At 73.0% G+C, this 112,144-nt stretch carries 99 protein-coding genes, 2 tRNA genes, 2 pseudogenes and 1 riboswitch (1 of these 104 cut by a window edge); of the genes and pseudogenes, 44 read left to right on the forward strand and 59 right to left on the reverse strand.

Annotated features, from left to right (window positions below):
- The coding region (locus BMX65_RS19270; RefSeq protein WP_177214298.1) for a transglycosylase SLT domain-containing protein at positions 1–339 on the forward strand (339 nt) is incomplete at its 5' end.
- Positions 340–450: 111 nt separating this feature from the next.
- Here BMX65_RS19270 and BMX65_RS19275 read toward each other — a convergent pair.
- Together BMX65_RS19275 and BMX65_RS19280 are read right to left on the reverse strand one after the other, a co-directional pair.
- A complete protein-coding gene (locus BMX65_RS19275) occupies positions 451–957 on the reverse strand; it encodes a TetR/AcrR family transcriptional regulator (protein WP_239502131.1) in 507 nt (168 codons plus the stop codon).
- A 53-nt stretch (positions 958–1,010) separates the two neighbouring features.
- Positions 1,011–1,526 (reverse strand): hypothetical protein, encoded by a 516-nt coding sequence (locus tag BMX65_RS19280; protein ID WP_075001596.1) that lies wholly within the window; start codon positions 1,524–1,526, stop codon positions 1,011–1,013.
- Between the two features lie 124 nt (positions 1,527–1,650).
- On the opposite strand from BMX65_RS19280, the gene BMX65_RS19285 reads away from it, so the two are divergent.
- Together BMX65_RS19285 and BMX65_RS19290 are read left to right on the forward strand one after the other, a co-directional pair.
- Entirely contained in the window at positions 1,651–2,043 is a 393-nt protein-coding gene (locus BMX65_RS19285) for a PadR family transcriptional regulator (RefSeq protein ID WP_075001597.1), read from the forward strand.
- The gene (locus tag BMX65_RS19290) at positions 2,040–2,720 is read left to right on the forward strand and encodes a permease prefix domain 1-containing protein (protein WP_075001598.1); all 681 of its coding nucleotides are present in this window, start codon (positions 2,040–2,042) and stop codon (positions 2,718–2,720) included. The genes BMX65_RS19285 and BMX65_RS19290 overlap by 4 nt, the downstream gene beginning before the upstream one ends.
- Positions 2,721–2,781: 61 nt before the next feature.
- Here the strand turns inward: BMX65_RS19290 and BMX65_RS19295 are convergent, their stop codons facing one another.
- From BMX65_RS19295 to BMX65_RS19305, 3 genes are read right to left on the reverse strand one after another with little or no spacing between them, the layout of a single operon-like run.
- Positions 2,782–3,795, reverse strand: a complete 1,014-nt coding sequence (locus tag BMX65_RS19295) for an acyl-CoA dehydrogenase family protein (RefSeq protein ID WP_075001599.1) — start codon at positions 3,793–3,795, stop codon at positions 2,782–2,784.
- A gap of 6 nt (positions 3,796–3,801) precedes the next feature.
- Positions 3,802–4,980, reverse strand: a complete 1,179-nt coding sequence (locus BMX65_RS19300) for an acyl-CoA dehydrogenase family protein (protein ID WP_075001600.1) — start codon at positions 4,978–4,980, stop codon at positions 3,802–3,804.
- Between the two features lies 1 nt (position 4,981).
- Positions 4,982–5,884 (reverse strand): enoyl-CoA hydratase, encoded by a 903-nt coding sequence (locus tag BMX65_RS19305; protein WP_075001601.1) that lies wholly within the window; start codon positions 5,882–5,884, stop codon positions 4,982–4,984.
- A gap of 125 nt (positions 5,885–6,009) precedes the next feature.
- On the opposite strand from BMX65_RS19305, the gene BMX65_RS19310 reads away from it, so the two are divergent.
- From BMX65_RS19310 to BMX65_RS19320, 3 genes are all read left to right on the forward strand, one after another.
- Positions 6,010–6,801 (forward strand): SDR family oxidoreductase, encoded by a 792-nt coding sequence (locus BMX65_RS19310; RefSeq protein ID WP_075001602.1) that lies wholly within the window; start codon positions 6,010–6,012, stop codon positions 6,799–6,801.
- A gap of 61 nt (positions 6,802–6,862) precedes the next feature.
- Positions 6,863–7,474 carry a TetR/AcrR family transcriptional regulator gene (locus tag BMX65_RS19315; protein ID WP_075001603.1) on the forward strand — a complete coding sequence of 204 codons (612 nt, stop codon included), beginning with the start codon at positions 6,863–6,865 and terminating at the stop codon, positions 7,472–7,474.
- A 17-nt stretch (positions 7,475–7,491) separates the two neighbouring features.
- Complete coding sequence (locus BMX65_RS19320; RefSeq protein ID WP_075001604.1) at positions 7,492–8,655, forward strand: acetyl-CoA C-acetyltransferase; 1,164 nt, start codon at positions 7,492–7,494, stop codon at positions 8,653–8,655.
- A gap of 362 nt (positions 8,656–9,017) precedes the next feature.
- Here BMX65_RS19320 and BMX65_RS19325 read toward each other — a convergent pair whose 3' ends face one another.
- Entirely contained in the window at positions 9,018–10,028 is a 1,011-nt protein-coding gene (locus BMX65_RS19325) for an SDR family oxidoreductase (protein ID WP_079171983.1), read from the reverse strand.
- 26 nt (positions 10,029–10,054) lie between these two features.
- Positions 10,055–10,813, reverse strand: a complete 759-nt coding sequence (locus tag BMX65_RS19330) for an SDR family oxidoreductase (protein WP_075001605.1) — start codon at positions 10,811–10,813, stop codon at positions 10,055–10,057.
- A 197-nt stretch (positions 10,814–11,010) separates the two neighbouring features.
- Between BMX65_RS19330 and BMX65_RS19335 the strand changes: the two genes are divergently transcribed.
- The 5 genes from BMX65_RS19335 (at position 11,011) to BMX65_RS19355 (ending at position 15,602) form a co-directional block, all read left to right on the forward strand.
- Positions 11,011–11,778 (forward strand): enoyl-CoA hydratase family protein, encoded by a 768-nt coding sequence (locus BMX65_RS19335; protein ID WP_075001606.1) that lies wholly within the window; start codon positions 11,011–11,013, stop codon positions 11,776–11,778.
- Complete coding sequence (locus BMX65_RS19340; protein WP_075001607.1) at positions 11,775–12,641, forward strand: CoA transferase subunit A; 867 nt, start codon at positions 11,775–11,777, stop codon at positions 12,639–12,641. Before BMX65_RS19335 ends, BMX65_RS19340 begins: the two co-directional genes overlap by 4 nt.
- Positions 12,638–13,402 (forward strand): CoA-transferase subunit beta, encoded by a 765-nt coding sequence (locus tag BMX65_RS19345; protein WP_075001608.1) that lies wholly within the window; start codon positions 12,638–12,640, stop codon positions 13,400–13,402. Before BMX65_RS19340 ends, BMX65_RS19345 begins: the two co-directional genes overlap by 4 nt.
- Positions 13,403–13,467: 65 nt before the next feature.
- Positions 13,468–14,580: an NAD(P)H-dependent flavin oxidoreductase gene (locus tag BMX65_RS19350; protein WP_239502140.1), complete on the forward strand. Its 1,113-nt coding sequence runs from the start codon at positions 13,468–13,470 to the stop codon at positions 14,578–14,580.
- A 206-nt stretch (positions 14,581–14,786) separates the two neighbouring features.
- Positions 14,787–15,602, forward strand: coding sequence for a class I SAM-dependent DNA methyltransferase (locus BMX65_RS19355; RefSeq protein ID WP_075001610.1), 816 nt, complete (start codon positions 14,787–14,789; stop codon positions 15,600–15,602).
- Between the two features lie 141 nt (positions 15,603–15,743).
- On the opposite strand, the gene BMX65_RS19360 is transcribed toward BMX65_RS19355, so the two are convergent.
- The 5 genes from BMX65_RS19360 to BMX65_RS19380 all read right to left on the reverse strand — a co-directional run bounded on the left by BMX65_RS19360 (position 15,744) and on the right by BMX65_RS19380 (position 20,606).
- Complete coding sequence (locus tag BMX65_RS19360; protein WP_075001611.1) at positions 15,744–16,706, reverse strand: zinc-binding dehydrogenase; 963 nt, start codon at positions 16,704–16,706, stop codon at positions 15,744–15,746.
- 127 nt (positions 16,707–16,833) lie between these two features.
- On the reverse strand, positions 16,834–17,739 hold the full coding sequence (locus BMX65_RS19365; protein ID WP_075001612.1) for a TIGR03620 family F420-dependent LLM class oxidoreductase: 906 nt from the start codon (positions 17,737–17,739) through the stop codon (positions 16,834–16,836).
- 99 nt (positions 17,740–17,838) lie between these two features.
- Positions 17,839–18,630, reverse strand: coding sequence for an amino acid ABC transporter ATP-binding protein (locus BMX65_RS19370; protein ID WP_275435216.1), 792 nt, complete (start codon positions 18,628–18,630; stop codon positions 17,839–17,841).
- Positions 18,627–19,583: an amino acid ABC transporter permease gene (locus tag BMX65_RS19375; RefSeq protein ID WP_019354532.1), complete on the reverse strand. Its 957-nt coding sequence runs from the start codon at positions 19,581–19,583 to the stop codon at positions 18,627–18,629. The genes BMX65_RS19370 and BMX65_RS19375 overlap by 4 nt, the downstream gene beginning before the upstream one ends.
- Positions 19,584–19,649: 66 nt before the next feature.
- Positions 19,650–20,606 carry an ABC transporter substrate-binding protein gene (locus tag BMX65_RS19380; RefSeq protein ID WP_177214299.1) on the reverse strand — a complete coding sequence of 319 codons (957 nt, stop codon included), beginning with the start codon at positions 20,604–20,606 and terminating at the stop codon, positions 19,650–19,652.
- A 530-nt stretch (positions 20,607–21,136) separates the two neighbouring features.
- Here BMX65_RS19380 and BMX65_RS19385 point away from each other — a divergent pair.
- Positions 21,137–22,333, forward strand: coding sequence for an NAD(P)-dependent malic enzyme (locus BMX65_RS19385; protein ID WP_075001613.1), 1,197 nt, complete (start codon positions 21,137–21,139; stop codon positions 22,331–22,333).
- 58 nt (positions 22,334–22,391) lie between these two features.
- Here the strand turns inward: BMX65_RS19385 and BMX65_RS19390 are convergent, their stop codons facing one another.
- Positions 22,392–23,180, reverse strand: coding sequence for a class I SAM-dependent methyltransferase (locus tag BMX65_RS19390; protein WP_075001614.1), 789 nt, complete (start codon positions 23,178–23,180; stop codon positions 22,392–22,394).
- 88 nt (positions 23,181–23,268) lie between these two features.
- Here BMX65_RS19390 and BMX65_RS19395 point away from each other — a divergent pair, with 88 nt between their 5' ends.
- Positions 23,269–23,946, forward strand: coding sequence for a CGNR zinc finger domain-containing protein (locus BMX65_RS19395; RefSeq protein ID WP_239502132.1), 678 nt, complete (start codon positions 23,269–23,271; stop codon positions 23,944–23,946).
- A gap of 92 nt (positions 23,947–24,038) precedes the next feature.
- On the opposite strand, the pseudogene BMX65_RS19400 reads toward BMX65_RS19395, so the two are convergent.
- Positions 24,039–24,320 (reverse strand): annotated as a pseudogene (locus tag BMX65_RS19400) (S24 family peptidase); the annotation flags it as partial.
- A gap of 162 nt (positions 24,321–24,482) precedes the next feature.
- On the opposite strand from BMX65_RS19400, the gene sodN reads away from it, so the two are divergent.
- Complete coding sequence (sodN, locus tag BMX65_RS19405) at positions 24,483–24,878, forward strand: superoxide dismutase, Ni (protein ID WP_075001616.1); 396 nt, start codon at positions 24,483–24,485, stop codon at positions 24,876–24,878.
- Positions 24,879–25,056: 178 nt separating this feature from the next.
- Here the strand turns inward: sodN and BMX65_RS19410 are convergent, their stop codons facing one another.
- From BMX65_RS19410 to BMX65_RS19420, 3 genes are read right to left on the reverse strand one after another with little or no spacing between them, the layout of a single operon-like run.
- Positions 25,057–26,253 carry a cytochrome P450 gene (locus BMX65_RS19410; RefSeq protein ID WP_075001617.1) on the reverse strand — a complete coding sequence of 399 codons (1,197 nt, stop codon included), beginning with the start codon at positions 26,251–26,253 and terminating at the stop codon, positions 25,057–25,059.
- A gap of 2 nt (positions 26,254–26,255) precedes the next feature.
- Positions 26,256–26,870 (reverse strand): cupin domain-containing protein, encoded by a 615-nt coding sequence (locus tag BMX65_RS19415; RefSeq protein WP_075001618.1) that lies wholly within the window; start codon positions 26,868–26,870, stop codon positions 26,256–26,258.
- On the reverse strand, positions 26,867–28,048 hold the full coding sequence (locus BMX65_RS19420) for a type III polyketide synthase (protein WP_075001619.1): 1,182 nt from the start codon (positions 28,046–28,048) through the stop codon (positions 26,867–26,869). The genes BMX65_RS19415 and BMX65_RS19420 overlap by 4 nt, the downstream gene beginning before the upstream one ends.
- 478 nt (positions 28,049–28,526) lie before the next feature.
- On the opposite strand from BMX65_RS19420, the gene BMX65_RS19425 reads away from it, so the two are divergent.
- The gene (locus BMX65_RS19425) at positions 28,527–29,300 is read left to right on the forward strand and encodes a GNAT family N-acetyltransferase (protein WP_075001620.1); all 774 of its coding nucleotides are present in this window, start codon (positions 28,527–28,529) and stop codon (positions 29,298–29,300) included.
- 49 nt (positions 29,301–29,349) lie between these two features.
- Here the strand turns inward: BMX65_RS19425 and BMX65_RS19430 are convergent, their stop codons facing one another.
- The gene (locus BMX65_RS19430) at positions 29,350–30,540 is read right to left on the reverse strand and encodes a N5-glutamine methyltransferase family protein (protein ID WP_075001621.1); all 1,191 of its coding nucleotides are present in this window, start codon (positions 30,538–30,540) and stop codon (positions 29,350–29,352) included.
- Positions 30,541–30,758: 218 nt separating this feature from the next.
- Here BMX65_RS19430 and BMX65_RS19435 point away from each other — a divergent pair, with 218 nt between their 5' ends.
- Complete coding sequence (locus BMX65_RS19435; RefSeq protein ID WP_075001622.1) at positions 30,759–30,992, forward strand: hypothetical protein; 234 nt, start codon at positions 30,759–30,761, stop codon at positions 30,990–30,992.
- A gap of 75 nt (positions 30,993–31,067) precedes the next feature.
- On the opposite strand, the gene BMX65_RS19440 is transcribed toward BMX65_RS19435, so the two are convergent.
- Both BMX65_RS19440 and BMX65_RS19445 read right to left on the reverse strand, forming a co-directional pair.
- The gene (locus tag BMX65_RS19440) at positions 31,068–31,598 is read right to left on the reverse strand and encodes an NUDIX hydrolase (RefSeq protein ID WP_075001623.1); all 531 of its coding nucleotides are present in this window, start codon (positions 31,596–31,598) and stop codon (positions 31,068–31,070) included.
- Positions 31,599–31,683: 85 nt separating this feature from the next.
- Entirely contained in the window at positions 31,684–33,039 is a 1,356-nt protein-coding gene (locus tag BMX65_RS19445; RefSeq protein ID WP_075001624.1) for an NsdA family TPR-like regulatory protein, read from the reverse strand.
- Between the two features lie 250 nt (positions 33,040–33,289).
- Here BMX65_RS19445 and BMX65_RS19450 point away from each other — a divergent pair, with 250 nt between their 5' ends.
- The 5 genes from BMX65_RS19450 (at position 33,290) to BMX65_RS19470 (ending at position 38,783) form a co-directional block, all read left to right on the forward strand.
- Positions 33,290–35,065, forward strand: coding sequence for an NsdA family TPR-like regulatory protein (locus BMX65_RS19450; protein WP_075001625.1), 1,776 nt, complete (start codon positions 33,290–33,292; stop codon positions 35,063–35,065).
- A 74-nt stretch (positions 35,066–35,139) separates the two neighbouring features.
- Positions 35,140–35,730, forward strand: coding sequence for a peptidoglycan recognition protein family protein (locus tag BMX65_RS19455; RefSeq protein ID WP_075001626.1), 591 nt, complete (start codon positions 35,140–35,142; stop codon positions 35,728–35,730).
- A 201-nt stretch (positions 35,731–35,931) separates the two neighbouring features.
- Positions 35,932–36,891 (forward strand): 1-aminocyclopropane-1-carboxylate deaminase/D-cysteine desulfhydrase, encoded by a 960-nt coding sequence (locus BMX65_RS19460; protein ID WP_075001627.1) that lies wholly within the window; start codon positions 35,932–35,934, stop codon positions 36,889–36,891.
- 519 nt (positions 36,892–37,410) lie between these two features.
- Positions 37,411–37,824, forward strand: a complete 414-nt coding sequence (locus BMX65_RS19465; RefSeq protein WP_019354516.1) for an ATP-binding protein — start codon at positions 37,411–37,413, stop codon at positions 37,822–37,824.
- Positions 37,825–37,958: 134 nt separating this feature from the next.
- Positions 37,959–38,783, forward strand: a complete 825-nt coding sequence (locus tag BMX65_RS19470) for an RNA polymerase sigma factor SigF (RefSeq protein WP_420856828.1) — start codon at positions 37,959–37,961, stop codon at positions 38,781–38,783.
- A 91-nt stretch (positions 38,784–38,874) separates the two neighbouring features.
- On the opposite strand, the gene BMX65_RS19475 is transcribed toward BMX65_RS19470, so the two are convergent.
- Positions 38,875–39,342: a hypothetical protein gene (locus BMX65_RS19475; protein ID WP_075001629.1), complete on the reverse strand. Its 468-nt coding sequence runs from the start codon at positions 39,340–39,342 to the stop codon at positions 38,875–38,877.
- A gap of 65 nt (positions 39,343–39,407) precedes the next feature.
- Between BMX65_RS19475 and BMX65_RS19480 the strand changes: the two genes are divergently transcribed.
- On the forward strand, positions 39,408–40,376 hold the full coding sequence (locus BMX65_RS19480) for a diacylglycerol/lipid kinase family protein (RefSeq protein ID WP_075001630.1): 969 nt from the start codon (positions 39,408–39,410) through the stop codon (positions 40,374–40,376).
- A gap of 315 nt (positions 40,377–40,691) precedes the next feature.
- Positions 40,692–40,955 (forward strand): WhiB family transcriptional regulator, encoded by a 264-nt coding sequence (locus BMX65_RS19485; RefSeq protein ID WP_016469673.1) that lies wholly within the window; start codon positions 40,692–40,694, stop codon positions 40,953–40,955.
- 202 nt (positions 40,956–41,157) lie between these two features.
- Here the strand turns inward: BMX65_RS19485 and BMX65_RS19490 are convergent, their stop codons facing one another.
- The 7 genes from BMX65_RS19490 to BMX65_RS19520 form a co-directional block, all read right to left on the reverse strand.
- Positions 41,158–42,627 (reverse strand): sensor histidine kinase, encoded by a 1,470-nt coding sequence (locus BMX65_RS19490; protein WP_075001631.1) that lies wholly within the window; start codon positions 42,625–42,627, stop codon positions 41,158–41,160.
- A 472-nt stretch (positions 42,628–43,099) separates the two neighbouring features.
- Complete coding sequence (locus tag BMX65_RS19495; RefSeq protein ID WP_079171985.1) at positions 43,100–43,750, reverse strand: class II aldolase/adducin family protein; 651 nt, start codon at positions 43,748–43,750, stop codon at positions 43,100–43,102.
- Positions 43,751–43,764: 14 nt separating this feature from the next.
- On the reverse strand, positions 43,765–44,826 hold the full coding sequence (locus tag BMX65_RS19500; RefSeq protein ID WP_075001632.1) for an SIS domain-containing protein: 1,062 nt from the start codon (positions 44,824–44,826) through the stop codon (positions 43,765–43,767).
- Between the two features lie 123 nt (positions 44,827–44,949).
- Positions 44,950–46,491, reverse strand: coding sequence for a glycoside hydrolase family 3 protein (locus tag BMX65_RS19505; RefSeq protein ID WP_075001633.1), 1,542 nt, complete (start codon positions 46,489–46,491; stop codon positions 44,950–44,952).
- A 140-nt stretch (positions 46,492–46,631) separates the two neighbouring features.
- A complete protein-coding gene (locus tag BMX65_RS19510; RefSeq protein WP_075001634.1) occupies positions 46,632–47,462 on the reverse strand; it encodes a carbohydrate ABC transporter permease in 831 nt (276 codons plus the stop codon).
- On the reverse strand, positions 47,462–48,484 hold the full coding sequence (locus BMX65_RS19515; RefSeq protein ID WP_075001635.1) for a carbohydrate ABC transporter permease: 1,023 nt from the start codon (positions 48,482–48,484) through the stop codon (positions 47,462–47,464). Before BMX65_RS19515 ends, BMX65_RS19510 begins: the two co-directional genes overlap by 1 nt.
- 66 nt (positions 48,485–48,550) lie before the next feature.
- Positions 48,551–49,819, reverse strand: a complete 1,269-nt coding sequence (locus tag BMX65_RS19520) for an extracellular solute-binding protein (RefSeq protein WP_075001821.1) — start codon at positions 49,817–49,819, stop codon at positions 48,551–48,553.
- A 277-nt stretch (positions 49,820–50,096) separates the two neighbouring features.
- Between BMX65_RS19520 and BMX65_RS19525 the strand changes: the two genes are divergently transcribed.
- The 6 genes from BMX65_RS19525 to BMX65_RS19550 all read left to right on the forward strand — a co-directional run bounded on the left by BMX65_RS19525 (position 50,097) and on the right by BMX65_RS19550 (position 58,166).
- Complete coding sequence (locus tag BMX65_RS19525; protein WP_075001636.1) at positions 50,097–50,891, forward strand: GntR family transcriptional regulator; 795 nt, start codon at positions 50,097–50,099, stop codon at positions 50,889–50,891.
- 327 nt (positions 50,892–51,218) lie between these two features.
- Positions 51,219–53,321 (forward strand): carbon starvation CstA family protein, encoded by a 2,103-nt coding sequence (locus BMX65_RS19530; protein WP_244905675.1) that lies wholly within the window; start codon positions 51,219–51,221, stop codon positions 53,319–53,321.
- Positions 53,322–53,341: 20 nt separating this feature from the next.
- On the forward strand, positions 53,342–53,545 hold the full coding sequence (locus BMX65_RS19535) for a YbdD/YjiX family protein (RefSeq protein WP_079171998.1): 204 nt from the start codon (positions 53,342–53,344) through the stop codon (positions 53,543–53,545).
- 199 nt (positions 53,546–53,744) lie between these two features.
- Entirely contained in the window at positions 53,745–54,242 is a 498-nt protein-coding gene (locus BMX65_RS19540) for a GNAT family N-acetyltransferase (protein ID WP_075001823.1), read from the forward strand.
- Positions 54,243–54,403: 161 nt separating this feature from the next.
- Positions 54,404–54,538, forward strand: a riboswitch (cobalamin riboswitch).
- A gap of 161 nt (positions 54,539–54,699) precedes the next feature.
- Positions 54,700–57,141, forward strand: a complete 2,442-nt coding sequence (locus tag BMX65_RS19545) for a ribonucleoside-diphosphate reductase subunit alpha (RefSeq protein ID WP_075001638.1) — start codon at positions 54,700–54,702, stop codon at positions 57,139–57,141.
- Entirely contained in the window at positions 57,141–58,166 is a 1,026-nt protein-coding gene (locus BMX65_RS19550) for a ribonucleotide-diphosphate reductase subunit beta (RefSeq protein WP_107437528.1), read from the forward strand. Before BMX65_RS19545 ends, BMX65_RS19550 begins: the two co-directional genes overlap by 1 nt.
- Positions 58,167–58,281: 115 nt before the next feature.
- On the opposite strand, the gene def is transcribed toward BMX65_RS19550, so the two are convergent.
- From def to BMX65_RS19590, 8 genes and pseudogenes are all read right to left on the reverse strand, one after another.
- Positions 58,282–58,926 carry a peptide deformylase gene (def, locus tag BMX65_RS19555; RefSeq protein WP_075001640.1) on the reverse strand — a complete coding sequence of 215 codons (645 nt, stop codon included), beginning with the start codon at positions 58,924–58,926 and terminating at the stop codon, positions 58,282–58,284.
- Between the two features lie 103 nt (positions 58,927–59,029).
- Positions 59,030–60,031 (reverse strand): tetratricopeptide repeat protein, encoded by a 1,002-nt coding sequence (locus BMX65_RS19560; protein ID WP_075001641.1) that lies wholly within the window; start codon positions 60,029–60,031, stop codon positions 59,030–59,032.
- A gap of 172 nt (positions 60,032–60,203) precedes the next feature.
- A complete protein-coding gene (locus BMX65_RS19565; protein ID WP_075001642.1) occupies positions 60,204–61,511 on the reverse strand; it encodes an HD domain-containing protein in 1,308 nt (435 codons plus the stop codon).
- Positions 61,508–62,365: pseudogene (locus tag BMX65_RS19570) on the reverse strand (HD-GYP domain-containing protein); the annotation flags it as partial. The gene BMX65_RS19565 and the pseudogene BMX65_RS19570, both read right to left, overlap by 4 nt.
- 390 nt (positions 62,366–62,755) lie before the next feature.
- A complete protein-coding gene (gene rsrA / locus BMX65_RS19575; protein ID WP_075001644.1) occupies positions 62,756–63,133 on the reverse strand; it encodes a mycothiol system anti-sigma-R factor in 378 nt (125 codons plus the stop codon).
- Positions 63,130–63,801, reverse strand: coding sequence for a sigma-70 family RNA polymerase sigma factor (locus tag BMX65_RS19580; protein WP_177214311.1), 672 nt, complete (start codon positions 63,799–63,801; stop codon positions 63,130–63,132). The genes rsrA and BMX65_RS19580 overlap by 4 nt, the downstream gene beginning before the upstream one ends.
- Positions 63,802–64,100: 299 nt before the next feature.
- Entirely contained in the window at positions 64,101–64,793 is a 693-nt protein-coding gene (locus BMX65_RS19585) for an alpha/beta hydrolase family protein (protein ID WP_075001646.1), read from the reverse strand.
- 121 nt (positions 64,794–64,914) lie between these two features.
- On the reverse strand, positions 64,915–65,802 hold the full coding sequence (locus BMX65_RS19590; protein WP_075001647.1) for an SOS response-associated peptidase: 888 nt from the start codon (positions 65,800–65,802) through the stop codon (positions 64,915–64,917).
- A 96-nt stretch (positions 65,803–65,898) separates the two neighbouring features.
- Between BMX65_RS19590 and BMX65_RS19595 the strand changes: the two genes are divergently transcribed.
- From BMX65_RS19595 to BMX65_RS19610, 4 genes are all read left to right on the forward strand, one after another.
- The gene (locus BMX65_RS19595) at positions 65,899–66,639 is read left to right on the forward strand and encodes a M50 family metallopeptidase (RefSeq protein ID WP_019354491.1); all 741 of its coding nucleotides are present in this window, start codon (positions 65,899–65,901) and stop codon (positions 66,637–66,639) included.
- 76 nt (positions 66,640–66,715) lie between these two features.
- The gene (gene aroA / locus BMX65_RS19600; protein WP_075001648.1) at positions 66,716–68,113 is read left to right on the forward strand and encodes a 3-phosphoshikimate 1-carboxyvinyltransferase; all 1,398 of its coding nucleotides are present in this window, start codon (positions 66,716–66,718) and stop codon (positions 68,111–68,113) included.
- A 13-nt stretch (positions 68,114–68,126) separates the two neighbouring features.
- Positions 68,127–69,143 carry a ribosome small subunit-dependent GTPase A gene (rsgA, locus tag BMX65_RS19605; RefSeq protein WP_075001649.1) on the forward strand — a complete coding sequence of 339 codons (1,017 nt, stop codon included), beginning with the start codon at positions 68,127–68,129 and terminating at the stop codon, positions 69,141–69,143.
- 82 nt (positions 69,144–69,225) lie between these two features.
- Positions 69,226–69,549, forward strand: coding sequence for a DMT family transporter (locus BMX65_RS19610; RefSeq protein WP_019354488.1), 324 nt, complete (start codon positions 69,226–69,228; stop codon positions 69,547–69,549).
- A gap of 55 nt (positions 69,550–69,604) precedes the next feature.
- On the opposite strand, the gene BMX65_RS19615 is transcribed toward BMX65_RS19610, so the two are convergent.
- On the reverse strand, positions 69,605–70,234 hold the full coding sequence (locus BMX65_RS19615) for a TetR/AcrR family transcriptional regulator (protein ID WP_075001824.1): 630 nt from the start codon (positions 70,232–70,234) through the stop codon (positions 69,605–69,607).
- Between the two features lie 191 nt (positions 70,235–70,425).
- Here BMX65_RS19615 and hisN point away from each other — a divergent pair, with 191 nt between their 5' ends.
- Positions 70,426–71,220 (forward strand): histidinol-phosphatase, encoded by a 795-nt coding sequence (gene hisN / locus BMX65_RS19620; RefSeq protein WP_075001650.1) that lies wholly within the window; start codon positions 70,426–70,428, stop codon positions 71,218–71,220.
- Positions 71,221–71,400: 180 nt separating this feature from the next.
- Positions 71,401–71,823, forward strand: a complete 423-nt coding sequence (locus BMX65_RS19625; protein WP_075001651.1) for a CBS domain-containing protein — start codon at positions 71,401–71,403, stop codon at positions 71,821–71,823.
- Between the two features lie 126 nt (positions 71,824–71,949).
- Here the strand turns inward: BMX65_RS19625 and BMX65_RS19630 are convergent, their stop codons facing one another.
- The gene (locus BMX65_RS19630) at positions 71,950–73,416 is read right to left on the reverse strand and encodes a catalase (RefSeq protein WP_075001652.1); all 1,467 of its coding nucleotides are present in this window, start codon (positions 73,414–73,416) and stop codon (positions 71,950–71,952) included.
- A gap of 134 nt (positions 73,417–73,550) precedes the next feature.
- On the opposite strand from BMX65_RS19630, the gene BMX65_RS19635 reads away from it, so the two are divergent.
- A complete protein-coding gene (locus BMX65_RS19635) occupies positions 73,551–73,967 on the forward strand; it encodes a Fur family transcriptional regulator (protein WP_075001653.1) in 417 nt (138 codons plus the stop codon).
- A 253-nt stretch (positions 73,968–74,220) separates the two neighbouring features.
- On the opposite strand, the gene BMX65_RS19640 is transcribed toward BMX65_RS19635, so the two are convergent.
- From BMX65_RS19640 to BMX65_RS19655, 4 genes are all read right to left on the reverse strand, one after another.
- Positions 74,221–74,294 (reverse strand) — tRNA-Met (locus tag BMX65_RS19640).
- 429 nt (positions 74,295–74,723) lie between these two features.
- On the reverse strand, positions 74,724–76,598 hold the full coding sequence (locus BMX65_RS19645; RefSeq protein WP_107437530.1) for a tetratricopeptide repeat protein: 1,875 nt from the start codon (positions 76,596–76,598) through the stop codon (positions 74,724–74,726).
- Positions 76,599–76,765: 167 nt separating this feature from the next.
- Positions 76,766–76,842 (reverse strand) — tRNA-Met (locus BMX65_RS19650).
- A 47-nt stretch (positions 76,843–76,889) separates the two neighbouring features.
- A complete protein-coding gene (locus tag BMX65_RS19655; protein WP_075001654.1) occupies positions 76,890–79,811 on the reverse strand; it encodes a UPF0182 family membrane protein in 2,922 nt (973 codons plus the stop codon).
- A gap of 140 nt (positions 79,812–79,951) precedes the next feature.
- Between BMX65_RS19655 and BMX65_RS19660 the strand changes: the two genes are divergently transcribed.
- Positions 79,952–80,518: a PPA1309 family protein gene (locus tag BMX65_RS19660; protein WP_079171999.1), complete on the forward strand. Its 567-nt coding sequence runs from the start codon at positions 79,952–79,954 to the stop codon at positions 80,516–80,518.
- A 143-nt stretch (positions 80,519–80,661) separates the two neighbouring features.
- Here the strand turns inward: BMX65_RS19660 and BMX65_RS19665 are convergent, their stop codons facing one another.
- The 4 genes from BMX65_RS19665 to BMX65_RS19680 all read right to left on the reverse strand — a co-directional run bounded on the left by BMX65_RS19665 (position 80,662) and on the right by BMX65_RS19680 (position 84,078).
- Positions 80,662–81,777, reverse strand: coding sequence for a YlbL family protein (locus BMX65_RS19665; RefSeq protein WP_075001656.1), 1,116 nt, complete (start codon positions 81,775–81,777; stop codon positions 80,662–80,664).
- A gap of 25 nt (positions 81,778–81,802) precedes the next feature.
- Positions 81,803–82,111 carry a hypothetical protein gene (locus tag BMX65_RS19670; RefSeq protein ID WP_075001657.1) on the reverse strand — a complete coding sequence of 103 codons (309 nt, stop codon included), beginning with the start codon at positions 82,109–82,111 and terminating at the stop codon, positions 81,803–81,805.
- A gap of 173 nt (positions 82,112–82,284) precedes the next feature.
- Positions 82,285–82,815 carry a molybdenum cofactor biosynthesis protein MoaE gene (locus BMX65_RS19675; RefSeq protein ID WP_075001826.1) on the reverse strand — a complete coding sequence of 177 codons (531 nt, stop codon included), beginning with the start codon at positions 82,813–82,815 and terminating at the stop codon, positions 82,285–82,287.
- A gap of 162 nt (positions 82,816–82,977) precedes the next feature.
- A complete protein-coding gene (locus BMX65_RS19680; RefSeq protein ID WP_075001658.1) occupies positions 82,978–84,078 on the reverse strand; it encodes an SDR family oxidoreductase in 1,101 nt (366 codons plus the stop codon).
- A gap of 188 nt (positions 84,079–84,266) precedes the next feature.
- On the opposite strand from BMX65_RS19680, the gene BMX65_RS19685 reads away from it, so the two are divergent.
- Entirely contained in the window at positions 84,267–85,781 is a 1,515-nt protein-coding gene (locus tag BMX65_RS19685; RefSeq protein WP_075001659.1) for a zinc-dependent metalloprotease, read from the forward strand.
- Positions 85,778–86,356, forward strand: a complete 579-nt coding sequence (locus BMX65_RS19690; RefSeq protein ID WP_075001660.1) for an NUDIX hydrolase — start codon at positions 85,778–85,780, stop codon at positions 86,354–86,356. The genes BMX65_RS19685 and BMX65_RS19690 overlap by 4 nt, the downstream gene beginning before the upstream one ends.
- Here BMX65_RS19690 and BMX65_RS19695 read toward each other — a convergent pair.
- Complete coding sequence (locus tag BMX65_RS19695; RefSeq protein ID WP_075001661.1) at positions 86,328–86,939, reverse strand: M48 metallopeptidase family protein; 612 nt, start codon at positions 86,937–86,939, stop codon at positions 86,328–86,330. The two genes, BMX65_RS19690 and BMX65_RS19695, sit on opposite strands and share 29 nt — an antisense overlap.
- 277 nt (positions 86,940–87,216) lie before the next feature.
- Here BMX65_RS19695 and BMX65_RS19700 point away from each other — a divergent pair, with 277 nt between their 5' ends.
- Both BMX65_RS19700 and BMX65_RS19705 read left to right on the forward strand, forming a co-directional pair.
- Positions 87,217–88,299, forward strand: coding sequence for a ThiF family adenylyltransferase (locus BMX65_RS19700; protein ID WP_075001662.1), 1,083 nt, complete (start codon positions 87,217–87,219; stop codon positions 88,297–88,299).
- 60 nt (positions 88,300–88,359) lie between these two features.
- On the forward strand, positions 88,360–89,775 hold the full coding sequence (locus BMX65_RS19705; RefSeq protein ID WP_075001663.1) for an ABC1 kinase family protein: 1,416 nt from the start codon (positions 88,360–88,362) through the stop codon (positions 89,773–89,775).
- A 105-nt stretch (positions 89,776–89,880) separates the two neighbouring features.
- On the opposite strand, the gene BMX65_RS19710 is transcribed toward BMX65_RS19705, so the two are convergent.
- The 4 genes from BMX65_RS19710 to BMX65_RS19725 all read right to left on the reverse strand — a co-directional run bounded on the left by BMX65_RS19710 (position 89,881) and on the right by BMX65_RS19725 (position 93,441).
- Positions 89,881–90,243 carry a hypothetical protein gene (locus tag BMX65_RS19710; protein ID WP_239502133.1) on the reverse strand — a complete coding sequence of 121 codons (363 nt, stop codon included), beginning with the start codon at positions 90,241–90,243 and terminating at the stop codon, positions 89,881–89,883.
- Positions 90,240–90,581 carry a WhiB family transcriptional regulator gene (locus BMX65_RS19715; protein ID WP_398762664.1) on the reverse strand — a complete coding sequence of 114 codons (342 nt, stop codon included), beginning with the start codon at positions 90,579–90,581 and terminating at the stop codon, positions 90,240–90,242. The genes BMX65_RS19710 and BMX65_RS19715 overlap by 4 nt, the downstream gene beginning before the upstream one ends.
- Positions 90,582–90,740: 159 nt before the next feature.
- Entirely contained in the window at positions 90,741–91,013 is a 273-nt protein-coding gene (locus tag BMX65_RS19720; RefSeq protein WP_107437531.1) for a hypothetical protein, read from the reverse strand.
- Positions 91,014–91,230: 217 nt separating this feature from the next.
- The gene (locus BMX65_RS19725) at positions 91,231–93,441 is read right to left on the reverse strand and encodes a UvrD-helicase domain-containing protein (RefSeq protein WP_177214302.1); all 2,211 of its coding nucleotides are present in this window, start codon (positions 93,439–93,441) and stop codon (positions 91,231–91,233) included.
- 206 nt (positions 93,442–93,647) lie between these two features.
- On the opposite strand from BMX65_RS19725, the gene BMX65_RS19730 reads away from it, so the two are divergent.
- Positions 93,648–93,890 carry a mycoredoxin gene (locus BMX65_RS19730; protein ID WP_075001667.1) on the forward strand — a complete coding sequence of 81 codons (243 nt, stop codon included), beginning with the start codon at positions 93,648–93,650 and terminating at the stop codon, positions 93,888–93,890.
- 52 nt (positions 93,891–93,942) lie between these two features.
- On the opposite strand, the gene nudC is transcribed toward BMX65_RS19730, so the two are convergent.
- From nudC to BMX65_RS19755, 5 genes are all read right to left on the reverse strand, one after another.
- Positions 93,943–94,854 carry an NAD(+) diphosphatase gene (gene nudC, locus BMX65_RS19735; protein WP_075001828.1) on the reverse strand — a complete coding sequence of 304 codons (912 nt, stop codon included), beginning with the start codon at positions 94,852–94,854 and terminating at the stop codon, positions 93,943–93,945.
- Between the two features lie 195 nt (positions 94,855–95,049).
- Entirely contained in the window at positions 95,050–96,459 is a 1,410-nt protein-coding gene (locus BMX65_RS19740) for a M20/M25/M40 family metallo-hydrolase (protein ID WP_075001668.1), read from the reverse strand.
- A gap of 28 nt (positions 96,460–96,487) precedes the next feature.
- Entirely contained in the window at positions 96,488–100,033 is a 3,546-nt protein-coding gene (locus BMX65_RS19745; RefSeq protein ID WP_075001669.1) for an ATP-dependent helicase, read from the reverse strand.
- Between the two features lie 55 nt (positions 100,034–100,088).
- On the reverse strand, positions 100,089–103,634 hold the full coding sequence (locus BMX65_RS19750; RefSeq protein WP_239502134.1) for an ATP-dependent helicase: 3,546 nt from the start codon (positions 103,632–103,634) through the stop codon (positions 100,089–100,091).
- A gap of 299 nt (positions 103,635–103,933) precedes the next feature.
- The gene (locus tag BMX65_RS19755) at positions 103,934–104,332 is read right to left on the reverse strand and encodes an MGMT family protein (protein WP_075001829.1); all 399 of its coding nucleotides are present in this window, start codon (positions 104,330–104,332) and stop codon (positions 103,934–103,936) included.
- 152 nt (positions 104,333–104,484) lie between these two features.
- Here BMX65_RS19755 and BMX65_RS19760 point away from each other — a divergent pair, with 152 nt between their 5' ends.
- Positions 104,485–107,403 (forward strand): flippase-like domain-containing protein, encoded by a 2,919-nt coding sequence (locus BMX65_RS19760; RefSeq protein WP_075001671.1) that lies wholly within the window; start codon positions 104,485–104,487, stop codon positions 107,401–107,403.
- Between the two features lie 91 nt (positions 107,404–107,494).
- Positions 107,495–109,162 carry an alpha/beta hydrolase gene (locus BMX65_RS19765; RefSeq protein ID WP_075001672.1) on the forward strand — a complete coding sequence of 556 codons (1,668 nt, stop codon included), beginning with the start codon at positions 107,495–107,497 and terminating at the stop codon, positions 109,160–109,162.
- Between the two features lie 83 nt (positions 109,163–109,245).
- On the opposite strand, the gene moeZ is transcribed toward BMX65_RS19765, so the two are convergent.
- The 3 genes from moeZ to BMX65_RS19780 form a co-directional block, all read right to left on the reverse strand.
- Entirely contained in the window at positions 109,246–110,424 is a 1,179-nt protein-coding gene (gene moeZ, locus BMX65_RS19770; protein ID WP_075001673.1) for an adenylyltransferase/sulfurtransferase MoeZ, read from the reverse strand.
- Between the two features lie 86 nt (positions 110,425–110,510).
- Positions 110,511–111,356, reverse strand: coding sequence for a spherulation-specific family 4 protein (locus BMX65_RS19775; RefSeq protein ID WP_398762407.1), 846 nt, complete (start codon positions 111,354–111,356; stop codon positions 110,511–110,513).
- Positions 111,344–112,144 carry the 3' portion of an NAD-dependent epimerase/dehydratase family protein gene (locus tag BMX65_RS19780; RefSeq protein WP_075001674.1) on the reverse strand. 216 nt of this gene lie beyond the right edge of the window, so 801 of the gene's 1,017 nt are visible here — the last part of the coding sequence; its start codon lies beyond the right edge, outside the window — the gene reads right to left on this strand; the stop codon is at positions 111,344–111,346. Before BMX65_RS19780 ends, BMX65_RS19775 begins: the two co-directional genes overlap by 13 nt.

The raw sequence follows: 112,144 nt of genomic DNA on the forward strand, positions 1-112,144 counted from the left end.
GAGGGCAAGGGCAAGTACGCGGACAACCTCGACGGCTGGATCCGCGAGGCCCGCGCCGTCATGGCCAAGCACGACATCCCCGGCAGCTACGACGGCATCAAGCGCAACATCATCCGCGAATCCGCAGGCGACCCCGACGCCGTCAACGACTGGGACATCAACGCCCAGAAGGGCATCCCCTCCAAGGGACTCCTCCAGGTCATCCAGCCCACCTTCGACCAGTACCACGTCAAGGGCACCCCCGACGACCTCACCGACCCCGTCGCCAACATCGTCGCCGCCTGCAACTACGCCGCCGACCGCTACGGCAGCATGGACAACGTCGACTCCGCCTACTGACAACACCCCCCACACACAGACACAGACACGCCAGCACCACCCCCAGGGAGCGGGCGGGAGGAACCCCCTCCCACCCGCTCCCTCGCGTATGCGCCTGCCGGGGACCACCGTTCAGTCGCCGCGCGCCTCCCCGCTCCCACCGCCCGGTGCTGCGCTGTCGCCGAAGACACGGGACACCATCGCCTGGATCAGGCGGTCGGCACCGAAGGGGTCGCGCAGGATGTCCGGGGCGGTCATGTCGTCGGGCAGCAGGCCCGCCATGGCGAGGCAGAGAAGAGCGACGCCCAGGTCGTCACCGGGCATCCCGGCGTCGCGGTGGTACCCGAGCAGGCCCTGGAACTCGGCGCGCAGGAACCCGGACAGCTCCTCGTACAGTTCGGGACGCCGGGTGGCCTCCAGCCGCAGTTCCAGCATGGCCAGGTAGCTGCTGCGGTCGGCGCGCATGCGGGCCAGCAGGGCGCGCATCAGCTCCACTTCGAGCCCGAGCGTGCGCGGGGCGCGCATGCGCGCCGCCAGTGCCGCCTCGTCCGGCGTGAGCCGCTCGCGGGTGCGGCGCATGGCCTGGGTGAGCATGTCGCCGCGGTGGGCGAAGCAGTTGGAGGCGGTACCGATGGGCACTCCGGCCTCCTTGTCGACGGCGCGCAGCGCGGGCCCGTACCGCGGGCCGGATGTCAGGCGCTCGTGGTCGAGCCCGGGCGGAGGATCATCAGGACGACCACCGCAGCCCACAGCAGGTTGAAGATGCCGGTCACCATGGCCAGTCGGGCGGCCGCGGCACGCGGGTCGGGTATCTGCGGCACGGCCTCGCCCTCGTCGAGGCCGACACCGGCCGCGCCCAGCAGTCGCGCCTGGCGGGGCAGGACGACCGCACCGAGGAGGACCGCGGCCAGGGCCGTCAGGACGACGGAGACGAGCAGCCAGGCGTCGGTGAGGACCCCGAGCTGAGCGCCGGTGGCCACGCCGAAGACCGGTACGGCCACGCCGAAGACGGCGTAGGCCCGGCAGACACGGTGCAGCAGGGCCGCGCCCGCCGCCCCGCCGGGCGACACCTGGCCGGCTGCGACACCGCCGGCGCCGGAGGCGAGCAACTCCCGGGCCTTGCGCGGGAACATCGATGCGGCGACGGAGATCGGCCCCACCGCCAGGATCGCGGCCAGGACGTGCAGGGAGAGCAGCAGCTTGGTCACCAGGGCTCCGATTCGACAGCGCGAGGGGGCAGGGCCGCCGACGCGTTCACTGTGGACACCGACACGCAATGCATTGGCAACCAATAGGTAGCACAGCAATATATTCCCCGCCTACACTCCCCCCATGAAGACGGAAGCGGTACGCGGACACCTCGACGGGCTGCTGCTGGCCGCGCTCGAGGACGGGCCGCTGCACGGATACGCGATCATCACCGCGGTCCAGGAGCGCAGCGGCGGGGTGCTGGAGCTGCGGACGGGCACGGTCTATCCCGCGCTCAACCGACTGGAGCGGCTGGGCCTGCTGGCGAGTGACTGGCAGTCCGTCGGCGAACGGCGCAGGCGCTGCTACGCCCTCACCGGGGCCGGTCGGCGGTCGCTCGCGGACGAGCGCACCGGGTGGCGGCAGTTCACCGCGGCGATCGGCGCGGTGCTCGACCCGTCCGCGCCGGCCGGGAGCGCCCCGGCCACCGGCGGCAGGGCACCCCTCGGGCCCGTCCGCCACCGGCCCGCGACATGAGCGGGCCGCGGCAGCACGCCGACCCGCTGATCGCCTACGCCGCGGAACTGCGCGCCGCGCTCCCGGGACCGGCCCGGGCCGCGTCCCGCATGGTCGAGGAGATCCACCACGGGCTGCTGGACGCGACGGACGCCTACGTCCGGGAGGGCATGCCGCGCACCGACGCCGCACGCCGCGCCGTGCGCGACTTCGGGTCGGTGGCCGAACTGGCGCCCGAGTGCCGACGGGAGTTGGCACTCGCCCAGACCCGGCACACCGCGCGTGCGGCCGCGCTCTGCGCCCCGCTGCTGCTGGTGTGCTGGACACTGGCGCGCCCGGCGCTCGGTGCGGGGGCCGCTCCGCTGGCGGTCCTCGCCGCCGTCAGCACTCTGCTGGCCGCCGCCGCCCTGGCCGCGACCGGTGGCGCTCCGGCGCGCCGGTTCCACGTCCCCGAGGCGCTGCCCCGCCTGATCGCCTGGACGGGAACCGGGGCGAGCGCCGGGATGGCGGCGGCCACCCTGGCCCTGGCGTGCACCGCGGCCGTCACCGCGCAGTGGCCGCTGCTCCTGCTCGCGGGGGCGTTGTCCGCCGCCTCGCACGCCGTGCTGGGCACCTCGGTCAGGGTGTCCCGGCGCTGCCTCGTACCCGCGGACGTGCGCCCCGGGCACGGGAACGGACCCGGGGCGTGCGCCGAGTGAGTCCGCGCCCCGCGAGCCCTTCGCTCCGCCGCCCCGGGACGGGGCCGACAGCGGGTCGTCGTCAGTCCGGCACCGGCGCGCCGCTGAGGACGGCCGCGTGGCAGGCGGCCCGGGTGCCCCAGGCCGCCTGCAGGGCGCGGACCTTGCGCAGCAGCAGACTCAGGTCGTACTCGTCCGTGTATCCCACAGCGCCGTGCACCTGCAGCGCCGTACGGGCGGCCAGGTGGGCGGCGTCCGCGCAGGCCGCCTTGGCGGCGGGCAGATCGCGGGATTCGGCCGCGGAGTCGCCCCGCACGGCGAGCGCCCCGCCGTACAGCAGCGGGCGCGCGAACTCCAGGGCCACCGCGACGTCCGCCAACTGGTGCTTGACCGCCTGGAACGCGCCCACCGCACGCCCGAACTGCCGCCGCTGCCGCACATACGCCGCGCTCGTCTCCAGCATCGCCTCCCCCGCTCCGAGCAGTTGCGCCGCGGTCAGCAGCGTCGCGAACGCACGCAGCCGCTGCAGGTCGGCGGGCACCGGCTCGCCCGGCACACAGCGCACCAGGCGGCGGCCCGGGTCGAGGGAGCGCAGGGGAGCGCCCGCGACCGTCCCGGTGGCCAGGCCGCCGGCCACCGGGACGAACACCGCGTCGGCGAGGTGCGCGTCCACCGCGTACCCGGCCGCCTCGGGCCCACGGGCCCTCCTGCCGTCGGCACCGGCGCCGGGCGCTGTGGCCGGGTCGGCGACGGTCGCCAGCCGGTCGCCCGCCAGCAGGGGCGCGGCCCAGGGTGCGGCGGCGGGCAGCCCCGCGGCCAGCGCGACGGTCTCGACCAGCGGGCCGGGCGCCGCGGCCCGGCCGATCTCCATGAAGGCGGCGGCGAGTTCGGCGGGACGCCGGCCCAGCCCGCCGTCCTGCTCGGGGACGGCCAGCGCGGGCAGTCCGGTCTCCGCGAGGGACCGCCACAGGGCGCGGCCCGGCGCATGGTCGCCCGCGGCCCAGGCCCGGGCGATCCGGTGGGTCCCGGCGTCGGCGAGCAGGCGGCGGATGGTGGCGGTGTAGCTGCGGTGGTCCCGGTCGGGCAGAAAGCGCATCGCGGCTCAGCGTCCCCTCGGCAGGCCGAGCGCCCGCTCGGCGACGATGTCGCGCTGGATCTCGTTGGTGCCGGCGTAGACCGGACCGGCGAGGGCGAAGACCCAGCCGTCCAGCCAGCCGGACTCCGGCACCCCCTCGGCGATCTCGGACGTTCCCGGTCCGAGCAGGTCGAGCGCGGTCTCGTGCAGGTCGATGTCGAGTTCCGACCAGAAGATCTTGTTCATGGAGGGCAGGGCGTCGGTGGCGGCGCGCGGAGCCTCGGCGGGATGCTCCTGGGCGGACGCGGCCGTATAGCCGGCCAACTGGTAGGCGCGGGCCCGGATCCACCCGTCGGCCGCCCGTGCGGCGACCGCGCTGCCGACGGGTGCGGCCCGCTGCCGGAGCAGGGCCAGCAGCCGCTCGGCGGTGGCGGTGAAGCGGCCCGGGGACCGCAGGGTCAGCCCCCGCTCGCTGCCCGCGGTCGACATCGCGGTGCGCCACCCCTGGCCGGGCTCGCCGATCACGTCCGCGTCCGGCACGAAGACGCCGTCCAGGAAGATCTCCGCGAACGCGGGCCTGCCGTCCAGCCGCCCCAGGGGGCGTACGGTGACGCCGGGCGCGTCCAGGGGGAACATCAGGCAGCTCAGCCCGCGGTGCCGCCGCTCCTGCGGGTCGGTGCGGAAGAGGCCGAAGGCCCGGTCGGCGAACGCGGCACGGGAGGACCAGGTCTTGTGCCCGGTCAGCAGCCAGCCGCCGCCGTGCTGTGCGGTGCGCTCGGCGCGGGAGCGCAGTGCCGCGAGGTCGGACCCGGCCTCGGGTTCGGACCACGCCTGCGCCCAGACCGTGCTGCCGTCCGCCATCGGCGGCAGGATCCGGGCCAGTTGCTCCCGGGTGCCGTGCGCGAAGAGGGTGGGGGCCAGGAGGTTGATGCCGTTCTGGCTGACGCGCCCGGGTGCTCCGGCCGCGTGGTACTCCTCCTCGAAGAGCAGCCATTCGGTGAGGCCGACACCCCGGCCGCCGTACTCGCGCGGCCAGGAGACCGCCGACCAGCCGCCGCCGTGCAGCGCGCGCTCCCAGTCGCGGTGTGCGGCGAAGCCCTCGGCCGTCTCCAGCGACGGCAGCGGCTCGGCGGGCACGTGGGCACGCAGCCAGTTCCGGGCGGCGGCGCGGAACTCCTCCTGGGCGGCGCTCAGATCCAGGTCCACGTCAGGCACCGTCCTCGGAGCCGGTGTCCCGGGCGGGGTGCTGCGGGCTCCGCGCCGCCGCCCGCATCGCGCGCGCGTCCATCCCGGCGAGTGCGTCGGTGCCGGTCTCGGCATTGTGCGCGTGCGCGAGGTGGTGCAGGCCGAAGACCGAGTCCAGCCCGCTGTGCAGCCCCATCAGGTCCTCGGCCTGGTTGACCGCGCGCTTGGCCAGGGCGAGGCCGAAGCGCGGCATCCCGGCGATCCGGGCCGCCAGCGCTTCGGCCTCGGTGCGCAGGTCGGCATCCGGGACGACGCGGTTGACCATGCCGATCTCGTGGGCGCGCCGGGCGGTCATCCGGTCCCCGGTGTAGAGGAACTCCTTGGCGGCGCGCGGACCCATGACCCAGGGGTGCGCGAAGTACTCCACCCCGGGAATGCCCATCCGCAGCACCGGGTCGGCGAAGTAGGCGCCCTCGGCGGCCACGATCAGGTCGCACACCCAGGCGAGCATCAGTCCGCCCGCGACGCAGGCGCCCTGCACGGCGCAGACGACCGGTTTGGGCAGCTCGCGCCACCGTCGGCACATGCCCAGATAGACCTCGGACTCGCGGGCGAAGCGCGCGTCGCCGCCCTGTTTGCCGACGTGGTCCCACCACAGTCCGGCGGTGCGGGGGAAGGACAGGTGCGCGTCCCGGCCGGGGCTGCCGATGTCGTGTCCGGCGCTGAAGTGCTCGCCGGCTCCGGCGAGGACGACCGCGCCGACGGCGTCGTCGTCGGCGGCGCGCCGGAACGCCGTGTCCAGCGCGTAGGTCATCGCGGAGTTCTGCGCATTGCGGTACTCGGGGCGGTTGAGGGTGACGCGGGCGACGGAACCGGTGCGCTCGTACGTCACCGCCTCCGGAGCCCCTGCGCTGTGGTCGGCCATGTGCGCTCCTCGGACAAGGCTTCCCTAACAAGTGTTTGGTAGATTAACCTGACCCCCGCCGGCCCGTCGAGAGTCCGCGAGAGCCGCGCAACCGCGAGAGCCACCGACCCGCGAGGGGGCGCCGTATGAGCAGTGCCGCACCCGTCTGCCCGGCGCCGCACGACCTGCTGGCGGGCCGCTCCGTCGTCGTCACGGCAGCGGCCGGGAGCGGGATCGGCGGCGCCACGGCGCGCCGCGTGCTGGCGGAGGGCGCAGCGGGTGTGGTCCTCGGCGACGTCCACGAGCGGCGTCTCGACGCGACGCGACGGGCGCTCGCCCGGGAGTTCGGGGCCGGCCGCGTCCGCGCGGTCCGCTGCGACGTCACCGACGAGGACGAGGTGCGGGCGCTGCTGGAGACCTGCACGGCGGCGCACGGCCGCATCGACGTCCTGGTGAACAACGCGGGCCTGGGCGGCACCGCCGAACTGGTGGAGATGACCGACGAGCAGTGGACCCGCGTCCTGGACACCACCCTGACCGGCACCTTCCGCTGCACCCGCGCGGGGCTGCGTGCCATGCGCGGGCAGCCGGACGGCGGGACGATCGTCAACAACGCCTCGGTCGTCGGCTGGCGCGCCCAGCGCGGCCAGGCGCACTACGCGGCGGCCAAGGCGGGGGTGATGGCGCTGACCCGCTGCGCGGCGGTGGAGGCTGCGGAGTACGGCGTGCGGGTCAACGCGGTCTCGCCCTCGCTGGCGATGCACCCGCACCTGGTGAAGGTCACCACGCCGGAGCTGCTGGAGGAGCTCACCGCGCGGGAGGCGCAGGGCCGGTACGCAGAGCCCTGGGAGATCGCCAATGTGATCGTCTTCCTGGCCAGCGGCTACTCCTCGTACATGACCGGCGAGACGGTCTCCGTCAGCAGCCAGCACCCGTGACCGGCACCGGACCGCACCTGCCTGCGGTCACCCGCACCGCCGCCGGACGGACAATGGACCCATGGTGACGCCGAAGAAGACCCCCGGTGCCGGGCGCCGTGCCGAACTGCTGGCGACCGCGGCCGACGTGTTCGCGGAGCTGGGCTACAACGCGACCACTGTCCGCACCATCGCGGACCGCGCCGGAATGCTGGCGGGCAGCCTCTACTACCACTTCGACTCCAAGGAGTCGATGGCCGACGAGATCCTCAGTGCCTTCCTCACCGACCTGTGGGACGGCTACCGGCGGACCGAGGAGGCCGGGCTGGGCCCGCGGGAGACGTTCGAGGAACTGGTCACCGAGTCGTTCCGGCAGATGGCGCGGCACCGCCCGGCGGTCGTCATCTACCAGAAGGAGGCCCGCCGGCTGGCCGCGCAGGAGCGGTTCCGCTATCTGGCCGACTCCCACGAGCGTTTCCGGGAGCTGTGGACGCGGACGCTGGAGCGCGGAGTGGCCGACGGCAGTTTCCGCAGCGAGCTGGACATCCCCGTCACCTACCGGTTCGTCCGCGACACCGTGTGGGTGGCCGCGGTCTGGTTCCGGCCCTGGGGCAGCAGGACCGCCTCGGAGATCGCCCAGCAGTACACCTCGATGGTGCTCGACGGAATCGCCACCCGCCCGGTGGCCCGATGACCGAAGGAGCGTGAGCGATGTCCCGCGGTGAGGCGTACATGGTCGAGGCGGTCAGGTCGCCCGTCGGCAGGCGCGGCGGTGCACTGGCCGGTGTGCACCCGGCGGATCTGGGCGCGCATGTGCTGCGTGCGCTGGTGGAGCGTTCCGGTGTGGACCCGGCGGCGGTCGAGGACGTGGTCTTCGGCTGCCTGGACACCGTCGGGCCGCAGGCGGGTGACATCGCGCGCACGGCGTGGCTGGCCGCCGGGCTGCCGGAGTCGGTGCCCGGCGTCACCGTCGACCGGCAGTGCGGCTCCTCGCAGCAGGCCGTGCACTTCGCGGCGCAGGCCGTGCTGTCCGGGACGGCCGACCTGGTGGTCGCGGGCGGAGTGCAGAACATGTCGCAGGTCCCCATCGGCTACGCCTCCCGGCAGGCGGGCGTCCCGCTCGGCCTCACCGACGGCCCCTTCCACGGCTCCGAGGGCTGGCGGGCCCGCTACGGCGACGCGCCCGTCGACCAGTTCCACGGCGCGGAGCTGATCGCCGCGCAGTGGGACATCAGCCGTACGGAGATGGAGCACTGGGCGCTGCGTTCGCACGAGCGCGCGCTGCGCGCCGCCGACGAGGGCCGCTTCGCGCGGGAGATCGCCCCCTGGGGGGAGCACGCCGTGGACGAGGGGCCGCGGCGCGACACCGGCCTGGCGAAGATGGCGGCCCTCGACCCGCTGGTGCCGGGCGGCCGGCTGACCGCTGCCGTCTCCTCGCAGCTCTCGGACGCCGCCGCCGCGGTGCTGCTCGCCTCCGAAGAGGCCGTGCGCGCGCACCGTCTCACCCCGCGGGCCCGGGTGCACCATCTCTCCGTACGCGGCGAGGACCCGATCCGCATGCTGACGGCGCCGATCCCGGCGACCGCGCACGCGCTGGAGCGGGCGGGGATGACCCTGGACGACATCGATCTGGTGGAGATCAACGAGGCATTCGCCTCCGTCGTACTGGCCTGGCTGCGCGAGACGGGCTGCGATCCGGCCAAGGTCAACGTCAACGGCGGCGCCCTCGCCCTGGGGCATCCCCTCGGGGCCACCGGCTGCCGGCTGCTGACCACCCTCCTGCACGAACTGGAGCGCACCGGCGGCCGCTACGGGCTGCAGACCATGTGCGAGGGCGGCGGGCAGGCGAACGTGACGATCATCGAACGGCTCTGAGCCGCGGGACCGCGCGTTCCACCGCGCGTTCCACCGGGGGTTCCGGCGCCGCCTCCCGCGGCGGTCCGGCAGGGCCCCTGTGCGTCTCCCGGGGCCCGGCCGACTTCTCCGGCACCACGCTGCACAGGGGACGGCTGCACCAGCCCGGACACGGCTGGTGCACGTCCTCGGCTGCCAGAACACCGCCGTCAACCGCGCCGGCAGCCCCGACGCCAGGTGCGGCATCTGCCCACCGAGGTGCGCGGCGAGCACTGCTCCGGGCTGCTGCCCGACGGGGACTTCGCGCTCCGCCACGCCGACCCGCTGTCCGGCCCTGCGGGCCGGGTGGCGCGGATCGCCGCGCCGGCGGCTGAGCGGCCCGGTCACCCCGCGCCGTACACCGGCTCCGGCGGAGGCGACGCGGCGAGCAGTTCGCGCACCGGCCGGTCCAGCGCGGCCGCCTCCCAGCAGCCGCCCCGGTCGGTGCGGGCCGCGGGGCGCCAGCCGTCCATGACGGCGATCCGGCCGCCCGCCACCTCGAAGACCCGCCCGGTGACGCCGTCGCAGCCGTCGGAGCCCAGGTAGACGACGAGCGGGGAGACGTTCTCCGGGGCCATCGCGTCGAAGGCGCCGTCCGCGGGCGCGGCCATGTCCGCCGCGAAGGCGCGCTCGGTCATCCGGGTGCGGGCGGCCGGTGCCACCGCGTTGACCTGGACGCCGTAGCGGCCGAACTCGGCCGCGGCGACGAGGGTGAGTGCCGCCACCCCGGCCTTGGCCGCCGCGTAGTTGCCCTGCCCCACCGCGCCGAGCAGTCCCGCGCCCGAGGTGGTGTTGACGATCCGGGCCCGCGGACTGCGGCCCGCCTTCGCCTCCGCGCGCCAGTGCGCCGCCGCGTGCCGCATCGGCAGGAAGTGACCCTTGAGATGGACCCGCACGACCGCGTCCCAGTCGTCCTCGCCGAGGTTGACCAGCATCCGGTCGCGCAGGAACCCCGCGTTGTTGACGAGCGTGTCCAGTCGGCCGAAGCGGTCGAGAGCGGTGCGGACCAGCCGCTCCGCTCCCCGCCCGGTGGCCACGTCGTCGGTGCTGACGGCCGCCTCGCCGCCCGCCGCCCGGATCTCGGCCGCCACCTGCCCGGCCGGTGACCCGCCGCGGTCCGCGGCGCCGGCGCGCCCGCCGTCCAGGGCGACGCCCAGGTCGTTGACGACGACGCGGGCGCCCGCGCGTGCGAAGGCGAGGGCGTGCGCCCGGCCGAGCCCGCGGCCCGCACCGGTGACCACGACGACGCGGCCCTCAGCGGGCCGGTGCCCGGCGGGGCGTTCCCGGGCGGGGCGGTCGCCGGGGTGGTCCCGGCGGGCGCGGTCCGCTGCGCGGGTGGCGTGCTGGTGCGGCATGGTCGCCTCCGGTTCGGTGGGAGTACTCAGGTCCTGTCGACGGTCGCGGCGTCCAGGAACGCGGGGCGCTCGCCGCCGCCGTGCACCGCGAGGGAGGCGCCGGTGATGTAGCGGGCGGCGTCCGAGGCCAGGAACACGCAGGCGTCGCCCACCTCGTCGGGCTCGGCGAGCCGTCCCAGTGGCACGGTGGCGCCGACCGCTGCGACGCCCGCCTCGTCGCCGTAGTGCAGCTCCGTCAGTTCGGTGCGGGCCATCCCCAGTACGACGGTGTTCACCCGCACTCCGTCCGCGGCCCACTCCATGGCCATCGACCGCGCCAGGTTCTCCAGCCCCGCCTTGGCGGCGCCGTACGCGGCCGATCCGGGCGAGGGGCGGCCCCCGCTGACGCTGCCCACCATCACGACGGCACCGCCCCGCCGCTGCCCGCGCATGACCGCGTGGGCGGCGCGGGAGAGGTGCAGGGGCGCGAGGAGGTTGAGTTCCACAACGCGCGCGTGGTGCCGCGGCGCCCCCTCCGCCAGCGGGCGGTAGGGGGTACCGCCCGCATTGTTGACCAGCACGTCCAGGGAGCCCAGATCGCGGACGACGCGGTCGCAGAGCTGCGCTGCGGCCTCGGGGTCACGGACGTCCAGCGGGAGGTAGCGGGCCTGCCGGTCCCCGGCCGCGAGGGGGTGCGGGGGCGGGCGCCGGGCGCAGACGACGACGTCCGCGCCGTCGCGGAGGAACGCGCGGGCGATCCCCGCACCCACCCCGCGGGTTCCGCCGGTGACGACAGCGACGCTCATGGACACCTCCGGGTGTCGGCGGACGGGCGGTGCGGGGCCCACCGGGCGGGACCGCGTGCCCCGGCGCAGCCGCGCCGGGATGGCCCGGTGCAGCGGAACTCCGTGAGCGGGCCCGGAACTTGGGCCCTTCCACGGGAACCACCGCACTGCTAGCTTGCACCAAACAAACGTTAGGTGGAAAGGTAGCTGATCCCGCGATGTCTGTCTCCACCTCCACACCGCGCGACGGCGTCGCCGTGGTGACCGTCGACCAGCCCCCGGTCAACGCCCTCCCGGTGCGCACCTGGTACGCGCTGGCGGACGCGGTGACGGCGGCCGGCCGCGACCCCGCGCACCGCACCGTGGTGCTGACCGGCGCCGGACGCGGCTTCAACGCGGGCGTCGACGTCAAGGAGCTGCAGAACGCCGCGGACCACAGCGCCCTCATCGGCGCCAACCGAGGCTGTGCGGCGGCGTTCTGCGCGGTCTACGAGTGCGAGGTGCCCGTCGTCGCGGCCGTGCACGGTCACTGCCTGGGCGGCGGCATCGGCCTGGTGGGCAGCGCCGACGCGATCGTGGCGACCCGCGACGCCACCTTCGGGCTCCCCGAACTGGACATGGGCGCTCTGGGGGCGGCCACACATCTGTCCCGGATGCTGCCCCCGCACCTGGTCCGCCCGCTCTACTACACCGGCCGCACCCTCACCGCCGCCGAACTGCACCACCACGGCGCCGTCTGGGCCCTGGCCGAGAGCCGCTCCGCGCTGCTGGAGACGGCGCTGGAGCTGGCGGCACGGATCGCGGCCAAGGACGGCTATCTGCTCCGCCTGGCCAAGGAGGCGCTCAACGGGATCGACCAGGCCGACGTGCGCCGCCGCTACCGCTACGAGCAGGGCTTCACCTTCGAGGCCAACCTCGCGGGCGTCTCCGACCGGCACCGGGACGCCTTCCTCGACCGGCGTGCCGGGGACGGGAGCCGACCATGACCGACCTCGACAAGCGGCTGTCCCTCACCGCGTTCACGGACCGGATCGAGTCCGGCATGACGGTGGGCATCGGCGGCTGGGGCGCACGCCGCAAACCGATGGCGCTGGTGCGGGCGCTGCTGCGCAGCGGAGCCGACGAGCTGACGGTCGTCTCCTGCGGCGGTCCCGACGTGGGCCTGCTGGCCGCGGCGGGCCGCATCCGCCGGCTGGTGGCGCCCTTCGTGACGCTGGACTCGGTGCCGCTGGAGCCGCACTTCCGGGCCGCCCGCGAGGCGGGGACCCTCGCCTTCGAGGAGTGGGACGAGTCGCTGTTCCTGTCGGGGCTGACGGCCGCGGCGCACCGGCTGCCGTTCCTGCCGGTGCGCGGCGGCCTCGGATCGGACATCCCGCGCCGCAACCCCCGGCTGCGCACGGTCACCTCGCCGTATCCGGACGGCGAGGAACTGCTGGCGGCGCCCGCGCTGACGATGGATGTGGCCCTGGTGCACATGAACCGCGCCGACATCCGGGGAAACGGGCAGTACCTGGGGCCCGACCCGTACTTCGACGACCTGTTCACGGAGGCGGCCGAGCACACCTATCTCTCCTGCGAGCGGATCGTGGACCGCTTCACCGGGCCGCCGCAGTCGCTGCTGGTGCAGCGGCAGAACGTCACCGGTGTCCTGCACACCCCGCGCGGCGCGCACTTCACCAGTTGCGCCCCCGACTACGGGCGGGACGAGGCATTCCAGCGCGCCTACGTGCGGGCCGCCGCCGACCCGTCGGCCTGGCGGGAGTTCACCGCGCGCTTCCTCTCCGGCGGCGAGGACGCCTACCAGCAGGCGGTGGACGAGCACCAGACGCGTACGGAGGCGGCGCGATGACCGGGACGACCGGGACGACCGCCCCCACCCGTGCCGAGGTCTGCGTCGTCGCCTGCGCGGAGGCGTGGCGCGGCGACGGTGAGGTGCTGGCCGCGGCGGCGGGCGGCGTGGTCCCCACGCTGGGAGCCCGCCTGGCGCGGCTGACGTTCAGCCCGCATCTGCTGCTGACCGACGGCGAGGCGATGCTGCTGAGCACTCCCGAGGACCCCGGGCGGTTCGAGGGCTGGCTGCCGTACCGCAGGCATCTCGCCCTCGCCGCGCGCGGCAGGCGCCACATGATGATGGGGGCCGCCCAACTCGACCGCTACGGCAACCAGAACATCTCCTGCATCGGCGACCACGACCGGCCGGCACGGCAGTTGCTCGGTGCACGCGGAGCGCCGTCCAACACCGTCAATCACCCGGTCTCCTACTGGGTGCCGCGCCATTCGGTGCGGGTCTTCGTGGAGCGCGTGGACATGGTCAGCGGAGTGGGCTACGACCGGGCGGCCGCGTCGGGTCCGGGCGCCGCCCGCTTCCACGGGCTGCGGCGGGTGGTGACCGATCTGGCGGTGCTGGACTTCGCGACCGGGGACCGCCGGATGCGGCTGGCCAGTGTCCACCCGGGTGTCGATGTCGTGCAGGTGCGCGAGCGGACGGGATTCGACCTGGCGGTACCGGACGAGGTGCCCGTCACCCGCCGGCCGACCCGGCGCGAGCTGCGACTGCTGCGGGAGGTACTGGACCCGCACGGCGCCCGCGAGCAGGAGGTGCGGGCATGACAGGACGGCCGGAGCCGCCCGCCGCCCGCGCCGCCGCTGCGGACCCGGAACCGGAGTGGGCCCCGCTGCGCACCGCCTTCACCTCGCTGGTCGGAGTGCGCCATCCGCTGGTGCAGACGGGCATGGGCTGGGTCTCCGGACCCCGCCTGGTGACCGCCACGGCCGAGGCCGGGGCGCTGGGGATCCTGGCCTCGGCGACCATGACGCTGCCGCAACTGCGCTCCGCCGTGCGGGAGGTGCGGTCCCGCACGGCGGAACCGTTCGGGGTCAACCTGCGGGCCGACGCGAGCGACGCGGCCGACCGGGTGCGGCTGCTGGTCGACGAGGGGGTGCGGGTCGCCTCGTTCGCACTGGCACCCTCCGAGGAGCTGATCGGCCGGCTCAAGGACGCGGGGGTCGTCGTGCTGCCGTCCGTCGGAGCGGTACGGCACGCGCGGAAGGTCGCCGCCTGGGGTGCGGACGCCGTCCTGGTGCAGGGCGGCGAGGGCGGCGGGCACACCGGACCGGTCGCCACCTCGGTGCTGCTGCCGCAGGTGGTCGACGCGGTGGGCCCCGAGGGCCTCCCCGTCGTCGGGGCGGGCGGCTTCCACGACGGCCGGGGCCTTGCCGCCGCGCTGTGCCACGGCGCGGCGGCGGCCGCCATGGGCACCCGGTTCCTGCTGACGCGCGAGTCGACGGTGCCCGACGCGGTCAAGGCCCGCTACCTCGCGGCACGGGTCGAGGACGTCACCGTCACCACGCGGGTGGACGGCCTGCCGCACCGGATGCTGCGCAGCGAGGTGGTCGCGGCCCTGGAGTCCGGCGGCCGGGCGACCGCGCTGCTGCGTGCACTGCGCCACGCCGCCGCGTTCCGGAAGCACACGGGCCTGTCCTGGGCGTCGATGCTGCGCGAGGGGCGGGCGCTGCGGCACGGCAAGGACCTGACCCTCGGCCAGACACTGCTCGCCGCCAACACGCCCATGCTGCTGCGGGCCGCCATGGTGGAGGGCCGTGCGGACGCCGGAGTGCTGGCCGCGGGCCAGGTCGCCGGGGTGATCGACGACCTGCCGAGTGTCGCGGAGGTGGTGGAGGGCACGGTGGCCCGGGCGGCCGCGCTGCTGCGGGAGCTGGGCGCGCGGGCCGGCGGCCCGCGCCCGGGTGCGGGTGCGGGTCCGTCGGCGCCTGCCGGGCCCGCCTGAGCGGGTACCCGCCGTGTCCGCTGCCCTCCCCCAGGCCGGGTCACCCCTGCGGGTGGCACGGGCCCCGGACGGCGGAGCCCGGCCGTGCGGCGGCGGCCGCAGCCGCCGACACTCGAGGCAGGGCGCTCGCGGTACGAGCGCACCGGAAGCGCCGCTCCGCACCGTCGCCGCCCCCACCGTGCCACCGCCTCGCCGCCGGAGTCCGCATGGCCAGCAGGAAGAATCTCGTCGCCGACCGGGCCGCCCTCGCCCACAAGGCCCGGTACGCGCTGGCGCACCCGCAGCGCGTCCCCGGCCATCTCCGGCGTGCGGGCCGCGACCGGTGGCTGGCGTTCAAGCACCGCGACCATGTCAGCTACTACCGCGCGGTGATGGCCTCCGACACCCGGCGCGACCCGGACGCCGCGGTCGGCAGCCCGACCCGCGAGGGGTGGCTGAAGCTGGGCGAACTGCAGTTCAGCTATCTGCGGCAGCACGGTCTGGCGCCGTCGGCGCGGATGCTGGACATCGGCTGCGGCAATCTGCGCGCGGGCTGGCGCTTCATCGAGCACCTGGAGGCGGGCCACTACTACGGGATCGACATCTCCCCCGACGTGCTGATCGCCGCGAAACGCACGCTCACCGAGCGCAATCTCCAGGCCAAGCTTCCCCATCTGACCCTGACCCAGGATCTGACGCTGGACTTCCTGCCGGACGCGCACTTCGACGTCGTCCACGCGCACAGCGTCTTCTCGCACTCGCCGCTCGACGTCATCGAGGAGTGCTTCGCGCACGTGGGCCGGGTGCTGGCACCGGGCGGATTCTTCGACTTCACCTTCGACCGCACCGTCGGCACCGAGCACCACGTGCTGCGCGAGGACTTCTACTACCGGACCGAGACGCTGACCGGGCTGGCCGCACGGCACGGGCTGCGCGCCCGCTTCATGGACGACTGGGAACTCCTGGGGCACGGCCAGTCCAAGATCCGCGCCACCGCCGGGACCACCCGGACCACCGGGACCGCGCCGCCCCTTCCGGCGTGACCACACCGGTCCGGTCCGTCCGGCGTCCGGCCCCGCGCGTCTCCGGCCCCGCGCGCGCCGCGTGCCCGGCCCGGCGGCACCGGACCGGGCACGCGCGCAGGCCGGGGCGCGGCAGCCCGGCCGACCGTGCGCGGTTGCGGCTCAGACCGTCAGCACGATCTTGCCGAACAGCTCGCCCTCCGCCATCTTCGCGAAGCCCTCCCGGGCCCGGTCGAGCGGGAGGACGGAGTCGATGACGGGCCGGATCCCCTTGGCGGCACAGAAGTTCAGCAGCCCCGCCAGCTCCTCCTTGGTGCCCATCGTGGAGCCCACCACCCGCAGCTCCAGGAAGAAGATCCGGTTCAGCTCGGTCGCGGGCGGGTTCGGACCGCTGGTGGCACCGGAGATGACCAGAGTGCCCCCGGGGCGCAGCGACTTGACCGAGTGCGACCAGGTGGCGGCGCCCACCGTCTCCAGCACCGCGTCCATCTTGTGCGACAGCCGGGTGCCCGCCTCCACCGCCTCCTCGGCGCCGAGCTCCAGGGCCCGCTTGCGCTTGGCCTCGTCCCGGCTGGTGGCGAAGACCCGCAGCCCGGCGGCCGCGCCCAGCACGATGGCGGCGGTGGCCACCCCGCCGCCCGCGCCCTGCACCAGGACCGAGTCCCCCGGACTGACCCCGGCGTTGGTGAACAGCATCCGGTACGCCGTCAGCCAGGCCGTCGGCAGACAGGCCGCCTCCTCGAAGGAGAGCTCCGCCGGCTTGGGCAGCACGTTCCACTGCGGCACGGCCACCCGCTCCGCGAACGTGCCCTGGTAGCGCTCCGTCAGGATGGAGCGGGGCTCGCGCGGGCCGACCCCGTGGCCGGACTGCCCGATGACCGAGTGCAGGACGACCTCGTTGCCGTCGTCGTCGACCCCCGCAGCGTCGCAGCCCAGGATCATCGGCAGCGACTCCTCGCCGATCCCCACGCCCCGCAGCGACCAGAGGTCGTGGTGGTTGAGCGACGCCGCCTTCACCGCCACGGTCATCCATCCCGGAGGCACCTTGGGCTCCGGCCTCTGCCCCAGCTCCAGCCCGCTGAGCGGCTCTTCCTTGTCGATACGAGCGGCGTAAGCAGCAAACATGCCCTGACGCTACGCCGCCTCGCCGACCCACCGACAGACCATCCGGCCCCGGAGCGACCGATCTCACGCCGTCGGCGCACGGCGGCCGGGCCCGGAGCCGCACCGGCCGCCACTCGGTCCCGCGGCCTCAGTCCCGCAGCGGCATCGCCTCGGCCAGTGCGCGCCACTCCTCCCGGGGGAGGTCGGTGCCGGTGGCGGCGGTGACCACCTGGAGGGCGACGTGGTCCGCGCCTGCCGCCAGGAACGAGTCCACCTTCGCGCGTACCGCATCGGCGTCACCGATGGCGAACAGCGCGTCGACGAGCCGGTCGCTGCCGCCGTCGTCGAAGTCGGACTCCGCGAAGCCGAGCCGCAGCAGGCTGTTGCGGTAGTTGGCCAGGGCCAGGTAGCGGGAGAGGTAGTCGCGCGCCGTGGCGTACGCCGCCGCGGGGTCGGCGCCCGGCTGCCGCAGGACCACCTTCAGCTCGGGGGCCAGCAGCGGGTCCGCGCCGAGGATGTCGCGGGCCTCCGCGGTGTGTTCGACGGTGACGAGATAGGGCAGCGCGCCCAGCGACCGCTCGGCGGCCAACTGCAGCATCTTCGGACCGAGCGCCGCCAGCGCACGCCCGGCGGCGGGCACCGGACGCGGCGCGTTGTCGAGCAGGTCGAGGTAGGAGCGCATGGCCGACCGGGGCCGGCCGGCCAGCGGATGGTCCAGCGCGTGCCCGCTGCGCGTCTCCGCGTGGCTGACCCCGAGGCCGAGCAGGAAACGGCCGCCGTACTCGTCCGTCAACTGTGCGTGCCGCGCGGCGACCTCAGGAGCCGCGTGCTCCCAGATGGAGAGGATGCTGGTGCCGACCGTCACCCGCGAGGTGGCGGCCAGCAGCCGCTGCGCCATGTCCGGCGAGGGGCTGCCGCCGATCCAGAGTGCGCCGTACCCCAGCTGGTCGAGTTCGGCGGCGGCCTCTTCGACCAGGGGGCGCCGCGCCGCGTCGTCGGTACGCAGCGCGGAAGCCCAGATGCCGACCCTGCCCAAGGATGCGTGATGTGCCATGGCGGACACAGCATCACACCGCGGGCCCGTATTCCAGGAACCGCGGTCCGTTCCGGCCCGGCGGGGCGGGACGGACCGCGGTTCCTGGCGGGCGGCGGCCTAGAGCACCTTCGAGAGGAAGGACTTGGTGCGCTCGTGCTGCGGGTCGGTCAGGACGTCCCTGGGGTTGCCGGACTCGACGACGACGCCGCCGTCCATGAACACCAGCGAGTCGCCGACCTCCCGCGCGAAGCCCATCTCGTGGGTGACGACCACCATCGTCATCCCGTCCTGGGCCAGCGCCTTCATGACGTCCAGCACCTCGCCCACCAGCTCCGGGTCGAGTGCGGAGGTCGGCTCGTCGAAGAGCATCAGCTTGGGGTCCATGGCCAGTGCCCGCGCGATGGCGACGCGCTGCTGCTGGCCGCCGGAAAGCTGCGCGGGGAACGAGTCGATCTTGTCGGCCAGCCCCACCCGGTCCAGCAGTTCCGCGGCCCGCTTGCGCGCCTCGGCCCGCGGGGTCCGCTTGACCTGGACGGGTGCCTCCATCACGTTCTCCACCGCGGTCATGTGCGGGAAGAGGTTGAAGCGCTGGAAGACCATCCCGATGTCGCGCCGCTGGGCCGCCACCTCGCGGTCCCGCAGTTCGTAGAGCTTGCCGCCCTTCTCGCGGTACCCGACGAGCGTGCCGTCGACGTACAGCCGGCCGGCGTTGATCTTCTCCAGGTGGTTGATGCACCGCAGGAAGGTGGACTTGCCGGACCCGGACGGACCGACGATGCAGAACACCTCGCCGGTCTTCACCTCCAGGTCGATGCCCTTGAGGACCTCGACGTGGCCGAACGACTTGCAGACGCGCTCGGCCCTGACCATCGGGCCGCCGCTCTCCGTCTTCTTGACCGACGTGCTCATGCGCCCTGCGCCCCCGATCCGGTACCGCGCCCGAAGGCGAAGACGTTCTTGCGTACGCGCTGCCACGGAGTCTCGGGCAGCTGGCGCAGGGAGCCGCGCGCGTAGCGCCGCTCCAGGTAGTACTGGCCCACACTGAAGATGCTGGTGATGACCAGGTACCAGATGGTCGCGACCAGCAGCATCTCCACGACGGCGCTGGAGTTGTTGCCGATGTTCTGCGCCTTGCGCAGCAGTTCCTCGTACATCACGACCGAACAGAGCGAGGAGGTCTTCAGCAGGTTGATGAACTCGTTGCCGGTGGGCGGCACGATCACCCGCATCGCCTGCGGGAGCACGATGCGCCGCATGTTCTGGCCCTGGGTCATTCCCAGCGCCTGGGACGCCTCGGTCTGGCCCTCGTCCACCGACTGGATGCCCGCCCGGCAGATCTCCGCCATGTAGGCGGCCTCGTTCAGCCCCAGGCCGAGGAGCGCCGCCATGAACGGGGTCATGACGTCGGTCATCTCGTCCTTGTAGAGCGGCATCAGGTTCAGCACCGGGAAGATCAGAGCCAGGTTGAACCAGAGCAGCAGCTGCACGTAGACGGGCGTGCCGCGGAAGAACCAGATGTAGCCCCAGGCGACGGAGGAGGTCACCGGGTTCTTCGACATCCGCATGACGGCCAGGACGATTCCCAGTACCAGCCCCATGAGCATCGAGAGCACGCTGACGACCAGCGTGTTCCGGACGCCCTCGAGGATCTGGTCGTTGAAGAAGAAGTCCCCCACCGCCTGCCAGCGCAGCCCCTCAGCGGTGGCGAAGGCGCGGATCAGCAGCGCCAGCAGCGCGAGGACCACGACGGCGGAGACGTACCGCCCGTAGTGCCGTACGGGGATGGCCTTGATGGCCTCCGGTGCGTCCTTCGACGGAGGTGCCCCGCCGGAGGGGATCTTGTCGGTGGTGGGTGGTGTCACGGGGGCTTGCCTCTCAGCGTCCTGGACGTCCTGCGGAGTGGGTCTGGTGCGTCGTCGCCGCGCGGCTCAGGAGCCGCCGTTGATCGCGGCCTTCTCGACGCCGCCGTCCTCGACGCCCCACTTCTCCAGGGCCTTCTTGTACGAGCCGTCCTCGATGATCGCGTCCATCGCGGCCCGGAGGGCGTCGCGGAGCTTCTTGTTGTCCTTGGCGACGGCCATGCCGTAGGGGGCGGACTGCATCTGGTCGCCGACGACCTCGAAGTCCGAGCCGGACTTGGCCGCGTTGGCGGCGACCGGGAAGTCCGAGATGTCGGCGACGACACCACCGGCCTTCAGCCGCACCCGGGCCTCGTCGTCGGTGTTGTACGCCTCGATGCCGATCTTCTTCTCGCCGTCCTCGACGCACTTCTTGGTCTGCGTCTTGAGGATCTCGTGCGAGGTGGTGCCGCGCTGGGTGGCGACCTTCTTGCCGCACATCTGGTCGACCGACTCGATCTTGTCCGGGTTGCCCTTCTTGACCAGGATCGAGGAGCCCGCGGAGAGGTAGTCGACGAAGTCGACGCCCTTGCCGGCCTTCTTCCCCTTGTCGTCCAGGCCCTCCTGGCGGTCCTTGGTGTCCGTCATCGACGACATGATCATGTCGAAGCGGCCGGTCTGCATGGAGGTGATCAGGCCGTCGAAGGTGCCGTTGGAGAACTCGAAGCGGACCCCCAGCTTCTCCCCCATGGCCTTGGCGAGGTCGGGGTCCAGGCCGACGATGTCGGCCCCCTCCTTGAACTCCATCGGCTTGTACGCGGCGTCGGTGCCGACCTTGATGACACCGGCGTTGCGGATCTTGTCGGGCAGCTTCGAGCTCAGCTCGGCCTTCTCGCCGGAGCTGCCGCCCTCGGCGCCCTCGGTCTGGTCGCCGCAGCCGGTCAGCAGCAGGGCGCCGCCGGTGACGAGGGCGACCGGGATGATCCCGGCGCGTCGAGCGGCCGTGCGTGCGGCCCGGCCGGCGGTCATGCGCCTGCTAGCGGTCATGAGCGGGTCCTCCTGCGGTGAGGGAGCAGCCGTGGGGTCGGGCACACACCTTCGGATGTCGCGACCGTGTCCGACGGATGAACGGATGAACGATGGGGGGCATCTTGCCATCCGGACAAGCGGCAGCAGGGCGCCTCCGAGGTCAAAATCGGATAACGGATACAGGACTCCGGATACAGGGCGGCGGGATCGGCCGTAAAGGGGGTCACGGGCCGGAGTGCGGTCTCTCACACCCCCCAGTCGTCTCACCCTGCGGACTTCAAGTCGGAGTCGAGGCGCTTTGTCCCGCATTCCGCCAGCTTGGACACCGGTGCGGCCGGAAGTAGGTCGTCCCCGGCGGCGGGTGTCGGGTAGAAAGGTCGATTACACCCCTCACCCGGGGACCAGGGCGCGTGTGCGGCGCGCCCGGCGTCCGTACCTCCCTCCGGGCAGCGGCAGGCCGCTCGCCCGGGAAGCGGACGCGGTGCCCGCCCGTTCCTCACCGCAGGGAGCGGTCACCCTCACCAGATTCGACTAAGGGGTTCAACACAGTGGCAGCGGAGATCGTCAATCAGAAGGACGGGCTGGAGCCGGACGTGATCGATCCGGCGTTCGCCCTGCACCGGGGCGGCAAGATGGCCGTTCAGGCGACCGTGCCCGTGCGGGACGCGGACGACCTGTCCCTGGCCTACACGCCGGGCGTCGCCAAGGTCTGCAGCGCCATCGCGGAGCAGCCCGAGCTCGTCGACGACTACACCTGGAAGTCCCAGGTCGTCGCGGTGGTGACCGACGGCAGCGCGGTGCTCGGGCTGGGCGACATCGGCCCCGGCGCCTCGCTCCCGGTCATGGAGGGCAAGGCCATCCTCTTCAAGCAGTTCGGCGGCGTCGACGCGGTGCCGCTCGCGCTGGACACCCAGGACACGGACGAGATCGTGGCCACGGTCCAGCGGCTGGCGCCCTCGTTCGGCGGGGTCAACCTCGAGGACATCTCGGCACCCCGGTGCTTCGAGATCGAGGCCCGCCTCAAGGAGAAGCTGGACATCCCGGTCTTCCACGACGACCAGCACGGCACGGCCATCGTCACGCTGGCCGCGCTGCGCAACGCGGCGAAGCTGAGCGACCGCGCGCTGGGCTCGCTGCGCGCCGTCATCTCCGGCGCGGGCGCCGCCGGGGTGGCCATCGCGAAGATCCTGGTGGAGGCCGGCATCGGAGACGTGGCGGTCTGCGACCGCAAGGGCGTCGTCTCCCGCGACCGCGGCGACCTGACCCAGGTCAAGCGGGACCTGGCGGGCTTCACCAACAAGGGGAACCGCACCGGTTCCCTGGAGTCGGTGCTCGAGGGCGCCGACGTGTTCATCGGCGTGAGCGGCGGCACGGTCCCCGAGGAGGCCGTCGCGCGGATGGCCGAGGACGCCTTCGTCTTCGCCATGGCCAACCCGAACCCGGAGATCCACCCCGACGTGGCGCGCAAGTACGCGTCCGTCGTGGCCACCGGGCGCAGCGACTACCCGAACCAGATCAACAACGTGCTGGCGTTCCCGGGCGTCTTCGCCGGAGCCCTGCAGGTGCGTGCCACGGACATCACCGAGGGCATGAAGCTGGCCGCCGCCGAAGCGCTGGCCGCCGTGGTGGCCGACGAACTGAGCGCGGACCGGGTGATCCCCTCGCCCTTCGACGAGCGCGTCGCCCCGGCCGTGACCTCGGCGGTCGCGGCGGCGGCCCGCGCGGAGGGCGTCGCCCGCCGCTGAGCCCCGCACAGGCCGCCCGCCCCCGTCGTGGCGCGGGGGCGGGCGGGGCAGGGGCCGCTCAGCGCAGTCCGAGGACCATGGCGTCGGCGGGCGAGGACCACACCGCGCGGGCCTCGCCGAACCCGGCTCCGTACAGGGCGGCCGCGTGCCACTCCGCGCTCTGGAACTCCTCGTCGTTGTGGTCGCTGTGCTGCACCTCGGCGGGGTTCCCGAACAGGGCGAACCGCTCGGCGGCGACCGCGCCCAGTTCCGGGTCCCGCCCCAGCGCGCGCCACCACCCCTTCCAGTCCTGCGCCCCTTCCGCGGACCGCCGCGCGCGCCGCTCCTCGTCGAAGACGTGCACCGCGGCGTTGATGCGCGGGGTCGACTCGTCCGGCATGTGGTCGGCGTTCAGGAACACCCCGCCCTCCCGCACCAGGCCCGCGAGCTGCCGGTAGAGCGCGCGCAGCGGCTCGGTGCGCATCCAGTGCAGGGCCGTGGCCGTCAGGATCGCGTCGTAGCGGCCCTCCGGCAGCGCGGTCGGCCAGTCCGGGTCGCTCAGGTCCGCAGAGACGAAGCACGCCCGCCCGTCCCCCTCGAAGGTGCCGTGCGCGATGGCCAGCAGCGCGGGGTCCCGGTCGACGCCGACCGTGCTCGCACCCGGCATCCGCCGCAGCACGCGGTCCGAGATACTGCCCGTACCGCAGGCGAGGTCGAGCACCCGGGGTTCGGGGCCCACCAGGGCCTCGGTCATGTCGAGCATGACCCGGAACCGCTCCTCGCGGTCGGGCAGGTACCACTCCTGCTGCCGGTCCCAACTCTCCTGCCAGCGCAGCCAGTCTGCAGCGCTCCGTGCGTGGGTCGCCATACCCGTCCTCCGCCGTAATACGCTCTTAGTGGTTTCAGCTATTACTCAGCTATTACTGACGATAGACCGCCCGCCGTAAGGACCACAAGTGGAACTGAACTATTACTCGGATCTGGCCGTACGACTGGTGAACAGCGAGCAGCCCGAGCGCGGGGAAGACACCCTCACCTCCGTCGACGCCGTGCTCGAACTCTTCGGGTCGCACGGGACCATGGCGCGCCGCGTGACGGAGGCGGACGTCAGCCGGCTCCGCGCCGTACGCACCCGGCTGCGTGCCGTCTTCGCCGCGGCCGCCGAAGGCGACGAGGTCCGCGCGGTCGACCTGCTGAACGCCCTGCTGATGGAGTTCCCCACGAGTCCGCAGATCTCCGGACACGGGGACCTGGACGACGAGGGCCGGCCCCGCTGGCACATGCACCTGGCCGAGCAGCCCGCCAACGCCACCGCCGCCTACGCGGCGACAGCCTGCATGGGGCTCGCCTTCCACCTCACCGACCTGGGCGTGGACCGGCTGGGCATCTGCCAGGCCACCCCCTGCCGCAACGCCTACCTGGACACCTCCACCAACCGCTCCCGCCGCTACTGCTCCGACCGCTGCGCGACCCGCGCCAACGTGGCGGCCTACCGGGCCCGCAAACGCCTGGAGAGCAACCCGGCCGCCCTCGAGGGCGCCCCGGACCCCGCGGGCGGACGCGGCCGCAGCGGACCGACCAGCGGGCGCACGGCGGAGGATGCCCAGCGCACCGCGGACCCCGGCGAGCGCTGAGCCCCGCGCGGCGGGCGCAGCCGCAGCCAGGCCCGGGCCACGACCAGGTCGTCGGGGACCGCGCCGAACTCCCGGCTGTCGTTCTTCACCCGGGGGTTGTCACCGCGCACCCACCACCCGCCGGGACGCCGCTCGACCGCGCGCTTGACGATGAGCAGGTCGTGCTGGAACGGGTGACGCAGCACCACGACGTCCCCCGGCCGCACCGCGGCCCCGTAGCCGACGACCAACTGGTCCCCGGGCAGCAGGGTCGGCCGCATCGACGGGTTGTAGACCTCGGCCAGTCCGATCCGCTTCAGCAGCCCCTCGTGCCGATCCCCCTCCCGGCGCTCCGCCCCGTGGCTCGGCCCGCGCTGCGGCGTACGCTCCGGCATATTCCCGCCTCCGGTCCCAAGGCCGCCTCCGGCCCGATCACTCCAGCAGATCCAGTCCGTCACCGGACTTTTGTCCTAGGCCCGTGGGGGCACACGCGAAAAGACTTCCCACACGGAGTAATCTCGCACGTGAGAAGACGATCACGAGGAAGGACGGCTTTTATGCTCTCCCGACTGTTCGCCCCCAAGGTGCAGGTCAGCGCCCATTGTGACCTGCCCTGCGGTGTCTACGACCCGGCACAGGCCCGGATCGAGGCCGAATCCGTGAAGGCCGTTCAGGAGAAGTACCAGGCCAACGACGACCCGCACTTCCGGGCCCGGGCCACCGTCATCAAGGAGGAGCGCGCGGAACTCGCCAAGCACCACGTCTCGGTGCTGTGGAGCGACTACTTCAAGCCGCCGCACTTCGAGAAGTACCCGCAGCTCCACCAGCTGGTGAACGACACCCTCAAGGCGCTCAGCGCGGCCAAGGGCTCCACCGACCCGGCCACCGGGCAGAAGGCGCTGGAGCTCATCGCCGAGATCGACAAGATCTTCTGGGAGACCAAGCAGGGCTGACCCGGCCCGCAGGTCACCTTTCCGTGGGTACGAACGGCCGCACCCGGTCCGCGGGACTCCGACCGAGTCCTGTCCGGACCGGGTGCGGCCGTTTCCCGTCCGGCCGCCGGACGGGAGGCCCGGCAGCGGGCCTGCCGCGCGGGCACCTGCCCCCGGCCCGCACCGGCCGCCGCCGGGCTCACCAGGTGACCGGAAGTCCGACCGGCCCTCTGATCAGCACGCTGCCCTGCCAGCGGACTTCCTCGGCGGGCACGGCCGACCGCAGCCCCGGGAGCCGGCGCAGCAGGGCCGACAGCAACTCCTCCGCCTCCATCCGGGCCAGCAGCGGTGCCACGCAGTGGTGCGGCCCGTGCCCGAAGGCCAGATGCGGAGGGCCCTGGCGGTCGATGTCGACCGCGTCCGGGTCGGGGAACCGGCGCGGGTCGCGGCCCGCCGCCACGTAGGACACCTGCACCACCTCGCCGCGGCGGACCAGCACACCGCCCACCTCGACGTCCTCGGTGGCGATCCTGGGCTGCCCCACCCCGTGCTTGTGCGGGATCCAGCGCAGCAGCTCCTCGACGGCGCGCGGCACGGACTCCGGTTCGGCGCGCAGCCGTTCGCGCAGCTCGGGCCGGGTCAGCAGCAGGTAGACCATGTTGGAGACGTTGTTGCGCACCGCGTGCCACCCGTTGAGCCCGATCAGGGTGGCCAGCGCGAGCAGTTCCTCCTCGTCGATGCGACCGGCGTCCACCGCCTCCACCATCCGCGTCATCAGGTCACCGGCCGGCCGGGACCGGCGCAGCTCCGCCAGTTCCCGGAAGTACTGCCGGGCCGCCGCCTTCACCTGCTGGGCACGTGCGGCCGCCGCGTCGTCCGAGGCGCGGGTCAGCAGCGTCCAGGCCCAGTCGCGCACCCGCGTGCGGTCCTCGGGCGGTACTCCCAGCAGCTCTCCCACCACGGCCAGCGGAAGGGGCGAGACCACGTACCGCACCACGTCGGCCGGGGGTCCGGCCGCCAGCATCTCGTCCACCAGCGCCGCCACGAGCGCCCGGACCCGGGGCCGGAGGCGCTCCACCGCGGCGCTGCCGAAGACCGGAGCCACCACGGAGCGCACCCGCGCGTGCTCGGGCGGGTCGACGAAGCTGACGGCGCGGTCGAGCGGGATCAGATGCCTGGTCATACGGGGGGTGGGGCGGCCGACGATGTCCCGGCTGAACCGGGGGTCCGAGGTGACGAAGCGGACGTCGTCGTACCGCGTGACCAGCCAGCAGTCCCCCTCGCCGTGCGGCAGCCGGATGCGGGACGGCGGGCTCTGCAGCGCCGCCCGCAGGAACGGGTCGAACTCCAGCTCCGGCGGATCGGCCGGGACGTCGTAGAGCGGGCACTCCGTCATGGTCAACCCTCCTCGGTCCGGTGCGGGGCCTCCTTCGGCGCCGGTCCCGGGGGCGGGCCGTGCCGGAGCGGGGTGAGCTGCTCGATGTCGTAGCGGGCCCGCAACTCGGCGACGGCCGCCTCGTCCGGCGGACCGTCCGCGGCCAGGATGTCCAGCAGTTCGTCGAAGTAGCGCTCGTGGTCCGGGGGCGGTGCCGCCTGGAAGAACATCCGCGCCGGGGAACCGGTCCGATTGGCGAACGCGTGCGGGCAGCCCGGCGGCACCAGCACGGTGGTGCCCGCGGTGGCGCGCACGGGACGGTCCCCGGCGGCCGACTCCCACTCCCGCCAGCCGTCCCGGGTGCGCACCCGGGGTTCGAAGGCGAGCAGCTCCAGCTCGCCCTCCAGCACGTAGAAGAGTTCCTCGCTGCGGGTGTGCACATGGGCGCCCACGTCGAAGCCGGGTGGTACGACGACCTCGAAACTGGAGGCGGCCCGGGAGTGCTGCCCGGTCACCTTGAAGGTCACCTGCTGGGCGGCGGTGCGCAGGGTGCGGCCCTGACCCGGCGGCACGACCAGGCCGCTGGGCGGCCCGGGTCGGCGCTCCGGTCGGGGCTCCGCTGTTCCGGTACGGGTCATGACGGGCTCACTGCTCCTTCCGGTGGGTTCTCCGGGCGGGGGCCGGGGGGCCTCTCCGTCCCGGCGGGCGGCGGGACGTGCCGGGTTCCGGGGCGGTGCCGGACGGCGTCCGCCGGGTCGTCCGGTGCGTCGGCGCTCCCCCAACGGCCCAGTGCCATCTCCGCGGTGATGCCGGGGCCGAACCCGGCCAACAGCCCCCGCGCCCCGTCGCCGGGCCCGCCCTCGTCGAACAGCCTGCGGAGGGCGTCCAGGACGACGACGCTGGCGGTGTTGCCGTACTCCGTCAGCGTGGCCCGGCTGAACCGGAAGGCGTGCTGCGGCACGTCGAGGTACTTGCCCAGGTCGAGCAGGATCCGCGGGCCGCCCGCGTGCACGATGTAGAAGTCCAGTGCGGAGGCGTCCCAACCGTGCCCTGCCGCGAGCTCGCACAGCGCGGGCGCCAGCGGCCCCATGGTCGAGGGCACCCGCTTGTCCAGCAGGAAGTGGAAGCCCGTGGAGCGCACGTCGTAGGAGATCCACCCCTCGGTGTGCGGGATCAGGTACGAGCCGTTGCGCAGCAGCCGGATGCCCGTTCCGCCCGAGCCGCGGACCACGGCGGCCGCCACCCCGTCCCCGAACAGGCCGTCGGACAGCAGCGAGCCGACGCCGACATCGGTGGGCTGGTAGCACAGGGAGCAGAACTCGCACGCGACGATCAGCGCGTTGGCCTCGGGGTAGGCCGTGCAGAAGTCCTGTGCCCGGTTGATCGCCGCTCCGCCGCCCGCGCAGCCCAACTGCGCGATGGGCAGTTGGCGGGTCGTGGAGCGGAATCCCAGCGTGTTGATCAGCCAGGCCGTCAGCGAGGGCATCATGAAGCCGGTGCAGGAGACGTAGACGATGAGGTCGATCTGCTCGGCCTCCAGTTCGGCGGCGGCCAGCGCCCGGCCGACGACGCGCGGCACCCGGGCCTTGGCCTCCGCCTCGTACACCGAGTTCCGCTCCCCGAAGCCGGGGTGCCGGAGGGTCAGCTCCAGGGGCTGGACGAGGTGTCTGGTCCGGACGCCGGTGTTCTCGATCAGCCGCAGCACGAGTGGAAGCTGAGGATGTTCCGCGTGCTGGGAACGCGCCAGTGCGAGCGTGTCCGCCAACGTGATCACGTGTGGCGGGACCTGTACAGCAGGTCGGCACAGAGTCGCCATGACAGGCACAACGAGGGGCCGACTCGACATGATACTCCACTATAGGGTGGGAAACCAACCCCAACCACCGCCATAGTAGCCAACTGCCCCATAAGGGACATGCGTTGCTCACCCCGGTCGGCCCGGCCCCCGGAACACCGTCGTCCGGGCCCTGCGCCGGACGACGGTGTTCCGGGGGCCCGACCCCGCGCCGAACGAGACGTCACCGCACGGACGTCGCCGACGCCGACAGGCCGACTCGTCGCCGTTCGCCCGACGTCGCACGGGAAGCGGTCCGGAAAGAGGAGGATGGCAGCCCCGGGCGGCATGGCCGCCGGGGGCGCACCCGCGGGGGCTCGGACGGCGAGCCCCCGCGCTGCGGGCCCCGCCGCCGCGTCTGCCGGCGACGGGCCGAACGGCCCGGGGCACACCGGTGCGGACCGCCCGCACCGCACAAATCCGTGGCCCACGCGCCGCCGCCTGTGGAAACGTCCGGCCCATGACCCTCCGCAGCACCGACACCGTCGAGATCACCCGCCTCGCCGACCGTCCGGACCTGACCGGCAGGCTCTACGAGATCTCCGACGACTGGCCCGCCTTCGTCGCCCACGACCTGGTCGCCGGCACGCTGCTGCCGCAGGTCCCGGAGGACTTCCCGGAGTACTGCGTCGTCGCCACGGACGGGGACCGCGTCGTCGCGCGCGGGTACAGCGTGCCCTTCGACGCCGACTCGGCCGGCCGCGAGGAGACCCCCGACCAGGGGTGGGACCGGGTGCTGACGTGGGCCTGCACCGACCGGCGGCGCGGCCGTCCGACCACGGCGGTGAGCGCGCTGGAGATCACCGTCGACCCGGCGTACCGGGGCCGCGGGCTCTCCTCCCGGATGCTGGACGGGCTGCGTACGGCGGCGCACCGGCAGGGGCACCCGGAGATGGTGGCCCCGGTGCGCCCGACGGCCAAGCAGCAGCGGCCGGACCTGCCGATGGCCGACCACATGAGCGAACTGCGCGCCGACGGTCTGCCCGCCGACCCGTGGCTGCGCGTCCACGTCCGCGCGGGCGGCACCGTGGAGAAGGTCGCGCCCGCCTCCATGACGGTGAGCGCGCCCCTCGCCCGGTGGCGGGAGTGGACCGGGCTGCCGTTCGACCGCGCGGGAGAGGTACGGGTGCCGGGTGCGCTGGCGCCGGTGCACTGCGATCCGGTGCGGGGGCACGCCGTCTACGTCGAGCCCAACGTCTGGGTCCGGCACCGTGCCACGGAGCGGACAGGCTGACCCGCGGCCGAGGCGCACCGGCCGCTGCCCGTGCGGCCCGTGCGGCGACTCAGCCGGCCGCCGGACGCAGCCGCCACAGCCGCGTCGTCTCGGCCGCCCTGGCCGCGTGCAGGGGCGCCTCCGGATCCTCCGCCCTGCCGTGCCGGGGCCGGGCGTCGAGGTGGCCGGCCACCTCCAGTCCGGCCTCGGCGATCCAGTCCAGCAACTGCTCGCGGGGGCGCAGGCCGAGGTGCTCGGCGAGGTCGGAGAGGATCAGCCAGCCCTCGCCGCCGGGGGCGAGCCGTCCGGCCACCCCCGCGAGGAAGCCCCGCAGCATGCGGCTGTCGGGGTCGTAGACCGCCTGCTCCAGTACCGAGGTCGGCTTGGCGGGCAGCCACGGCGGATTGCAGACGACGAGGTCCGCGCGTCCGGCATCCCGGGGTGGGAACAGGTCGGACCGTACGACCTCGACCGCCTCCGCCACGCCGAGCCGCGCGGCGTTCTCGCGCGCGCACTCCACCGCCCGCTCGCCCAGATCGGTGGCGATCACCCGGCCCACACCGCGCCGGGCCAGCACCGCGGCCAGCACACCCGTCCCGGTGCCGACGTCGAAGGCCAGCAGTCCGGCAGCCGGCCGGTCCGGCAGCGGAGCCTGTGCGACCAGGTCGACGTACTCGCCGCGCACCGGTGAGAAGACCCCGTGGTAGGGGTGGATCCGGTCGCCGCCCAGCGCGTCGACGGGCACCCCGTTGCGCCACCACTCGTACGCGCCGAGCACGCCCTGCAGTTCGCGCAGGGAGACCAGCGCCAGGTCGCCCACGGCGCCACCGGGCGTGCCGTAGGCGGCCACACAGGCGGGGCCCACCTCCGGCGCGCGGCGCAGCGGTACGGCGTAGGAGCCGCCGGGTGCGGTCTCCAGCGGGACCAGCAGCATGCCGAGGATCCGGGCACGGCGGGAGCGGGCCTGCCGGTGGAGGTGGAAGCTTTCCAGGGGCGTGGCCCCCGGTTTGGGCTGCTTGCGGTCCACCCGGCGGCCGAGCGCCGCCAGCAGTTGCCGGGCACCGTGGTAGTCGCCGCGCCACAGCAGCGCGGTCCCCTCGCAGACCAGCTTGTAGGCGAGGTCGGCGGCCATCCGGTCGTCGGCGACGGCGACCCGCCGCGGCGGCCGGGCACCGCTCTCCGACCGCCACGCGGCGGTCCGCTCCCGGCCTCCCTCGTCCCACCGGACGGTGCCGTCACCGGCGTCTGGCTGTGCGTTCACCGGACAACCGTAACCGCGCCCGCCGGCGCCCCTTCCGCCGCGGCCGGGCACCGGCCCCACCAGTGCGGCGAAGCGCCGTCGGGCGATCGTGTGAAATGGACTGACCAGCCGGTTCGGCACGGCCGTAGGCGGCGGGGAACCGGCTGGTCACGGCATACGTTGACGGGTGTACCGGAGCCGACCCGGCCGGTAGAGCCGTACACGACGGAGGCAGGACCATGGCAGGCTTTCTCGACCGCGCCAAGGAGCAGGCTCAGCGGGGTATCGCGCAGGGCAAGGAGAAGGTGGAGGAGGTCCAGGCCCAGCGCGCGGGCAACGACCTGCTGCGCCGTCTGGGTGCCGCCTACTACGCGGAGCAGAAGGGCACCGGCTCGGCGCAGGAGGTCCAGCGGGCCCTCGCCGCCGTCCAGGAGCACGTGGCGCAGAACGGCGACGACTTCCTCAAGAACTGAGACCGCCCCGCGGGCCGCGCGGCCCGGACCGGGCCGGGGCCGCTCCTCACCGGCCGAGGAGCGGCCCGAGCCGGCTCATCCGAAGCGGACGCGGTAGAGCATCAGCAGCGCCGCGGCCATGTTCGCCGCGGGGACCTCGCCCGCGGCGATGAGGTCGGGCACCTCCTTGAGCGGGACCCACTCGCGCTTCTCGGACTCGAAGTCGTCCTCCGGCGGCCCCACGTAGTCGGCCCCCGGCGACCAGTAGATGTGGTGCCGGGCGTCGGTGAGCCCGTTGGACGGCTCGACGGTCATCAGATGGCGGAGCGGTCCCGGGCGCCAGCCGGTCTCCTCCAGCATCTCCCGGGCCGCCGCCTCGACCAGGTCCTCGCCCTCCTCGACGACGCCCGCCGCCAGCTCCCACCCCCAACTGTCCGTGATGAAGCGGTGCCGCCACAGCAGCAGCACCTCGTTGCGCTCGTTGACCGCGGTCGCCGCGGCGACGGGCCGCAGCCGGATCAGATAGTGATCCAGGTGGCGCCCGTTCGGCAGTTCCACATCCGCCAGATTCACCCGAAGCCACTGGTTCTCGTACACAGTGTGTTCACCCAGGTTCTTCCATCGCACGTATGTGCCCCCTTCCCGACGGAGGTTGGGCACATCCCAGCATGTCGTGCGCTCCCGCTGACAGGGGCGCAGTGTGCGCCCCGGCTCAGAACGGCACGCTGAGCGAGTCCTCGATGAGCTTCGCCGCTTCGACCGCCGAAGTCCCGGGGTGCTGTTCCAGTCGCTTCCTGACCCTGCGCATGCGCCCGCGCAGCCGCTGCGACTCGATGCCCTGCGCGGTGTCCACCATCTCCGCCGCGGTGACCGCGGCGCGTTCGGGTTCCCCCGCGTGCAGCGCCACGTCGGTGAGGGTGGCGAGCCGGTTGACCCGGCCGCGGGCGTGCGCGGGCGCGCGCGCCGCCCGCTGGGCGTACTCGGCTGCCGCGGACAGCTCTCCCAGGAGGATCAGCGCCTCGGCCAACCGCACCTCGACCAGCCCCGGTTGGACGTAGCTGGTCTCCTCGGGCTCCTCCTCGGGACGGATGCGCTCGGAGTACGCCTCGGCCCGGCGCATGCAGTCGTGCGCGCTGCGCCGGTCCCCGAGCCGGGCGTACGCACCGGCCTGCATCGCGTACACATCCGTGGCGAGCGCGGCGCTGATGCGCGGTCCCGTGGTGCGCAGCAGGGCCTCGGAACAGGCGAGCGCGTGCCGGGTGTCGCCGAGGAACAGCGCCTGGTTGACGAGGAGGGCGACCACATACCCGCCGAAGACCAGGTCGCCGGACGCCTTGCCGAGCCGCAGTGCCTGGTGGAAGTAGCGCTGGGCCAGCCCCTGCGCGTCGGCGTCGTAGGCACAGATGCCGCTGATGGCCGCCAGTGAGCCGACGGCACGGCACAGTGCGCGGCCGGTGGTGTCGTCGTAGCTCCCGCGCAGCAGCGGGGCGACCTCGCCGTGCAGGAAGCCGACCACCCGGCCGCGGGTGGCGACTCCCCCGGCGTTGCGGTACAGATGCTCGTAGTGGCCGCGGGCGGCGTGCAGTACGCCCACGTCCGCGCCGGTGACCTCGGCGCCGCCGGTGCGCGAGACGTCCCGGTCCTCGGGCGGGTTCTCCCACTCCCACACCGGTGCGACAGCCGCGCCGCCGGTCAGCAGGGCGGGGCCGAGCCGGTCCCCGTGCACCCGGTCGGAGCGCCACAGGGAGGCCGCGCGTTCCACGAACCGGTCCAGGCCCGCCGCCTCGGAGCCGAGTGCGGGCCCGGGAAGCCGGCCGTCCACGGGGACGTCCATGCCGATGTCACTGAGCGTGAGAGTTCTGTCGAGCTGGCGTCCGAGGACCTCGCAGATCAACTCGGGGACGCTGCCGCGTGGCCGTTGCCCTTTCACCCAGCGCGCCACGGCCGTGTGATCGTAACGCAGGGTCATCCCTGCTCGGTCGCCTAATCGATTGATTCTCGCCGCAAGACCGGCTCGGGACATCCCTGCCTGGTCAAGGAGCGCGTCCAGTTGGCTGTTGGGCTCCATGCCGCCCTCCGTCGGGTCCAACGTGTCGTCTCGCAGAGTAATGGACCTGCTTTCACACGGGGTGTGAAAGCACCACGCAGTCGTGCACCCGGCACATGCTCCCGCAGCGCGGAGCGATGCGGTTCCCTGAAGACATCCGCGTGCATGACAGCACATCAAGCACACGGAGAGCTACGGAAAGACATCACCTGATTCCGGAAGTGAGGCAGAACAGTGAACGACCCCATCCGGTTCCACCGCAGGAACAACCATGCGACCCGCTGACCCCGTACGCGTCACGGCGTCCCCGAGCACCGGGTCCCGCACCCGCACCCCCAACCGCGCGCTGCGCGCCCTGCTGGAGGAGAGCGAGTGGACGCAGGCGGCGTTCGCGCGTGCCCTGGCTCGTCTCGGCGCCGAGGCCGGCATCCATCTCCGGTACGACAGAACTTCAGTCGCCCACTGGCTGCGGGGCAGCCGCCCCGACCCCCGGGTGCAGCACCTGATGGCGGAGGCGCTCTCGCGCCGCCTCGGCCGCCGGATCGCGGTGACCGACCTGGGCATGCTCGGCGCGCGCGGCTGCCGCCCGAGCACGGCGGCCCGCCCGCGCGGCGACAGCGGCGGCGGCAGCGGCAGCGGCAGCGGCAGCGGCAGCGGCAGCGGCAGTGACGACGCCGCCGATCCGGCGGAGGAAGGACCACGGCCGGCCGCCGGGCCCGCAGCGGCCAGGCACCGGGGGCGGCTCCGGGATCCGCGCGGCCCGGGAGTCCCGGCGGCAGACGCCGAGGCCCAGGCGGGGGGCCGGGAACACCCGGTGGACTCCCGCCTGTTCGGCCTCGGCAGGCCCTGCCACCCCGCCGACCAGCTCAGCGCGCTCACCGCACCGGTGATCCCGCCGCCCCGCGCGGACACCCCGCCCCCGGCGCCGTACACCCTGCGGCTGCTCACCGAGACGGTACGCGGATGCCGGGACGGCCGCGCGGAAGCCGGGACGGCGGACCCGGTCGGCGACCCGGCCGCAGACGATCCCGCCACCGCACCGGGAGCCCCCACGCCCGCTCCGCTGCCCGGTGCCCGGAACGGCTGCACGGCCCGTGGCTCCCGCCCGGCGCGCACCCCCGAACCGGGCCAGGTCGCCTCGGTCCACGAGCACGCCCGGTTCTTCGCACTGCAGGCCGACCGCTACGGCGGCGGTCATATCCGCACCCCGCTGGCCGCCTGCCTCGCAGGGCTCGTGCGCTCCCTGCGCCGCGGCGAGGAGGGCGTGCACCAGCGCGGTATCCAGGCGGGCGCCGCACGGCTCAGCTTCCTGCTGGCCCGGGTCTACGTGGACGAGCAGCGGCACGGGCTCGCCCAGCGCGCCTTCCTCACCGCGGCCGAACTCGCCGCGGAGGCCGCCGATCCGGAAGGTGTCGCACTGGCTCGCCGCGCCCTCAGCTCGCAGGCGCACCAGTTGGGGCACCCGCGCGAGAGCCTGCTGCTCGCCCGGGCGGCCCTGGCCGCGGCACCGGCGGACACCGACCCCTCGGCGCGCGCGTTCCTGTACGCCGGACTGGCCGTAGCGGACGCGGCGTGCGGTCAGGAGGGCCGGGCACTGGAGGCGCTGGAGCGCGCAGAGCGGCAACTGGCCCGGTCCCCGGTCGATCTGACCACCGGTCCGGAGAGCCCCACCGGCGAGCCGGTCGGCACCTACCGCAGTGCGGCTCTGCTCTACCAGTCCAGCCAGGTGCGGGTGGCGCTCGGCGACCGCGAAGGCGCTGTCGAGGACCTGCGCGCCTCGCTGCGCGCGCGTCCGGCGAGCGAGCGCCGCACGCGCGCCGTGTGCCAGGCGGAACTGGCCGAACTGCTGCTCTCCCGCGGTCGGCTGGAGGAGGCGTGCACCGCATGGAGCGGATTCCTGGAGGTGTCAGCGCAGGTCCGCTCCGGCCGGGTGCGGGCGGCCCGCTCCCGGATACCGGAGCTGCTGCGCCCCTACGCGCGCGACCGCCGGGTGCGCGCCCTCCTCGTACAGGTGACCCCAGCCGCGGGTGCGGCACGACGCGGCTAGAAGCCGCGCGGCGGCGGGTATGACCCCAGGACAGGTTCCGGCCGCGGCCGGACACCCGGCAGCCGGAGGCGAACATGGCCACACCCATCACCGCGACCGCGTTCGTCCGGGCCCTCGAGAAGGAGGGGGCGCGGGTCGAGGAGGTCCGGGACTGGCGCAACCACAACCGCAACCAGCAGGGACCGTGGGGTCCGGTGCACGGTGTCGTGATCCACCACACCGTCACCAGCGGCTCGGCCGCGACGGTCGACCTGATCTACGACGGCCGCCAGGACCTGCCGGGCCCGCTCGCCCACGGCTGCGTCACCAAGGACGGCACCGTGCATCTGACCGGCCACGGCCGGGCCAACCACGCGGGCTCCGGCGACGACGACGTGCTGCGCGCCGTCGTCGCCGAGCGCGCCACCCCGCCGCCGCACCAGCAGAACACCGACGGGAACCGGTACTTCTACGGCTTCGAGTGCGAGAACCTCGGAGACGGCGAGGACCCGTGGCCGGACGAGCAACTGGCGGCGATCGTGCGGGCCGCGGCCGCGCTGTGCCGGCACCACGGCTGGGGCGCCCGGTCGGTCATCGGCCACCTGGAGTGGACGGACCAGAAGAGCGACCCCCGCGGCTTCACCATGGACACCCTGCGGGAGCGGATCGCCGAGCGCCTCGAGTGACCGGGTCGGGCAGGGCCGGGCCCCGGTCCCATCCGGCCGGCACAGCGATCCGGCCCGGCGCAGCCGCCCGGCCCGGCACGGGTCCGGAGTCGCGGCGTCCGGCCCGCGCAGCCCGGCCCGGCACCCGACCCGCGGCATCTCCGCAGCCGGGGCGGGGGCCGCGATCCGCGGGCACCGGAGCCCGACCGCCACAATGGAAGGGTGAGCCACCCCGTCGACATCGCCGCGGCCCTGCGGCCCCGCCCGCCCTCCCCGCTCCAGGAGGTCGAGGACGAGCGCTTCGCCCTCCGGGGTGTGCGGCTGCTGCTGAAGCGGGAGGATCTCGTGCACGCCGCGGCCGGCGGTCCGGCGGCGCCGGGACCGGCGGACCTGTACCCCTCCGGTAACAAGTGGCGCAAACTCGCCCCTAATCTGCGGGCGGTGGCCGAGAGCGGCCACCGGCGGCTGCTGACCTTCGGCGGCGCCTACTCCAATCATCTGCGCGCCACCGCGGCGGCGGGCAGGCTGCTCGGGTTGCGCACGGTCGGGGTGGTCCGGGGCCACGAGCTGGCCGACCGGCCGCTCAACCCGTCCCTTGCGCGGTGCGCCGAAGACGGCATGCTGCTGCACTTCGTCTCGCGCTCCGACTACCGCCGCCGCGCCGAGCCCGCGTTCCACGACGCGCTGCGCGGCCGCTTCGGCCCGTGCACCGTCGTTCCGGAGGGCGGCAGCAACGCGGCGGCCGTGCGCGGGTGTGCGGCGCTGGGCGCGGAACTGCGCGGGCACACCGATGTGGCCGCTGTCGCCTGCGGCACCGGCGGCACCCTCGCGGGCATGGCGGCGGGCCTTTCAGCAGGTCAGCGCGGCCTCGGGGTGCCGGTGCTGAAGGGCGGTTTCCTCGCCGCGGACATCGCGCGGCTGCAGCGGGAGTCCTTCGGGGGGCCGCGCGGCGACTGGTCTCTGGAGGAACGTTTCCACGGCGGCGGCTACGCGAAGACGAGCCCGGAGCTGTCCGACTTCGCCGCGGACTTCGCCCGGCGCCACGGGCTGCCCGCGCTGGAGGAGACCTACGTGACCAAGCTGCTGTTCGCGCTCACCCGGCTCGCGGAGGAGGGCGCCTTCCCCCGGGGCGACACGGTGACCGCCGTCGTCACCGGCCGGGCATTCCCCTCGGAGCGGTGACACACCGTGAGAAGGCTGCTCACTCTCCGCACTCGGTTCCCCACCGCGCCTCCTTCCGGGTTGACGCTGAGTAACCATCCCTCGCACCTCTCGAGCACCTCCGACCCACCTCGGAGTCACTCACAGGGGCGGGTTTCGGCCCTTGTCGGAGGGTGTGCCGCGAGGGGCTATGAACGCATCAGGTGACGGGTACTGACATGGCAGGCCCTTCCGGCGTCGCCGGGGCACCCCCGGCCGGGCACACAGCGTGGCCGCGGGAGCCCCGGAAGCCGTTCCGGAACCCGGCCCACGGCGACCCCATGAGGCCAACACAGCGTAATCGCGGCGGATTTGGGGCCTCCACCCCCTAGCCACAGAAAGTACCCATATGTTTACTATGGGTGACGCTCAGGAATGAGGCGGCAGTGATCGATGCGTGCGGCATCGTGACACGGATCGCGATAGCGTCACTGACGAAACGAATCAACAGCCGCTTCGGCCCGTGAGGCCCGACCGGCTCGTGCCACCTTGGAGGTGAGGGTGTCCCAGATCGCAGGCGAGCCCGCGTCGCAGGACTTCGTCGAGGTCCGGCTGCCGGCTGCGGGTGCCTATCTGTCGGTGCTGCGGACGGCCACCGCCGGGCTCGCGGCCCGCTTGGACTTCACCCTCGACGAGATCGAGGATCTGCGGATCGCCGTGGACGAGGCGTGCGCGATCCTGCTCCAGCAGGCCGTCCCCGGTTCCGTGCTCAGTTGTGTCTTCCAGCTCGTCGGCGACTCGCTGCACGTCACCGTCTCGGCGCCGACGACCGATGGCCGTGCCCCCGAACGCGACACCTTCGCGTGGACGGTGCTCTCGGCCCTGGCCGGTGAGGTGGGTTCAGCAGTGTCGGATGACCGTACGGTCAGCATCAGCCTGCACAAGAAGCGCGGTGCGGGACCCGGAGCATCGTGACCGAGCACGAGGCAAGTCAGATGTGGTCAGGCCGCCCGGGGGCGGTCTCCCGGGGCGTTCCCGAGCAACAGCCCAGGCCGCACCCGGCCGACCCCGGCATGCAGCGACCCAAGCAGGCAGAGCGGGCGGACGCTATGGACCAGCAGCAGCACGAGCGGCGTGAGCGGGCCGCCGGCCACGACGCGGTCGGGTCCCACGGGCTCGACCCGCAGGAACGCGGTGGCGCGCGGGCGCTCTTCGTCCGGCTGCGCACGCTGCCGGACGGGCCCGAACGCGCCGAGCTGCGCAACCACCTGGTGCGTATGCATCTGCCCCTCGTCGAGCATCTGGCCCGCCGCTTCCGCAACCGCGGCGAGCCGCTGGACGACCTGACGCAGGTCGCGACGATCGGTCTGATCAAGTCGGTCGACCGCTTCGACCCCGAGCGCGGGGTGGAGTTCTCGACGTACGCGACACCCACGGTCGTCGGCGAGATCAAGCGCCACTTCCGCGACAAGGGCTGGGCCGTGCGCGTGCCCCGGCGGCTCCAGGAGCTGAGGCTGTCGCTCACCTCGGCGACGGCCGAGCTCTCCCAGCTCCACGGGCGCGCCCCGACCGTGCACGAGCTGGCCCAGCGGCTCTCGATCTCCGAGGAGGAGGTCCTCGAGGGCCTGGAGTCCGCGAACGCCTACAGCACCCTGTCGCTCGACGTCCCCGACACCGACGACGAGTCCCCGGCCGTCGCCGACACCCTCGGCGCCGAGGACGACGCCCTGGAGGGCGTCGAGTACCGGGAGTCCCTCAAACCACTGCTGGAGGAGCTGCCGCCGCGGGAGAAGAAGATTCTGCTGCTGCGGTTCTTCGGCAACATGACCCAGTCCCAGATCGCCCAGGAGGTCGGCATCTCCCAGATGCACGTCTCCAGACTCCTGGCGAGAACCCTGGCGCAACTGCGCGACCGCCTGCTGGTGGAGGAGTGATCCTCCGGCTCCGCCTCTTCCCCTGACCCGGGGCGCGTCCCGCGGGAAGCGGGAAGGGGCGCTGCGCACCGGACGGACCGGCCCCGGGGACTCAGCCCCGGCCGATCCCGAGCGCCTCGGTGGCCTTCGGGTTCACCAGGCACCCCAGTACGACGACGGCCGCCAGGGCGAGCACGACGGCGGCAGCCAGTGAACCGCCCCCGTTCCGGCCCAGTTGCCAGGCGACGGGCAGCGCGATGAGCTGCACGATCATCGAGGGGCCCCGGCTCCAGCGGCGCCGGAGCCACAGCCCGCGAGCCGCGGCCAGCGGCAGCACGGACAGCGCCAGGACGGTCGCGGCCAGGGTGGCGGCCTGTGTCGTGTCGTCCGGCCGCCGGGTGACCAGCAGCACCAGCGAGACGACCCCGAAGCCGGCGACGACCAGCCCCTCGGCGCCGGTCAGTACGGCGGCGACGTCGATCCTGCGCGGGCCGCGCGGCACGCGCGCCTCCTGCCGCGTCCCCGTCGCCTCGTCCGCTTCCGTGGCGGCATCCGCCCGCTTCGACCTTTCGCTCACCATGGCAGCCTAGCCCTCCGGCACCGGCGGGGCTGGGCCGTGTACCCCGCGGTAGGTACGCTCACCCCATGCGCGCACTACTCGTGGTCAACCCGGCAGCCACCACCACCAGCGCCCGGACCCGTGACGTGCTGGCGCATGCCCTCGCGAGCGATCTCAAACTGGAGGTGGCGACCACCCGGTACCGGGGCCACGCCAGGGACCTCGCACGGCAGGCCGCCCAGGGCGGCACCACCGAGCTGGTCATCGCGCTCGGCGGGGACGGCACGGTCAACGAGGTGGTCAACGGGCTGCTGCACGACGGCCCCGCCCCGGAGCGGCTGCCCCGGCTGGCCGTGGTCCCGGGCGGCTCCACCAATGTCTTCGCACGCGCCCTGGGGATGCCCAACGACGTGGTGGAGGCCACCGGGCACCTGCTGGACGCGCTGGAGGCCGGCTCGGAGCGGACAGTCGGGCTGGGGATCGCCGGGGGCACACCGGGCACGGACGACGCGGAGATCCCCGACCGCTGGTTCACCTTCACCGCGGGACTGGGGTTCGACGCCGGGGTGATCGGCAGAGTGGAGCAGCAGCGGGAACGTGGAAAGCGCTCCACGCATCCGCTGTATGTGCGCCAGGTCGTACGGCAGTTCCTGAACGAGCCGCACCGCCGCACCGGGACGATCACGCTGGAGCGGGAGGGCGCCGAGCCGGTGACGGAGCTGGCGCTCTCGATCGTGTGCAACACCGCGCCGTGGTCGTACTTCGGGAACAAGCCGCTGTACGCGGCGCCGGAGGCGTCCTTCGACACCGGCCTCGACGTGCTGGGACTGCGGAGACTGACGCCGCTGGCCGTGAGCCGCTACGGCACCCAGTTGCTGACCTCCAGCCCGGAGCGGGGGCCCCGCGGCAAGCACGCGGCGACGCTGCACGACCTCACACGGTTCACCTTGCATTCGCAGGCGCCGTTGCCGTTTCAGATGGACGGTGACCACCTGGGACTGCGTACGAGCGTGAGCTTCACAGGCGTACGGCGTGCACTGCGTGTGATTGTGTAAGTGGAAGGGGCCAAAGTCCTTCCACTCGAACGTTTAGGCCAGGATCCACCCCCTCGAATGACGGCTGTGAGCTAGTCGACACCAAGGATTCAAAAAAAAGTTTCCGGAAGGGGTTGTATCCGCCGCCGAGGTTTGCGAGTCTCTTCATGGCGATCGGGACGGCCCCGCCATCAGGGCCCCCTTGAGAGCCGGAATCCCCTTCTTTGACTTCAGTGGGACCCGCATCACATTTGTGAGGCCCCACTTCCCCCGTCAAGGGATTCGTGAAAGCGTTCACATTCACAAGCAAGCCACACACGAGGAGAGGTAGCAGCCATGGACTGGCGTCACCACGCCGTTTGCCGCGAGGAAGACCCCGAGCTGTTCTTCCCCATCGGCAACACCGGTCCCGCGCTGCTGCAGATCGAGGAAGCCAAGGCTGTCTGCCGCCGCTGCCCCGTCATGGAGCAGTGCCTGCAGTGGGCTCTGGAGTCGGGTCAGGACTCCGGTGTCTGGGGTGGTCTGAGCGAGGACGAGCGCCGCGCGATGAAGCGCCGTGCCGCCCGCAACCGGGCGCGGAACAACGCCGCGACCGCCTGACACGCCTGACACACCAGCCCTGCACCAGCGGCAGCCCGAGACGCAGCGCGCAGTGCCCTCGGAGCGCCCAGCAGCACGCGGAGCTCCCGCACAACTCAAAGCAGAGCGTGAAGCGCCGAGCCCCCCGTCCTCGCCCAGGGACCGGGGGGTTCGGCGCTTTCGTCGCTTCTCCGCCGGACCGGGTCCCGGACGCCGCGGGACGCTAGCTCGCGGCCACCGGGAGGTCGAACAGCACCCGGGTGCCGCCCGTGCTGCCGGGAAGCATGTCGAACGTGCCGCCCAACTCCCCCTCCACCAGCGTCCGGACGATCTGCAGCCCGAGGTTCCCGCCGCTCCTGGGGTCGAAGTCAACGGGCAGACCGCGGCCGTTGTCCTGCACCGTCACCAGCAGCCGCGCCCCGTCCTGCCCGGTGGCCGCTCCGCGCACGGCGTGCACCTCGACGGCGCCCTGTTCCTCGGCGCCGAAACCGTGCTCGATGGCGTTCTGCAGGACCTCGGTGAGCACCATGGACAGCGGGGTGGCGACCTCGGCGCCGAGGATGCCGAAGCGCCCCGTCCGGCGTCCGGTGATCCGGCCGGGTGAGATCTCCGCCACCATCGCGAGCACCCGGTCGGCGATCTCGTCGAAGTCCACCCGCTCGTCCAGGTTCTGGGACAGCGTCTCGTGCACGATGGCGATCGAGCCGACCCGCCGCACCGCCTCGCCGAGCGCCTCCTTGCCCTGTTCCGAGTCCATTCTGCGGGCCTGCAGGCGCAGCAGTGCGGCCACCGTCTGGAGGTTGTTCTTCACCCGGTGGTGGATCTCCCGGATGGTGGCGTCCTTGGTGATCAACTCGCGTTCGCGGCGGCGCACTTCCGTGATGTCCCGCAGCAGGATGAGCGAACCGATCCGCATGCCCTTGGGCTTGAGCGGGATGGCGCGCAGTTGCACGATGCAGTCGTTGGCCTCCACCTCGGCTCCGCGGGGCGCCCAGCCGCTGGCCAGCTTGACCATGGCCTCGTCCACCGCCCCCCGGGCCGGAGCCAGTTCCGCGGTGGCCTCGCCCAGGTGCAGCCCGACCAGATCGGCGGCCAGTCCCAGCCGGTGGTAGGCGGACAGCGCGTTCGGAGAGGCGTACTGCACATGACCGTCCGCGTCCAGCCGGATCAGCCCGTCCCCCACACGCGGGACGTGGTCCATGTCCACCTCGTGCCCCGGGAACGGGAAGCTGCCCGCCGCGATCATCTGTGCGAGGTCGGAGGCGCTCTGCAGATAGGTCAGCTCCAGCCTGCTGGGGGTGCGGACCGTCAGCAGGTTGGTGTTGCGCGCGATGACCCCCAGGACCCGGCCCTCGCGGCGGACGGGGATGGACTCGACCCGCACCGGCACCTCCTCGCGCCACTCCGGGTCCCCCTCCCGCACGATCCGGCCCTCGTCCAGCGCGGCGTCCAGCAGCGGACGGCGCCCCCGGGGCACCAGATGGCCGACCATGTCGTCCTGGTGCGAGGTGGGACCGGTGTTCGGCCGCATCTGGGCGACCGAGACGTAGCGGGTGCCGTCCAGTGTGGGCACCCACAGCACGAGGTCGGCGAAGGAGAGGTCGGCGAGGAGCTGCCACTCGGACACCAGCAGGTGCAGCCACTCCAGCTCCACGGCGGAGAGGGCGGTGTGCTGGCGTACGAGGTCGTTCATGGAGGGCACGGGGCCGAGGGTACGGCAGGCTGCCGCGCCGGCCGACGCCGACCGACCCCGCCCGGGTCCGTACCCGGCGCCGGTGGGCCGGGTACGGAGGCCACGGAGAGCCGGAAACGGCCGATCCGTAGACAGACAGCCGTGGTCTAGTCCAGAATCCTTCCGGAAGAACTTCTGTCCTCCCCGCACAGGAGGGCGGATCGAGGCCCGCGGCGCTCTCTGCCCTGACAGCGCCGGGGCCTTGCAGCTCCGGGCTGCGGTGCCGGACGGGTTGAGGGTCCCGTACCGGCGCCGCGGCCCGTAGTGCGTTCCGGGCCCGAGGCGCGTTCCGGGCCGCTCACGGCCGCTCCCCCGCCTCCCCCGCCTCCGGGACCATCGGCATCGCTGCGCCCTTCCGCGGCCTCCGACCGGCCTCCGGTGCCCCGCGGGACCCCGGCGTCGCGGGACGGGTTCCCGCGACGCCGGCCATGGCTCAGGCGTGCCGGATCGCCTCGTCCGCCGGTACCGGGAAGCGCGTCGTGCGGTCCCCCAGCAACAGCGCGCGGTAGGTGGCCGTGGCCGCCTCCTCCAGGTTCATCGCCCGGCGGAAGGCCATCCCGACGTTCTCCCCCAGCGCCGAGCAGCCGTGGTGTGCCAGCAGCACGCAGTTGTGCTCCTTGGCCTGCTCGGCGGCGGTGTCGGCCAGTTCGTCCGAGCCGTTCGGATAGAAGTCGGTACGGCCCACGGACCGCACGTACACCGCGTGGTCCAGGGTCAGCAGCCGGATCTCGTGGCCGAGCGCGTCGACCAGCACGGCGTGCTGCGGGTGCATGTGGACGATCGCGTTGACGTCCTCGCGCACCCGGTAGGTGCGCTGGTGGAGCTTCCACTCGCTGGAGGGCTCCGGGTTGCCGGCGACGATCTCACCCGCCAGGTTCATGACGGTGAAGTCCTCCGGCACCAGCCGGTCCAGCCAGGTGCCCGCGCCCGTGACCACGAACTCCTCGGAACCGGGCAGCCGGGCCGACAGATTGCCGCCGCTGGCCAGCACGAAGCCCCGGCGCACGGCGGTCGCCCCGACGTCGATGAGCTGCTCCACCAGGCCGTCGGCAGTGGTCGCCTGCTTCATGGACGGCTGCGCCATGCCGCGCCCCCCGTTCAGCGGGTCTCGGTGACCTTGGCGAGGGAGCGGGGCGCGTCCGGGTCCTGGCCGCGCGCCATGGTGACCTCGTAGGCGAGCATCTGCAGGGGCAGAATCTGGATCAGGGGCTGCAGTTCCTCGGGCAGTCCCTCGGTGGGGAGCGCGAAGCCGGCCGACGCCCGCTCCACCTCCTCGCGGCGGCCGATGACCACCAGGTCGGCCCCCCGGTCCCGGAGCCGCTCCAGCACCGGCTGCAGGGCCTCGCCACCCTTGCCGTCGGCGACCACGGCGATCACCGGCGAGATGTTGTCCACCATCGCCAGCGGGCCGTGCAGCAGATCGGCGCCGGAGTAGGAGAGCGCCGGGATGTAGCTGGTCTCCATCAGCTTCAGCGCGGCTTCCTTGGCCGTCGGGTAGCCGTAGCCGCGCGAGGTGAGCACCATGCGTTCGGCGAACCGGTAGCGCGCCGCCAGCGCTTTGACCTCGGCCCTGCGCTCCAGCACCGCCTCGGCGAGCTCGGGCAGCGCCTTGGCGGCCTCGGTGCCTCCGCCACCGCGCAGGCCGTCCACGAACAGGTAGAGCGCCAGCAGCTCGGCGGTGTAGGTCTTGGTGGCGGGCAGCGCCTTCTCCGGGCCGGCCAGCACGTCGATATGGAACTCGCTCACCCGTGCGAGCGGCGAGTCGGCGTTGTTGGTGACGGCGAGCGTGATCGCGCCCGCCTCCCGGGCCGCCTCCGTGGAGGCCACCAGGTCCGGGCTGCCGCCGGACTGGCTGATGGTGATCACCAGGCAGTCGGTGAGGTCGGGGCGCGCGCCGTACGCGGTCGTCGTCGACATGGAGGTCAGCCCGCACGGTTTGCCGAGCTGGATCTCCAGCAGGTACTTCGCGTACAGCGCGGCGTTGTCCGAGGTGCCCCGCGCCGTCAGCAGGACGAAGCGCGGGTTCTTCGCGGCGATCCGCTCGGCCACCTCGCGGATGGCGGGAGCGCCCTCGTCCAGGATGCGGCGCAGCACGGCCGGCTGCTCGGCCATCTCACCGGACATGACGGTGCCCGGCTCGGACGGGGCGTTCGAGGACATGCGGGTCCCTCCCAGGGGTGATGTTCGCGTGCGGTCGCGGTTCGATCCTACGGCGTGGCGGTTGGGCACGTTTTGCCCCGGGTCTCAGCCTCGGGTCTCAGTCCCGGGTCTCAGTCCCGGGTCTCAGCCGCGGGCGATGACCTCGGCCGCGGCCCGTCCGCAGACCCGGGCCGCACCGTGCGTGGCGATGTGCAGGGCGCCCTGCGGCGGCGCCTGGGGCAGGCCCATCTCGACCACCACGGTGTCCTCGCGGGCGGCGACGAGCCGCGCCACCGCGTCCGCAGTCCACGGGTGGCGGTGCAGGTCCCGGACGACCACGACGACCGGCCGCTCCCCCGCGTCGGCGAGCACCGCGGCGCCGACGTCCCCGTCGGCGGCCCGGTAGGTGCCCGTCCGGGTGCCCGGCACCATCCGCTCCAGCTCGGCGGCGGGCCCCCAGGGGGTCTCGTCGCCGACCGCGATGTTGGCCACCGAGGTGAGCGCCGCGACGTACAGCGGCCCGGCCGGACGGCGGTAGCGCTCCAGCCCGGTCACCACCAGCGCGCGCCGCGCCGCCTCCAGCCCGATGCCCGCTTCGGCACCGGCCCGGTCCGCGCGGAGGGCGGGGTCGGCCAGACCCCCCGTGTCCGACCGCCGCACCCCCCGCGCCCACGCGGCCAGGCCGCGCACCCGTGCCGCGGCGTCGGCCAGCCGCTCCTCGGCCAGCTCGCCGTCGCGCACCGCGCGCACCAGCGCGTCGCGGAGCCCCAGCACGGTGTCCTCGCCGGCCAGTCCGCCGCCGACGCAGATGGCATCGGCCCCGGCGGCGAGCGCGAGGACGCTGCCGCGTTCGAGGCCGTAGGTGGCGGAGATGGCCCGCATCTCCATTCCGTCGGTGACGACGAGCCCCTGGTGGCCCAGGCCCCCCTGGTCGCGGGGGGCCCGCAGCAGCCCGGTCAGCGCCGCGGGGCTGAGGGTGCCGGGGCGCGCGGCGTCCAGCGCCGGGAGCAGGATGTGGGCGCTCATCACGCACTTGCTGCCCGCCTCGACCGCCGCGGCGAACGGGACCAGCTCGCGGGTCCGGAGCGTCTCCAGATCGGCGTCGATGCGGGGCATGTCGTGGTGCGAGTCGACGGCGGTGTCCCCGTGCCCGGGGAAGTGCTTGACGCAGGCGGCGACCCCGGCCGCCTGGAGGCCCTCGACGTAGGCGACGGTGTGCCGGGCGACGAGGTGCGGGTCCCCGCCGAAGGAGCGCACACCGATGACGGGGTTGTCCGGGTTGGAGTTGACGTCGCCGGAGGGCGCCCAGTTGAGGTTGACGCCGGCCGCGGCGAGCCTGCTGCCGAGTTCGAACGCCACCGCCCGGGTCAGGTCCGGGTCGTCGACGCGGCCGAGGGCGAGGTTGCCGGGGTAGGAGGAGCCGGTCCGCACCTCCAGCCGGGTGACGTCGCCGCCCTCCTCGTCGATGGCGACCAGCAGGTCCGGGCGGACGTCGCGGAGCTGCTCGGTGAGCAGGGCGAGCTGCTGGGCGGACTCGATGTTCCGCCCGAACAGGCCGACCGAGGCGAGGCCCTCCTCCAGGTGCCGCAGCAGCCAGGCGGGTGCGGAGGTCCCGGCGAAGCCGGGCTGGAGGACGGCGAGGGCGTCGCGGGTGAGGGTGTCGGAGGCTCGGAGTGAGGTGGTCATGCGGCGCGGTGTCCCTTCACTTCACTGCTGTGCCATGGGGTCGGGCGGCGGTGTCGCACAGTGGTGCCTGTTTCCCTGTGGTCCCTGTGGTCCCTGTGGTCCCTGTGGTCCCTGTGTCCCGTGTCCTTCTGCTCCTCGCCCTATCCCTTGACCGCGCCGGAGGCCAGGCCGGCGACGGCCTTGCGCTGGAGGTAGAGGAAGAGCAGCAGGATCGGCACGGCGAAGAGGGAGGCGGCCGCCATGGTGGCACCCCAGTCGTCGCCGAAGGCGGTCTGGAACTTCGACAGCCACAGCGGCAGCGTCTGCGCCTCGTCGTCCTTGTTGAGGATGAGCACCAGGGGGAATTCGTTCCACGCCGTGATGAACCCGAACAGCGAGGTGGCCATCAGGCCGGGGGCCAGCAGCGGGAAGATCACCCGGCGGAACGCCTGGAGCCGGGTGCAGCCGTCGACCATGGCCGACTCCTCCAGGTCCTTGGGCACGGCGGCGACGTAGCCACGCAGGGTGATGATCGTCAGCGGCAGCACCATGACGGTGTAGAAGAGCGTGAGCGGCACCAGGCTGTTCAGCATCTCGGCGTCGCGCACGATCATGTAGATCGCGATGACCATGACCTCCCAGGGCGCCATCTGGGCGACCATGAAGGTCAGCAGGATGCCCTTGCGGCCCTTGAAGCGCATCCGGGCGAGCGCGAACGAGGCGAAGAGCGCCACGAGCAGTGAGAGTCCGACGGCCAGCACCGTGACGGTGACGGAGTTGCGGACCAGCGTCCAGAAGTTCTCGGCGTTGACCGCCGTGCTGAAGTGCTCGAAGGTGGGCGAGGTGGGGAACCAGACGGGGTCCTCGCTGATGATCTGCCCGTTCGGCTTGAACGCCGTGTTGAACATCCAGTACACGGGAAAGGCGAACGCCGCGAACAGCACCAGTGCGGTCGCGTTCGGCCATATCCGGCCCAGCAGTGACCGTCGCATCAGGCCCTGCCCCCCTTGCTCTTCTCGGAACCCTCGGCCTCGTCCGCGCTCTCCTGCCGGATCACCAGCCGCAGGTAGTAGGACATCAGGGCCAGCAGGATCAGGATCGTCAGGACGGAGATCGCCGCACCGGCTCCGTAGTGCTGGTTGCCGACGCCCTCCACGAACGCGTACACGGGCAGCGTCTCGGTGAGCCGGTCGGGACCGCCCTGGTTGATGGCGAACACCTGCGGGAACGCCTTGAAGATCCAGATGACTTCGAGGAACGTCGCGACCATCAGGAACGGCTTGAGGAACGGGAAGGTGACGTTCTTGAAGCTCTGCCAGGCCCCCGCGCCGTCCAGCGCCGCGGCCTCGTACAGCTCCTTGGCGATGGTCGTCGTCGCGGCGTAGAGGTTGATCGCGACGAACGGGACGGACGTCCACACCAGCAGCAGCGAGATGACGAAGAACGTGGACAGTTGCGTCCCGGTCCAGTTGTAGTCGGCCATCGAGTCGAAGCCGATCTTGGCAAGCACCCAGTTGACGACACCGAACCGCTGGGCGAACAGCCACTGGTAGACGGTGGTGGCGGCGATGATCGGCATCGCCCAGGCCAGCACCAGGGCGACCGACAGCAGCAGCCGCATCTTGGACCCGAGCCGCGCGAGCAGCAGTCCGACGAGGGTGCCGACCACGATGATCACGACGACATTGACGAGGGTGAAGATCACCGACCGCAGGGTGACCCGCCAGAAGGTGTCGTTCCCGAGCGTGTCCGCGTAGTTCTCGAACCCGTTCCACTCGGTGACATGCTGGATCAACTGCGTCATGTTGAGGTTCTGGAACGACAACATGCCGTTGGTGACCAGCGGATACCCGAGGAAGACCGCGGTCAGCCCGAGGGCGGGCAGCAGCAGGAGGTAGGGCAGTGTGCCCTTCCTGGCGAGCCGGCCGGCGCGCGGCGGCGGGCCGGCCACCTCCACCGTCCTGACGGGCGTCCTGCCGCGAGGAGGCGCCGCCTCATCGGTTTTCACAGACATTCAAACTCCCACCCGGTTGTGGGGGCGGTGCCTGGCACCGCCCCCACCCCCGCCCTGGCGAACGGGTCACTGCTTCTGCGACAGCCTCTTGTTCATCTCGCCCTCGACAGCCTTGGCGGCGTCGGCGTGCGACTTCCCCTTCAGGACCGACGTCATATAGGTCTTGATCGGGTTGGGCGGGTTCTCCACGGCACCCCACTCCGGGATGAGCGGCGTCAGACCGCCGCCCTCGACCGCGGGCGCGGCGGCCTCGGCGGCGGGGTTGCCCTTCAGATTGCTCTGCAGCGCGGACTTGTTGGGGATGACCCCGCCTTCCTCGGCGAGCTCGCCCTCGTACTTGTCGGACAGCGCGATCTTCAGGAACTCCTTGGCGAGCTCCTGCTTCTCGCTGCCGGCCGCGACGGCGAGGTTCGAGCCGCCGAGGAAGACGCCCTCGGGCTCGTCGGCGGTCTCACCCGGGATGGTGAAGTAGCCGATGTCCTTCTCGATCTTCTTGTTGGCCTTGATCGCGGTGGCCGCTTCCCAGCTCAGTCCGATGAAGGCGCCGGTCTTGCCCTTGGCGAAGACCTCGGCCTGCTGCGGGGTGGCCTCGTCCTTGTCCTTGGGCGCATCGGAGTAGGAGGCGTACTTCTTGTAGAGGTCCATGGCCTTGCCGACCTTGGGGTCGGCGAGGTTGGAGACCCACTTGCCGCCCTTCTTCTTCACCAGGTCGGCGTCCTGGCCGATGAGCAGGCCGTCCAGGAAATACCAGTTCTGGCCGGGCATGTAGAGGGGCTCGGCGTCGGTCTTCTTGCCGATTTTCTCGAGCGCGTCGAAGAATTCCTGGCGGGTCTTGGGCGTGCCCTTGATGCCCGCTTCGGACCAGATCTTCTTGTTGTAGATGACCGTGCGGTTGACGGCGAACCAGGGTGCTGCGTACTGCTTTCCGTCGTAGACCGCGGACTTGTTGAGGGAGGGCGTCCAGTCCTTGCCCAGCCCCTTCTTCAGGTCGCCGAGATCGGCCAGTCCGCCGGTGCGGGCGTACGCCGGGGTCTGCGTGTTGCCGACCTCGATCACGTCCGGCGGGTCGGACTCGGAGAGGGCGGTGGTGATCTTCTGCTGGATGCCGTTCCACTGCTGGACTTCCAGCTTCAGCTTGGCGCCGGTCTTCTTCTCGAAGGCCGCCTTGACGTCCTTGGTCCACTGATCGGGCGTGGAGCCGTCCATCGCCCAGAGGGTCAGGGTCTGGCCCTTGAAGCTCTCGGGGCCGTCCTTCTTGTCGTCGTCCGACCCGCAGGCCGCGACGTTCACCATCAGCACCGCGACACCGGCCGCGGCAATGAGGCCCCTATGTATGCGTACCACAGCATTCTCCCCTGCACACTGGAACGCTCCGCACCGCAAATCCGGAGTGGCTTCCGGACGGAGTTGGTTTAGACCAATGAGATGAAGAGAGCTTGGCCTAGACCTTTAGGGGTGTCAACGGTGTATAAAGCTCGCTGTCGGTTCCGTTATCGGAACGACATCTGAGCTGGGACGCCCGCCCGGACCGGGGCCGTGCCACGATGTGAGCCGCTACGCAACACGGAGGAAGCCGGTGACGGCAGCACCACAGGAGTCGGGAAGGCGGGCCATGAGCACGGACGGGGGCGGCGCGGTCGCGCCGGCCGCGGCGGACACCGGATCCGCGAGCGGCAACGGATCGGCGGCCCGCACCGCGCGCGTGCCCAAGTACTACCGGCTGAAGCGGCACCTGCTGGAGATGACCGAGACCCTGCCGCCGGGCACCCCGGTACCGCCCGAGCGGACGCTGGCCAGCGAGTTCGACACCTCGCGCACCACCGTGCGGCAGGCGCTCCAGGAACTCGTCGTCGAGGGGCGCCTGGAGCGCATCCAGGGCAAGGGCACCTTCGTCGCCAAACCCAAGGTCTCCCAGGCGCTGCAACTCACCTCCTACACGGAGGACATGCGGGCCCAGGGACTCGAACCCACCTCGCAACTGCTGGACATCGGCTACGTCACCGCCGACGACCGGCTCGCCGTGCTGCTGGACATCCCCGCGGGCGGGCGCGTCCTGCGCATCGAGCGGCTCCGGCTGGCCAGCGGCGAACCCATGGCGATCGAGACCACCCACCTGTCCCAGAAGCGGTTCCCCGCACTGCGCCGCAGCCTGGTCAAGTACTCCTCCCTGTACACCGCACTCGCCGAGGTCTACGACATCCACCTGGCGGAGGCCGAGGAGACCATCGAGACCTCGCTGGCCACCCCGCGCGAGGCCGGACTGCTGGGCACCGACGTCGGACTGCCGATGCTGATGCTCTCGCGGCACTCCCGGGACACCGCCGGGGAACCCGTGGAGTGGGTGCGCTCGGTCTACCGCGGCGACCGCTACAAGTTCGTGGCCAACCTCCAGCGCCCCACGGCCTGACCGCGCCGCCCCGCCACCGGCCACCGGCCACCGGCCACCGGCCACCGGCCACCGGCCACCGGCCACCGCAACCGGTGGAGTTGCGCCACCGGTTCCCCGTTCCGCGCCCGCCGGAACGCGGTTCCCCCCTCCTGAGGTATGGCGCTGATCAAGTCGGTGTTCTACGGTCGGCCTGCCGTCGTGGTAGGCGCGCCACCTCGAATGGTGCGCAGGTGAGCTCGAGGAGGGACGCGCGTGCCCAGCACTGCACAGCCGGCCGGCAAGCTCAGTCCACGGTCCATAGCCGTCTGGACCACCGTCGCGCTGATCGGCGCGGCAGGCTGGGCCATGCTGGCGCTCGCCCGCGGCGAGGAAGTCTCCGCCGCGTGGATGGTGGCGGCCGCACTCGGCTCCTACGCCATCGGTTACCGCTTCTACGCGCGCTTCATCACCACCCGGGTGCTGCGCGTCGACAGGACGCGGGCCACGCCCGCCGAGCGGCTCGACAACGGCATCGACTTCCACCCCACCGACCGGCGCGTGCTGCTCGGCCACCACTTCGCCGCCATCGCGGGCGCCGGACCGCTGGTGGGCCCGGTGCTGGCGGCCCAGATGGGATACCTGCCGGGCACGATCTGGATCGTCGTCGGCGTGATCCTCGCCGGTGCCGTCCAGGACATGGTGACGCTCTTCTTCTCCATGCGGCGGGACGGCAAGTCGCTGGGCCAGATGGCGCGCGAGGAGATCGGCCCGGTCGGCGGTGCGGCGGCGCTGCTGGCCGTCCTCGCCATCATGATCATTCTGCTGGCGGTGCTGGCGCTGGTGGTCGTCAACGCGCTGGCCGAGTCGCCCTGGGGCACCTTCTCGATCGGTATGACGATCCCGATCGCGCTGTTCATGGGGTTCTATCTGCGAGTGCTGCGCCCCGGCCGGGTCACCGAGGTCTCGCTGATCGGCATCGCGCTGCTGCTGTTCGCCCTGGTGGCCGGACGGTGGGTCGCCGAGTCGTCCTGGGCGGACACCTTCACGCTGGAGCCCGGCACCCTGGTCATCTGGATCCTGGTCTACAGCTTCATCGCCTCCATCCTCCCGGTGTGGATGCTGCTGGCGCCGCGCGACTACCTCTCGACGTTCATGAAGATCGGCACCATCGGACTGCTGGCCGTCGGCGTCGTGGTGACACTGCCGACGCTGAAGATGGCGGGGATCACCGACTTCGCGGGGGTGGGCGACGGGCCGGTGTTCGCCGGTTCGCTCTTCCCGTTCGTCTTCATCACCATCGCCTGCGGCGCCCTGTCCGGTTTCCACGCGCTGATCTCCTCGGGCACCACGCCGAAGATGATCCAGAAGGAGACCCAGATCCGGATGATCGGCTACGGCTCGATGCTGATGGAGTCGTTCGTCGCCATCATGGCGATGGTCGCCGCCAGCATCATCGACCCGGGCCTCTACTTCGCGATGAACGCGCCCGCCGGAGTCATCGGCGACAACGTGCAAGCCGCCTCCGAGGCGGTGCGCAGCTTCGGGTACAGCATCTCCCCCGACCAACTGGCCGCCGCCGCCAAGGCCGTCGAGGAGCAGTCGCTGCTCTCCCGGACCGGTGGCGCGCCCACCCTGGCGATCGGGGTGTCCAACATCTTCTCGGAGGTCGTGGGCGGCTCCGGCATGAAGGCGTTCTGGTATCACTTCGCCATCATGTTCGAGGCGTTGTTCATCCTGACCGCCCTGGACGCCGGCACCCGCGTGGGCCGGTTCATGCTCCAGGACATGCTCGGCAACGTCTACAAGCCCTTCCGCCGGGTGAGCTGGTGGCCCGGCCTGCTGCTGTCCAGCGCCGTCATCGTGGCACTGTGGGGCTACTTCCTGTGGGTGGGCGTCCACGAGCCGCTCGGCGGGATCAACCAGCTCTTCCCGCTCTTCGGCATCGCCAACCAGCTCCTGGCCGCCGTCGCCCTGGCGGTCTGCACCACACTGCTGGTCAAGTCCGGTCGGCTGAAGTGGGCGTGGGTCACGGCCGTACCGCTGGCGTGGGACGCGGTCGTCACACTGACGGCGAGCTGGCAGAAGGTCTTCTCCACCGACCCGAAGATCGGCTTCTTCCAGCAGCGCGCCGACTACCAGGAGGCCATCGACCAGGGGAAGGTCATCGCCCCCGCCAAGAGCATGGACGACATGCACACCGTGGTCACCAACTCGACGGTGGACGGCGTCCTCTCGGCGCTCTTCGCGCTGCTGGTCGTCGTCGTCCTCGCCGACGCGGCCCGCACCTGCGTGCGCGCGGTGCGGGACCCGGAGGGCACCCGGATGCGCGAGGCGCCCTACCGGAAGTCGACGCTGACGGCGCCCGCCGGGCTGATCGCCACCAAGGAGGAGAAGGCCGAGATGGCCGGGATGGCCGGGTCGGCCGCCGCCGGGCGGTCCGGCGGCGGAGCGGACGGGGACTCCCGGTGAGCGCGGCCGCCGCCGACCGGATGGTGCGCCCGGTGCTGCGGGCCGGGCGCTGGGTGCGCTGGTATGTGCGCGAGCTGACCGACGAGAGCGCCTACGACCGGTATGTGGCCCATGTCCGCCGGCACCAGGGCGCGGACGCGGAAGTCCCCAGCAGGAAGGAGTTCGAGCGGCGCCGCACCGACGCCCGCGAGGGCGACCCGCGCGAGGGCTTCCGCTGCTGCTGAGCGCACGGCCGCGCAGTGCGGTTGCACGGCGGCACAGCGGGGTTGCACGGCGGCGCAGCGGGGTTGCGCAGCGGCGCCGGGTGCGGTCGCGCGGGGCTGCCGGATGCGGTTGCGCGGCCCCGCCGACCGTCCCGGCGGAAGCCGTCCCGGCGGTCGGTGCGGGCCCGCGGTGTCGGTGGGGTGGCAGATGATGACCGGTATGGACATCACCGTGAGAGCCGCCAGGCCCGAGGAGTACCCGGAGCTCGGCGAGTTGGTCGCCCGGGCCTACCTGAGCGGCGGGCTGCTGGACCTCGGCGAGGCGGACCCGTATCTGGAGACCCTGCGGGACGCGGCGGGCCGCGCCGAGCACGCGGAGCTGCTCGTGGCCGAGGGGCACCAGGGCGAACTGCTGGGCACCGTCACCTTCGTCGGCCGGGGCGGGCCCTTCGCGGAGCGGGCGCGCGAGGGAGAGGGCGAGTTCCGGATGCTCGGCGTGCGCGAGCCGGCGCGCGGACGCGGGGTGGGTGAGGCGCTGGTGACGGCCTGCTCCGCACGGGCCCGTGCGCTGGGTCTCTCGGGGCTGGTGCTCTCGACCCAGCCGACCATGCACGCCGCCCACCGGCTCTACCGGCGCCTCGGATTCCGCCGGGACCCCGACCGGGACTGGAGTCCGGTACCGGGCATCACACTGTGGGCCTACGCGCTGCGCCTGTGAACGCTCGCCCGCCCGGGCAGCGCCCCGCACCCGGTCCGGGTGGGGCCGGTCCTCGTACCCGTACGCCGCGCCACGCCCGGGCGCTGCGGAGCGCTGAAGCCGTTGCCGGACACGACCCCAGGCGGGCACAAGATATGGGGTGCCTGCTTGGGCCGAGCACAAGATGTATGGTGTCTCACGGCTGTCGCCCTCGATGCAGGGGAATCCGGTGCGAATCCGGAACTGTCCCGCAACGGTGAGGGGCCGGCGTGAGCCCGCCCGCGAGTCCGAGTACCTGCCGGCGGCGGCCTGATGAACGTCCAGGTCTCGTGGGTTGGACCGGTGGGCGGAGCGCGCCGTGCCCTGAACAGGGGTCCGGGCCCGGAACCGGGCTCGGTGCCCCACCGGGGCGGCCGGGCGCGCGCCTCTCCCTCCGTGCCGCTGCCCACGGCCAGTGAGCAGCGAGGGAGAGCACCGCGTGACCGTCACCACCGCCCCCACCCTTCCGGCACCCGCCACCCCCGGCAGCGCCACGGGGGACGATGCCGGGGAAGACCTTCCGGCCGCCGCGTTGCGCGCCACCCTCGCCGCACTCACCGCCGACCTCCCGGACGCGGACCCGGAGCCGGTGCTGGCCGCGGCGCTGCGCGGCAGGCAACCGGGCGCGGACGCGGTGGAACTGCGCACGCTGGCCATCGAGTCCGCGGCCAGCCGCATCAGCGAGGACCCCGCGTACTCCCGGCTGGCGGCGCGGCTGCTGACCCTCGCGATCCGGGACGAGGTAGCCGCGGAAGGCGTCGTCTCGTTCTCCGACGCGGTGGCGCTGGGCCACGCGGAGGGGTTGATCGCGGACGGTACGTACGCGTTCGTCCGCCGGCACGCCGACCGGCTGGACGCGCTGGTGCGGGAGGCCGTCGAGGACGGCGCCGACGACCGGTTCGGATACTTCGGGCTGCGGACGGTCCACTCCCGCTATCTGCTCCGGCACCCGACCACCCGGCGCCCCGTCGAGACAGCGCAGCACTTCCTGCTCCGGGTGGCCTGCGGACTGGCCGCCGACGAGTCGCCGCAGGCCCTCGCGGAGGTGGCCGACTTCTACCGGCTCACCAGCTCGCTCGCCTATCTGCCCTCCTCCCCCACGCTCTTCAACTCCGGCACCCGCCACCCGCAGATGTCCTCCTGCTACCTGCTCGACTCCCCCCAGGACGAACTGGACTCGATCTACGAGCGCTACCAGCAGGTCGCGCGGCTGTCCAAGCACGCGGGCGGCATCGGCCTGTCGTACTCCCGGATCCGCTCCCGCGGGGCGCTGATCCGGGGCACCAACGGCCACTCGAACGGCATCGTGCCGTTCCTGCGCACGCTGGACGCGTCCGTGGCCGCGGTCAACCAGGGCGGCCGCCGCAAGGGGGCGGCCTGCGTCTACCTGGAGACCTGGCACGCGGACATCGAGGAGTTCCTGGAGCTGCGGGACAACACCGGGGAGGACGCGCGCCGCACCCACAACCTCAACCTGGCGCACTGGATCCCGGACGAGTTCATGCGCCGGGTCGAGGCCGACGAGCAGTGGTCGCTCTTCTCCCCGTCCGAGACGCCGGAGCTGGTGGACCTGTGGGGCGAGGAGTTCGACGCCGCCTACCGCCGCGCCGAGGCCGAGGGGCGCGCGGTCAAGCGGCTGCCGGCGCGGCAGCTCTACGGCGCGATGATGCGCACCCTCGCACAGACCGGCAACGGCTGGATGACGTTCAAGGACGCCGCGAACCGCACCTCCAACCAGACCGCGGAACCGGGCAGCATCGTGCACTCCTCGAACCTGTGCACGGAGATCCTGGAGGTCACCGACGACGGGGAGACCGCCGTCTGCAACCTGGGCTCGGTGAACCTGGCCGCGCACCTGAGCGAGGAGAGCGGCGGCGCGCCGCTGGACCGGATGGACTGGGAGCGGCTGGACGCCACCGTCCGCACGGCGGTCACGTTCCTGGACCGCGTGGTGGACATCAACTTCTATCCGACCGGTCAGGCCGCCGCCTCCAACTCCCGCTGGCGGCCGGTCGGCCTGGGAGTGATGGGCCTGCAGGACGTCTTCTTCCGGCTCGGGCTGTCCTTCGACTCCCCGGAGGCCCGCGAGCTGTCCACCCGGATCGCCGAGCGCATCATGCTGGCCGCCTACGAGACCTCGGCGGAGCTGGCCGAGCGGCACGGGTCACTGTCGGCGTGGGAGGCGACCCGTACGGCGCGCGGCGTACTGCACCCCGACCACTATCCGGCGACGGCCGGGGAGCGGGCCTGGCCGCAGCGGTGGGAGGCGCTGCGGCAGCGGATCGCCCGGACCGGGATGCGCAACTCGCTGCTGCTGGCGATCGCGCCGACGGCGACCATCGCCTCCATCGCGGGGGTGTACGAGTGCATCGAGCCGCAGGTCTCCAACCTGTTCAAGCGCGAGACGCTCAGCGGCGAGTTCCTCCAGGTGAACACCTATCTGGTCGCGGAGCTGAAGCGGCTGGGGCTGTGGGACGCACGCGCTCGGGAGGCGCTGCGCGAGGCCAACGGATCGGTGCAGGAGCTGGAGTGGGTACCCGCGCAGGTCCGCGCGCTCTACCGGACCGCCTGGGAGACCCCGCAGCGGGCGCTGATCGACATGGCCGCGGCCCGCACTCCGTATCTGGACCAGAGCCAGTCGCTGAACCTCTTCCTGTCCTCGCCCACCATCGGGAAGCTCAGCTCGATGTACGCCTACGCCTGGAAGCGCGGCATCAAGACCACGTACTACCTGCGGTCGCGCCCCGCGACCCGGATCGCGCAGGCGGCCGGAGCCACCGCTTCGGTGCCCGCTCCCGCGCCCGCTCCCGCTCCCGCGACGGCCGACGAGGCCCTCGCCTGCTCCCTGGAAAACCCCGAGTCCTGCGAGGCATGCCAGTAATGACGACGAGCGACCCGACAGCCGCCAAGAACCTGCTCGACCCGGGTTTCGAACTGACGCTGCGCCCGATGCGCTACCCGCACTTCTACGAGCGCTACCGCGACGCGATCAAGAACACCTGGACCGTGGAGGAGGTCGACCTCCACTCGGACGTCGCCGACCTGGCCAAGCTCACCCCGGGCGAACAGCACATGATCAGCAGGCTGGTGGCGTTCTTCGCCACCGGGGACTCGATCGTGGCCAACAACCTGGTGCTGACGCTCTACAAGCACATCAACTCGCCCGAGGCGCGGCTGTATCTCTCCCGGCAACTGTTCGAGGAGGCCGTGCACGTCCAGTTCTATCTGACGCTGCTGGACACCTATCTGCCCGACCACGACGAGCGCGCGGCGGCCTTCGCCGCGGTGGAGAACATCCCCTCCATCCGGGAGAAGGCGCAGTTCTGCTTCCGCTGGATGGACGCCGTGGAGAACATCGGCGAGCTGGCCTCCCGCGAGGACCGGCGCCGCTTCCTGCTCAACCTGATCTGCTTCGCCGCCTGCATCGAGGGACTGTTCTTCTACGGCGCGTTCGCCTACGTCTACTGGTTCCGCTCGCGCGGGCTGCTGCACGGGCTGGCCACCGGGACCAACTGGGTGTTCCGCGACGAGTCGATGCACATGTCCTTCGCGTTCGACGTGGTGGACACCGTGCGCCAGGAGGAGCCGGAGCTCTTCGACGCGGAGCTGGAGAAGCAGGTGACGGCGATGCTGGAGGAGGCCGTCGAGGCGGAGCTGCAGTTCGCGCGCGACCTGTGCGGGGACGGCCTGCCGGGCATGAACACCGACTCCATGCGCGAGTACCTCCAGGCCGTCGCCGACCAGCGGCTGCGCCGGCTGGGCTTCCCGGAGCGCTACGGGTCCGGCAACCCCTTCTCGTTCATGGAGCTGCAGAACGTCCAGGAGCTGACGAACTTCTTCGAACGCCGCCCCTCGGCCTACCAGGTGGCGGTGGAGGGGTCGGTCTCCTTCGACGACGAGTTCTGAGGAACGCCCCACAGACCCCGGGCGGGGGCCAGGTGGCCCAGGCTCCCGCCCGGTTTCCGCTGCCGCACCGGCGGCCCGGCCGCCCGGGCCGGGCCGCTCGGCTCACTCGCCGGGCTCACTCGTTGGGAACGGTCTCGTAGCGGGGTGTGCTGTCGGCCATCTGCCGGAGCACGTCCTTGCGCTCGCGCTTGGAGAGCCGGTCGATGTACAGGTAGCCGTAGAGGTGGTCGGTCTCGTGCTGCAGACACCGGGCGAAGTAGCCGGTGCCGCGCACGGCGATCGGCTTGCCCTGCGCGTCCTGGCCCCGCACCACGGCCTGGTCGGGCCGCGCCAGCGGATGGTAGGCGCCGGGAACCGACAGGCAGCCCTCGCTGCCGTCGTCCAGCACCCGCCGCTCGGCGGGAAGCTGGTCGAGCACCGGGTTGCAGACGACGCCCACGTGCCGTTCGCCCGCGTCGTCGTGGCAGTCGTAGACGAACACCTTCAGGTCGACGCCGATCTGGTTGGCGGCGATGCCGACCCCCTCGGCGGCGCGCTGGCTGGCGAACATGTCGTCGATCAGCGCGGCCAGCTCGTCGTCGAACTCCGTCACCTCCCGGCACTCCCGGTGCAGCACCGGGTTGCCGACGACGGTGACCGGCCGGGCGGTGCCCCGCTCGGTGTGCGCCTCCTCGCGGGCCGCCGCGTCCGTCACGTCGTCGACGAACTCGCCCTCGGGGGCAGCGGCCGCCCCGGCCGTCGTTTCCTGCTGCTGCGCCATGCCGTCGTACGCCTTCCTGCGACCCGTGAGCTGAGAGCGGCCGGTGACCCGGCTGGGGCCCGTGCGGACCCGCCCTACAGGGTACGGGCCCGCCGCCGACGGCTCAGCAGACCTCCTCGAGATCCCGCCACTCGCGGGTGTCCGGGCTGTCGGCGACCCAGCCGTCCAGCAGCCCGTGCACCAGCGCGGCGGGCGCCGCCAGTCCGCACTCACGCTCCGGCACCCACAGCTCACCGGGTCCGCCCTGCGTCATATGGCCCAGCGGACCGGGATGGCCGGGCGAACTGTGGTCGTGCGGATCCAGATGCACGGTGCCGTCGCCCTCGTCGGCGGGCATGGCACTCTCCGAGCAGGCCCGGCACAGCAGCCGCACCGAGGAGGACCAGTCCTCGGCCGCGAACCCGGCGTCGGCCGCGAGCCGCTCCAGTGCGTCCCGGTCGCTCTCCGTGGCCGCCTCCAGCAGGACCACCCAGGTGGGCACCGGCGAGGGGGCCCACAGCTCGATCTCGTCGAAGACCGGGTACGACGGCCCGGCCGCCGTGGTGCGCTCGCCGTGCGGGACGCCGTCGTGCAGCACGACCTCGCCCCAGCGGCGCCCCGAGGAGGGCAGCGGGATGCTCTGGATCTCCATGCGCGCCGGGTCGATACGGCGGCCCCACACCACCTCGGCCTCGCCCTCCGGGGAGAGCCGTACGGCGGCGCTGCCGAGCTGCATCCCGGTGGGCTCCTCGGCGGCTGCCGCACCGTGCGAGGGGCCGGGCACGTGCAGCCCGTACGCCTGCCAGGCCCGGCGGGCCAGCGGCCAGTCCTGGAGTGCGGTGGCCGCGATGCCCACGTTCCACCAGTCGGGCGCCCCGGACTCGCGGTCCAGCAGCGCCACGGCGCGCAGCCCCGCCGTGCGGGCCTGCTCCCAGTCGTGCCGGAACTTGTACAGCAGCGCGAGGTTGAACCAGGACTCCGAGAGCCACGGCTCCAGGTCGGCGGCACGGGTGAGCAGGGCGCCCGCGTCCTCGTAGCGCCCGTCGCCGATAAGCGTGAAAGCCCGGTCCGTCGCCTGCCGCCATGAAGCGGAGGGCCGGTGCCGCACCTTGCCGAAGATCCTCAATGTGTTCCCGCCGATCCCGCCGTTCCGCCTGTCCTCGGACCCGGCCCGCGCCCGGCCCGCCGTCTGCCGATGGGGTTGTGCACTCCGGACGCCGCTCGTCCGTCCACGCCTCTCGCGGTTCCCCCTTCGCATCCAACCATGCCCGCTCGGGTGCCCGCTCATTACCCGTGCGTCAGACGTCCGCTGTCCTGGCCACGACCCGTGACAGGGCCTCCACCACGCGTGGTTCGTGGTCACGCGCGGCCGCGCGCAGCCGGTGCAGGGCACGCGCGCGGGCCCCCGGGCCGGACGTCCCGCTGCCGCTGCCGCTGCCGCTGCCGCTGCCGCTGCCGCTGCCGCTGACAAGATCGTCGTAGGCGTTGACCGTGCGGAGTACCCGCGCGGTCACCGACTGCTCCCGGTAGGGATCGGCCTGCGACTCCACCGCGGACGCCACCCGGCGGCGGACGCCCGCCTGCCGCAGTACGGCGCCGCCCAGCAGGGCCACCCGGCGCTGGCTGCCGGGGTCCAGCACCGCCGTGGCACCGCCGGGCACCGGATCGGCCGGTGAGAGCTGCCCCACATCGTGCGTGAGGGCCGCGTACTCCAGCGCGGTGAGTTCCCCGCTGGTGAGGCCCAGCTCACGCCCCACGGCACGGCTGAGGTCCGCCACCCGGCGCGCATGCCCGCGTGGAGTGCAGCCCGCCACCTCGGGAGCCCGCGCGAGGGAGGCGAGGGTGGGCCGGTGGGTGGCCCGCGCGGAGGCACGCCGGCGCAGGGCGAACTGGATGACGAGGACGGGGGCGCAGCACAGCGGCAGCGCCGGGAGCCCGGCGACGGCGACGGCCAGCGCGAAGAGCACGGCGGTGGCGGCGAGGGCGGGCACCGTGGCCAGGCGGGACCGCAACTGGGGGCGCGGTGCCCGGCCGTGGCGCCCCGGCGAAGCGGCCCCGGATTCGTCGGCGCGCACGGCGGCGGCCGCCAGGAGCGCGTCGAGGCAACCGACGAGCAGGGCCACGGCCAGCAGGCACAGCGGCAGGAGTCCGTCCGGCACGGCGGCTCCCTCCGACCGGCCCCGGCCGTACAGCGGTTGGCAGCACAGGGCCGCCGCGCCCACCCCGAGCACGAGCCGGGCGAGGGCCTGCGGCGGGGGCGCCTGCCCCAGTGCCACCAGCGGGGTCAACCCGACGAGAGAGCCGACGACGGCCACCGCGACGGCCTGCGCGGGACCGTGCCCGGCGGAGGCGCCGGCCACCTGGCCGCAGAGCGCATAGCCGAGTGCTGCGGCACCGGAGAGCAGCCCGGTGTTACGGGCCTCGGCGCGCTCCTCGGGCAGCCGCACCCGGGCCAACTCCCCGGCGGCGACCAGCAGTCCGAAGGCCACTGCGGTACCGGGCCGGGCGAGGCCGCACCACAGGGTGACGCCCAGAGCGCCGGACACCACCAGTGCGGCTGCCGCGTTGCAGGCGGCGACCAGCCGTGCCGCCGTGTCCGGGGTCATACGGCCACGCCGTCCAGCCGCGCCCCGGCCGCCGGGGCTGCGCTCCGGCGGCCGGCCGGCAGCGGGGCCGCCGCGCGTGCCCCGGAGACCTCGGCGAACGGCCAGCCGTGCCGGCTCAGCGCCCGGCCGAGGGCAGCGACCATCCGGGGGTCGAACTGGGTGCCCGCGCAGCGCTCCAGCTCCTCCAGCGCCGCGGCGACGGGCCGCCCCGGGCGGTAGCAGCGGGTGGAGGTCATCGCGTCGAACGCGTCGGCGACGGCGACGATCCGGGCCACCTCCGGGATCTGCGCTCCGGCCAGTCCCCGCGGATATCCGGTCCCGTCCATCCGCTCGTGGTGGTGGAGCACCGCGGCCCGGGCCTCCCCCAGGAAGTCGAGCCCGCGGACGATCTCGGCGCCGTGCTCGGGGTGCCGTTCCATGACGCGGCGCTCGGCGGGGGTGAGCGGTCCGGCTTTGCACAACAGCCCCGCGGGGACACCGAGTTTGCCGATGTCGTGCAGGACACCCGCGCAGCGCAGTGTCTCGGTGCGCTCCTCGTCCAGCCCCAGTTCGCGGGCGATCAGCACGGCGGCGAGGCCGACCCGTTCGCCGTGGCCGCGGGTGTAGTGGTCCTTGATCTGGACCGCCTGGGAGAGCGCCCGCACCGCGGCCTGCCGGGCCGCCCGCTCGGGGCGGCACCACCGCAGCCCCCACCAGCCGAGCCACACCGGTCCCAGCGCGGAGAGCGCGGCGAGCGGACCGTAGGCGCTGCGCCACAGGACGACGGCCACCGGCACGGTCAGTGCGCAGGCCAGCGCGAGCGCCGCGCGGTTGCCCTCTGCCGCCCCGGCCGTCCGTGCGGGCGGCGGCCCGTGCTTCGTCCCTGCGGCGGCCGCCGCATCGGGCCTGCTCCTCGTGAGCCGCATCACCGGCCTCCTCCCCGCCTGCTGCATGGCGGGGAGACTAGGAGCAGGGTGCGGGGCGGCTCACGGCACTCCGCCAGGTTCCCCCGTACGGGACAGTCCTTCCTCACCCGAAGGAGGGAGAAGGGGCGCTCTCGTACGGGTCTCGTGCCGGTCTCGTACGGGAAGTCCGCCGATCCGCCGCGCCCGGTGCACCCGCCGCGCCCGGTGCGAACTCCGGGCGCGGGGCGCGTCCTCGGGACTGCCGCGCCCGTCGGCGCAGCCGTCGGCACCCTGCGCTGCTCGGGCGGGGTTCCCGGCGCCGCTGGTGTTCTGCCGGCCCGGTGCCGCTCCCCCGGGTGTTCAGCCGGGGTTCTTGTCGTCCCCGGAGCCGACCGCGTCGGCGGTCTCCGCCGACGCGCCCCCGGAGGCGGACCGGGGAAGCTCCTCCTCGCCGGAACCGGCGCCCGCGCCCTCGCGGGCCTCGCCCTGGCGGATCACCTCGATCCGCCCCATGACCTTGGACCGCAGGTCGGAGGGGACGTCGTCCTGGCCGCAGCAGCGCTTGACGAGCTTCTTGACCTCGCGCTCCAGCCCGTACTTCTCGAAGCAGGGCGAGCACTCGTCGAAGTGCTCCTGGAACTTGGCGCAGTCGCCTTCGGGCATCTCCCGATCGAGGTACTCGTAGAGGTGGTCGAGGACCTCGGAGCAGTCCGTCTCGTGCGGCTCTCCGCAACTCATGAGCCCGAGCCTTTCCGGTCTTGCGACCCGTCCGCCGCGGCACCGGCCGGGACCAGGCCGCGCTCTTGCGCATAGCCCTCCAGCATCTCGCGAAGCTGGCGCCGTCCGCGGTGCAGACGGGACATCACCGTACCGATGGGTGTCCCCATGATGTCGGCGATCTCCTTGTACGCAAAGCCCTCGACATCGGCGAGGTAGACGGCGATGCGGAACTCCTCGGGGATGGCCTGGAGTGCTTCCTTCACATCGGAGTCCGGCAGGTGGTCGAGCGCCTGCGCCTCGGCCGAGCGCAGCCCGGTCGACATGTGCGACTCGGCTCGCGCAAGCTGCCAGTCCTCGATCTCCTCCGCCGCGCTGCGCTGGGGCTCGCGCTGCTTCTTGCGGTAGGAGTTGATGAAGGTGTTCGTCAGAATGCGGTACAGCCACGCCTTGAGGTTGGTGCCCTCACGGAACTGGTGGAAGGACGCGTACGCCTTCGCGTAGGTCTCCTGCACCAGGTCCTCGGCATCGGCCGGGTTCCGCGTCATCCGCAGCGCGGCGGAGTACATCTGGTCGAGGAACGCGAGCGCGTCCCGCTCGAAGCGCGCGCTGCGCTGCTCCACCGTCTCCGACGCCGCTGTCTCCTGCTGTGCGCTCGAGCCGCCTTCGGTCCCGGTGACCGGACCCACCTCCTCCAATGTGGTGGCGAGCCCGAACGAAGACCCGCCCGAATCGGAGAATAGACGACGACCGCCACCGCCCGCCGCTTGAATCTTCGCGCCGGAGGACAGCGCCACTGTGGCCCAGTCCAGGTCAGCGGCCCGCGGACGCTGGGGGCAGGCGACAGAACCCATCGGGGCGGCTCCCTTTCCTCATGGAGGGTATGGCTGCATCTCACACTCTTCCCGGCCGCGGATTCCCTCCGCAGCCGGACACCCCGTGCAACCATCCGGGTGCGCCGATCATTCCCGGGCCGCGCCGGGACCGCTCACGCGTCGCGGCGCCAGACCTCCCGGCCGCCGGTGATCCACCGGGTGACGGCACCGGTGACCAGCTCCATCGCCGCCGCCTCGGTCAGCTCGGCGGACTTCGGCAGGGCGAAGCCGTGGTCGGCGCCGGGCACCTCCACCGGAGCCGTACCGGCCGGGAACTCGGCGGGGCGGCCGAACGGGTCACGGCCGCCCTGCACCACCAGCAACGGCAGCTCCACCGAGGTCAGCTCCTCGGCGCGGGACTTCTCCGGCCTGCCCGGCGGGTGCAGCGGGAAGGACAGGGCCAGCACGGCGCAGGCGCCCAGCGCCGCTGCGGTGCGGCAGGCGACCCGGGCGCCCGCGCTGCGGCCTCCGGCGATCACCGGCAGCCCCGGGAGCGCGAGCGCCGGCCACAGCGCGCTCCACGCGGCGTCCAGGGTGCGGGGCGCCGGAGCCACCTTCTTCCCCGCCACCCGCCAGGGCTGCTCGACCAGGGCCACCGTCACTCCCTGGGCGGGGAGCGCGGCGGCCAGGGCGCGCAGGTCCCGGGCCTCGATCCCGCCGCCCGCGCCGTGGCCGAGGGCCAGCACCGTGTGTGCCGGACGCGCGTCGTACCAGGTGATCCGGGCCTCGCCCGCGGGTGTGGCGACCGTCTCGGCCCGGGGGTGTCCGGCTCCCCGCGGCTGCGGGGCCTGCTGCTGGGTGCTCATACCGGCATCCTGCCAGCGGCCCGCGCAGAGCCGCTCGGAACCGGCACGCCCGGAAGGCCCGGAAGGCCCGGAAGGCCCGGAGCGCTCAGAACACTCGGAACCCTCGGAACCCTCGGAACCCTCAGAAGAGGGTCTCCTCCTCCGGTGCGGGAAGCTCCTTGAGGAGGTGCGGGCCGTTGTTGCGGACGTTGCTGACGTCCGTGGAGACGGGCCAGGCGCGCAGCAGGCCCTCCGGCGGCGGGGTCAGCAGCTCCCGCAGCTCCCCGGAGTCGGTGCGGGAGGGGTCCAGCCAGGCGTCCCAGCGGTCCGGGGTGAGCATCAGCGGCATCCGGGGATGGATGTCGGCCAGCGACCGGGGGCCGCCCTCGCTCTGTTCGTCCGCGTTGGCCAGCGGCGTGGTCTCCGCCGCGGTGGTCAGGACGGTGCACGTCGCCCACCAGCCCTGCGGATGGTCGTCGGGCAGCGTCTTGTCCCGCCAGAACTCGTACAGGCCGGCCATCGCCATCACCGGCTGTTCCTGCTCGGGGGCGGGCGACGCGGGAACGTGCGGCGTGGGAGCGTGCGGCGTGGGAGCGTGCGGCGCGGGGGAAATGAAGTAGGGCTGCTTGCGGGGCCGCTTGCGCTTGCCCTCCTGTTCGAGCTTCAGCTCGCCCTGCGCGGTGACCCACTCGTAGTAGCCGTCGGCGGGCAGCAGGCAGCGGCGGGCGGCGAAAGGGCGGCGGTAGGCGGGCTTCTCGTGCACGGTCTCGGCCCGGGCGTTGATCATCTTGACGCCCATGTCGGGTGTCTTGGCCCACCCGGGCACCAGGCCCCACTTGAGCGTGCGAAGCTGCCGCACCGGCCGCGGGTCGTCGCTGCCCTTGAGGGGGCGGTCGAGGACCGCGTGGACCTGCTTGGTGGGAGCGACGTTCCAGTCCGGGCCCGGCGCCTCGGCGGGCTCCCACTTCTCCACCTCGAAGAGCCGGACCAGGTCCTCGGCGCTCCGGCTCGCTGCATACCGTCCGCACATGCCTGCAAGACTGCCACGGCACGCCGGGCCGTCGCCGTGCGTTGACAGGACGCGGAGCGGCACGGCCCCCGAGCACACGAGGAGAACACCCCGAACATGGACAACGCGAGCATCACGGATGTCTGGGACCGGGTCGTCGGCGGCCAGCAGCCCCCCGAGGAGTGGCTGGTGCTGGTCACCGGCCTCGTCGCGCTGCTCGCGGTGGCGCCGCACGGCGTGTGGCGCATCTCGCGCAACGCGGTCACCATCGCGCACGAGGGCGGACACGGCCTCATAGCCCTGCTCACCGGGCGCCGGCTGGACGGCATACGGCTGCACTCGGACACCTCGGGACTGACGGTCTCGCGCGGCAAGCCGCACGGTCTCGGCATGGTGCTGACCGCCGCCGCGGGCTACACCGCTCCCCCGCTGCTCGGCCTGTGCGGCGCCTGGCTGCTGTCCTCCCACCACGTCACCGCACTGCTGTGGGGCGCCACGGCGCTGCTGGTGGCGATGCTGGTGATGATCCGCAACGCCTACGGCGTGCTCGCCCTCGTGCTGACCGGCGGCGCGTTCCTGCTCATATCCTGGCTGACCGGCCCCCAGGTGCAGGCGGCGTTCGCCTACGTGGTGGTGTGGTTCCTGCTGCTGGGCGGGGTGCGGCCGGTCTTCGAGCTGCAGGGCAAGCGGCGGCGGCAGGGGGCGCACCGCGGCCCGGCCGGGCCCGGCATGCCGGACTCGGACGCCGACCAGCTCGCCCGGCTGAGTCATCTCCCGGCGGCGGCGTGGCTGTTCCTCTTCCACGCGGTCGCGCTGTGCTCCCTCGTCGGCGGCGGGCGCTGGCTGCTGGGGCTGTGAGCCGGGTCCCGGCCGCGCGCCGCGGACGGGGTGCCGACCAGCGGGGCGGCCGGCCACCAGCCATTACAGTGGCCCCATGACCGACCAGCGCACCAGCCCCGCAGAGACCGCACTCTGGCCCGCTCCCACCGCACCGGGCCGGGTCGAGGCGACCGTCACCGTGCCGGGCTCCAAGTCGGTCACCAACCGCGCCCTGGTGCTGGCCGCGCTCTCCTCCGAACCGGGCTGGCTGCGCCGCCCGCTGCGGTCGCGGGACACCCTGCTGATGGCGGAAGCGCTGCGGACCCTGGGAGTCGGGATCGAGGAGACCGTCTCGTCGTCCTCCTCGGCGTACTCGGCGTACTCGGCCACCGCGGCCGACAGCGAGCGCCCCGGCGGCGAGGCGTGGCGGGTGATCCCGACGGCGCTGCGCGGCCCGGCGACCGTGGACGTCGGCAACGCGGGCACCGTGATGCGCTTCCTGCCGCCGCTGGCGGCGCTCGCCCAGGGGCCGATCCGGTTCGACGGCGACCCTCGCTCCTACGAGCGCCCGCTGCACGGCGTCATCGACGCGCTGCGCACGCTGGGTGCGCGAGTGGAGGACGAGGGGCGCGGCGCGCTGCCGATGACGGTGCACGGGAACGGCTCGCTGGCGGGCGGCCCGGTCGAGATCGACGCGTCCTCCTCCAGCCAGTTCGTCAGCGCCCTGCTGCTGTCCGGTCCGGGCTTCAACCAGGGGGTCGAGGTCCGGCACACCGGGCGCACGCTGCCGTCCATGCCGCACATCCGGATGACCGTGGACATGCTGCGCGCCGCGGGCGCCAAGGTGGACGCGCCCCAGGACGGGGGCGCACCGAACGTGTGGCGGGTGACGCCCGGGGCGCTGCTCGGCCGGGACCTGACGGTCGAGCCGGACCTGTCCAACGCGCAGCCCTTCCTCGCTGCGGCGCTGGTGACCGGCGGCCGGGTCACCGTCCCGGACTGGCCCGAGCACACCACACAGCCCGGTGACGCGCTGCGCGAGATCTTCAGCGCCATGGGCGGCTCCTGCGTGCTGGACGAGCGGGGGCTGACCTTCACCGGCGGCGGCCGGATCCACGGCATCGACATCGACCTGGGCGAGGTGGGCGAGCTCACCCCGGGCATCGCCGCCGTCGCCGCGCTGGCCGAGGGCGAGTCGGTGCTGCGCGGTGTCGGGCATCTGCGGCTGCACGAGACCGACCGGCTGGCGGCACTCGTCAAGGAGATCAACGGCCTGGGCGGGGACGTGACCGAGACGGAGGACGGGCTGCGGATCCGGCCGCGCCCGCTGCACGGCGGCGTCTTCCACACCTACGACGACCACCGGCTGGCCACCGCGGGCGCGGTGCTCGGCCTGGCGGTCGAGGGCGTCGAGGTGGAGAACGTCGCGACGACGTACAAGACCCTGCCGGACTTCCCGCGGATGTGGGGCGAGCTGCTGGGACTTCCGTCCGGGACCGGAGAGAGAGCCTGAGAGGGCGCCCGCGATGCGCCGCTACGGCAAGCACACCGACGAGGACGACATCCGGGTCCGCCCCTCGCGCCGGGGCAGCCGCCCGCGCACCCACACCCGGCCCAAGCACGAGGACGCCGCCGAGGGCCTCGTCCTGACCGTCGACCGGGGCCGGCTGACCTGCCTGGTGGAGGGGCGCACGGTCACCGCGATGAAGGCCCGCGAGCTGGGCCGCAAGGCGGTGGTGGTGGGCGACCGGGTGGCCGTGGTCGGCAACCTGTCGGGCGAGAAGGACACCCTCGCCCGCGTCGTCCGGGTGGCGGAACGCAGCTCGGTGCTGCGCAGGACGGCGGACGACAACGACCCGTACGAGCGGGTCGTGGTGGCCAACGCCGACCAGCTCGCCGTCGTCACGGCGCTGGCCGACCCCGAGCCGCGCCCCCGGCTGATCGACCGCTGCCTGGTGGCGGCCTTCGACGCGGGGCTGGAGCCGCTGCTGGTGCTGACCAAGTCCGACCTGGCACCGGCCGGTCCGCTGCTGGAGACGTACGCACCACTGGGGGTGCGTCATGTCGTCACCAGCCGGGCGGAGTTGGCCGAGGGGCCGGGCGCCGAGGAGGTGCGCGAACTGCTGCGCGGTCGGACCACGGTGTGCGTGGGGCACAGCGGGGTCGGCAAGACGACGCTGGTCAACGCGCTGGTGGAGCGGCAGCGCGCCACCGGGGTGGTGAACGCGGTCACCGGGCGCGGGCGGCACACCACGACCTCGGCGCTGGCGTTGCCGCTGCCGCCCTCCCCGGTCGGCGCGGACGGCTGGGTGATCGACACCCCGGGGGTGCGCTCCTTCGGTCTGAACCACATCCAGCTCTCGCGCGTCATCCACGCCTTCCCTGATCTGGAGGAGGGCGCCGCGGAATGCCCCCGCGCGTGCAGCCACAACGAGCCCGCCTGCGCGCTCGACCAGTGGGTGGCCGACGGGCACGCCGACCCGGCCCGCCTGCACTCGCTGCGCCGCCTGCTGGCGACGCGGGAGAGGCGCGAAGGAGACTGACCGATTCCGCCCGGCCTCCGCTGCATACTGGGCTTCCTGCGCTTGACCTGCTGCCCCACCGGAGCAACGAGAGGAAGAGCACATGGCGTGGCTGCTGGTGCTGGTCGCGGGGTTGCTGGAGACCGGCTTCGCTGTGTGTCTGAAGCTCTCGCACGGCTTCACCCGGCTGTGGCCCACGGTCGCGTTCTGCGCCTTCGCACTGGGCAGCTTCGGCCTGCTGACGCTCTCGCTCAAGCGGCTGGACGTCGGTCCGGCGTACGCGGTCTGGACGGGCATCGGTGCCGCGGGGACGGCGATCTACGGCATGGTCTTCATGGGCGATGTGATCTCCGCGCTCAAGCTGGTCTCCATCACGCTGGTCATCGTCGGTGTCATGGGGCTCCAGCTCTCCGGCAGCGCCCACTGAGCGCGTACCGAGCACCTCTCGCGGGCCCGCCCGGTGCGCGGTGCGGGGCACCGGGTCAGCCCGCCAGTAAGGCGCGGACCACCTCGTCGACCCGGCCGCACGGCTCCTCGTCGCCGTATTCGGGCGCGACGACGTAGGAGAGTGCGATCCGCAGCCCGGCCTCGTACGCGCGCTCCAGCTCCTGCCGCCCGGCGCCGCGCCGGGCCGGGCCGCCGGGCGCCGGGCCGCCCACCGGCACCCGTCCGCTCCGCTCGAGCCCGGCGAGCGCGCGGCTGCGCAGCACCGCGGCGAGACCGCCCGGCTCGCCGTCCGGCCCGCAGCCGGGGGCCGGACGGGCGGGCAGCGGCATCCGTGCGCCCCAGCAGTCGGTGAGCGCCGCCCGGACGATGGGCTCGGCCCGCGCCGTCCGCAGGATCCAGTGCGCGGCAGCGGCGCAGCAGGCCGCCGGATCGGCTCCGCTCCGGCACGCCTCGGCCACCGCCCGGCCCGCGCCGTCCAGGAAGTCGTCCAGCAGCCGGTCGACCAGTGCGGCGCCCAGTCCCTCCTTGCTGCCGAACTCGTTGTAGAGCGTCTGCCGCGACACCCCGGCGGCCGCGGCGACGTCGACCATCCGCACCGCCGTCCAGGGTCGCGCCCGTACCGCCACATGGGCGGCGTCCAGCAGGGTCTCGCGTGCAGCAGGCATCGTCGCCTCCCCGGCCCGCACCCCGCTGCCCCGGCCGGTGCCGGCGGCCCGTGCACGCGAGGCGTCCGCAGTCGGGCTGACCGGCAGCCCGGTGTGCGGCACAGAATTGACGCACCGCCAAGAGGTGTCAATACGCGGCGCACGCGCATGGCCCTGTGGCCGGGGGTTTCACCGCTCGATACTGTTCGGACATGCTGGACTATCACGATGATCTGCGTCTCGCCCATGTACTGGCCGACGCCGCCGACGCCGCGACCATGGAGCGGTTCAAGGCTCTCGACCTGGAGGTCGAGACCAAGCCGGACATGACGCCGGTGAGCGAGGCCGACAAGGCGGCCGAGGAACTGATCCGCGTCTCGCTCCAGCGCACCCGGCCGCGCGATGCGGTGCTGGGCGAGGAGTTCGGCACCGAGGGGCACGGGCCGCGCCGCTGGGTGATCGACCCCATCGACGGGACGAAGAACTATGTGCGCGGCGTTCCGGTGTGGGCGACGCTGATCGCGCTGATGGAGATGGGCGAGGGCGGGGACCGGCCGGTGGTCGGCGTCGTCTCGGCACCCGCCCTCAACCGGCGCTGGTGGGCGGCGAAGGGCGCGGGCGCCTACACCGGCCGCAGCCTGTCCAAGGCCACCCGCATGGAGGTCTCGAAGGTCTCCGAGGTGCGGGATGCGTCCTTCGCCTACTCCTCGCTGCACGGCTGGGAGGAGCGCGGCATGCTGGGCGGCTTCATGGACCTGACCCGGGACTGCTGGCGGACCCGCGGCTACGGCGACTTCTGGCCGTACATGATGGTCGCCGAGGGGGCGGTGGACATCTGCGCCGAGCCGGAACTGTCGCTGTGGGACATGGCCGCGAGCGCGGTGATCGTCGAGGAGGCGGGCGGCGTCTTCACCGGGCTGGACGGGAAGCCGGGCCCGCACAGCGGCAGCGCGGCGGCGTCGAACGGGCTGCTGCACGAGACACTGCTGAGCTATCTGACGGCCTGATCCGGCCCCTCGTCCGGGTGGTCCCTACACACGTCCTTGTTGTGACCCCCAGCACATGTGAACATGAGAATTCGCTCGCTTGTGCCCTTGTGAATCGCTTCTCGAGGTCCCGGTCCGGAGGTCCCGGCCGACTGCGCGCCGGGACCGCGGGAGGCATTCCGCCAAGGAGGTAGCTCCCTCATGCCCGGACACGTCCAGCACTCCATGAGCACTGTCGTCCTCACCATCGGCCCGGCCCACACCCTGCGCCAGGCGGCCCGGCTGATGTCGGCCCGCCGCGTCGGTGCCGCCGTCGTCCTCGACCCCGACACCAGCGGACTCGGCATCCTCACCGAGCGCGACATCCTCGATTCCCTCGGCGCGGGCCAGGACCCGGACCGGGAGCGGGCCCACGACCACACCACGAACGACGTCGTCTTCGCCACCCCGGACTGGACGCTGGAAGCGGCGGCGGAGGCCATGACACGCGGCGGATTCCGGCATCTGATCGTGCTCGACGAACGGGAGGCGGTGGGCATCCTGTCGGTGCGCGACATCGTCCGCACCTGGTCGGACCACCGCGCCCCGGCGGCGCCGGAAGCCACCGAAGAGGTCGCCGTCTAGACTCCCCGGGCCCCACCCGGACCCCACCGCGGGGTGCCGGCCGCACCGGAGGGGCCGGAACACGCACCGGAGGGGCCGGAGCCCCATGGCGTCCGGCCCCTCCGGGCTCGTACGGCGAGCGGTCGATCAGCCGCGCAGGGCCTGGACCGCGGCCTCCAACCGCTTGCCGTAGTCCGGATCCGCCTTGCGGAAGTTCTCGATCGCACGCTGGGCGATGTCGTCGCGGGAGACGCCCGCGATGTTGCCCGCCAGGTTCTCGATCAGCCGCTGCTTCTCGTCCTCCGACATCAGCCGGTAGAGGTTCCCCGCCTGCACGAAGTCGTCGTCCTCGGCATGCGCGGCCGCCGGGTGGTCCTCGGTCGTGCCGCTCACTGTGGCGTGCTGCCACAGCGGACGGCCCGTCTCGGCCGGCGCGCCGAAGCTGTTCGGCTCGTAGTTCTTCGCACCGCCGTGCCGGCCGTCGTACATCACGCCGTCGCGGCCGTAGGTGCGCGCCTGGGTCGCCTTGGGCTCGTTCACCGGCAGCAGGTCGGCGTTGATCCCGACCCGGTAGCGGTGCGCGTCGCCGTAGGCGAAGAGCCGGCCCTGCAGCATCTTGTCCGGCGAGGGACCGATACCCGGCACGAAGTGGTGCGGGGAGAAGACCGACTGCTCGGTCTCGGCGAAGATGTTCCGCGGGTTGCGGTTCAACTCCAGCTTGCCGATCTCGATCGGCGGGTAGTCCTCGTGCGGCCAGACCTTGGTCAGGTCGAACGGGTTGAACCGGTAGGCCGCCGCCTCCGCCGCGGGCATGATCTGGACCTGCACGGTCCAGGTCGGGAAGTCGCCGTTCTCGATGGACTCCCGCAGGTCGCGCTGGTGGCTGTCGGGGTCCTTGCCGGCCAGCGCGTCGGCGTCGGCCGCCGTGAGGTTCTCGATGCCCTGGTCGGTCTTGAAGTGGTACTTGACCCAGAAGACCTCGCCCGCCTCGTTCGTCCACTGGAAGGTGTGCGAACCGTAGCCGTTCATGTGGCGGTAGGACGCGGGGATGCCGCGGTCACCGAAGAGCCAGGTCACCTGATGGGTGGACTCGGGCGACAGACCCCAGAAGTCCCAGACGTTGTCGGGCTCCTGTGAGCCGGTGTAGGGGTCCCGCTTCTGGGTGTGGATGAAGTCGGGGAACTTGATGGCGTCCTTGATGAAGAACACCGGGGTGTTGTTCCCGACCAGGTCGTAGTTGCCCTCTTCGGTGTAGAACTTGAGCGCGAACCCGCGCGGGTCACGCACCGCGTCCGCCGCGCCGAGGTTGCCGGCCACCGTGGAGAACCGCAGGAAGACCTCGGTCTCCTTGCCGATCCCGGAGAGGAACTTCGCCCGGGTGTAGGGGGTCACGTCCGCCGTGACGGTGAACTTGCCGTACGCGCCCGCGCCCCGGGCGTGCACGATGCGCTCGGGGATGCGCTCGCGGTTGAAGTGGGCGAGCTTCTCGAGCAGGTGCTGGTCCTGGACGAGCACCGGCCCGCCCACCCCGGCGGTCTGACTGTTCTGGTTGTCCGCGACCGGCGCACCGGCCTCCGTCGTCATGGGTCCGGCCGTCTCGTCCTGCACGGTCACGTGCGCCTCCTGTGCATCACATCTGTCCTGTGGGCCAACCACTCGACAGCCTACATTGGACATTGTCCAAGTCAAGATGAAGGCAAAAACCGTACGGGTTCTGCTCATGGACCCGCCACTGCTAGGCTGGGCCTATGAGTGACCTGCTGGAACGGCTGCGCGATCGCGGTTGGCGACTCACCGCACAGCGGCGAGTCGTCGCCGAGGTGCTCGACGGCGACCATGTGCACTACACGGCGGACGAGGTCCATGCCCGTGCGACGGACCGCCTGCCCGAGATCGCCCGCGCAACGGTCTACAACACCCTGAGCGAGCTGGTCGCTCTCGGTGAGGTGCTGGAGGTGAGCACCGACGGCCGCGCCAAGCGCTACGACCCGAACGCGCGCCACACCCACCAGCACCTGGTCTGCTCCCGGTGCGGGACGATTCGCGACGTCCACCCGACGGGCGACCCGCTGGCGGCCCTCCCGGAGAACGAGCGCTACGGCTTCGCCATCGCCGACGCCACCGTCACCTACCGGGGCGTCTGCCCGAACTGCACCGGCTCCTGAACCCGCCCGGTCCCGGTCCCATGGGACCGGCAAGCCCCTTCACGGCTCCGAACGGCCCCGCACCCCGCCCGGGTGCGGGGCCGTTCGCCCTCGCATGGGGCAGTTCGCCGCCACGCGCCGCGCCGCCGGGGACGCAGAGGGCGGGAGAGGGCAGGAAAGCGCGGGGAAAGGGAAAGCGCGGGGAAAGGGGAAGAGGCAGGAGCTCGGAAAGGACGAAGGCCCGGATCCTGAGGATCCGGGCCTTCGTCTTCAGTAGCGGGGACAGGATTTGAACCTGCGACCTCTGGGTTATGAGCCCAGCGAGCTACCGAGCTGCTCCACCCCGCGCCGTTGTGTGCACAACTCTAACCCGGCCCGACGACCAGCGCAAATCGAGATCGCCGTGGCGGCCGGTGCCCGTGTGCCGGGGCGGTCCGGCGGCGGCTCCGGCCGGTACGCGGCCGCTCTCCCGGCCCTCCGGGGACGTCCGGCCGCTGCCGGGCCCCGGAGACGGACGCCGCCGCCCTCCCGAGGCCGGCGGTGCCACCGGACGGGCCGCGCCGCGCGGCCCGCTCCGGGCCCACTGGTACCGCACACGCTCCGGCGCTCCGGACTCTCCCGGGCGGCCACTGTCCCCGGGGCCGACGGCAGCCACCGTCGGCCCCGGGGACAAAGCGGAGCCGTCCCGCCCCGGACGGGACCGGGCCCCCGGGGGACGCGGCCCCAGGGGGACAGGAAGGCCGTCAGGCCCGTCAGGCCCGTCAGGCCGTCAGGCCCTCAGGCCGTCAGCTCCGAACGGAGAGCCTCACGGAGTTTCGCGGCCCGTTCGGCCACTTCGGCCGGGCCGAGTTCCATGGCGCGGGCGCACCAGAACTGCCCCTCGTCCAGCTCGCCGCCGCGGGCGCTGATCAGTGCCAGTCGCAGTGCCGCCCTGCCGTGCCCGGCCTCGGCGGCGCGGGCCCACCACATGGCCGCCTCCGGCTCGCTGCCCTCGCGGGCCAGCAGCAGGCCCAGGTTGAACGCGCCGTTCGGGCTGCCCGACTCGGCCGCTGCGCGGTACCAACGGGCCGCGTCCACGACCTCGCCGCGTGCGGCAGCGCACATGCCCAGCCGCACCTGGGCGCGGCGGTGGCCGTGTTCGGCGGCACGTTCGTACCACTCCTCGTACTCGGGTCTGGCGCCGTCCGGGCGGCCGAGTTCGTGTTCCGAACCCAACTCCCCCGAGCCGTGCCGGGTGACCCGTTCCAGCAGCGCGCCGAGCCGGAAGGCGCCCTCGACGCTGCCGCCGCCCGCGGCGCAGCGCAGATGCCGCTCCGCGGTGTGCAGTTCGCCCTCGCGCAGCAGCGCGATGCCGACCTGGAGGGCGGCCTCCGCGTGACCGGAGGCGGCCGCGCGCTCGTACCACTGGCGGGCGGTGGGCTCGTCGCCCCGTCCGGCGTGCAGGATGCCGAGGTTGAAGGCCGCGTCCACGCTGCCGGATTCGGCCGCCTTGGAGAACCACGGCTCGGCGCCCTCGGCGTCCCCGCGCTGGAGCAGCAGGACGGCGAGCGCGTTGGCGGCCTCCCGGTGCCCGGCGTAGGCGGCTCGGCGGTACCACTGTTCGGCCTGCGCGGTGCGGCCCTGGGCCGCGGAGAGCAGCCCGAGGTTGAAGGCGCCGTTGTCGGAACCGGCGTCGAGCGCCACGCGGTACCAGCGCTCGGCGGCCTGCCGCTCGCCCCGGTCGGCGTGCAGCGCGCCCAGTGCGTTGGCCGCGCTGCCGTCGCCGTCCTCGGCCGCCCGGCGCCACCACACGGCGGCGCTCTCCTCGTCGCCCGCGTCCCGCAGCAGGAAGCCGAGTGCGCAGGCGGCGCGCGCCTCACCGTCCTTGGCGGAGGTGAGGTACCACCTGCCGGCCTCCTTCAGCTCGCCGCGGCGCTCCAGCAGTGCACCCAGTCGGAGCGCCGCTCTGCGGTGACCGCGGGCGGCTGCCTGCCGGAACCAGCGCTCGGCCTCCTCGGCGGCCTCCCGCACCGCGGCGGCCGTGGGTCCGCTCCGGGCGGCCAGCTCCTCGGCGCGCGCGTTCACCGCCTGGGCGACCCGGTATGCCGCTTCTCTGTGCCCGCGCTCGGCGGCGGCCCGGAACCACTCCTCGGCGCCGTCCTCCCCGTGGTGCTCGAGCAGGTCCGCCAGCGCGTACGCGCCCAGTGCGTGACCGGACTCGGCGGACTGCCGCAGCCAGTAGAAGGCCGCGGGTTCGTCGCCGCGTTCCCGGTGGTGGCGGCCGAGCGCGTGCGCGGCGGCCGCGGAGCCGGCGACGGCCGCGGTACGCCACCACTCCGCGGCCTCCTCCGGGTAACCCCGCTGGTGCAGCAGCACCCCCAGGTTGTTGGCCGCGGCGCGGTCGCCCGCGGCGGTGGCCGCGCGCAGATGCGGTTCGGCGCCGTTCAGGTCCCCCCGGCGCAGCAGTTGGGCGCCCAGCACGCTGTCGGCCGCGGTCGTCTCGGCCGGCACCCTTGCGCTCTCGTCCGCTGTCGTCCTCCCGACTGCCGCCGTCTCCTCGACTGCTGCGATCCGCACGGCTGCTGTGGTCTGCTCGGTGTACTCCTCCACGCTCAGGCCCGGACCGGGACGCACCGGGTCCGTCAGCCTTGCCTTCTCCCCCATAAGCTCCATCGTCGCACCACCCGCAACCCGCGTACACCTCGTATACCGCAGCCGGTGAGGTCACTTCAGAGGTTTGTCGACTTCCCGACGAAGAGATTCCTCAAACCCCCTGGTCCAACTGTCCCCCGTACAAGCGAAAGAGGCCCGGAGTCTGTTGACTCCGGGCCTCTCCCGAGTGGTAGCGGGGACAGGATTTGAACCTGCGACCTCTGGGTTATGAGCCCAGCGAGCTACCGAGCTGCTCCACCCCGCGCCGTTGTGAGTACAACTCTACACCACTCGGCAGGGTGGTCTCACCCGCTACCCGCTGCTGCCGGATCCGCTCCCGTCGCTGCCCTTCTTCTCGGCCTCGGCCGCCTCGTCCAACGCGTCCGCCAGGGCCTTCTGCTGCTTGCCGTACTCCTCCCAGTCGCCCTTCTCGCGCGCTTCCTCGCTCTTGTCCCACGCGGTCTGGGCGTCCTTGAGCGCGTCGGCGACCGAGGCGTTGGGCGGATTCTTCTCCTTGTCCTTGCCCTTGTCCTTCTCCTGGTCGCCGGGGCCGGTCCGCTCGCCGTCCTGCTGCCGGCCCTCGGTGTCGAAGACCTTGTTCAGCGCCTGCTCCAGGCTGTCCTCGAAGGCGATGCGCTCGTTGTAGGCGACGAGGACCTTGCGCATCCGCGGGTAGTTGGTACCGGCACCGCGGACGTAGACGGGCTCCACGTAGAGCAGGCCGCCTTCCACGGGCACAGTCAGCAGATTGCCGTACTCGACCTCGGAGTCGCCCCTCTTCAGGATGTTGATCTTGTCCGCGATCACCGGATCGGAGTTGAACTTGCTCTGCACCTGCGAGGGACCGGCGACCGTGGTGTTGGGCGGCAGTCTCAGCAGCCTGAGCTTGCCGTAGTCGCCGCTCTTCGCGTCCGCGTCGACGGCCATGAACGCGCCCAGCGTCTCGCGCTTGTTCGGGTTGAACGTCGTCGTGAGCTGGAACTGCTGTTCCTTCTGGCCGGGCATCTTCATGCTCAGGTAGTACGGCGGGACGGCGTTGCCCTTGTGCGTGGGGTCGTCCGGGACCTGCCAGCGCTCACTGCCGCTGTAGAACTGCGACGGCGAGGTCACGTGGTAGGTCTGCAGCAGGTCGCGCTGCACCTTGAACAGGTCCTGCGGGTAGCGCAGGTGGTCCATCAGGTCACCGCTGATGGCGCTCTTGGGCTTCACCGTGTCGGGGAATGCCTTCATCCAGGTCTTCAGCACCGGGTCCTTCTTGTCCCACTGGTACATCTCGACCTTGCCCGTGTAGGCGTCCACCGTCGCCTTGACCGAGTTGCGGATGTAGTTGACCCGGTTCTGCTGGGCCACCACCGCGCGCTGCCCGTCGGTCAGCGAGTCCTCCGTGGTGTCCCCCAGGGTCGTCCGCGACGAGTAGGGGTAGCCGTTGGAGGTGGTGTAGGCGTCGACGATCCACTTGATGCGCCCGTCGACCACCGCGGGGTAGGGGTCGCCGTCAATGGTCAGCCAGGGTGCGACCGCCTCCACGCGCTCCTTGGGGGTGCGCTTGTACAGGACCCGCGAGCCCTCGCCGATCGCTCCCGAGTAGAGGATCTGCGGCTCGTTGAAGTTGACCGCGTAGGCCGCGCGGTTGAGCGGGTTGGAGAGGTTGACGCCGCTGTCGGCCTTGTAGGTGTAGGTCTTCTCCCCGTTGTCGTCCGCGTAGTCCAGTTCCTTCTGCGGACCGCCGACGATGGAGTACTGCGTCGTCTTCTCCCCGTAGTAGACCCGGCCCTGGTACTTGCCCAGGTCGCCCTCCGGCGGCAGGTCCTTCTCGGTGAAGTCCGGAGCACCGTCCTTGTCCACCGAGGTGCCCTTGGCGGCGACCATGCCGAAGCCGTGGGTGTACTTGAAGTGCTCGTTGATCCAGTTCTTCTCCGGGATGCCGTTGGTGTTGATCTCCCGGAGGCCGACGACGGTGTCCTGCTCCTTGCCGTCCTTCTTGTAGCGGTCCACGTCCAGGGTCGCCGGGAACTGGTAGTACCCGCGGACCTGCTGCTTCTGCTGGAAGGTCGGGGAGACGACGTTCGGGTCCAGCAGGCGCATGCTCGCGGTGGTGTCGGCCGCGTTGCGCAGCTTCTCGTTGCTCGCCTTGCTGGTGCCCCGGTAGTCCTGCTCCTCGGCGTCGTCGATGTCGTACGCCTTGCGCGTCGCCTCGATGTTCTTCTTGATGTACGGCGTCTCCTTGGCCTGCTCGTTCGGCGAGACCTGGAACTTCTGCACCAGCGCCGGGTAGAGCCCGCCGATCAGGATGGCCGAGAGCACCATCAGCCCGAAGCCGATCACCGGGAGCTGCCAGGTGCGGCGCCAGATCGTGGCGAAGAAGAGCAGCGCGCAGATGATGGCGATGATGAACAGGATCGTCTTCGCCGGCAGATAGGCGTTGGCGTCGACGTACTTGAGGCCCGTCCAGTTGTCGGTCGCCTTGAAGTCGCCGGACTTGACCGCCAGGCCGTACCGGTCCAGCCAGTAGGCCACCGCCTTCAGCGCGACGAAGACGCCCAGCAGCACCGACAGGTGCCCGGTCGCCTGTGCCGTCGCCCGCGCGCCCGGGGTCGTCACCCGCAGCCCGCCGTAGAGGTAGTGGACCAGGGCGGCGGCCAGCAGCGAGAGGATCGCGGCAGCGAAGCCGAAGCCCAGCAGGAACCGGTAGAAGGGCAGGTCGAACGCGAAGAACGAGATGTCCTTGTGGAACTGCGGATCCTTGGAGCCGAACGGTACGCCGTTCACCCACATCAGCCAGGTGCGCCACTGGCCTGCCGCGGAGGCGCCGGAGATCAGCCCGATCAGGGCCGTGGCCCCCAGCAGCACCCACTTCTTGTAGGGCGCCAGCGCCATGCGGTAGCGGTCGAGGCTCTGCTGCTCCATCGACATCGCGCTCAGCGGCGGGCGCAGCCGGTGGGCCAGCCAGATGTTGAACCCGACGGCCACGGCCATCAGCAGCCCGAAGACCGCGAACAGGCCGATCTTGGTCCACAGAGTCTTGGTGAAGACCGAGCTGTAGTCGACCGAGCGATACCACAGCCAGTCCGTCCAGAACCCGGAGAACATGACGAAGAGCATCGCCAGGACCACCAGCACGCCCGCTGTCATCAACAGCGTCCGGGCGCGCCGGGAAGGCCGGCCCACTCTGATCCGTGGCCCGGAGGGACCCCCTGAGCCCCGGTCCGGCATCTGGAAAGCCAAGGTGCGCACCTCAAAGATTCGCAGTTGATGAAGCGATGATGCTGGGCCCGCATCGTAGGCCCACCTAGGCAACTTAACGAAGCTTTACCCAGTTCCCGGTTCCGGGGTCCGAGTCACGATTTCCGGCACCGGGACGGCACGATATGGGGATGGACAACCTCTCTCCCGAGGGCACGCCCCTCGCCTCCGGACCCCTGACCCGCGCGGTACTGGAGATCGACGAATACGCCTCCGGCCTGGGCTGGGACCAGCCCGCACGACTCTTCGCGCTGGTGAACACCGAGCGGCTGCGGGCCGAGGAGCCGGGTCTGGCCGGGCAGCTGGGACTGGACCAGCAGCCCGACAGTGCCCGGGGGGCCTCCTTCACCCCTGTCGAACAGGACGAGATCTCCGCGGACGTGCCGCTGGACGAGTTCCTGGGGACGATCGCCTGGCCCCCGTCGGTCGACGGCTGCGCGGTCACCGTGGAGCGGCTGATGCTGCCGCCGTCGGCCGAGGCGGCGGTGCCGCAGGACCTCGGCGAGGAGGAGCTGGCCCGCTGGGTCGCCGAGCACCCCGAGCGCAGCGAGGTGCGGATGACGGTGGCGGTCCTGCGGGACGGGGAGCGCGAGTCGGCGCTGCGGCTGCGGGAGAAGGACTCCGCCACGGAGGTGCTCACCGGCGGCGACCTGGTGCCCGGTCTCGCGGAGGCGCTGACCGCGACCTTCGCGGAGTAGCCGGGGCCGGAGGGCGGCGCCGCACCGCGCCGCCGCCCGGCCCTGCGGGGCGGCCGCCGGGGCCGCGCGGCGGGGGGCGGGAAGGCGGGGCCGGGGAGGGAAGGCGGAGACGCCTCAGGGCGCCTTCGCGTCCGGGGTGGCGCTCAGTGCGCCGTGCACCGGGAGAGCTCGTCCGTCCTGCCGCTGCGGATCTTCTTCAGCGCGCTGAGCGCGTCGTCGATGGTGGCCGTCTTCACCAGGGTGAGGCCCTCGGGCTTGTCCTTGGCGGCGGAGGCACAGTTGCCCGCGGGGGTGAGGAAGTACTCGGCGCCCTTCTTGCGGGCACCGACGGTCTTCATCTGGATGCCGCCGATCTCGCCCACCTTGCCGTCGTCGTCGATGGTGCCCGTCCCGGCGACGAACTTCCCGCCGGTCAGATCGGCGGGGGTGAGCTTGTCGACGATGCCGAGCGCGAACATCAGTCCGGCGCTGGGGCCGCCGATGTCGGCGAGCTTGATGTCGATCTCGAACGGGAAGGTGTGCCCCACCGCGGGCTGGATGCCCACGACCGCGCGGCCGTCGTCCGCGGCCTTCCGCGTGCCGACGGTGACCTTCTTCGCGTCCTCGGCGGGGGGCTTCTCGCCCCGCTTCTGGGCGGCCTTCACCCGGGCCGACGGGATCACGGTGAAGGTGACCCTCTCGCCGGGCTTGTGCTTGGTGACCAGCTTGCCCACGCTCTGCGCCCCGCCGACCGGGGTGCCGTCCACCGCCGTGATGACGTCTCCCGCGTGCAGCCGCTTGTGCGCGGGGGCGCCCTTCTCCACGGAGCCGACCAGGATGTGGGTGCTGACCGGGAGGTCCAGTTCCTTCAGCGCTGCGGCCTTGGCGCTCTCCTGGGAGGCGGTGAATTCCTCGGCGTTCTCCTCGTCGACCTCCTGGGCCGACTTGTCGTCCGGATAGAGCGTGTGGTGCGGGACGACCAGGCTGTCATGGCGCAGCCAGCCGGACAGCGCCCCGAAGAGGGTCATCTTGTACTCGGAGCTGGTGACGCGGACGGTCGTCATATTGAGGTTGCCCGAGGTGTCGTACACCTCGGGACGCCCCTTGCGACCCGGCTCGTCCTTGACGTTGAGCACCGGATCCCCGTCGTGCGAACCCAGGGTGTTCACCGTCGGACCCGGTGACATCTCGGCATAGGGCACGTTCAGGAGCGCTCCGACGCAGAACATCGTTATGAGCAGCAGCGCAGAGGTCAGCAGGGTCGCGGTGCGGCGAGGCATGGCACGACAGTACGGGAAGGGTCTGTCAACCTGCTTCCCGGGCCGGTCCGTCCGGGGTCGTGCGGGCCGCCGCCCCGGTGGAGGCGAGTTCGAGACCGCCCTTCCGCCTCCACCACCGGAGGTCCCGGCGGGCTTCGGGCTCGTCGGCCGGCGCAGTGGGGCCGTCGGGGGCGTCGTCGGCGCGGGAACGTTCCATGGCGACACGGAAGCGCTCGTATCCGGCCACCCCTGCGGCGTCGGGCGTCTTGACCCGGCGCCGCCCGGCCCAGCTTCCCCACATGCTCGTGGCGACAGCGGCGACCAACGGAATCAGCAACCAGGCGAGAGCAGCCATCCGGAACCTCCCGACCCTCGTAGGTGCCTCCCGGGCACACGGCCCGGCGACCGGCAGACCGGCCGATGAGCAGATTAACCGTCGGTGTCTCAACGGTCGGGGTGAGGGGCCGGTTACGCAACCGGAACGAGCTGCACCCGCGTGCGCGGCGGGACCGGCCGGCCCCGCCCCGTTCAGGGAGTGACGTCGGGGCGGGGAGCGGCTCCCTGGACGCCCACCCACTCCTCGGCGCCGTCGGTGAACGTCTGATGCTTCCAGATCGGGACCTCGTGCTTGAGGTCGTCGATGAGCTTGCGGCAGGCGTCGAACGCCTCCGCGCGGTGCGGACAGGAGACGGCCACGACCACGGCCAGGTCACCCACCTCCAGGTCCCCGACGCGGTGCACCGCGGCGAGGGCGCGCACCGGGTGGTCGGCGGCGACCTTCTCGGCGACCCGGCGCAGCTCGGCCTCGGCAGTGGGGTGCGAGGAGTAGCCCAGACGGGCGACCCCGGCGCCGCCGTCGTGATCGCGGACGGTACCGACGAAGAGCGCCGTACCGCCCGCGGCGTGGTCACCGACCGCGGCGAAGACCTCGTCGACGGACAGCGGCGCGTCGCGGATCTCCAGCAGCCGGATCGGGTCCTCGGCCCCCAGCTCGCCGGGGTGGTCGGAGTGCACACGCCGGTGCCCGGAACCGTGATCGCCGTCGTACGTCTGTGCCATGCCGGTCATGCTGCCCTACCTGCCCCGAATCCGGAACACCTCACCTGTCGCACCCGCCGTGTCGTCCCCGCACCGCCGACTGCGGCGGCCCGCAGGTGCCGTTCACTGCCCGCCGGTGGCGCTCACTGCCCACTGGCATCGGTCACAGCCCGCTGGTCCCGGTCACAGCCCGCGCCGCTTGCGCGCCCTGCGCACCAGTGCGGCGGTGCCCAGCAGCGCGACCGTCGCGCCCGCGGCGCCCGCCGCCGTGGCCGCCTCCGTCCGGCCCAGCCGCCGCCCCGCGACGGTGTGCCTGCCGGAGACGTCCTCCAGCAGCGCGGCGAGCACCTCCTCGTTCGTCCAGGCAGGGCGCCAGCCGGCGTCGTGCAGCCTGCTGCCGCTGACCACCCAGGGATGCATCGTGTAGGCGAGGTCGGCGGCGGGCGACGGGGTCAGTCCCAGCCGGTGCAGCCGGGAGGCGGCGCCCAGCGCGACGCTGGAGGGCAGCTCCATCCGCCGCATCCCGGTGAGCTGCTCGACCTCCTCCTGCTCCAGCCAGCCGTCGCAGCCCACCACCATCTCGCCCTCGACCTTCTCCAGCGCGGCGTACTCGAGCGCGCTGACCAGGTCGTCGACGTGGCAGAACTGCCAGCAGGGGCGCGATCCGGCGACCACCAGGAGCCGCGGCGCCTCGAAGTGGCGGGTGAGCGTGGTGTCCGTGCCCGCGCCGACCAGCACGGTGGGACGCACGACGGTCACATTGAGGCCCGGGTGGGCCCGCGGGGCGCGCTGGGCCAGGCGTTCGAGCTCCAGCAGGTCGCCCACCCCCGTGGCGTCCGCGGTGGCCCGCAGCTCGGCGTCCTCCGAGAGCGGCACGTCGTTGTCCTGGAGCGCTCCGTAGACCATCGCCGAGGTGCACAGCACCACCCGGCGGACGCCCGCGGCCGCCGCCGCGGTCAGCACGGTCTGGGTGCCGCGCACGTTGTAGGCGGTGCGCGCCACCGGGTCGGTCTCCAGATCCAGGTCGAGCGCCAGGTGGACGACCACGTCCACCGGGTCGCCGTCGCCGCGCAGCCGGTCGGCGATGGCCGGATCCCGCACGTCCATGGTGTGCCACTGGGCCTCGGTCACCTCGCCTCTGCGCTCGTCCAGGGCGATGACCTGCTTGATCTCCTCGGACGCCGCCAACCGCTCGGTGAGCAGCGCGCCGACCCCCGCGGCGGCGCCGGTGACGGCGACGGTCGGGGTTCGCGCTGCGCGAACGTGGGACTCGGAGGAACTCACCGGGCGTCTCCAGTGGTTGTTTCTGGTACGGGGTGCGCAGGCTCCATCCTGCCTGACTCGTGTCTAGGCTGGAGGCAGAGCCCGCACATCGCACCAGGACATACCGACGCAGACCCCGACCGCACCCAGGACATCCAGACCGTCCGCGAACCACCAGACCGTCCTACGAGACAGAGCCGAGGAAACCCGTGAGTGACACCCCATTCGGATTCGGCGTACCTCCTGAGGAGCCCGAGGACGGGAACGACGGCGAGAAGAAGAAGCCGGGCGGCGACCAGCCGAACCCGTTCGGTTTCGGCGGCGCCCCGGGCTCCGGAGGGGCGGACAACCCCCTGGCGGCGATGTTCGGCTCGCTGGGCGGCGGACAGGGCCAGCTCGACCCCAGCGACCTGGGTGCCGCCTTCCAGAAGCTCGGCCAGATGCTCTCCTACGAGGGCGGCCCGGTGAACTGGGACATGGCCAAGGACATCGCACGGCAGACGGTCGCGTCGGGGGCCCAGGACGGTTCCAAGGACGCCTCCGTCAGCCCGCACGACCGCGCTGCCGTCGAAGAGGCCGTGCGCCTGGCCGACCTGTGGCTGGACGGAGTGACCTCGCTGCCCTCCGGCTCCGGCGCAGCGGTGGCCTGGAGCCGCGCGGAGTGGGTCGAGGCCACCCTGCCGGTCTGGAAGGACCTGGTCGACCCGGTCGCCGAGCGCGTCGGCGCCGCCATGGGCGATGTGCTGCCCGAGGAGATGCAGGCGATGGCCGGCCCGCTGCTCGGCATGATGCGCTCCATGGGGGGCGCCATGTTCGGCACGCAGATCGGGCAGGCGCTCGGCGTGCTGGCGGGCGAGGTCGTCGGCTCCACGGACATCGGACTCCCGCTCGGCCCCGCCAACAAGGCAGCACTGCTGCCGGTAAACATCGAGGCCCTCGGGGGCGGGCTGGGCATCCCGCTGGAGGAGGTCCGCCTCTACCTGGCGCTCCGGGAGGCCGCGCACCAGCGGCTGTTCGCGCACGTGCCCTGGCTGCGGTCGCACCTCTTCGGCGCCGTCGAGGGCTACGCCCGGGGCATCAAGGTGGACACCGCCAAGCTGGAGGACGTGGTCGGGCAGATCGATCCACAGCGTCCCGAGGAACTGCAGGAAGCGCTCCAGCAGGGCATGTTCCAGCCGGAGGACTCCCCGCAGCAGAAGGCGGCGCTCGCCCGGCTGGAGACGGCGCTGGCGCTGGTCGAGGGGTGGGTGGACGCGGTGGTGCACGCCGCGGCCGAACCGCACCTGCCGTCCGCCTCCGCGCTGCGCGAGACGCTGCGCAGGCGGCGCGCCTCCGGCGGCCCGGCGGAGCAGACCTTCTCCACGCTGATCGGCCTGGAGCTGCGCCCCCGGCGGCTGCGCGACGCCTCCCGGCTGTGGGCCTCGCTGGCCGACGCACGGGGTGCCGAGGGCCGCGACGCCGTGTGGGAGCACCCGGACATGCTGCCCACGGCCGCCGACCTGGACGACCCGGACGCTTTCGTCCACCACGAGCAGCCGGACTTCTCCGAGCTGGACAAGATGCTGGGCGACGCGGCCGCCGCGGACAGCGGCACCGGCAGCACCCGGGAGGACGGAGCCGGGGACGAGACCTCCGGCGGCGGCCGGTCGCAGGAGAAGCGCACCGGGGAGCAGTCCGGCGGCGCGGAGGACACCGACGGCGGCGAGGGCGAAGGCACGCGGTGAGCGCGTCACCGGACGGCCTCCGCGCGGATGCGGAGCGTGTCCTGACCCGGTGGCGCAGCAAGGACGGCGACCCCGCCCAGGAGGAGCTGCGCCGGGAGTATCTGCGCCACCTCGCCGACCGGCCGGACGGCATGTGGAAGGCGTGCTCCGCGGGGCACATCACCGCCAGCGCGCTGGTCGTCGACCCGCGGAAGGACCGGGTGCTGCTGACGCTCCACCGCAAGCTGGGCAGATGGCTGCAGATGGGGGGCCACTGCGAACCGGAGGACGCCACCCTGGCCGGTGCCGCGCTGCGGGAGGCCACGGAGGAGTCGGGCATTCCGGGGCTCTCCCTGCTGCCCGGCGGCCCGCTCCGGCTCGACAAGCACCGCACGCCCTGCGCCTGGCATCTGGACGTGCAGTACGCGGCCCTCGCCCCCGAGGGCGCCGTCGAGGCGATCAGCGAGGAGTCCCTGGACCTGCGCTGGTTCGGCTTCGACGAGGTGGCGGGGGTGGAGGACGAGTCCGTGGTGCGGCTCGCGCGGCTGTCGGCCGCGGCCGTCGCGGTCAGCTCCGGCCGGGACCCTCTCCCGTGACGGAGTCGGGCCCCTCCTCGGGAACGGGGGCGGGGTCCTCCCCTGCGACGGGCTGGTGCGGCAGCCGCTCGGCTGCCGCCACCCCCTCCAGGTAGCCGCGCGCCCGCTCCGTGCGCGGATACGCCTCCAGCAGTCGCCAGAACCGCGGACCGTGGCCGGGCACGAGCAGATGCGACAGCTCGTGCAGCAGCACGTAGTCGATGACGTACTCGGGCATGCCCTGCAGCCGGTGGGAGAGCCGGATGCTGCCCTCAGCCGGTGTGCAGGAGCCCCAGCGGGTGTTCTGGTTGGTCACCCAGCGCACCGAGGCGGGCCGGGCATGCCCGTCGAGATACTGCTCGGAGAGGGCCGCCGCCCGGCGGGCGAGGTCGCTGTCGTCGAGCATGCGCCTGCTCTCCTGGGCGGCGAGCTTGTCGAGCATCACGCCGACCCAGCGCGCCTCCTCGTCCGCCGTCATGCGCGCCGGCAGCAGCACGACGGTGCGGTCACCCTCGCGGTAGGCGGAGACGGTGCGGCGTCGGCGGGTGCTGCGGCGCACCTCGACCGCGCGGCGGCTGGTGCTGTTCAGCGGGTCGGCGGGCACGCCATGACGTTACCCGCTGCGGTCGGCGGAAGTCCCGCCTCCAGGCTCGTTCGAGGGGGAAAGGCGACAAGAGACCGGCAAGAGACCGGCAAGGGACCTACAAGGGACCTACAAGAGACGGGGCACGGCGAGGGCGAACGGCTCACGCTTGTATGACTGATGCCGTCGCCTGTGGACAACTCGCTCCGCGAAATCCGCGGCCGACGGCATGCTGTCCCCAGTGATCGACAGCCGAGCCGGGTGGAGTCCCGGCGCGTCAGGGGGGAACGTGCATCCGATGATCAAGCCCGCGCTGCGGCGGGGCTGGCGAGACAGGCAGACCGTGCAGTGCGGTGTGGCACCCGCGCACGCGGTGCTGCTGGGACCATTGAGCGACGCGGCGGCGGCCTTCATCGAGATGATGGACGGGACCCGCAGCATGGAGCGGCTCCAGCAGGAAGCAGACCGGCTCGGCCTGGCGCCCCGGGCTCCGGCGAGGATCACCGAGCGCCTCAGCGCAGCCGGGGTGCTGGATGACGCGACGGCCGACCGCGACGCCGCGGCACACGTCAGCGACCGACTGCGGCCGGATCTGGCGTCGCTGTCCGTGGTGCACCGCGAACCGGGCGGCGGGGTGCGCAGACTCGCCGCCCGGCGGGCTTCGCGCGTCCAGGTGCGCGGGCTGGGCCGGGTGGGCACCGCGGTGGCCGCGGCCCTGTCGGCCGCGGGGGTGGGCCAGGTGGACGTGGCGGACGGGGGCGTGGTGGAGGAGTGGGACACCGCGCCGTGCGGGGTGCCTCCGGAGCAGGTGGGCACCCGCCGCGACGTGGCGGCACGGGGCGTGGTCCGCCGCTCCCGCTCCTGGCGGAGCGGTGCCCGTTCCGAGGTCGGCCTGGTGGTGGTGACACCGCGGGACGGCCTGGACGCCTACGCCCCCGACCCGGAGGCCACCGAGCGGTTCATGGAGGCGGGGACACCCCATTTGTTCGGCGGCGTGGTCGAGGCCACCGGAGTGGTGGGTCCCCTGGTGCTGCCCGGCTCCGCGCCGTGCGCGGAGTGCCTGGCACGCACCCGGGCGGAGCGGGAGCCGAGCTGGCCGATGCTGGTGGGCCAGTGGCGGACGGCGAGCAGACGGCGCACGGGGGTCCCCGCCTGCGACACGGCGCTGGCCACCATGGTGGCGGGTGCGGTCGCCTCCTACGCCCTGAGCTACCTGGACGGGGACGGAGCCTGCGCGGTGGGCTACCGGCTGCGGTTCGCGCTGCCCCACCTGCTGCCGGACACCGAGCGGTTCGCGGCGCATCCGGAGTGTGCGTGCGGTGCCGCTTCGGTGAGTGCACCCCCCGCACAGCCGCGAACGGCCGAAAGCAGGCGACAATGACCGGGTGGCCGACGTCCTCGGTGCTGTCTCGGTTGAGCTGTCAGGGAGTTGGAGGGACGCATGTCTGATCTTCCGCGCAAGGCGGTGACGCGGACGGCCAAGCTGGCCGCCCTGCCGCTGGGCTTCGCGGGCCGCTCCGCGTGGGGGCTCGGCAAGCGCCTCGGGGGCCTCTCCGCCGATCTGGTCGGCCAGGAGCTGCAGCAGCGGACCGCCGAGCAGCTCTTCAAGGTGCTGGGCGAGTTGAAGGGGGGTGCCATGAAGTTCGGGCAGGCCCTCTCGGTCTTCGAGTCCGCCCTCCCCGACGAGCTGGCGGGCCCCTACCGCGCCACCCTGACCCGGCTGCAGGAAGCCGCTCCGCCGATGCCCGCCGGTACCGTGCACAAGGTACTGGAGGAGGAGTTGGGCCAGGAGTGGCGCGAGCACTTCGCCGAGTTCGACGACAAGCCCGCCGCGGCGGCCTCCATAGGCCAGGTGCACCGCGCCGTCTGGCACGACGGGCGGGAAGTCGCGGTCAAGGTGCAGTACCCGGGCGCCGGTGAGGCCCTGGTCTCCGACCTGACCCAACTGAGCAGGTTCGCCCGGCTGCTGGGCCCGCTGATACCGGGCATGGACATCAAACCGCTCATCGCGGAGCTGCGCGAGCGGGTCGCGGAAGAGCTGGACTACGGCCTGGAGGCGGAGGCCCAGCGCACCTACGCGGAGGAGTACGAGGCGGACGAGGACGTCGTCGTCCCGCACGTGGTCCACCAGGCCGACCGAGTGCTGGTGTCGGAGTGGCTCGAGGGCGTGCCGCTCTCCCAGGTGATCGCCGACGGCAGCCAGGAGGAACGGGACCGCGCGGGGCGGCTGCTGAGCCGGTTCCTCTTCTCCGGCCCCGTGCGCACCGGGCTGCTGCACGCGGATCCGCATCCGGGAAACTTCCGGCTGGTCCCCGGCGACACCGGAACATCCGCGGACTGGCGTCTGGGGGTGCTGGACTTCGGCACCGTGGACCGGCTGCCGGAGGGACTGCCTCCGACGATCGGCGAGGTGCTGCGCATGATGCTCGACGGGGACGCGGAGACGGCCTACGCCCTGCTGCGCGAAGAGGGCTTCGTCAAGAAGGAGATCGAGCTGGAGCCGGAGGCGGTACGGGAGTATCTGCTGCCGATCGTCGAGCCCGCCTGCGTGGAGGAGTTCGCCTTCAGCAGGGACTGGATGCGCGGGCAGGCAGCCCGGATCGCCGATCCCCGCTCCGCGGCCCACCAGTTGGGGCGGCAGCTCAACCTGCCGCCGTCCTATCTGCTGATCCACCGGGTGACGCTCAGCACCATCGGCGTCCTGTGCCAGCTCGGCGCGACGGTGCGGATGCGGCACGACATGGAGACCTGGGTACCGGGGTTCGCCCCCGCGGAGGCGCCGCGGCCCGGGTGGTCCGAGGAGCCGCCGCACGGGGAGACGGCAGAGCCCGAAGAGGAGCCGGAGATCGCCCTGTGAGCAGGGTGCGGGCCGCGGCACGGCACCCGGCCCGGCAGGGGCGATGACGGCGGAGAGCCGGGGCGTTCGCCCCGGCTCTCCGGTGTTCAGGTCATGCGGGCCGGATCACTGCATCACGGCCATCGCGAGGGCACGCCGCGCGCGAAGCGTCGCGCGCTCGGCGCGGCGCTGAAGGCGCCGCGCGGTCCTCAGCCGCAGCGCCCTGCGTTCTGCTTCGGCCTCGTGCATTCGTTGCTGTATCTGTGCTCTGGCCAGGCTTTCTGGCATGAGTTGCATGTCGCGGGTCCTGTTCTGGCGGACGACTGTCGCGTCGGAGCGGGTACGTGCGGTGGTCTCGTGGACGGGTGTCATCGTCGGGTCCTGCTTCGTGAGGTGGCGCGTACGGGGATCCAGCGCCGACGGGTTGTCGATCGTTCCGGCGACCGCCTTGCGGCGGACGGGCGATCCATGGCGGCGACGGGGGTTCATGCCGTCACCGGGTTCTTGCGCGGACGGCCCCGCGGACGCTTCCGCGGAACCACGACGCCCTGGACGAACAGCTCGCCGCCCCAGACGCCCCACGGCTCGCGGCGGTCCTTGGCCCCGGCGAGGCAGGCCGCACGCAGCGGGCAGGTCTGGCAGAGGGACTTCGCGTACTCGACGTCCGCGGGGGACTCGGCGAAGAAGACCTCCGGGTCGTAGGAGCGGCAGGGAACATCGACGCCGAGCCGCTCGATGGCGTCGTCGAGCTCGGTGAGGGTGATCTGCGGGGCGGTCAAGGAGTCCTCCGTGGTGAGATCAGGCGGCAGAGAAGGCGCGGGGCGCAACGTGTCAGGGTGCGTCTCGGTGTGCACTGCGGTTCTTCCTGTCTGTTGGATGTCTGTTGTCGTGTCGGGCCGGCTGGTGGCCGGCCGGGGCAAACAGAAGGGCCGCGGATCCCGATGTGGGTTCCGCGGCCCTGGAAGGTGCCGACCTGATCTCGCCGATCAGGCTGGATCTCTCCAGGGTCGGAGGCCACGGAAGGCCCACATGGTGTAGCGCTGCGTCTTCTGGCGTCCTTCGCCGGCACCGTTGGCCGCGGAGCCACCGGCAAAGGCGGCTGCCTGTGCCTGTGCTGCTACCTCGGGTGCCTTGCTCGGTCGCTCGTTGCCGCCAGGATTGACGCCGGACAGACCGGTGCCGTGGAGGTTGGAGCCGAGCAGGCAGGCGCGAATGACCGAGTGATCGGTCATTTTGATCTCCGAAATGATGGTGGTCACTGGTCTCGCCTCCTCTCGGCGTCTCGGGGGACCCGCCACTGGGACTGGTCCGTGGATGTTCAGGACTTAGTACAGCATGGAAGAGGAAGAGCGAAAAGGCCCGCCCTCTCCATGCCCGGAAGGCTATGAGGCTCCGTACGGCCCGCGCAAACTATTTTTCACGGCTTTCTGTCACAGCTTCTGTGACATGGGCCCGGCACCGCCCCGCTGCGGGTCGTCACCCCTGCCGGGGATCCTCGTCCGGGTCCGCGGGCAACTCCTCGCCCGCGCACAGAGCGAGCACGTCGGCGCCGAACTGCTGGAGCTTACGGTGGCGTACCCCGGAGATGCGGGAGAGCTCCGCCGCGTCACCGGGAACGGCCTCGGCGATGGCGAGGAGCGTCTTGTCGGTGAAGACGCAGTAGTCCGGCTGGCGCAGCAGCGCCGCCTGCCGGGCCCGCCACTGGTGCAGCCGCTCGTGCAGCACCTCGTCCAGCTGGGAGGGGCAGTCCTCGCAGCGCATCAGCTTCACCTCACCGGGCTGGGTCAGCGACCGGCCGCACACCCGGCACCGCGCCGGCGCACGACGCACCCGCTCCCGGCGCCCGGCCGGGACAGGAGCACCCCCGCCGCCGCTGACGCTGCCGCCCGCCCCGGCACCGGTCCGGGCAGCGCTCACGCCGGAGCCGGCACGCAGCCCTGCGAGGAAGCGGCTGGGCTGCCGGCTGGGGCGGCCACCCGGTGAGCGGGCGAGCGACCAGGAGAGAGTCAGGAACCGGCGGGCGCGGGTGATGCCGACATAGAGCAGTCTGCGCTCCTCCTCCGTCTGCTCCTCGGTCTTGGCGTGGGTGATCGGCAGCATCCCGTCGGTGAGGCCCACCACGAAGACGGCGTCCCACTCCAGGCCCTTGGCCGCGTGCAGCGAGGCCAGCGTGACCCCCTCCACGGTCGGCGCGTGCTGGGCCCGGGCCCGCTCGTCCAGCTCCGCGACCAGGTCGCCGAGCCCCGCACCGGACCGGGCCCCGGCGAAGTCCTCGGCCAGCCGCACCAGGGCCGCCAGCGACTCCCACCGGTCCCGGACGGCCCCCGACCCGGACGGCGCATGCGGGCTCCAGCCCTTGGTGCCGAGCACGGCACGCACCTGCGAGGGCAGGTCGACCGCGTCGTCCAGCAGCGCGTCGTTACCGCCCGCGCGGGCCGCTCCGCGCAGTGCCACGAACGCCTCCCGCACCTCGGGGCGTTCGAAGAACCGCTCGGCACCGCGCAACCGGCAGGGGACCCCGAGATCCGCCAGCGCCTGCTCGTAGACCTCGGACTGGGCGTTGATCCGGTAGAGGACGGCGATCTGGCTGGCGGGGACCCCCGAGGCGATGAGGTCCCGGACCCGCCGGGCCACCCCCTCGGCCTCGCCGGGTTCGTCGGCGTACTCGGCGCAGACCGGCTCGGGGCCCGGCTCGCGCTGGGAGACCAGCTCCAGCCGGTGTTCGGCGGCCCGGCCGACGGCCTGCGCGAGCAGCCCGTTGGCGAAGTGCACCACCTGCGGGGTGGAGCGGTAGTCGCGGACCAGCTTGACGACCGTCGCCTCCGGGTGGCGGGAGCGGAAGTCGAGGAGGTGGTCGGGGGTGGCACCGGTGAAGGAGTAGATGGTCTGGCTGGCGTCGCCGACCACGCACAGACCGCCCCGCTCCCCCACCCACAGTTCCAGCAGCCGCTGCTGCAGCGGGCTCACGTCCTGGTACTCGTCCACCGTGAAGTGCTGGTACTGGCCGCGGACCGTCTCGGCGATGTCCGGGCGGTCCTGGAGGATGCCGACGGTGAGCAGCAGCACATCCTCGAAGTCGATCACCGAGCGCTCCCGCTTGAGCTGCTCGTAGAGGGCGTAGACGCGACCCGTCTCGGCACTGTCCCGGGGGGCCGCACGGCCCGCTGCCGCGGCGGCGGCCGGATAGTCCTCGGGGACGGTCTGGGTCACCTTGGCCCACTCGATCTCGCCGGTGACGTCCCGCAGCTCGGTACGGTCCAGCCGGATCCGGCACCGGGCCGCGGCCTCCCCGACGAGCTGCGCCTTGCGCTCGACCAGCGGCGGCAGTTCGCCGCCGACGGCACGCGGCCAGAAGTACTGGAGCTGGCGCAGCGCGGCCGAGTGGAACGTGCGCGCCTGGACGCCCTGGACGCCGAGCTCGCGCAGCCTGCCGCGCATCTCCCCGGCGGCGCGCTGGGTGAAGGTGACGGCGAGCACACCGCCCGGGGGCAGGATGCCGGCGCGGACGCCGTAGGCGATGCGGTGGGTGATCGCTCTCGTCTTGCCGGTGCCCGCACCGGCCAGCACGCACACCGGACCGTGCAGCGCCGTCGCCACCGCGCGCTGCTCGGGGTCGAGGCCCTCGAGCACCGCGTCGGGAGAGTCGGGAACCCGCGGGAAGAGAGTGGAGTCCGTTGCTGCTGTCACCCCGCCATGCTGCCAGCCCGGCCGGGAGGGGCGGCACGGCTGTCCACAGCCGGACTCTGCGGTCCTATGAATCGCTCCCGTTCAGGTGCGTGCGCCCCGGGCAGGGTGCCCCGGGACATTCCCCCGGGGGTGCCCCGGGGGAATGTCCCGAGGCCGCCGCACGTTCAGACAGCGCACCCGGACGAGACGAAGGAGCACTGGAGAAGATGGCGGGCAATGTGACGATGTACAGCACCACCTGGTGCGGCTACTGCCGCCGGCTGAAGGGCCAGATGGAACGCGCGGGCATCGCGTACACCGAGATCAACATCGAGCAGGACCCCGAGTCGGCGACCTTCGTCGAGAAGGCGAACGGCGGCAACCAGACGGTGCCCACCGTCCTGTTCCCCGACGGCTCGACGCTGACCAATCCCTCGCTGGCCCAGGTCAAGGAGCGGGTCGGCGGCTGATCGCGGCGGGCGGCGCGGCCGGCTCGGCGTATCGGGCCGGCCCGCCGCCGCCTCAGTCGTGGTGCCGGGGCTGCGGCAGCGGCTGCCCGTACCAGAGCTCGACCAGCCGGGCCGCGATCGAGATGCCCGAGGGGGTGAGCACCTCGCCGGAGTCGATCGCCGCCCGCAGGTCCTCGCGGGAGAACCAGCGGGCCTCCTCGATCTCGTCCTCGTCCACCTGGATCCGGGACGAGGTGGCGCGCGCCATGAAGCCCAGCATCAGGCTGGAGGGGAACGGCCAGGGCTGGCTCGCCACGTAGCTGACGGATCCGACGGCCACCCCGGCTTCCTCGGCGACCTCGCGGCGCACCGCGGCTTCCAGGGATTCGCCCGGCTCCACGAAGCCCGCCAGCGTCGAGAACCTGCCCTCCGGCCAGTGCACCTGGCGGCCGAGCAGCGCGCGGTCCTGGTCGTCGGTGACCAGCATGATCACGGCGGGGTCGGTGCGCGGGTAGTGTTCGGCCCCGCAGGCCGGGCAGCGGCGGATGTGCCCGGCCGCCGCGATGACGGTGCGCTCACCGCAGCGGGAGCAGAAGCGGTGGGTGCGCTGCCAGTTCTCCAGCCCGACGGCGTGGACCAGCAGTTCGCTGTCGCGGTCCGAGAGCAGCACACCCGCCTCGCGCAGTCCGGCCGGGCGGGCGATGTCGTCCATCCGGCCCGGCAGCGAGTCCTTCTGGAGCGCGAAGTACCGCACACCGTCCTCGTCGGTGCCCAGGAAGTAGCGGTGGGCCTCGGTGAAGGGGGCGTCGAAGGACGGCATCGTGACGAGTTCCGTCGTGCCGTCCTCCTGGTCCTCGATCATGGCCTGTCCGCCGGAGACCACGAAGACCCGGGTACTGGGATGGCTCCAGGCCGCCGCCAGCCATGCCTCGTCCAGCCGGTGGTGGGAGGCCCGGTCGATGCCTCCGGTGCTGGTGAGGCTGATGGCCGGGTCGCCGGAGGGTCCGGGCCGGCCGGCTCCGCCGCCGGGTTCGGCGGTCCGGTCGGCGCTGGGGTCTGTCGAGGTCGGGATGGTCACTTCTGCTTCCTACTCCCCCTGGGTCGGGGCTCCCCGCCCGGCAGCCGGGTCGGGGGGCGGTTGGCGAGCGTTCGTGATGGGTCGGGCGGGGTGCCGTCCGGGTCAGCCCTCGCTCCAGTGTGCCGCGAGGTCCTCCCAGAGGTATGCGGCGGTCTCCGCGCCCTTGAACAGCAGATCGAGTTCGATCTTCTCGTTCGGCGCGTGCCAGCCGTCCGAGGGGACCGAGATGCCGAGGAAGAGCACCGGTACGCCGAGCGCGTCCCGCAGGTCGGCCGCGGGGCCGGAACCGCCTTCCCGGGTGAAGCGGACCGGGGTGCCGAAGGCGCGTCCCATGGCCCGGGTGAGGGAGCGCAGTGCGGGGTGGTCGAGCGGGGTGAGGCAGGGGCGGGTGGCACCCCAGAAGGTGATCTCGTGCCGGATCCCCGCGGGCAGCCGGCCGGCGACCCAGTCGCGGAGCGCCTGCTGGATCTTCTCCTCGTCCTGGCCGGCGACGGTGCGGAAGGACAGCTTCAGCCCGGCCGTCGCCGGCACGATCGTCTTGCCGCCGGGGCCCTGGTAGCCGCCGCCGATCCCGTTCACCTCGGCTGTGGGGCGGGCCCACACCCGCTCCAGTGTGGTGTAGCCGCTTTCGCCGAGGGCGGCCCGGGAGTGCGCCGTGCGCAGCCAGGCGTCCTCGTCGAAGGGCAGCTCGGCGAAGAGGGTGCGTTCCTCCTCGGTCAGCTCCACCACGCCGTCGTAGAAGCCGGGAAGGGTGACCCTGCGGTCCTCGTCGTGCAGCGCCGCGGCGAGCCGGGCGGCCTCGGTGGCCGGGTTGGGCACGGCTCCGCCGAAGGAGCCGGAGTGCACGTCCTGGGCCGGTCCGTACAGGTCGATCTGGCAGTCGGTGAGCCCGCGCATCCCGGTGCAGACGGTGGGGGTGTTCTCGTCCCACATGCCGGTGTCCGAGACGACCACGGCGTCGCAGTCCAGCCGCGGCGCGTGGGTGCGCAGCAGCGCGGGGAAGTGCGGCGAGCCGGACTCCTCCTCGCCCTCGACGAGCAGTTTGACGCCGACGGCCGGGGCACTCCGTCCGGTGGCGGCCAGGTGCGCGCGCAGACCCAGCGCGTGGAAGAGGACCTGTCCCTTGTCGTCGGCGGCGCCCCGCGCGTACAGCCTGCCGTCCCGCTCCTCGGGCTCGAACGGTTCGCTGTGCCAGCCGTCGGCACGGGCCGCGGGCTGGACGTCGTGGTGGCCGTAGACCAGGACGGTGGGTGCCGCGGGGTCGTCGGAGGGCCACTCGGCGAAGACGGCGGGGGCGCCCTCGGTCTCCCAGACCTCCACGACGGGGAAGCCGGTGGCGCGCAGTGCGGAGGCGAGCCAGTCGGCGCTGCGCCCCACCTCGGGGGCGCGTTCCGGGTCGGCGGAGACGGACGGGATGCGCAGCCAGTCGCACAGGTCGCGGAGAAAGGCGGGACGCTGGTCCTGGATGAAGGTCCGGACAGCGCTGTCCGGGGGAGCGGGGGTGGTGCTCATGCCCTCGAGCCTATCGGGCCGGGAGTGATCAGCCGTCGGCCGGAGGCTCGTGCCCGGGATGCCGCGCGGGTTCCCACGGGTCGTGGGCGCGCTGCGCGGGGGCGCCCTCCAGCAGCAGCCGTTCCAGTCCGGCCCGGTCCGGCAGCTCTGCGGGCCGCACCAGTTCGCCGCTGCGCACGTAGAGGAACGCCGCGCCGACGGAGGACAGCGGTACGCCCTCCTGTTCGGCCCAGGCGAGGCGGTAGACGGCGAGCTGGAGCGGGTCGGCCTCCCGGCCGCGGCCGGTCTTCCAGTCGACGATGTCGAAGGTCACGCTCCCGTCCGGTGCGCGGTCCCGGTAGACGGCGTCGATCCGGCCCCGGACGATCCGTCCGGCCAGCGCGAGCTGGAAGGGCGCCTCGACGCGGTGGGGCGTCCGGCGTGCCCAGGGAGTGCGTTCGAACGCCTCCTTGAGGGCGGCCAGGTCCCGCTCGTCGGCGATCTGCGGGGGCTCGCCCGCATACCGGCCCTCGCCGTCCGCGCCCGGCAGTTCCTCGGGTCCGAGCAGTGGCAGCGGGAGTTCCTCGAAGCGGGATTCCACCCAGGCGTGGAAGCGGGTGCCCCGGCGCGCGGCCGCGGGTTGCGGAGGGCGCGGCATGGGGCGGGCCAGTTCCCGCGCGAAGCCTTCCGGGTCGGCGGCCAGGCGCAGCAGTTGCGAGGCGCTCAGCGTGCGCGGCAGCGGGACGTCCCGCACCGCGGCGCGGGAGCGGCGCAGCTCTCCGGTGAGCGCCTCCAGGTCCCGGTCCCACGCGGCGGCGAGCCGGGCCTCTTCGGGGTCGAGGCCGCCGGGTGCCGCACCCGCACCCGGGTCCGGACCCGCGCCGGGGTGCGGGGCCGGGGCCGCGCCCGGGGCCGACGGGTCCGGGACATCCGCGATGTCCGGTTCCGGGTCCCCCGTGTGCCCCGCGTCCCGGTCCGCCGCCGGGCCCGGACCGGCGGCCGGGCCCGCATCGACGACCCCGGCCGTCTCCGGCCCGGCGACCTCGGCGGCTTCCGCGGCGTCGGCGGCATCGGCGACCGCGGCGGCTTCCGCGGCCTCGGCGGCGTCGAGGTGGGCCAGCACCCGGCTCGCCGCCGCGCGGCGCAGCGCCAGCGCTTCCGCGTCCAGCGGCAGCGGCCACGCGCGTTCCTCGGCGGGCTCCTCCAGCGCGGGGTTGGCCGCGTCCTCCTCGGGCGGCTCGGCCCAGTGCTCGACCTCGCCGTGTGCCGGGTCGGCCTCGCAGTGGGCGCGCAGGGCCTCCAGGAAGGCGGAGGGGCCGCGCGGGCGCTTCTGCACATGCCCCCACCAGTGCCCGGAGCCCAGCAGCAGGCTGCGCGGGCGGGTGAAGGTGACGTAGCCGAGCCGCAGTTCCTCCGTCGACTGATGCGCCCGCAGTGCGTTCTCGTGGTCCTTGAGGCCCTTCGCGGTCCACTCGGGCCGGGGCGGGAGGGTCTCCGCGTCCCCGCGCAGCGCGTACGGCAGCACCTTGGGCTGGGTGAGCCAGGTCTCGCGGGCCTGTTCGGAGGGGAACTGCTTGGCGACCAGGCCGGGTACCGCGACCACGTCCCACTCCAGCCCCTTGGACTTGTGCGCGGTCAGCACCTTGACGGTGTTCTCACCGCCGGGGAGTGAGCTGTCCAGCCCCTTCTCGTACTGCACGGCCGTCCGCAGGAACGCCAGGAAGGCCAGCAGGGTGGCCTCGCCGTCCAGGGAGGCGAAGCCCGCGGCGATGTCGAGGAACCGGCCGAGCGTCTCGCGCCGCCGCGCCGCCACCGCGTGCGGAGAGGCGGCCAGCTCGACCTCCAGACCGGTGACGGCCAGCACCCGGTGGAGCACGTCCATGAGCGGATCGGCCAGCGAGCGCCGCAGGTCGCGCAGTTCGGCGGCGAGCCGTGCGAAGCGCACCCGCGCCTCGGCGGAGAACGGCAGGTCGTCGTCGTAGCCGTCGGACTCCAGGAAGGTGTCCAGGGCGTCCGCCAGGGAGCGCAGCTCGGCCGGGTCGGCGCCCTCGACGGCCGCCGCCAGCCGCTCGTCCGGGTCGTCGTCCGGGTGTGCGCGCTGGTGTGCGACGAGCAGCGCCGCGCGGCGTCCCAGCAGCGCCAGGTCGCGGGGGCCGATCCGCCAGCGCGGTCCGGTCAGCAGCCGTACCAGTGCGGCGTTCGCGGTGGGGTCCTGCAGCACTTCGCAGACGGCGACCAGGTCGGCGATCTCCGGCAGGTGCAGCAGTCCGGACAGGCCGACGACCTCGACGGGCAGATCGCGCTCGACCAGTGCGCCCTGGATCTCGGCGAAGTCGCCGGCGCTGCGGCACAGCACGGCGATCTCGCCGGGCGGGGTTCCGGTGCGCACCAGGTGTGCCAGGGAGTCGGCCAGCCAGGCGATCTCCTCGGCGTGCGTGCTCAGCAGCGCCGCCCGGACCCGGCCCGCCCGCTCCGCGCCGGGTGCGGGGCGCAGCGCCTCGACGCCCTGGTGGCGCTCCCGCAGCGGTGCGGCCATCGTGTTGGCGAGGTGCAGCAGCCGACCGCCGCTGCGCCGGTTCTCGCTCAGCGACTGGCGCCGGGCCGGGGTGCCGTCGGCGTGTGCGAAGTGGCGGGGGAAGTCGTCCAGGTTGGCGACGGAGGCGCCGCGCCAGCCGTAGATCGCCTGGCAGGGGTCCCCGACGGCGGTGACCGGGTGGCCGGTGCCCTGCCCGAAGAGCCCGGCCAGCAGGACGCGCTGGGCGACGGAGGTGTCCTGGTACTCGTCCAGCAGGACGACGGAGAACTGGTCCCGCAGGGCGCGTCCGACCTCGGGCATCCGGGCGAGCCGTGCGGCCAGCGCGATCTGGTCGCCGAAGTCGATCCGCTCCTGCGCCTGCTTGCGGGCGCGGTACTCCGCCACCAGGCCGAGCAGTTCCTGCCGGGCGAGCATGGCCTGCGGCACCTTGCGCAGCTTCTCGTTGGTCAGCCGGGCGCCCTCCAGCCCCGCGAGGAGTTCGGCGTCGTGCGCGCGGAGCTCCTCGGGCGCGACGAGGTGTTCGGACAGCTCCGCGTCCAGCGCCAGCAGGTCCTCCACGAGTGCCGGTACGGACTTGGTGAGCGCCTCGAAGGGGCCCTGCGCCGAGCGCAGCACCGCGGCCGCGAGCTGGAAGCGGGTGGCGTCCGCCAGCAGCCGTACGGTCGGCTCCAGCCCGAGGCGCAGTCCGTGCTCGGTCAGCAGCCGTCCGGCGAAGGCGTGGTAGGTGGAGATCTGCGGCTCTCCCGGCTCCGCACCGTCGGGACCCGCCGGGTCGGGGTCGGTCACCCCGGCGCGCAGCAGCGCCTTGCGCACCCGTTCGGACAGCTCGCCGGCCGCCTTGTTGGTGAACGTCAGTCCCAGGACCCGGTCGGGCGCCACCTGCCCGGTGCCCACCAGCCAGACCACGCGGGCCGCCATGACGGTGGTCTTCCCCGAGCCCGCTCCGGCCACGATCACCTGCGGAGCGGGCGGCGCGGTGATGCAGGCCGTCTGCTCCGGGGTGAACGGGATCCCCAGCAGCTCGGCGAGCTGTGCGGGGTCGGTGAGGGGTGCGGGCACTCGTAAGACGCTAGCGCTCGCGGCTGACAGCGTGCGCGGGGGCCGGACGGAGGCGCTACTCGACCACCTGGCGGCCCTCGGGGCGGGCGGAGCAGGCCGCGCGGAAGGCGCAGTGCGTGCACTGCGGGCCGGGCGAGGGTGTGAAGCGCTCGTCCAGGACCCGCGCCGCGGCAGTGGCCAGCAGCTCGCCGACCCAGTCCCCGTCCCGCCCTGTCCCGGATGCGGCTTCCGCCCCGGGCGCGGCTTCTGTTCCGGTTTCGGGAGCGGTTCGGGTCTCCGGAGCCGTGCCGGATTCCGGAGCCGTGCCGGTCTCCGGCCCGCTTTGCGGTCCCGTTCCCGGCCCCGGGCCGGGCTCCGGTGGTGCCTCCTGCCGCTGGACGACCGGGAGCGCGTCTCCGCCGTCGCGGCGGGCGGCACCGAGCCGCAGATGCACCAGTTCGGCTCCGCCCGGCTCCGGCCGTACTCCGTCGAACAGGGCGTCGGCCGCGCCTTCCTGCACGGCGCGCTGGTAGACGGCGAGCTGGGGATGGCGCTCGACCTCGGGCCCGGTGGGACGGGTGCGGCCGGTCTTGAAGTCGACCACATAGGCGCGGCCCGCCGCGTCGCGTTCGACCCGGTCCATGCTGCCCCGGATGCGGACGGCATGCTCACCGGCCCGCAGCGTGACGTCGAAGCCGTGCTCGCTGCCGACCGGCTCGCGGCCCTCTCCGCGGTCCATGACGTGCCAGCGCAGGAAGCGTTCCAGGGCGGCGCGCGCGCTCTCCTTCTCCTGCCGCGACTTCCACGGCGCGTCGAAGGACAGGCCGTCCCAGACGGCGTCCAGCCGCTCCATGAGCGCGGACAGGTCGCCGGGGCTGCTGCCGGAAGCCACCTCGTCGGCCAGCACGTGCACCACGTTGCCGAAGCCCTGCGCGGCCGTGGCCGGTTCGTCCGCCTTGACCTCCCGGGCCAGGAACCACTGCAGGGAGCAGGAGCGCCCGAGCTGCTCCAGCGCGCTGCCGGACAGGGCGACCGGCGCCCCGCGCTCGCGCAGCGGCACGGCGGAGCGGGTGGGTTCGGCCAGCCCCCACCAGCGCTGCGGATGCGCTGCCGGAACGAGCGGATGGCCGTCCTCGTCGCGCTCGGCCGCCAGTCTGGCCAGCCGCCGCGCGGCCGCGTCCCGCAGCGCGGGCGAGGCCGCCGGGTCGACGGTGGTGGCGCGGAGCTCGGCGACGAGCGCGGGCACCGAGAGCGGACGGCGGGGGCGGCTGCCGACCGGCTGCGGCTGGACGCCCAGCTCGCCCAGGAACCGCGAGGGCTGGTCTCCGTCCTCCGCAGGGGCCGCCACGGCCGTCACCACGAGGCGCTCCTTGGCGCGGGTCGTCGCGACGTAGAACAGCCTGCGCTCCTCGGCCAGCAAGGCTCCGGGGGACAGCGGCTCGGCGATGCCGTCCCGGCCGATGCGGTCCGCCTCCAGGAGCGAGCCCCGGCGCCGCAGGTCGGGCCAGAGCCCCTCCTGCACCCCGGCGACGACCACCAGCCGCCACTCACGGCCCTTGGCGCGGTGCGCGGTCATCAGCCGTACCGATTCGGGCCGCACCGCCCGCTGGACGAGCGTGTCGGCCGCTATGTCCTGGGCCTCCAGCTCCTCCAGGAAATTGAGCGCCCCCCGGCCGCCGCCCCGCTCCTCGGCGCGTGCCGCGACGGCGAACAGGGTGCAGACGGCGTCCAGGTCGCGGTCGGCGTTGCGGCCCGCAGGGCCGCCGCGGCGCGCGGCCCGCTCCAGCCGGTCCGGCCAGCCGGTGCCGCTCCACAGCGCCCACAGGGCCTCTTCCGCTGTGCCGCCGCCGGCGAGCAGTTCGCGGGTCTTGCGCAGCAGCAGGCCGAGGCTGTGCGCGCCCTCCACGGAGCGCCCGCCGGGTGCCGGGGCCGCGGCGCCGGAGTGCGGGGTGTGGGCGACCAGGCGTTCGGGCTCGGCGAGGGCTTCGGCCAGCAGGGTGTCGGAGGGGCGGGGCACCTTGGCACCGGCGGCGCGTTCCTCCTCGCGCAGCGTCCGGCCGAGGCGGCGCAGGTCGGCGGCGTCCATCCCGCCGAGCGGCGAGGTCAGCAGGGTCAGCGCGGTCTCGGTGCCGAGCGCGGCGGTGCCCTCCAGAGCGCCGGTGGCCGCGACGCGCAGCGCCGTCAGCAGGGGGGCGACCGCCGGTTCGTGGCGCAGCGGTACGTCGTCGCCGTCCACGTCCACGGGCACACCCGCGGAGACGAGGGCGCGGCGGACCACGGGCAGGGACCGCCCGCCGGCGCGCACCAGGACCGCCATCTCGCCCCAGGGGAGGCCGTCCTCCAGATGGGCGCGGCGCAGCAGGTCGGCGACGTTGTCCAGCTCGGCACCGGCGGTCGCATAGGTGTACGCCTCGACCCGGCCCGAGGCGTGTGTGTCCTCCCCGCTCGGGCCGGGGCCGTCCGCGCCGTCCCTGCCGTCAGCACCCGCCGAGTCCGCCGGGCCCGCCGCGCCCGGCCCGTCCGGGCCACCGGCCGGCCCGGGACGCAGGGCGCGATGGGCGCGGACGGCCTCGGCGGGCAGCCGGGTGAGGGGCATCCGGGCGGTCAGCTCGCGAGTGGCGGACAGCAGTCGGGGCCGGGAGCGCCGGGCGGTGCGCAGCACCCAGACGGGCGCGGGGGCTCCGGAGCGCTGCGGGAAGAGGTCGGGGAAGCGCAGGATGCCGTTCACGTCCGCGCCGCGGAAGGCGTAGATCGACTGGTCGGGGTCGCCGAAGGCCACCAGGGTGCGGGCCCCGCCGCCCGCCAGGGCCTGCAGCAGCCGCACCTGGGAGGGGTCGGTGTCCTGGAACTCGTCGACGTAGATCGCGTCGTAGGCGTCGTGCAGCCGGGCGGCCACCTCCTGGCGCTCGGTGAGCAGGACGGCGCGGTGCACGAGCTCGGCGTAGTCGAGCACGCCCTGCATGTCCAGTACGTCCAGGTACTCGGCGAAGAAGCCGGCCGCGGCGCTCCAGTCGGGGCGAGCGGCGCGGCGGGCGAAGGCGTCGAGCGCGGCGGGGCCCAGCCCGAGTTCGCGCCCGCGCGCCAGCACCGCCCGGACCTCGTCGGCGAAGCCCCGGGTCGTCAGGCAGGCGCGCAGCTCGTCGGGCCAGCGCACCGTCGCGCGCCCCCGCGCCGCCAGCGCGAGCTGGCCCTCCAGCAGTTCGCGGATGTGCAGGTCCTGCTCCGGACCGGTCAGCAGCCGCAGCGGCTCGGCGAACAGGTCGGCGTCCTGGTGCGCGCGTACCAGCGCGTAGCAGAACGAGTGGAACGTCGTCGCTGCGGGAGCCCGCAGGGCGCCGCCCGGGGGGTCCCCACCGCCCTGCGGCACCGGTCCGGTCGGCGCGCCCGGCGCCGGGGTCTGCCGGGGCAGCCGGCCGGGTGCGGAACCCGCATCCGCGGCGAGCCGGTCCGCCATCCGGTCGCGCAGGTCGACGGCGGCCCTGCGGCTGAAGGTCAGCACCAGGACGCGCTCCGGGTCCACGCCCTCCCGCACCCGGGCCGCGACCGCCTCGACCAGGGTGGCCGTCTTGCCGGTGCCCGGTCCGGCCAGGACGAGCAGCGGGCCGCCGCGGTGGTCAACCACAGCACGCTGGGCCGCGTCAGAGGCAGGGAGATCGACCGGTCCGGCCCCGGTGCGCACCAGTCGGTACGCACCGGGCTCGCGGGACCGCTGACGCGTGTCGGCAGCAAGGGAGGGACTCACGTGGATCGCCTAGGGGGAAGTCTGTGCGGAGCGGTACAGACGCTACGCCTGCGGACACACGTGTCGCAGCGCCTCGCTCCCGTGCCCCGTACGGCTGCTGTACCCCGTACGGACCGCCCAGCGCATCGGGCCGGGCGGCATGGCGGAAGCTGGGAACTGTGAGGAGCCGCAGCGCGGGGTCACCCGACCGTCCCGTCCCAGCGGGCCCGGCGCATGTCGAGCCGCGGGACCTCGCCCCGGCGACGGGACGCGGCGGCCGGCTCGCGCAGCGGAGTGCCCTCCGCGTGGTAGTGCGCCAGGGCCTGCTGCTCCTGGCCCGGCAGCGGGACCCCGTCCGCACGCACCACGCGCCACCAGGGGACGGCGCCGCCGTACAGCGCCATGGCTCTGCCCACCTGGCGGGGGCCGCCCTCCTCCAGCCACTCGGCGATGTCCCCGTACGTCAGCACCCGGCCGGCCGGGATCAGCTCGGCGACCTCGAGTACGCGCTCCGCGTAATCGGGCAGCGCGGGCACGTCGGCGTCCCGGGACGCGGCAGAGGCGTCGTCCGGCTGCGCCTCTCGGGGGTTTCCAGCCATGCGGGCCATGGTGCCGCATGGCACCGACAGCGGCGCCGCGGCGGCCGGGAGCGGCCGGGCCCCGGTGCCGATTCGTCCCCCGCGCCCCCGGAATGCACCCTCGTGCTCCCGGCGGCCCGCCCCTCGTGCCACCATCTTCCGGGCGGTGACGAGTGATACGGGACCACGACGAGACGGCAGCGGCAGGACAGCGGCACGGTGACGAACCCTCGCCGGAGGGCGCACCCGCCGCCGACAGTGCTGCCCGGCCCGGCGCGGGTGCCGGTCGGAAGTCCGCCCGACAGGGTCCGCCCGAGCCCGAACCCGAACCGGAACCCGACCCGGAGCCGGAACCCGACCCGGAGGCCCGGCCCGGCCCGGAGGACGGGAGCGAACCGGAGGACGGGAGCGAACCGGAGGGCCGGTCCGAGCGGGAGCCGGAGTCCGCGGCCGGCGGCTCGTCGTCCGGGGAGGAGCCCCCGCAGAAGCCGGAGATCGCGGCGAAGGCGGACCGGGTCGAGATCGAGAGCGACGAACCGCTGCTCTCGGCGCGGGTGCACCGCCCCTCCGATCTGCTGCGGATGGTGCTCGGGCTGCTGGGCATCGCGCTGGTGCTGGTCATCGCGAACTTCGCACACGGCACCACAGCAGGACTCGAACAGGACATCGACAAGGGCACCGCGGAAGCTCCCGATCTGCTCATCAGCCTGACCGGGCTGGCGTCCAGCATCGCCGTACTGCTGGTTCCCGTGGCGTTCGCGATCGAACGGCTGATCAAGCGGGACGGGCTGCGGATCGCGGACGGCGTGCTGGCCGCCGTCCTGGCGCACGGCGCCTCGCTCGCCGTGGACCTGTGGGTCGCCCAGGCGGCGCCGGACTCGATCCGGGACGCGCTGACCAAGGCGATCACCCCGCAGGACGCCACCACCCCGGTGCACAGCTATCTCGCACCGGTCATCGCGTACATGACCGCGGTCGGCATGGCGCGCCGGCCGCGCTGGCGCGTGGTGCTGTGGGGCGTGCTGCTGCTGAACGCGACCGCGGTGCTGGTGCCCGGGTACACGACAGCGTTCTCCATCGTGGTGACGGTGCTGATCGGCTGGACCACCGCCTACGGCACGCTGTACGCCGTCGGCACCCCGAACGTCCGGCCCACCGGCCAGACGCTGCTGGCAGGACTGCGCCGCGTGGGCTTCTCCCCGGTCAGCGCGGTGCGGATGGAGGACGCCGGGGAGGCCGACCGGCGCGACCACAACGACCGGGGACGCCGCTACCGGGTGACGCTGGAGGACGGCCCGCCGCTCGATGTCACCGTCGTCGACCGCGAGCAGCAGGCCCAGGGCTTCTTCTACCGCGTCTGGCGGCGGCTGGCGCTGCGCGGCATCACCCAGCGCCGCAGCCTCCAGTCGCTGCGGCAGGCCCTGGAACAGGAGGCGCTGCTCGCCTACGCGGCCATCTCCGCGGGCGCCAACGCGCCCCGGCTGATCGCCACCTCGGAGCTCGGCCCGGACGCGGTGATGCTGGTCTACGAGCACATCGGGGGCCGCAGCCTGGACGCGCTGCCGGACGAGGAGATCACCGACGAGCTGATGCGCACGACCTGGCGCCAGGTCGAGGCGCTGCAGTCACGCCGGATCGCACACCGCAGGCTGGTGGGCGACGCGCTGCTGGTGGACCGCTCCCGCGCCGTCTACCTGACGGACCTGCGCGGCGGGGAGATCGCAGCCGGGGACCTGATCCTGCGGATGGACATCGCGCAACTGCTGACCACACTCGGGCTGCGGGTGGGCGCCGAACGCGCCGCCTCGACCGCGGTGGACGTGCTGGGGCCCGACTCCGTCGCGGACAGCCTGCCGCTGCTGCAGCCCATCGCACTCAGCCGCAGTACCCGCACGACCCTGCGGCGGCTGGCCAAGGAGCGCGCCGAACGCGAGCGCGAGGCGGTCATCGAGGCGTCCCGCAACGGCAGGGGGGCCAGGGCCCGGGACGGGGCGGAAGCGCAGCCGGCGGGGGGCCGGGCGCACCGCAAGTCAGTGCGGGCGGAGAAGAACGCCGAGAAGAAGGCCATAGACGAGGCGCTGGAGGAGGCCCGCGAGGAGGATCTGCTGGCGCAGATCCGGCAGCAGGTGCTGCGGATCAGGCCGCAGGCGCCCATAGAGCCCGCGCGGCTGGAGCGGATCCGGCCGCGCACCCTGGTCAGCTTCATCGCGGGCACCCTGGCCGCCTACTTCCTGCTGACCCAGCTCTCCCAGGTCCCGCTGGACAAGGTGCTCAGCGCGAACTGGGCCTGGGTCGGCGGCGCGGTGCTCTTCTCCGCGGTGACCTATCTGTTCGCCGCCATGTCGCTGCTGGGCTTCGTCCCGGAGAAGGTCTCCTGGTGGCGGACGGTTCAGGCGCAGGTGGCCGGCTCCTTCGTGAAGCTCGTGGCCCCCGCGGCGGTCGGCGGGGTGGCGCTGAACGCCCGGTTCCTCCAGCGCTCCGGGGTGCGCCCGGGGCACGCGGTGGCCAGTGTGGGCGCCTCCCAGCTCTTCGGGCTCGGCAGCCACATCACCCTGCTGATGCTCTTCGGCTACATCACCGGGACCGAGCACACGCCCACCCTCTCGCCGTCCCGCGCGGTCATCGCCGGACTGCTGACCGCGGCCGTGCTGGTGCTGATCGTCACGGCGGTGCCCGCGCTGCGCCGGTTCGTCTCGAACCGGGTGCGCTCGCTGTTCGCGGGCGTGGTGCCGCGGATGCTGGACGTGGTGCAGCGGCCGCAGAAGCTGCTCACCGGTGTGCTGGGGATGCTGCTGCTGACGCTGGCGTTCGTGATGTGCCTGGACGCGTGCGTGCGTGCGTTCGGACACGAGACGAGCTACGCGAACCTCGCCGTCGTCTTCCTGACCGCGAACGCGCTCGGTTCGGCCGCCCCCACTCCGGGCGGGCTGGGTGCCGTCGAGGCGGCCCTGATCGCCGCGCTCATCGCCTTCGGGGTGCCCAAGGAGGTGGCGACCCCGGCGGTGCTGCTGTTCCGGCTGCTGACGCTGTGGATGCCGGTGCTCCCCGGCTGGCTGTCCTTCACCCATCTGACCCGCAGGGGCGCACTCTGAGGAAGACCACCCGTCCGCCTCACACAGCGCGCCGCCGCACCGGGTCCGTCCGCACGATGAACGTCCCACCCCCTGTCGGGAGGACGTCCCCATGCGGCATTCCCGCTCCCCGCGGCGGCCCGTCGCCGCACTCGCGGCAGCGCTGATGGTGACCGCGGCCGTGACCAGCGGCTGCGGCAGCGAGGAACCGGACCGCACCCGGAAGACCGAGGCCAGGCCGAGCGGCCGGAGTTCGGCCGCCTCCGCGGCGGCCTCCCGCGCCCCCGCGCCCTCCGGGAGCACCTCGGCGGGGCAGTCGCTTCCCGACGCGCTCACCCGGCAGCAGCCGCGCTGGTCGCCGTGTCCCGCGCCGAACGCCGCGCAGGGCACCGACACCGGCTCGCCCGCGCCGCTGCCGGGAGGCGACCGGTGGGAGTGCGCGAAGCTGAAGGTGCCCCTGGACTACAGCGAGCCCGGGGGCCGGACACTGGGCATCGAGATGATCCGCGCCGCGGAGCGCCCGGGCGGCGGCAAGCGGATCGGCTCGCTGGTGTTCAACTTCGGCGGCCCGGGAGGCTCCGGGGTCGCCGCGCTGCCCGCCTTCGCGGACGAGTACGAGACCCTCCGCGGGCGCTACGACCTGGTCAGCTTCGACCCGCGCGGGGTGGGCCGCAGCGAGGGGGTGCGCTGTCTGAGCGACAAGCGGCTGGACGCCTACTTCGCCGCCGACTGGACGCCCGACACCTCCGCGGAGGAGCGCAGCCTCTTCGCCCGCCAGGAGTCCTTCGCCGAGGGCTGCGAGAAGCGCGCCGGGGACCTGCTGCCGCATCTGACGACCGAGAACACGGCCCGCGACATGGATCTGATGCGGCAGGTCCTCGGCGACCGGAAGCTGCACTACTTCGGCATCTCCTACGGCACCGAACTGGGCGGTGTCTACGCGCACCTGTATCCGGAGAAGGTGGGCCGCGCCGTCTTCGACGCGGTGGTCGATCCCGCCTCGAACCCGGCGCAGGGCTCGCTGGGCCAGGCCGGCGGCTTCCAGAAGGCGCTCGACAACTACCTGGACCGCTGCACGTCGGGCGAGGAGGAGTGCCCGGTCGGCGACGATCCCGCGGAGGGGAGGGAGCGGATCACCGAGCTGCTGGCCGATCTGGACGCCGAGCCGATGCCCACCGACAGCGGCCGCAAGCTGACCGAGTCGCTGGCCGAGGGCGGGATCGCGCAGGCGCTGTACTCCGAGGAGACCTGGGACCTGCTCACCCAGGGGCTGGAGGAGGCGGTGGCGGACAGCAACGGGTCCACACTGCTGCTGCTGGCGGACGCACTCAACGGACGCAACCAGGACGGTACCTACAGCACACTGCAGTCGTCGCTGACGGCCATCAGCTGCGCGGACAACGAGCAGCGCTACGGGACGGGGGCGATCAAGAACAGGCTGCCGGACTTCGCCGAGACCTCCCCGGTCTTCGGGCCGATGTCCGCCTGGGGGCTGGCCTCCTGCCACGACTGGCCGGTGCACGGCAGATGGCGGACGCCGCCGGTGAGCGCCGCCGGGTCCGACCCGATCCTCCTGGTCGGCACGACCGGGGACCCCGCCACCCCGTACGGGGGGACGCGGGCGATGCAGCGGGAGCTGGGCGACGGCGTCGGGGTGGAGGTCACCTACCGGGGTGAGGGGCACGGCGCGTACGACAGCCGGAACTCCTGCGTGCGCAAGGCGGTCGACGGCTATCTGCTGCGCGGCCGGGTGCCGCGGAACGGCACCGACTGCAGCTGACACGGGCACGACCAGGGGCGCACGGCCGGTGCCCGGCCGTGCGCCCCTGGGATGTCCCGGCGGTCGGTACGGTCCCGGCGGTGCTAGTAGACGGGCTTGTCCGGTTCGATCTGGTTGACCCAGCCGATGACGCCGCCGCCGACGTGCACGGCGTCGGAGAATCCCGCGTTCTTGAGCACTGCCAGAACTTCCGCGGAGCGGACACCCGTCTTGCAATGCAAGACGATCTTCTTGTCCTGCGGCAGGTCCTGCAGCGCGGTGCCCATCAGGAACTCGTTCTTGGGGATCAGCCGGGCGCCGGGGATCGAGACGATCTCGTACTCGTTCGGCTCCCGCACGTCGATGACGTCGACGCTCTCACCGTCGTCCAGCCACTCCTTGAGCTGCTTGGGGGTGATGGTGGAGCCCGCGGCGGCCTCCTGCGCCTCGTCGGAGACGACACCGCAGAACGCCTCGTAGTCGATCAGCTCGGTGACCGTGGCGTTCGGTCCGCAGACCGCGCAGTCGGGGTCCTTGCGGACCTTGACCTGCCGGTAGCTCATCTCCAGTGCGTCGTAGATCATCAGGCGACCGACCAGCGGGTCGCCGATGCCCGCCAGTACCTTGATGGCCTCGGTCACCTGGATCGACCCGACGGAGGCGCACAGCACGCCCAGCACGCCGCCCTCGGCGCAGCTCGGCACCATGCCGGGCGGCGGGGGCTCCGGGTACAGGCAGCGGTAGCAGGGCCCGTGCTCGCTCCAGAACACGCTGGCCTGGCCGTCGAAGCGGTAGATCGAGCCCCACACGTACGGCTTGTTCAGCAGCACGCAGGCATCGTTGACCAGGTAGCGGGTGGCGAAGTTGTCCGTGCCGTCCACGATCAGGTCGTACTGCGCGAACAGCTCCATCACGTTCGACGAGTCGAGCCGCTCCACGTGCAGGTTGACCTGCGCGTGCGGGTTGATCCCGAGCACCGTGTCCTTGGCCGACTCCGCCTTCGGCCGGCCGATGTCCGCCTGGCTGTGGATGATCTGCCGCTGCAGATTGGACTCGTCGACCTCGTCGAACTCGACGATGCCGAGGGTGCCGACACCGGCGGCCGCGAGATACATCAGCGCCGGCGAACCGAGGCCGCCCGCGCCCACACAGAGGACCTTCGCGTTCTTGAGCCGCTTCTGACCTTCCATCCCGACATCCGGGATGATCAGGTGACGTGAGTACCTGCGGACCTCGTCGACGGTGAGCTCGTCGGCTGGCTCGACCAGGGGTGGCAGTGACACGGAGACTCCGATGGTCGGTGGAACGTGCGGGAAGTCACCCGCCCGGAGGGCGGGCTTTTCCTTCCGTAACACTGCCACGCCCTACCTCATTCCGAGACACCTGGTCCAAGGCACGAGACGATCTCGTCCCAGTAGCCGGGCAGCGCCGCCCACGGATCCTGCCCCCGGTCCCGGGTGCGGTCCGTGAAGCAGACCGTGCCCGCGCCCTGCCAGCGGGCGATCCGCAGCGCCTCCTCCAGGTGCGTGCGCGGCAGCGCGTGCACCCGGTGGCAGAACCGCTCGGCCGGATAGGTCGCCGTCCACTCCGCCGCCTGCGACCAGCGGTAGTCACCCCAGCTTCCGGCATAGGTGACCAGCTGGTCGGCGCATCCGAGGTGGTCGGGGTGCGGAGGGCCGCCCGTCTCCAGCACCAGGAAGCCCCCGGGCTCGGTGGCGTCCTCGGCGTGCTCGCCGCGCGCCCCGGCGGCGCCGCACAGCGCGCGCAGGGTGGCGCTGAGCCGCTGGACGTGCCCCAGCAGGGCCGGAGCGTCCGGGCCGTGCGCGAGGTAGAAGCCGTCGACCCGGTACCAGTCCAGGAACCGATGGGCTTCGGAGACCAGTTCGCCGAATGTCCGCGTGCCCTCCCGCATGTCGAGACGGCCGAGTACGGGGACACCCGCCGAGCGCAGTGCGGCGACCGCAGGGGCGCAGAACGGATCGGGCCGCGCGCCGGGGCCGTCCGCGACGTCCAGCACCGCCCAGTGCAGCGGGCCCGCGTCCCGGTCCGGGCCCGGGCAGGCGCCGAGACCGGGCCGGGCGAGCTCCGCCCACTCCATGGGCGCCAGCATCGGGTGTGCGCACCCCGGTACCCCGAGCCCCGGCCGTCTGCTGGCCGCACCGCTGCCGCCGCCGGTCGCCCGGAGCCGGCCCGGAGGTGTCGTCAGATACGGCACGCCGCCTCCATCCAGATGTCGGCCAGCGACTCCTCCAGACCGATCCGAGGCCGCCAGCCGAGCCGGTCGCGCGCCGTACGGACGTCGGCCTGCTGCCAGCCGCCGCAGCCGTCCGGGTACGGGTAGGAGGCGGGCGGCGACGGCTGCGCACCGTGCTGCTGCGCGGGGATGGCGGCGCTGCCGGCCGGCCCGCCGAGCGCTCCGGGCACGGCACCGGCCGGATGGCCCTCGCCCGGCCCCTGTCCGGCCGGGCCGCCCTGGTCGTGGACCGCACCTGCGTACCCGGCGACGCGGGCCAGCAGCGAGGCGGCGTCCCGCAGCCGCACCGCCCTTCCGGTCCCGATGTTGACGATGCCCTGCGCCGCGGACAGGGACGCGGCGTGCACGGCCCGCGCGATGTCGCGGACGTCCACGAAGTCGCGCTGCACGCTCAGCCCGCCCAGCTTCAGTTCGCTGTCGCCCTGCTGCATCGCCCGCCGCATCGCCTCCGCGATCCGCCCGAGCGGCGAACCGGCAGGGGTGCCGGGGCCGATGGGCGAGAAGACGCGGAGCACGACGGCGTCCAGCCCGGAGGCCAGCACCAGTTCGGTGCCCGCCAGCTTGCTCACCCCGTACGGCCCACCGGGACGCGGGACGGCGTCCTCGCCGGTGGAGGAACCGGCCTGCGCCGGCCCGTACTCGGCGGCGCACCCCACGTGCACCAGACGGGCGCCGCAGCCGCTGCGGCGCAGCGACTCGCAGACGGCGGCCGTGGCGACCACGTTGTGCCGGATCAGTTCGCGCCCGTT

Origin of the sequence: Streptomyces qinglanensis, assembly GCF_900111245.1 — a bacterium.
Lineage (GTDB): Bacteria > Actinomycetota > Actinomycetes > Streptomycetales > Streptomycetaceae > Streptomyces > Streptomyces qinglanensis.

What these genes read in the sequence shown, in the direction of transcription:
- BMX65_RS19425 (WP_075001620.1), top strand. Translation starts at nt 28,527, where the DNA reads ATGACCCTCCGCAGCACCGACACCGTCGAGATCACCCGCCTCGCCGAC.
- sodN (WP_075001616.1), top strand. Translation starts at nt 24,483, where the DNA reads ATGCTCTCCCGACTGTTCGCCCCCAAGGTGCAGGTCAGCGCCCATTGT.
- rsgA (WP_075001649.1), top strand. Translation starts at nt 68,127, where the DNA reads ATGCGCCGCTACGGCAAGCACACCGACGAGGACGACATCCGGGTCCGC.
- BMX65_RS19335 (WP_075001606.1), top strand. Translation starts at nt 11,011, where the DNA reads ATGTCTGTCTCCACCTCCACACCGCGCGACGGCGTCGCCGTGGTGACC.
- BMX65_RS19740 (WP_075001668.1), bottom strand. Translation starts at nt 96,459, where the DNA reads ATGAGCACCACCCCCGCTCCCCCGGACAGCGCTGTCCGGACCTTCATC.
- BMX65_RS19330 (WP_075001605.1), bottom strand. Translation starts at nt 10,813, where the DNA reads ATGAGCGTCGCTGTCGTCACCGGCGGAACCCGCGGGGTGGGTGCGGGG.
- BMX65_RS19670 (WP_075001657.1), bottom strand. Translation starts at nt 82,111, where the DNA reads ATGGCTGCTCTCGCCTGGTTGCTGATTCCGTTGGTCGCCGCTGTCGCC.
- BMX65_RS19550 (WP_107437528.1), top strand. Translation starts at nt 57,141, where the DNA reads ATGACGACGAGCGACCCGACAGCCGCCAAGAACCTGCTCGACCCGGGT.
- BMX65_RS19525 (WP_075001636.1), top strand. Translation starts at nt 50,097, where the DNA reads ATGAGCACGGACGGGGGCGGCGCGGTCGCGCCGGCCGCGGCGGACACC.
- BMX65_RS19645 (WP_107437530.1), bottom strand. Translation starts at nt 76,598, where the DNA reads ATGGAGCTTATGGGGGAGAAGGCAAGGCTGACGGACCCGGTGCGTCCC.
- BMX65_RS19340 (WP_075001607.1), top strand. Translation starts at nt 11,775, where the DNA reads ATGACCGACCTCGACAAGCGGCTGTCCCTCACCGCGTTCACGGACCGG.
- BMX65_RS19510 (WP_075001634.1), bottom strand. Translation starts at nt 47,462, where the DNA reads ATGCGACGGTCACTGCTGGGCCGGATATGGCCGAACGCGACCGCACTG.
- BMX65_RS19730 (WP_075001667.1), top strand. Translation starts at nt 93,648, where the DNA reads ATGGCGGGCAATGTGACGATGTACAGCACCACCTGGTGCGGCTACTGC.
- BMX65_RS19590 (WP_075001647.1), bottom strand. Translation starts at nt 65,802, where the DNA reads ATGTGCGGACGGTATGCAGCGAGCCGGAGCGCCGAGGACCTGGTCCGG.
- BMX65_RS19515 (WP_075001635.1), bottom strand. Translation starts at nt 48,484, where the DNA reads ATGTCTGTGAAAACCGATGAGGCGGCGCCTCCTCGCGGCAGGACGCCC.
- BMX65_RS19765 (WP_075001672.1), top strand. Translation starts at nt 107,495, where the DNA reads ATGCGGCATTCCCGCTCCCCGCGGCGGCCCGTCGCCGCACTCGCGGCA.
- BMX65_RS19535 (WP_079171998.1), top strand. Translation starts at nt 53,342, where the DNA reads ATGGTGCGCCCGGTGCTGCGGGCCGGGCGCTGGGTGCGCTGGTATGTG.
- BMX65_RS19285 (WP_075001597.1), top strand. Translation starts at nt 1,651, where the DNA reads ATGAAGACGGAAGCGGTACGCGGACACCTCGACGGGCTGCTGCTGGCC.
- BMX65_RS19295 (WP_075001599.1), bottom strand. Translation starts at nt 3,795, where the DNA reads ATGCGCTTTCTGCCCGACCGGGACCACCGCAGCTACACCGCCACCATC.
- BMX65_RS19355 (WP_075001610.1), top strand. Translation starts at nt 14,787, where the DNA reads ATGGCCAGCAGGAAGAATCTCGTCGCCGACCGGGCCGCCCTCGCCCAC.
- BMX65_RS19700 (WP_075001662.1), top strand. Translation starts at nt 87,217, where the DNA reads ATGATCAAGCCCGCGCTGCGGCGGGGCTGGCGAGACAGGCAGACCGTG.
- BMX65_RS19470 (WP_420856828.1), top strand. Translation starts at nt 37,959, where the DNA reads ATGGACCAGCAGCAGCACGAGCGGCGTGAGCGGGCCGCCGGCCACGAC.
- BMX65_RS19755 (WP_075001829.1), bottom strand. Translation starts at nt 104,332, where the DNA reads ATGGCTGGAAACCCCCGAGAGGCGCAGCCGGACGACGCCTCTGCCGCG.
- BMX65_RS19505 (WP_075001633.1), bottom strand. Translation starts at nt 46,491, where the DNA reads ATGACCACCTCACTCCGAGCCTCCGACACCCTCACCCGCGACGCCCTC.
- hisN (WP_075001650.1), top strand. Translation starts at nt 70,426, where the DNA reads ATGCTGGACTATCACGATGATCTGCGTCTCGCCCATGTACTGGCCGAC.
- BMX65_RS19415 (WP_075001618.1), bottom strand. Translation starts at nt 26,870, where the DNA reads ATGACCCGTACCGGAACAGCGGAGCCCCGACCGGAGCGCCGACCCGGG.
- BMX65_RS19380 (WP_177214299.1), bottom strand. Translation starts at nt 20,606, where the DNA reads ATGACCGCTAGCAGGCGCATGACCGCCGGCCGGGCCGCACGCACGGCC.
- BMX65_RS19480 (WP_075001630.1), top strand. Translation starts at nt 39,408, where the DNA reads ATGCGCGCACTACTCGTGGTCAACCCGGCAGCCACCACCACCAGCGCC.
- BMX65_RS19445 (WP_075001624.1), bottom strand. Translation starts at nt 33,039, where the DNA reads ATGGAGCCCAACAGCCAACTGGACGCGCTCCTTGACCAGGCAGGGATG.
- BMX65_RS19345 (WP_075001608.1), top strand. Translation starts at nt 12,638, where the DNA reads ATGACCGGGACGACCGGGACGACCGCCCCCACCCGTGCCGAGGTCTGC.
- BMX65_RS19615 (WP_075001824.1), bottom strand. Translation starts at nt 70,234, where the DNA reads ATGCCTGCTGCACGCGAGACCCTGCTGGACGCCGCCCATGTGGCGGTA.
- BMX65_RS19410 (WP_075001617.1), bottom strand. Translation starts at nt 26,253, where the DNA reads ATGACGGAGTGCCCGCTCTACGACGTCCCGGCCGATCCGCCGGAGCTG.
- BMX65_RS19325 (WP_079171983.1), bottom strand. Translation starts at nt 10,028, where the DNA reads ATGCCGCACCAGCACGCCACCCGCGCAGCGGACCGCGCCCGCCGGGAC.
- BMX65_RS19710 (WP_239502133.1), bottom strand. Translation starts at nt 90,243, where the DNA reads ATGAACCCCCGTCGCCGCCATGGATCGCCCGTCCGCCGCAAGGCGGTC.
- BMX65_RS19495 (WP_079171985.1), bottom strand. Translation starts at nt 43,750, where the DNA reads ATGGCGCAGCCGTCCATGAAGCAGGCGACCACTGCCGACGGCCTGGTG.
- BMX65_RS19305 (WP_075001601.1), bottom strand. Translation starts at nt 5,884, where the DNA reads ATGGCCGACCACAGCGCAGGGGCTCCGGAGGCGGTGACGTACGAGCGC.
- BMX65_RS19665 (WP_075001656.1), bottom strand. Translation starts at nt 81,777, where the DNA reads ATGCCTCGCCGCACCGCGACCCTGCTGACCTCTGCGCTGCTGCTCATA.
- def (WP_075001640.1), bottom strand. Translation starts at nt 58,926, where the DNA reads ATGGCGCAGCAGCAGGAAACGACGGCCGGGGCGGCCGCTGCCCCCGAG.
- BMX65_RS19455 (WP_075001626.1), top strand. Translation starts at nt 35,140, where the DNA reads ATGGCCACACCCATCACCGCGACCGCGTTCGTCCGGGCCCTCGAGAAG.
- BMX65_RS19290 (WP_075001598.1), top strand. Translation starts at nt 2,040, where the DNA reads ATGAGCGGGCCGCGGCAGCACGCCGACCCGCTGATCGCCTACGCCGCG.
- BMX65_RS19450 (WP_075001625.1), top strand. Translation starts at nt 33,290, where the DNA reads ATGCGACCCGCTGACCCCGTACGCGTCACGGCGTCCCCGAGCACCGGG.
- BMX65_RS19635 (WP_075001653.1), top strand. Translation starts at nt 73,551, where the DNA reads ATGAGTGACCTGCTGGAACGGCTGCGCGATCGCGGTTGGCGACTCACC.
- BMX65_RS19435 (WP_075001622.1), top strand. Translation starts at nt 30,759, where the DNA reads ATGGCAGGCTTTCTCGACCGCGCCAAGGAGCAGGCTCAGCGGGGTATC.
- BMX65_RS19625 (WP_075001651.1), top strand. Translation starts at nt 71,401, where the DNA reads ATGCCCGGACACGTCCAGCACTCCATGAGCACTGTCGTCCTCACCATC.
- BMX65_RS19320 (WP_075001604.1), top strand. Translation starts at nt 7,492, where the DNA reads ATGTCCCGCGGTGAGGCGTACATGGTCGAGGCGGTCAGGTCGCCCGTC.
- BMX65_RS19660 (WP_079171999.1), top strand. Translation starts at nt 79,952, where the DNA reads ATGGACAACCTCTCTCCCGAGGGCACGCCCCTCGCCTCCGGACCCCTG.
- BMX65_RS19705 (WP_075001663.1), top strand. Translation starts at nt 88,360, where the DNA reads ATGTCTGATCTTCCGCGCAAGGCGGTGACGCGGACGGCCAAGCTGGCC.
- BMX65_RS19310 (WP_075001602.1), top strand. Translation starts at nt 6,010, where the DNA reads ATGAGCAGTGCCGCACCCGTCTGCCCGGCGCCGCACGACCTGCTGGCG.
- BMX65_RS19420 (WP_075001619.1), bottom strand. Translation starts at nt 28,048, where the DNA reads ATGGCGACTCTGTGCCGACCTGCTGTACAGGTCCCGCCACACGTGATC.
- BMX65_RS19390 (WP_075001614.1), bottom strand. Translation starts at nt 23,180, where the DNA reads ATGGCGACCCACGCACGGAGCGCTGCAGACTGGCTGCGCTGGCAGGAG.
- BMX65_RS19370 (WP_275435216.1), bottom strand. Translation starts at nt 18,630, where the DNA reads ATGAGCACGTCGGTCAAGAAGACGGAGAGCGGCGGCCCGATGGTCAGG.
- BMX65_RS19365 (WP_075001612.1), bottom strand. Translation starts at nt 17,739, where the DNA reads ATGGCACATCACGCATCCTTGGGCAGGGTCGGCATCTGGGCTTCCGCG.
- rsrA (WP_075001644.1), bottom strand. Translation starts at nt 63,133, where the DNA reads ATGAGTTGCGGAGAGCCGCACGAGACGGACTGCTCCGAGGTCCTCGAC.
- BMX65_RS19595 (WP_019354491.1), top strand. Translation starts at nt 65,899, where the DNA reads ATGGACAACGCGAGCATCACGGATGTCTGGGACCGGGTCGTCGGCGGC.
- BMX65_RS19530 (WP_244905675.1), top strand. Translation starts at nt 51,219, where the DNA reads ATGCTGGCGCTCGCCCGCGGCGAGGAAGTCTCCGCCGCGTGGATGGTG.
- BMX65_RS19585 (WP_075001646.1), bottom strand. Translation starts at nt 64,793, where the DNA reads ATGAGCACCCAGCAGCAGGCCCCGCAGCCGCGGGGAGCCGGACACCCC.
- BMX65_RS19490 (WP_075001631.1), bottom strand. Translation starts at nt 42,627, where the DNA reads ATGAACGACCTCGTACGCCAGCACACCGCCCTCTCCGCCGTGGAGCTG.
- BMX65_RS19675 (WP_075001826.1), bottom strand. Translation starts at nt 82,815, where the DNA reads ATGGCACAGACGTACGACGGCGATCACGGTTCCGGGCACCGGCGTGTG.
- aroA (WP_075001648.1), top strand. Translation starts at nt 66,716, where the DNA reads ATGACCGACCAGCGCACCAGCCCCGCAGAGACCGCACTCTGGCCCGCT.
- BMX65_RS19610 (WP_019354488.1), top strand. Translation starts at nt 69,226, where the DNA reads ATGGCGTGGCTGCTGGTGCTGGTCGCGGGGTTGCTGGAGACCGGCTTC.
- BMX65_RS19360 (WP_075001611.1), bottom strand. Translation starts at nt 16,706, where the DNA reads ATGTTTGCTGCTTACGCCGCTCGTATCGACAAGGAAGAGCCGCTCAGC.
- BMX65_RS19500 (WP_075001632.1), bottom strand. Translation starts at nt 44,826, where the DNA reads ATGTCCTCGAACGCCCCGTCCGAGCCGGGCACCGTCATGTCCGGTGAG.
- BMX65_RS19565 (WP_075001642.1), bottom strand. Translation starts at nt 61,511, where the DNA reads ATGACCCCGGACACGGCGGCACGGCTGGTCGCCGCCTGCAACGCGGCA.
- BMX65_RS19475 (WP_075001629.1), bottom strand. Translation starts at nt 39,342, where the DNA reads ATGGTGAGCGAAAGGTCGAAGCGGGCGGATGCCGCCACGGAAGCGGAC.
- BMX65_RS19485 (WP_016469673.1), top strand. Translation starts at nt 40,692, where the DNA reads ATGGACTGGCGTCACCACGCCGTTTGCCGCGAGGAAGACCCCGAGCTG.
- BMX65_RS19315 (WP_075001603.1), top strand. Translation starts at nt 6,863, where the DNA reads ATGGTGACGCCGAAGAAGACCCCCGGTGCCGGGCGCCGTGCCGAACTG.
- BMX65_RS19540 (WP_075001823.1), top strand. Translation starts at nt 53,745, where the DNA reads ATGGACATCACCGTGAGAGCCGCCAGGCCCGAGGAGTACCCGGAGCTC.